The organism is Arthrobacter sp. W4I7, assembly GCF_030816215.1.
Taxonomy (GTDB): domain Bacteria; phylum Actinomycetota; class Actinomycetes; order Actinomycetales; family Micrococcaceae; genus Arthrobacter; species Arthrobacter siccitolerans_A.
Genome location: NZ_JAUSXU010000001.1, coordinates 2,752,232 through 2,867,574, shown reverse-complemented (window position 1 = coordinate 2,867,574; position 115,343 = coordinate 2,752,232). Strand labels below are relative to the sequence as shown.

Annotated in this window: 97 protein-coding genes, 1 tRNA gene and 3 rRNA genes (2 of these 101 running past the window's edge); 76 read left to right on the top strand and 25 right to left on the bottom strand. The window is 65.5% G+C overall.

The genetic code is table 11. The features are described 5' to 3' along the window. Nucleotides 1-1,474, top strand: the 3' portion of a protein-coding gene (pheT, locus tag QF047_RS13070; RefSeq protein WP_307277678.1) for a phenylalanine--tRNA ligase subunit beta. 1,070 nt of this gene lie to the left of the window's left edge; only the last 1,474 of its 2,544 coding nucleotides appear in the window; its start codon lies off the left edge, out of view; its stop codon occupies nt 1,472-1,474. A gap of 96 nt (nt 1,475-1,570) precedes the next feature. Here pheT and QF047_RS13065 read toward each other — a convergent pair whose 3' ends face one another. Further along, nucleotides 1,571-2,536 (bottom strand): quinone oxidoreductase, encoded by a 966-nt coding sequence (locus QF047_RS13065; protein ID WP_307277675.1) that lies wholly within the window; start codon nt 2,534-2,536, stop codon nt 1,571-1,573. A gap of 139 nt (nt 2,537-2,675) precedes the next feature. Here QF047_RS13065 and argC point away from each other — a divergent pair, with 139 nt between their 5' ends. The 10 genes from argC to QF047_RS13015 all read left to right on the top strand — a co-directional run bounded on the left by argC (nt 2,676) and on the right by QF047_RS13015 (nt 12,886). Next, nucleotides 2,676-3,707 carry an N-acetyl-gamma-glutamyl-phosphate reductase gene (gene argC, locus QF047_RS13060; protein ID WP_307277673.1) on the top strand — a complete coding sequence of 344 codons (1,032 nt, stop codon included), beginning with the start codon at nt 2,676-2,678 and terminating at the stop codon, nt 3,705-3,707. Beyond that, the gene (gene argJ, locus QF047_RS13055) at nt 3,704-4,870 is read left to right on the top strand and encodes a bifunctional glutamate N-acetyltransferase/amino-acid acetyltransferase ArgJ (protein WP_306639010.1); all 1,167 of its coding nucleotides are present in this window, start codon (nt 3,704-3,706) and stop codon (nt 4,868-4,870) included. The genes argC and argJ overlap by 4 nt, the downstream gene beginning before the upstream one ends. Nucleotides 4,871-4,914: 44 nt before the next feature. Further along, complete coding sequence (gene argB, locus QF047_RS13050; protein WP_307277669.1) at nt 4,915-5,874, top strand: acetylglutamate kinase; 960 nt, start codon at nt 4,915-4,917, stop codon at nt 5,872-5,874. Further along, on the top strand, nt 5,871-7,148 hold the full coding sequence (locus tag QF047_RS13045) for an acetylornithine transaminase (RefSeq protein WP_307277666.1): 1,278 nt from the start codon (nt 5,871-5,873) through the stop codon (nt 7,146-7,148). Before argB ends, QF047_RS13045 begins: the two co-directional genes overlap by 4 nt. Next, on the top strand, nt 7,145-8,155 hold the full coding sequence (gene argF, locus QF047_RS13040) for an ornithine carbamoyltransferase (protein ID WP_307277663.1): 1,011 nt from the start codon (nt 7,145-7,147) through the stop codon (nt 8,153-8,155). The genes QF047_RS13045 and argF overlap by 4 nt, the downstream gene beginning before the upstream one ends. Continuing rightward, complete coding sequence (locus QF047_RS13035; protein ID WP_306639016.1) at nt 8,155-8,685, top strand: arginine repressor; 531 nt, start codon at nt 8,155-8,157, stop codon at nt 8,683-8,685. The genes argF and QF047_RS13035 overlap by 1 nt, the downstream gene beginning before the upstream one ends. Nucleotides 8,686-8,731: 46 nt before the next feature. Further along, the gene (locus QF047_RS13030; protein WP_306639017.1) at nt 8,732-9,937 is read left to right on the top strand and encodes an argininosuccinate synthase; all 1,206 of its coding nucleotides are present in this window, start codon (nt 8,732-8,734) and stop codon (nt 9,935-9,937) included. Nucleotides 9,938-9,964: 27 nt separating this feature from the next. Beyond that, entirely contained in the window at nt 9,965-11,428 is a 1,464-nt protein-coding gene (gene argH / locus QF047_RS13025; protein ID WP_306639295.1) for an argininosuccinate lyase, read from the top strand. Nucleotides 11,429-11,577: 149 nt separating this feature from the next. Continuing rightward, nucleotides 11,578-12,114, top strand: a complete 537-nt coding sequence (locus tag QF047_RS13020; protein ID WP_307277657.1) for a pyridoxal 5'-phosphate synthase — start codon at nt 11,578-11,580, stop codon at nt 12,112-12,114. Nucleotides 12,115-12,124: 10 nt separating this feature from the next. Further along, entirely contained in the window at nt 12,125-12,886 is a 762-nt protein-coding gene (locus QF047_RS13015) for a maleylpyruvate isomerase family mycothiol-dependent enzyme (RefSeq protein ID WP_307277655.1), read from the top strand. Between the two features lie 42 nt (nt 12,887-12,928). Here QF047_RS13015 and QF047_RS13010 read toward each other — a convergent pair whose 3' ends face one another. Continuing rightward, nucleotides 12,929-13,423, bottom strand: coding sequence for a methylated-DNA--[protein]-cysteine S-methyltransferase (locus QF047_RS13010; RefSeq protein ID WP_307277652.1), 495 nt, complete (start codon nt 13,421-13,423; stop codon nt 12,929-12,931). Then, entirely contained in the window at nt 13,420-14,967 is a 1,548-nt protein-coding gene (locus QF047_RS13005) for a DNA-3-methyladenine glycosylase 2 family protein (RefSeq protein ID WP_307277649.1), read from the bottom strand. Before QF047_RS13005 ends, QF047_RS13010 begins: the two co-directional genes overlap by 4 nt. A 115-nt stretch (nt 14,968-15,082) precedes the next feature. On the opposite strand from QF047_RS13005, the gene QF047_RS13000 reads away from it, so the two are divergent. The 6 genes from QF047_RS13000 to rrf all read left to right on the top strand — a co-directional run bounded on the left by QF047_RS13000 (nt 15,083) and on the right by rrf (nt 25,461). Next, complete coding sequence (locus tag QF047_RS13000) at nt 15,083-15,745, top strand: DNA-3-methyladenine glycosylase (protein WP_307277646.1); 663 nt, start codon at nt 15,083-15,085, stop codon at nt 15,743-15,745. 51 nt (nt 15,746-15,796) lie between these two features. Further along, nucleotides 15,797-18,025: an AAA family ATPase gene (locus QF047_RS12995; protein WP_306639027.1), complete on the top strand. Its 2,229-nt coding sequence runs from the start codon at nt 15,797-15,799 to the stop codon at nt 18,023-18,025. 89 nt (nt 18,026-18,114) lie between these two features. Continuing rightward, nucleotides 18,115-19,428, top strand: a complete 1,314-nt coding sequence (gene tyrS / locus QF047_RS12990) for a tyrosine--tRNA ligase (RefSeq protein ID WP_307277642.1) — start codon at nt 18,115-18,117, stop codon at nt 19,426-19,428. Nucleotides 19,429-19,921: 493 nt separating this feature from the next. Beyond that, nucleotides 19,922-21,447: ribosomal RNA gene (locus QF047_RS12985) — 16S ribosomal RNA — on the top strand. Nucleotides 21,448-21,985: 538 nt separating this feature from the next. Continuing rightward, nucleotides 21,986-25,110, top strand: a 23S ribosomal RNA gene (locus QF047_RS12980). Nucleotides 25,111-25,344: 234 nt separating this feature from the next. Next, a 5S ribosomal RNA gene (gene rrf / locus QF047_RS12975) occupies nt 25,345-25,461 on the top strand. Together the 16S, 23S and 5S rRNA genes form the textbook arrangement of a ribosomal RNA operon. 799 nt (nt 25,462-26,260) lie before the next feature. Here the strand turns inward: rrf and QF047_RS12970 are convergent. After that, nucleotides 26,261-27,247 carry a hypothetical protein gene (locus tag QF047_RS12970; protein ID WP_307277639.1) on the bottom strand — a complete coding sequence of 329 codons (987 nt, stop codon included), beginning with the start codon at nt 27,245-27,247 and terminating at the stop codon, nt 26,261-26,263. Between the two features lie 6 nt (nt 27,248-27,253). On the opposite strand from QF047_RS12970, the gene QF047_RS12965 reads away from it, so the two are divergent. The 9 genes from QF047_RS12965 to xerD all read left to right on the top strand — a co-directional run bounded on the left by QF047_RS12965 (nt 27,254) and on the right by xerD (nt 36,610). Continuing rightward, complete coding sequence (locus QF047_RS12965; protein ID WP_307277637.1) at nt 27,254-28,186, top strand: hypothetical protein; 933 nt, start codon at nt 27,254-27,256, stop codon at nt 28,184-28,186. Nucleotides 28,187-28,190: 4 nt separating this feature from the next. Then, complete coding sequence (locus tag QF047_RS12960) at nt 28,191-29,180, top strand: HAD-IIA family hydrolase (RefSeq protein WP_307277634.1); 990 nt, start codon at nt 28,191-28,193, stop codon at nt 29,178-29,180. A gap of 9 nt (nt 29,181-29,189) precedes the next feature. Next, on the top strand, nt 29,190-29,414 hold the full coding sequence (locus QF047_RS12955) for a hypothetical protein (RefSeq protein ID WP_306632875.1): 225 nt from the start codon (nt 29,190-29,192) through the stop codon (nt 29,412-29,414). Further along, entirely contained in the window at nt 29,414-30,229 is an 816-nt protein-coding gene (locus QF047_RS12950) for a TlyA family RNA methyltransferase (RefSeq protein ID WP_306632876.1), read from the top strand. Before QF047_RS12955 ends, QF047_RS12950 begins: the two co-directional genes overlap by 1 nt. A 13-nt stretch (nt 30,230-30,242) precedes the next feature. Beyond that, nucleotides 30,243-31,268 (top strand): NAD kinase, encoded by a 1,026-nt coding sequence (locus tag QF047_RS12945; protein ID WP_306632878.1) that lies wholly within the window; start codon nt 30,243-30,245, stop codon nt 31,266-31,268. Between the two features lie 3 nt (nt 31,269-31,271). Further along, nucleotides 31,272-33,011, top strand: a complete 1,740-nt coding sequence (gene recN, locus QF047_RS12940) for a DNA repair protein RecN (protein ID WP_307277626.1) — start codon at nt 31,272-31,274, stop codon at nt 33,009-33,011. Nucleotides 33,012-33,124: 113 nt separating this feature from the next. Continuing rightward, nucleotides 33,125-34,894, top strand: a complete 1,770-nt coding sequence (locus tag QF047_RS12935; protein ID WP_307277623.1) for a CTP synthase — start codon at nt 33,125-33,127, stop codon at nt 34,892-34,894. Nucleotides 34,895-34,919: 25 nt separating this feature from the next. Further along, nucleotides 34,920-35,579: an NUDIX hydrolase gene (locus tag QF047_RS12930; RefSeq protein WP_307277621.1), complete on the top strand. Its 660-nt coding sequence runs from the start codon at nt 34,920-34,922 to the stop codon at nt 35,577-35,579. After that, nucleotides 35,579-36,610, top strand: a complete 1,032-nt coding sequence (xerD, locus tag QF047_RS12925) for a site-specific tyrosine recombinase XerD (RefSeq protein WP_307277618.1) — start codon at nt 35,579-35,581, stop codon at nt 36,608-36,610. The genes QF047_RS12930 and xerD overlap by 1 nt, the downstream gene beginning before the upstream one ends. A 48-nt stretch (nt 36,611-36,658) precedes the next feature. Here the strand turns inward: xerD and QF047_RS12920 are convergent, their stop codons facing one another. Next, nucleotides 36,659-37,348 carry a hypothetical protein gene (locus tag QF047_RS12920; RefSeq protein ID WP_307277615.1) on the bottom strand — a complete coding sequence of 230 codons (690 nt, stop codon included), beginning with the start codon at nt 37,346-37,348 and terminating at the stop codon, nt 36,659-36,661. 76 nt (nt 37,349-37,424) lie between these two features. On the opposite strand from QF047_RS12920, the gene QF047_RS12915 reads away from it, so the two are divergent. After that, the gene (locus QF047_RS12915; RefSeq protein ID WP_307277612.1) at nt 37,425-37,907 is read left to right on the top strand and encodes an 8-oxo-dGTP diphosphatase; all 483 of its coding nucleotides are present in this window, start codon (nt 37,425-37,427) and stop codon (nt 37,905-37,907) included. A gap of 76 nt (nt 37,908-37,983) precedes the next feature. On the opposite strand, the gene QF047_RS12910 is transcribed toward QF047_RS12915, so the two are convergent. From QF047_RS12910 to QF047_RS12885, 6 genes are all read right to left on the bottom strand, one after another. Then, nucleotides 37,984-39,123, bottom strand: coding sequence for a bifunctional 2-methylcitrate synthase/citrate synthase (locus QF047_RS12910; RefSeq protein WP_307277610.1), 1,140 nt, complete (start codon nt 39,121-39,123; stop codon nt 37,984-37,986). A 57-nt stretch (nt 39,124-39,180) separates the two neighbouring features. After that, nucleotides 39,181-40,083, bottom strand: a complete 903-nt coding sequence (gene prpB, locus QF047_RS12905; protein ID WP_307277606.1) for a methylisocitrate lyase — start codon at nt 40,081-40,083, stop codon at nt 39,181-39,183. Continuing rightward, nucleotides 40,083-41,603, bottom strand: a complete 1,521-nt coding sequence (locus QF047_RS12900; protein WP_307277604.1) for an MmgE/PrpD family protein — start codon at nt 41,601-41,603, stop codon at nt 40,083-40,085. Before QF047_RS12900 ends, prpB begins: the two co-directional genes overlap by 1 nt. Nucleotides 41,604-41,613: 10 nt before the next feature. Next, nucleotides 41,614-42,255 (bottom strand): GntR family transcriptional regulator, encoded by a 642-nt coding sequence (locus QF047_RS12895; protein WP_306632898.1) that lies wholly within the window; start codon nt 42,253-42,255, stop codon nt 41,614-41,616. Between the two features lie 184 nt (nt 42,256-42,439). Next, a complete protein-coding gene (locus QF047_RS12890; RefSeq protein ID WP_307277600.1) occupies nt 42,440-43,153 on the bottom strand; it encodes a response regulator in 714 nt (237 codons plus the stop codon). After that, nucleotides 43,150-44,784, bottom strand: a complete 1,635-nt coding sequence (locus QF047_RS12885; RefSeq protein WP_306632901.1) for a sensor histidine kinase — start codon at nt 44,782-44,784, stop codon at nt 43,150-43,152. Before QF047_RS12885 ends, QF047_RS12890 begins: the two co-directional genes overlap by 4 nt. 174 nt (nt 44,785-44,958) lie before the next feature. On the opposite strand from QF047_RS12885, the gene QF047_RS12880 reads away from it, so the two are divergent. The 10 genes from QF047_RS12880 to QF047_RS12835 all read left to right on the top strand — a co-directional run bounded on the left by QF047_RS12880 (nt 44,959) and on the right by QF047_RS12835 (nt 54,620). Further along, nucleotides 44,959-46,305 (top strand): cation:dicarboxylate symporter family transporter, encoded by a 1,347-nt coding sequence (locus tag QF047_RS12880; RefSeq protein WP_306632903.1) that lies wholly within the window; start codon nt 44,959-44,961, stop codon nt 46,303-46,305. A 233-nt stretch (nt 46,306-46,538) separates the two neighbouring features. Continuing rightward, nucleotides 46,539-47,438, top strand: a complete 900-nt coding sequence (locus QF047_RS12875; RefSeq protein WP_306632904.1) for a ParA family protein — start codon at nt 46,539-46,541, stop codon at nt 47,436-47,438. A 7-nt stretch (nt 47,439-47,445) separates the two neighbouring features. Further along, nucleotides 47,446-48,258, top strand: coding sequence for a ScpA family protein (locus QF047_RS12870; RefSeq protein WP_306632906.1), 813 nt, complete (start codon nt 47,446-47,448; stop codon nt 48,256-48,258). After that, the gene (locus QF047_RS12865) at nt 48,255-48,917 is read left to right on the top strand and encodes an SMC-Scp complex subunit ScpB (protein ID WP_307277593.1); all 663 of its coding nucleotides are present in this window, start codon (nt 48,255-48,257) and stop codon (nt 48,915-48,917) included. Before QF047_RS12870 ends, QF047_RS12865 begins: the two co-directional genes overlap by 4 nt. A gap of 115 nt (nt 48,918-49,032) precedes the next feature. Beyond that, nucleotides 49,033-50,271 (top strand): pseudouridine synthase, encoded by a 1,239-nt coding sequence (locus tag QF047_RS12860; protein ID WP_307277591.1) that lies wholly within the window; start codon nt 49,033-49,035, stop codon nt 50,269-50,271. A 2-nt stretch (nt 50,272-50,273) separates the two neighbouring features. Continuing rightward, a complete protein-coding gene (locus QF047_RS12855; RefSeq protein ID WP_306632911.1) occupies nt 50,274-51,383 on the top strand; it encodes a prephenate dehydrogenase in 1,110 nt (369 codons plus the stop codon). Next, on the top strand, nt 51,383-52,096 hold the full coding sequence (cmk, locus tag QF047_RS12850; RefSeq protein ID WP_307277588.1) for a (d)CMP kinase: 714 nt from the start codon (nt 51,383-51,385) through the stop codon (nt 52,094-52,096). The genes QF047_RS12855 and cmk overlap by 1 nt, the downstream gene beginning before the upstream one ends. Before the next feature lie 46 nt (nt 52,097-52,142). Further along, a complete protein-coding gene (locus tag QF047_RS12845) occupies nt 52,143-52,823 on the top strand; it encodes a 1-acyl-sn-glycerol-3-phosphate acyltransferase (RefSeq protein ID WP_307281931.1) in 681 nt (226 codons plus the stop codon). 10 nt (nt 52,824-52,833) lie between these two features. Then, a complete protein-coding gene (gene der / locus QF047_RS12840; protein ID WP_307277585.1) occupies nt 52,834-54,384 on the top strand; it encodes a ribosome biogenesis GTPase Der in 1,551 nt (516 codons plus the stop codon). 159 nt (nt 54,385-54,543) lie between these two features. Next, nucleotides 54,544-54,620, top strand: a tRNA-Pro gene (locus tag QF047_RS12835). Between the two features lie 105 nt (nt 54,621-54,725). On the opposite strand, the gene QF047_RS12830 is transcribed toward QF047_RS12835, so the two are convergent. Next, nucleotides 54,726-55,595: an Fpg/Nei family DNA glycosylase gene (locus QF047_RS12830; RefSeq protein WP_307277583.1), complete on the bottom strand. Its 870-nt coding sequence runs from the start codon at nt 55,593-55,595 to the stop codon at nt 54,726-54,728. A 163-nt stretch (nt 55,596-55,758) separates the two neighbouring features. On the opposite strand from QF047_RS12830, the gene gcvH reads away from it, so the two are divergent. From gcvH to QF047_RS12805, 5 genes are all read left to right on the top strand, one after another. Further along, complete coding sequence (gene gcvH / locus QF047_RS12825; protein ID WP_306632919.1) at nt 55,759-56,145, top strand: glycine cleavage system protein GcvH; 387 nt, start codon at nt 55,759-55,761, stop codon at nt 56,143-56,145. A 156-nt stretch (nt 56,146-56,301) separates the two neighbouring features. Beyond that, nucleotides 56,302-56,778, top strand: coding sequence for an FHA domain-containing protein (locus tag QF047_RS12820; RefSeq protein WP_306632921.1), 477 nt, complete (start codon nt 56,302-56,304; stop codon nt 56,776-56,778). Between the two features lie 23 nt (nt 56,779-56,801). Then, a complete protein-coding gene (locus QF047_RS12815) occupies nt 56,802-57,518 on the top strand; it encodes a MerR family transcriptional regulator (RefSeq protein ID WP_306632923.1) in 717 nt (238 codons plus the stop codon). Continuing rightward, nucleotides 57,518-58,021 (top strand): bifunctional nuclease family protein, encoded by a 504-nt coding sequence (locus tag QF047_RS12810; RefSeq protein ID WP_190988956.1) that lies wholly within the window; start codon nt 57,518-57,520, stop codon nt 58,019-58,021. The genes QF047_RS12815 and QF047_RS12810 overlap by 1 nt, the downstream gene beginning before the upstream one ends. Nucleotides 58,022-58,257: 236 nt before the next feature. Beyond that, on the top strand, nt 58,258-58,851 hold the full coding sequence (locus tag QF047_RS12805; RefSeq protein ID WP_306632926.1) for a MerR family transcriptional regulator: 594 nt from the start codon (nt 58,258-58,260) through the stop codon (nt 58,849-58,851). Between the two features lie 63 nt (nt 58,852-58,914). Here QF047_RS12805 and QF047_RS12800 read toward each other — a convergent pair whose 3' ends face one another. Next, complete coding sequence (locus QF047_RS12800; protein WP_306632927.1) at nt 58,915-59,733, bottom strand: ParA family protein; 819 nt, start codon at nt 59,731-59,733, stop codon at nt 58,915-58,917. 302 nt (nt 59,734-60,035) lie between these two features. On the opposite strand from QF047_RS12800, the gene QF047_RS12795 reads away from it, so the two are divergent. Next, entirely contained in the window at nt 60,036-63,434 is a 3,399-nt protein-coding gene (locus QF047_RS12795) for a pyruvate carboxylase (RefSeq protein ID WP_307277571.1), read from the top strand. A 274-nt stretch (nt 63,435-63,708) separates the two neighbouring features. Here the strand turns inward: QF047_RS12795 and QF047_RS12790 are convergent, their stop codons facing one another. Next, entirely contained in the window at nt 63,709-65,517 is a 1,809-nt protein-coding gene (locus QF047_RS12790) for a long-chain fatty acid--CoA ligase (protein ID WP_307277569.1), read from the bottom strand. 177 nt (nt 65,518-65,694) lie between these two features. Between QF047_RS12790 and QF047_RS12785 the strand changes: the two genes are divergently transcribed. Continuing rightward, nucleotides 65,695-66,786 (top strand): ROK family glucokinase, encoded by a 1,092-nt coding sequence (locus QF047_RS12785; RefSeq protein WP_373427004.1) that lies wholly within the window; start codon nt 65,695-65,697, stop codon nt 66,784-66,786. Nucleotides 66,787-66,806: 20 nt separating this feature from the next. Here QF047_RS12785 and QF047_RS12780 read toward each other — a convergent pair whose 3' ends face one another. Genes QF047_RS12780 through QF047_RS12770 form a run of 3 tightly spaced genes read right to left on the bottom strand, consistent with a single transcriptional unit; the run spans nt 66,807 to nt 68,963 of the window. Continuing rightward, complete coding sequence (locus QF047_RS12780; RefSeq protein ID WP_306632934.1) at nt 66,807-67,376, bottom strand: hypothetical protein; 570 nt, start codon at nt 67,374-67,376, stop codon at nt 66,807-66,809. Next, nucleotides 67,363-68,178: a carboxylesterase gene (locus QF047_RS12775; protein ID WP_307277565.1), complete on the bottom strand. Its 816-nt coding sequence runs from the start codon at nt 68,176-68,178 to the stop codon at nt 67,363-67,365. Before QF047_RS12775 ends, QF047_RS12780 begins: the two co-directional genes overlap by 14 nt. After that, complete coding sequence (locus QF047_RS12770) at nt 68,175-68,963, bottom strand: carboxylesterase (protein ID WP_307277562.1); 789 nt, start codon at nt 68,961-68,963, stop codon at nt 68,175-68,177. The genes QF047_RS12775 and QF047_RS12770 overlap by 4 nt, the downstream gene beginning before the upstream one ends. 111 nt (nt 68,964-69,074) lie before the next feature. Here QF047_RS12770 and QF047_RS12765 point away from each other — a divergent pair, with 111 nt between their 5' ends. Continuing rightward, nucleotides 69,075-69,956: a 1-acyl-sn-glycerol-3-phosphate acyltransferase gene (locus QF047_RS12765; RefSeq protein ID WP_307277559.1), complete on the top strand. Its 882-nt coding sequence runs from the start codon at nt 69,075-69,077 to the stop codon at nt 69,954-69,956. A gap of 140 nt (nt 69,957-70,096) precedes the next feature. Further along, on the top strand, nt 70,097-71,488 hold the full coding sequence (locus QF047_RS12760) for a class II 3-deoxy-7-phosphoheptulonate synthase (RefSeq protein WP_306632941.1): 1,392 nt from the start codon (nt 70,097-70,099) through the stop codon (nt 71,486-71,488). A 34-nt stretch (nt 71,489-71,522) separates the two neighbouring features. Here QF047_RS12760 and pknB read toward each other — a convergent pair whose 3' ends face one another. Together pknB and QF047_RS12750 are read right to left on the bottom strand one after the other, a co-directional pair. Next, nucleotides 71,523-73,592 (bottom strand): Stk1 family PASTA domain-containing Ser/Thr kinase, encoded by a 2,070-nt coding sequence (gene pknB / locus QF047_RS12755; protein WP_307277555.1) that lies wholly within the window; start codon nt 73,590-73,592, stop codon nt 71,523-71,525. A gap of 103 nt (nt 73,593-73,695) precedes the next feature. Further along, entirely contained in the window at nt 73,696-75,078 is a 1,383-nt protein-coding gene (locus QF047_RS12750; RefSeq protein WP_307277552.1) for a lytic transglycosylase domain-containing protein, read from the bottom strand. A 241-nt stretch (nt 75,079-75,319) separates the two neighbouring features. On the opposite strand from QF047_RS12750, the gene QF047_RS12745 reads away from it, so the two are divergent. Continuing rightward, on the top strand, nt 75,320-75,673 hold the full coding sequence (locus tag QF047_RS12745) for an Rv2175c family DNA-binding protein (protein WP_306632947.1): 354 nt from the start codon (nt 75,320-75,322) through the stop codon (nt 75,671-75,673). Between the two features lie 23 nt (nt 75,674-75,696). On the opposite strand, the gene QF047_RS12740 is transcribed toward QF047_RS12745, so the two are convergent. Both QF047_RS12740 and QF047_RS12735 read right to left on the bottom strand, forming a co-directional pair. Next, nucleotides 75,697-76,788 (bottom strand): polyprenyl synthetase family protein, encoded by a 1,092-nt coding sequence (locus tag QF047_RS12740; RefSeq protein ID WP_306632948.1) that lies wholly within the window; start codon nt 76,786-76,788, stop codon nt 75,697-75,699. Beyond that, the gene (locus QF047_RS12735; RefSeq protein ID WP_307277549.1) at nt 76,785-77,312 is read right to left on the bottom strand and encodes a hypothetical protein; all 528 of its coding nucleotides are present in this window, start codon (nt 77,310-77,312) and stop codon (nt 76,785-76,787) included. The genes QF047_RS12740 and QF047_RS12735 overlap by 4 nt, the downstream gene beginning before the upstream one ends. Before the next feature lie 74 nt (nt 77,313-77,386). Here QF047_RS12735 and dinB point away from each other — a divergent pair, with 74 nt between their 5' ends. The 23 genes from dinB to dnaE all read left to right on the top strand — a co-directional run bounded on the left by dinB (nt 77,387) and on the right by dnaE (nt 104,382). After that, nucleotides 77,387-78,622, top strand: a complete 1,236-nt coding sequence (gene dinB / locus QF047_RS12730; protein ID WP_306632951.1) for a DNA polymerase IV — start codon at nt 77,387-77,389, stop codon at nt 78,620-78,622. 272 nt (nt 78,623-78,894) lie between these two features. Next, complete coding sequence (locus QF047_RS12725) at nt 78,895-79,266, top strand: DUF3040 domain-containing protein (protein WP_306632953.1); 372 nt, start codon at nt 78,895-78,897, stop codon at nt 79,264-79,266. 381 nt (nt 79,267-79,647) lie between these two features. Beyond that, entirely contained in the window at nt 79,648-80,076 is a 429-nt protein-coding gene (mraZ, locus tag QF047_RS12720) for a division/cell wall cluster transcriptional repressor MraZ (RefSeq protein WP_018763545.1), read from the top strand. A gap of 166 nt (nt 80,077-80,242) precedes the next feature. Next, complete coding sequence (gene rsmH / locus QF047_RS12715; RefSeq protein ID WP_307277543.1) at nt 80,243-81,235, top strand: 16S rRNA (cytosine(1402)-N(4))-methyltransferase RsmH; 993 nt, start codon at nt 80,243-80,245, stop codon at nt 81,233-81,235. Further along, nucleotides 81,232-81,939 carry a hypothetical protein gene (locus QF047_RS12710; RefSeq protein ID WP_307277540.1) on the top strand — a complete coding sequence of 236 codons (708 nt, stop codon included), beginning with the start codon at nt 81,232-81,234 and terminating at the stop codon, nt 81,937-81,939. The genes rsmH and QF047_RS12710 overlap by 4 nt, the downstream gene beginning before the upstream one ends. A gap of 48 nt (nt 81,940-81,987) precedes the next feature. Further along, nucleotides 81,988-83,790, top strand: a complete 1,803-nt coding sequence (locus QF047_RS12705; protein ID WP_306632961.1) for a penicillin-binding protein 2 — start codon at nt 81,988-81,990, stop codon at nt 83,788-83,790. A 71-nt stretch (nt 83,791-83,861) separates the two neighbouring features. Beyond that, nucleotides 83,862-85,493, top strand: coding sequence for a UDP-N-acetylmuramoyl-L-alanyl-D-glutamate--2,6-diaminopimelate ligase (locus QF047_RS12700; RefSeq protein WP_307277536.1), 1,632 nt, complete (start codon nt 83,862-83,864; stop codon nt 85,491-85,493). Nucleotides 85,494-85,499: 6 nt separating this feature from the next. Further along, nucleotides 85,500-86,966 carry a UDP-N-acetylmuramoyl-tripeptide--D-alanyl-D-alanine ligase gene (murF, locus tag QF047_RS12695; RefSeq protein ID WP_307277533.1) on the top strand — a complete coding sequence of 489 codons (1,467 nt, stop codon included), beginning with the start codon at nt 85,500-85,502 and terminating at the stop codon, nt 86,964-86,966. Beyond that, a complete protein-coding gene (gene mraY / locus QF047_RS12690; RefSeq protein WP_306632966.1) occupies nt 86,963-88,072 on the top strand; it encodes a phospho-N-acetylmuramoyl-pentapeptide-transferase in 1,110 nt (369 codons plus the stop codon). Before murF ends, mraY begins: the two co-directional genes overlap by 4 nt. After that, the gene (gene murD / locus QF047_RS12685; protein WP_307277531.1) at nt 88,054-89,625 is read left to right on the top strand and encodes a UDP-N-acetylmuramoyl-L-alanine--D-glutamate ligase; all 1,572 of its coding nucleotides are present in this window, start codon (nt 88,054-88,056) and stop codon (nt 89,623-89,625) included. Before mraY ends, murD begins: the two co-directional genes overlap by 19 nt. A 2-nt stretch (nt 89,626-89,627) precedes the next feature. Next, the gene (ftsW, locus tag QF047_RS12680; RefSeq protein ID WP_307277527.1) at nt 89,628-90,971 is read left to right on the top strand and encodes a putative lipid II flippase FtsW; all 1,344 of its coding nucleotides are present in this window, start codon (nt 89,628-89,630) and stop codon (nt 90,969-90,971) included. A gap of 6 nt (nt 90,972-90,977) precedes the next feature. Continuing rightward, the gene (gene murG / locus QF047_RS12675; protein WP_307277524.1) at nt 90,978-92,078 is read left to right on the top strand and encodes an undecaprenyldiphospho-muramoylpentapeptide beta-N-acetylglucosaminyltransferase; all 1,101 of its coding nucleotides are present in this window, start codon (nt 90,978-90,980) and stop codon (nt 92,076-92,078) included. Then, nucleotides 92,075-93,451 carry a UDP-N-acetylmuramate--L-alanine ligase gene (murC, locus tag QF047_RS12670; protein ID WP_307277521.1) on the top strand — a complete coding sequence of 459 codons (1,377 nt, stop codon included), beginning with the start codon at nt 92,075-92,077 and terminating at the stop codon, nt 93,449-93,451. The genes murG and murC overlap by 4 nt, the downstream gene beginning before the upstream one ends. Beyond that, nucleotides 93,444-94,457 carry a cell division protein FtsQ/DivIB gene (locus QF047_RS12665; RefSeq protein ID WP_307277518.1) on the top strand — a complete coding sequence of 338 codons (1,014 nt, stop codon included), beginning with the start codon at nt 93,444-93,446 and terminating at the stop codon, nt 94,455-94,457. Before murC ends, QF047_RS12665 begins: the two co-directional genes overlap by 8 nt. A 184-nt stretch (nt 94,458-94,641) precedes the next feature. Beyond that, nucleotides 94,642-95,880 (top strand): cell division protein FtsZ, encoded by a 1,239-nt coding sequence (gene ftsZ / locus QF047_RS12660; protein WP_307277515.1) that lies wholly within the window; start codon nt 94,642-94,644, stop codon nt 95,878-95,880. Nucleotides 95,881-95,888: 8 nt separating this feature from the next. Next, nucleotides 95,889-96,578 (top strand): polyphenol oxidase family protein, encoded by a 690-nt coding sequence (locus QF047_RS12655; RefSeq protein WP_307277513.1) that lies wholly within the window; start codon nt 95,889-95,891, stop codon nt 96,576-96,578. Beyond that, complete coding sequence (locus tag QF047_RS12650) at nt 96,571-97,308, top strand: YggS family pyridoxal phosphate-dependent enzyme (protein ID WP_307277510.1); 738 nt, start codon at nt 96,571-96,573, stop codon at nt 97,306-97,308. Before QF047_RS12655 ends, QF047_RS12650 begins: the two co-directional genes overlap by 8 nt. 89 nt (nt 97,309-97,397) lie before the next feature. Then, nucleotides 97,398-97,928, top strand: coding sequence for a cell division protein SepF (locus QF047_RS12645; protein ID WP_306632983.1), 531 nt, complete (start codon nt 97,398-97,400; stop codon nt 97,926-97,928). A 123-nt stretch (nt 97,929-98,051) separates the two neighbouring features. Continuing rightward, nucleotides 98,052-98,339, top strand: a complete 288-nt coding sequence (locus QF047_RS12640; RefSeq protein WP_306632984.1) for a YggT family protein — start codon at nt 98,052-98,054, stop codon at nt 98,337-98,339. A 177-nt stretch (nt 98,340-98,516) separates the two neighbouring features. Then, nucleotides 98,517-99,206: a DivIVA domain-containing protein gene (locus QF047_RS12635; RefSeq protein WP_306632985.1), complete on the top strand. Its 690-nt coding sequence runs from the start codon at nt 98,517-98,519 to the stop codon at nt 99,204-99,206. A gap of 91 nt (nt 99,207-99,297) precedes the next feature. Continuing rightward, nucleotides 99,298-99,870: a signal peptidase II gene (gene lspA / locus QF047_RS12630; RefSeq protein WP_306632986.1), complete on the top strand. Its 573-nt coding sequence runs from the start codon at nt 99,298-99,300 to the stop codon at nt 99,868-99,870. Further along, nucleotides 99,863-100,789 (top strand): RluA family pseudouridine synthase, encoded by a 927-nt coding sequence (locus QF047_RS12625; protein WP_306632987.1) that lies wholly within the window; start codon nt 99,863-99,865, stop codon nt 100,787-100,789. The genes lspA and QF047_RS12625 overlap by 8 nt, the downstream gene beginning before the upstream one ends. A gap of 35 nt (nt 100,790-100,824) precedes the next feature. Next, entirely contained in the window at nt 100,825-104,382 is a 3,558-nt protein-coding gene (dnaE, locus tag QF047_RS12620; RefSeq protein ID WP_306632988.1) for a DNA polymerase III subunit alpha, read from the top strand. Nucleotides 104,383-104,492: 110 nt separating this feature from the next. Here dnaE and QF047_RS12615 read toward each other — a convergent pair whose 3' ends face one another. Then, complete coding sequence (locus QF047_RS12615) at nt 104,493-104,993, bottom strand: flavin reductase family protein (RefSeq protein ID WP_306632990.1); 501 nt, start codon at nt 104,991-104,993, stop codon at nt 104,493-104,495. A gap of 130 nt (nt 104,994-105,123) precedes the next feature. On the opposite strand from QF047_RS12615, the gene QF047_RS12610 reads away from it, so the two are divergent. The 3 genes from QF047_RS12610 (at nt 105,124) to nrdR (ending at nt 107,726) form a co-directional block, all read left to right on the top strand. Beyond that, a complete protein-coding gene (locus QF047_RS12610; RefSeq protein ID WP_307277500.1) occupies nt 105,124-105,654 on the top strand; it encodes a hypothetical protein in 531 nt (176 codons plus the stop codon). A 9-nt stretch (nt 105,655-105,663) separates the two neighbouring features. Continuing rightward, nucleotides 105,664-107,061: a histidinol dehydrogenase gene (gene hisD / locus QF047_RS12605; protein WP_307277497.1), complete on the top strand. Its 1,398-nt coding sequence runs from the start codon at nt 105,664-105,666 to the stop codon at nt 107,059-107,061. Between the two features lie 158 nt (nt 107,062-107,219). Continuing rightward, nucleotides 107,220-107,726, top strand: coding sequence for a transcriptional regulator NrdR (gene nrdR, locus QF047_RS12600; protein WP_306632995.1), 507 nt, complete (start codon nt 107,220-107,222; stop codon nt 107,724-107,726). Nucleotides 107,727-107,847: 121 nt separating this feature from the next. Here the strand turns inward: nrdR and ppgK are convergent, their stop codons facing one another. Further along, nucleotides 107,848-108,651, bottom strand: a complete 804-nt coding sequence (ppgK, locus tag QF047_RS12595) for a polyphosphate--glucose phosphotransferase (RefSeq protein WP_306632996.1) — start codon at nt 108,649-108,651, stop codon at nt 107,848-107,850. 166 nt (nt 108,652-108,817) lie between these two features. After that, nucleotides 108,818-109,696, bottom strand: coding sequence for a type I methionyl aminopeptidase (gene map, locus QF047_RS12590; protein ID WP_306632998.1), 879 nt, complete (start codon nt 109,694-109,696; stop codon nt 108,818-108,820). Between the two features lie 121 nt (nt 109,697-109,817). Here map and QF047_RS12585 point away from each other — a divergent pair, with 121 nt between their 5' ends. Continuing rightward, a complete protein-coding gene (locus tag QF047_RS12585; protein ID WP_142035603.1) occupies nt 109,818-109,985 on the top strand; it encodes an SPOR domain-containing protein in 168 nt (55 codons plus the stop codon). A 40-nt stretch (nt 109,986-110,025) separates the two neighbouring features. Here the strand turns inward: QF047_RS12585 and panB are convergent, their stop codons facing one another. Further along, a complete protein-coding gene (panB, locus tag QF047_RS12580) occupies nt 110,026-110,922 on the bottom strand; it encodes a 3-methyl-2-oxobutanoate hydroxymethyltransferase (RefSeq protein ID WP_306632999.1) in 897 nt (298 codons plus the stop codon). 266 nt (nt 110,923-111,188) lie between these two features. Here panB and glnA point away from each other — a divergent pair, with 266 nt between their 5' ends. Beyond that, nucleotides 111,189-112,529 (top strand): type I glutamate--ammonia ligase, encoded by a 1,341-nt coding sequence (gene glnA, locus QF047_RS12575; protein WP_091421917.1) that lies wholly within the window; start codon nt 111,189-111,191, stop codon nt 112,527-112,529. A gap of 9 nt (nt 112,530-112,538) precedes the next feature. Then, nucleotides 112,539-115,343 carry the 5' portion of a bifunctional [glutamine synthetase] adenylyltransferase/[glutamine synthetase]-adenylyl-L-tyrosine phosphorylase gene (locus QF047_RS12570; RefSeq protein WP_307277488.1) on the top strand. It continues 207 nt past the right edge of the window, so 2,805 of the gene's 3,012 nt are visible here — the first part of the coding sequence; its start codon is at nt 112,539-112,541; its stop codon lies off the right edge, out of view.

The window sequence follows — 115,343 nt, the reverse complement described above, 5'->3', positions numbered from 1 at the left end:
GTCCAACATCCTGGTGGAATCCGCGCACTTCGACGAGGTGTCCATCGGCCGGTCCCGCCGCCGCCACAAGCTGCCGTCGGAGGCGTCCAAGCGCTTCGAGCGCGGCGTCGACTGGCAGGTGGCCGGCATCGCCGCCCAGCGCGTGGTGGACCTCCTCGTGGAACTCGCCGGCGGCACGGCAGACGAGGCGGGAACCGACGTCGGAACCGCCCCGGACTCCGTGACGATTCACCTTCCGGCAGGCTTCGCCGCTGCCCGGATCGGCATCGATTTCACCGAAGAGCAGATCGTCACGTCCCTCGAGGACCTGGGCGCGGCCGTGGTGAAGAACGACGCCGGCTGGAGCGTCACTGCCCCCAGCTGGCGCCACGACCTGGAGACCAAGGAGGACCTCTCCGAGGAGGTCGCGCGCCTGGTGGGCTACGACAAGATTCCCGCGACGCTGCCTGTGGCCCCTCCAGGCCGCGGCCTCACGCGTGTGCAGCAGCAGCGCCGCCGCCTGATCCAGGCCCTGGCTGATGCGGGCCTCACCGAGGTCCTGGCCTACCCGTTCGTCTCCAAGGCGGCGAATGACACCTTCGGCACTGTTGAAGAAGGCACAGGCCGGAGCGCCGTCAAGCTGGCCAACCCGATCAGCGAGGAGCAGGGATTCCTGCGCACCTCCATCCTGCCGGGGCTCATCGAGGTGGCCAAGCGGAACCATTCCCGCGGCTTCCGCGACCTGGCCCTCTTCGAGTCGGGCCTGGTGTTCCTGCCCGCCGAAAAGATGGGTACCGCGTCCATCCCGCCGCTTGGGGTTAAGCCTGCTGATGAGGTGCTGGATGCACTGTACGACGGCGTCCCCGCCCAGCCTTTCCACCTCGCCGTGGTCCTCACGGGACATGATTCACCGGCCGCCGCCGAGCACGCCCCGCGTGTGTGGGACTGGGCTGACGCTTTGGACATTGCCCGGCTCGCCGGCGACGTCTTGGGCGTGGAGCTGGTGGTCAGCCAGGGCAGCCACCAGGCATTCCACCCCGGCCGTACTGCCCGGTTGTCCCTCCGCACCGGCGAAGTGGTGGGCTACGCCGGTGAGCTGCACCCCAAACTGCTCGCAGCGTCGGACATGCCGGCCCGCTCGGTGGCCCTGGAGCTCAACGCCGACGCACTGTTTGACGCTGCGCCGGACGTCATTGTGGCACGCCACATCTCCACGTTCCCGGTGGCCACCCAGGACGTGGCGCTGGTAGTTCCCGCCGGGGTGCCGGCCGACGACGTACTGGCCGCACTCCGCGAAGGTGCCGGTGAGCTGCTGGAAGATGTTGCGCTCTTCGACGTCTACGCCGGCAAGGGGATCGAGGAGGGCAAAAAATCCCTGGCCTTCGGCCTCCGGTTCCGCGCCGACGACCGAACCCTGACCGCGGACGAAGCATCGGCAGCCCGCGAAAGCGCCGTTGCCCTGGCCGCCGAGCGGTTTGGGGCAGTCCAGCGGTAGCCGGGAAGTAGACACGGTACAAACGGAAGGTCTCCACAGCCAGGATGAATTGATCCTGGCTGTGGGGACCTTTCCCGTTTGTCCAGCTACGGTGCCTTACGGAACCAGGACAACCTTGCCGGTGGTGCGGCGGCCTTCCAGGTCGCGGTGCGCCTGGGCGGCCTGCGACAGGGGGTAGCGGGCGCCGATCCGGACCTTGAGGCTGCCATCTGCAGCGGCGGCGAAAACCTCGTCCGAACGCCAGCGGCGTTCCGCCGCATCCCTCAGGTGGTGCGCAATGGTGGGTCTGGTCAGGAACAAGGATCCGCCGGAGTTCAGGCGTTGGGGATCCACGGGCGGGACCGGTCCTGATGCCGCGCCGAAGAGCACCAGCATTCCACGGACGCGCAGTGCGGCAAGTGAGCCGTCAAAGGTGTCCTTTCCCACGCCGTCGTAGACCACGTCGGCGCCGGTGCCGCCGGTAATGTCCCTGACCCGTTCGGCGAAGCCCTCGTACCGCAGCACGTGGTCTGCGCCGGCGTCCAGCGCCAACTCTTCCTTTTCGTCACTGGAAACGGTGGTGATGACTTCCGCGCCCCTGGCTTTTAGCATCTGGGTCAGGAGCAGTCCTACACCGCCGGCTCCCGCGTGCAGCAGCACGGTATGCCCTGGCTCCACCTTGAAGGTTGAGTTCATCAGGAAGTGCGCCGTGATGCCCTGCAGGGAGAGTGCGGCGGCGGTGAAATCATCGATCCCGGCGGGTACGGGCAGCGCGGCGTCCTCGTCCACCAACGCGTAATCCGCGTAACAGTTGATGCCCTCGGCCGTGGCGATCCTGTCGCCGATGGTGAAACCGGTAACTCCGTCGCCCACCGCCTCCACCGTGCCGGCGGCTTCTGATCCGGGGGTGAAGGGATACGGGACCTTGTAAGTGCCGCTGCGCTTATAGGTGTCAATGAAGTTCACTCCCGCTGCGGCCACCTTGACCAGCAACTGGCCCGGACTCGGAACCGGCTGGTCCACGTCCGCATACTCAAGGACTTCCGGGCCGCCTGCCTGGCGTGCGACGATGGCATGCGTCATGGCTCTCCTTCCCCGGGCCCGGCCTTTCCAGCCCCGGCTGCCGGAACCATCCTAAAGACTCTTCAAGCTAAGCCCGCGCTATCAACCCACGATGCATAAATATCGGTACTAGTGAATAATTTTGCTGTAAGGTGGACCCATGACTATTTCTGTTGCAGTCTCAGGCGCCAGCGGCTATGCCGGCGGAGAGGTGCTCCGCCTCCTGGCGGGCCACCCGGATGTGACCATCGGGGCAATCACAGCGCACAGCAACGCCGGTTCGCGCCTCGGCGAGCTGCAGCCCCACCTGTACGGACTGTCCAGCCGCATCCTGGAGGACACCACGGTGGAGAACCTCTCCGGCCACGACGTCGTCTTCCTCGCACTGCCGCACGGTGCCTCCGCTGAAATTGCGGCCCAGCTTCCGGAAGGGACAGTGGTGATCGACGCCGGCGCCGACCACCGCCTGGAGGACCCGGCCGCCTGGGAAAAGTTCTACGGCTCAGCCCACGCCGGCACCTGGCCGTACGGCCTGCCGGAACTGCCCGGCCAGCGCGAAGCCCTCAAGGGCGCCAGCCGCATCGCCGTGCCCGGCTGCTACCCGACGTCGGCCCTGCTGGCCCTGACGCCCGGATTCGCCGCCCATCTCCTCCAGCCCGACGACGTCGTGATCGTTTCCGCGTCCGGCACCTCGGGCGCAGGCAAGGCCGCGAAGGTGAACCTGATCGGCTCCGAGGTGATGGGTTCCATGAGCCCCTACGGCGTGGGCGGCGGACACCGGCACACCCCAGAGATCGAACAGGGCCTGTCGAATGCGGCAGGGGAGCAGGTGACGGTCTCCTTCACACCCACCCTCGCACCGATGAGCCGCGGGATCCTCACCACCGCCACCGCCAGGGTCAAGCCGGGTACCACTGCTGAGCAGCTGCGCCAGGCGTGGACTGACGCGTACGACGACGAACCCTTTGTGCACGTCCTGCCCGAAGGTCAGTGGCCCGCCACCAAGTCCGTCCAGGGATCGAACCACGCTGCCATGCAGCTTGCCTTCGATGCGCACACCGGCCGGGTGATTGTCACCTGCGTGATCGACAACCTCACCAAAGGGACCGCCGGCGGCGCCGTCCAGTCCATGAATATCGCACTCGGCCTGGCAGAAACCGCCGGCCTTGACCTGCAGGGAGTAGCCCCGTGACAGTAACCGCACCCCGTGGATTCCGGGCCGCCGGCGTCACCGCCGGATTGAAAGCGTCGGGCAACCCGGACCTTGCTTTGGTGGTCAACGACGGCCCCGCGAAGGCCGCCGCCGCGGTGTTCACCAGCAACCGCGTGGCTGCGGCTCCGGTCCACTGGTCCCGACAGGTGGTATCGGACGGCCGCGTGGACGCCGTCATCCTCAACTCCGGCGGTGCCAACGCCTGCACCGGGCCCACCGGCTTCCAGAACACACACAGCACCGCCGAAAAAGTGGCCGAAGTGCTGGGTATTTCGGCCACGGATGTTTTTGTCTGCTCCACCGGGCTGATCGGTGAGCAGTTGCCCATGGACAAGATCCTTCCCGGCGTGGAGGCGGCCGCTGCTGCCCTCAGCACCGACGGCGGACCCGACGCGGCCACCGCCATCATGACCACCGACTCAGTGCCCAAGTCCGCGCTGTTCATCGGCACCGACGCGGACGGCCAGGAATTCAGCATCGGCGGTATCGCCAAGGGTGCCGGCATGCTCGCACCGGGCCTGGCCACCATGCTGGTGGTCCTCACCACGGACGCCCTGGTGGAGGCGGAGATGCTCGACGTCGTCCTCCGCGACGCCACGCGCGTCACCTTCGACCGGGCCGACTCGGACGGCTGCATGTCCACCAACGACACTGTGGTCCTGCTGGCCTCCGGCGCCTCCGGCGCGGTGCCGTCCGCCGAAGCCTTCGGCTCGGGCCTCACCCAGGTATGCGCCGAGCTCGCACGGAAGCTGATCGGCGACGCAGAAGGTGCCAGCCACGACATCGCCATCCGCACCTTCAACGCCGCCAGCGAGGCCGACGCCGTAACCGTCAGCCGCTCCGTGGCCCGCTCCAACCTCTTCAAGGCCGCCATCTTCGGCAAAGACCCGAATTGGGGACGTGTGCTCTCCGCCGTCGGCACCACGGACGCCGTTTTCGAACCGGACCAGCTCAACGTCTCCATGAACGGTATCCAGATCTGCCGCAACGGCAGCATCGGCGACGACCGGGCCCTCGTGGACCTGGAGCCGCGCGAAGTGCTGGTGGAGATCGACCTGCAGGCGGGCGACGCCGAGGCCACCATCTGGACAAACGACCTCACCCACGACTACGTGCACGAGAACAGCGCCTACTCCAGCTAGGAGCCCCCGCGCACCCGGCAAGAACCGTTGCGGAAAGTGACAGCATGAACACCCAGACGCGTGAAACCACCAGCATGTCCGATGCCCAGGACAAGGCCGGAACCCTGATTGAGGCCCTGCCCTGGATCCAGCGGTTCGCCGGCACCATCATGGTGATCAAGTACGGCGGCAACGCCATGGTCAACGACGATCTCCGCCGCGCCTTCGCCGAGGACATCGTGTTCCTCCATCACGTAGGCATCCATCCGGTGGTAGTCCACGGCGGCGGCCCGCAGATCAACTCCATGCTCGGCCGGCTCGGCATCGAGTCCGAATTCAAGGGCGGCCTCCGCGTCACCACCCCTGAAGCCATGGATGTGGTCCGGATGGTCCTCACCGGCCAGGTGGGACGCGAACTGGTGGGCCTGATCAACTCCCACGGCCCCTATGCTGTGGGCATGTCCGGGGAAGACGGCGGCCTGCTGCGCGCAGTCCGGACGGGAACCGTGGTGGACGGCGAAGAAGTGGACCTCGGGCTGGTCGGCGAGGTGGTGGGAGTCGACCCCGCCGGCATCGTGGACATCCTCGAGGCCGGCCGGATCCCGGTAATCTCGACGGTTGCCCCCGAGATTGTGGACGGCGGAGACGGCGTGCCCGGCACGGCGCGCTTCCAGCCCACCGGCCAGGTCCTCAACGTCAATGCGGACACCGCGGCGGCAGCCGTCGCCTCGGCGCTGGGCGCCTCCAAGCTGGTCATCCTGACTGACGTCGAGGGCCTGTATGCCAACTGGCCGGACAAGTCCTCGCTGATCTCCTCGCTGACCGCCTCGGAGCTTCGGGACATGCTGCCGAGGCTCGAATCGGGCATGATCCCCAAGATGGCGGCCTGCCTCAAGGCCATTGATGAGGGTGTGGAACGCGCTCATATTGTGGACGGGCGCCTGCCCCACTCCATGCTTCTTGAAACATTTACGACGGCGGGCATCGGCACCCAGGTAGTCCCGGACGAGGAGATCAACGGATGAACAGCACGGAGAATCTCGACAAGCTCGATCACCGGAGCCCGGTGACAGAACTGGTGGAGACCACGGGCCACGCCGGCTCCGAATGGCTGGCCCGCTACTCCACGTCCTTGATGGGCGTGTTCGGCACTCCGCAGCGCGTCCTGGTCCGCGGTGCCGGCTGCCTTGTCTGGGATGCTGACGGGAAGGAATACCTGGACCTGCTGGGCGGCATCGCCGTCAACGCGCTCGGCCATGCCAACCCGTTCGTCACGTCGGTCATCTCCAGCCAGCTTGCAACACTGGGCCACGTGTCCAACTTCTTCACCAGCCCCACCCAGATTGCGCTGGCCGAAAAGCTCCTGGCCCTCACCCATGCCCCGGCCGGTTCCAAGGTGTTCTTCACCAACTCCGGCACCGAGGCCAATGAGGCTGCCTTCAAGCTCGCCCGGCGCAATGGTGATCCTGCCGGCACAGGGCCACGGACCAAAATCATCGCGCTTGAAGGTGCCTTCCACGGCCGGACCATGGGTGCGCTGGCGCTGACAGCCAAGGAAGCCTACCGCGCCCCGTTCGAGCCCCTGCCCGGCGGCGTGGTGCACATCCCGTTCGGCGACATCGAAGCCCTCGAAGCCGCAGTGGACGAAACCGTGGCAGCAGTCTTCCTCGAGCCCATCCAGGGTGAAGCAGGGGTCCGTCCGCTCCCTGCCGGTTACCTGCGCACAGCACGGGAACTCACCACCAAAGCCGGCGCCCTGCTGATCCTCGACGAGGTGCAGACCGGCATCGGACGGACCGGCAAATGGCTCGCCAGCGAGGATGCGGGCATCGTGCCGGACGCAGTCACCCTGGCAAAGGGCCTAGGCGGCGGCTTCCCGATCGGTGGGCTGATCACCTTTGGTGACGCGACGTCGTCGTTGTTGAGCGCAGGACAGCACGGCACCACGTTCGGCGGAAACCCCGTGGCCACGGCGGCTGCCCTGGCCACCCTGCACGCCATCGAAAGCCAGGATGTCCTGGCCAACGTAGCTGCCGTGGGGGAACACCTGCGCGCCGCGCTCGCAGCCATTCCGGGCGTTACGGAAGTCCGCGGCGAGGGCCTGCTGATCGGCTTCGACCTGGACGCGGACGTGGCGCCGGCAGTAGTGCAGGCAGGTCTTGACGCCGGCTTCATCGTCAACGCCCCCGGACCCCGAACCATCCGCCTGGCTCCACCGCTGGTCCTCACCACAGCACAGGCAGACTCATTCCTCGCAGCCTTCCCGGCCATCCTCCAGACAGCTAAGGACGCCCAGTGACAACAGCCACCGGCACTACCCGGCACTTCCTCAAGGACACGGATCTCAGCCCGGCCGAACAGGCTGAGGTCCTGGAACTCGCCGCCCGCATGAAGGCAGATCCGTACAGCGTCCAGCCCTTCGCCGCAGGGGGCAGCGGCCGCAAGACCGTTGCCGTGATTTTCGACAAGACCTCCACCCGCACCCGGGTCTCGTTCGCCACGGGTATCGCCGACATGGGCGGCAATGCCCTGATCATCAACCCGGGCGAGGCGCAGATCGGCCACAAGGAATCCGTGGAGGACACAGCGAAAGTCCTGGAACGGATGGTCTCCACCATCGTGTGGCGGACCGGCGCGCACGCCGGCCTGGTGGCGATGGCGGACAACTCCAAGGTGCCGGTCATCAACGCCCTGTGCGATGACTACCACCCCTGCCAGCTGCTCGCGGACCTGCTGGCCGTGAAGGAGCACAAGGGCGAGCTCAAGGGCCTCACCATGAGCTACCTGGGGGACGCGGCCAACAACATGGCCAACTCCTACCTGCTGGCCGGCGTCACGGCGGGCATGCACGTCCGCATCGCCGGGCCCGAGGGCTACCTGCCCGCCGCAGATATCGTGGCCGCAGCGGAGGAACGCGCGGCCCAGACCGGCGGTTCTGTGCTGATCACCAGTGATGCCGTGGAGGCGCTGAAGGGTGCCGACGTCGTCGCAACAGATACGTGGGTATCCATGGGCCAGGAAGCCGAAAAGGAAGCCCGGCTGCAGCTGTTCCGGGAGTACTCCGTCGACGAGGCGGCCATGGCACACGCTGCGGAAGACGCCGTCGTGCTGCACTGCCTGCCCGCCTACCGCGGCTACGAAATCTCAGCCGGCGTCATTGACGGCCCGCAGTCCATCGTCTGGGATGAGGCCGAAAACCGGCTCCACGCCCAGAAGGCGCTGATGGCCTGGCTCATGCACCGGTCCGGCCTCGCCTTCGTTGACGGACTTTCGCCCGTAGAAGGCACCGGGGAGAGCACGTTCTAGTGTCCGCCCAACCGGCGTCGCCGGGCTCCAGCCCGGCCACCAAAACCGCCCGCCAGGCCCGCATCACCGCCATCCTGACGGGTGAATCAGTGCGTTCCCAGGCGGAGTTGGCGGCCCTGCTCGCGGACGACGGCGTGCAGGTCACCCAGGCCACCCTGTCCCGGGACCTGGTGGAACTCGGGGCTGTCCGCGTCCGCGGGAAAGAGGGTGTGCTGGTCTATGCAGTCCCAGGCGAGGGCGGCGAGCGGGCGGCGAAAAGCGGCGTGAGCCAGGAAATCCTGGATGCCCGGCTGGCCAGGCTGTGCAGCGAACTCCTGGTCACCGCCGAAGCATCGGCCAACATCGCCGTGCTCCGCACCCCGCCGGGCGCCGCTAATTTCCTGGCCCTGGCCATTGACCATTCGGTGATGCCGTCCATCTTGGGCACCATCGCCGGGGACGACACCGTACTGCTGGTGTCCCGGGACCCGAACGGCGGCCAGGACCTCGCCGCCAGGTTCCTGCAACTGGCCGAAGAAGCCGGGCAATAAGCTTGAAGACAACATCTACGAACCCCAATCACAAGGAGCATTTGAAGTGACTGAACGCATTGTGCTCGCCTACTCGGGCGGCCTGGACACCTCAGTAGCCATCGGCTGGATCGGCGAAGCCACCGGCGCCGAGGTCATCGCCGTAGCGGTCGACGTCGGACAGGGCGGCGAGTCCCTCGAGACCATCCGCCAGCGCGCCCTGGGCTGCGGCGCCGTCGAAGCCTACGTGGCCGACGCCTCCGACGAGTTCGCCAACGAATACGCGATGCCCACCCTGAAGGCCAACGCCCTCTACCAGGGCCACTACCCGCTGGTGTCGGCCATCTCCCGCCCGGTCATCGTCAAGCACCTGGTCAAGGCCGCCCGCGAGTTCGGCGCCACCACCGTTGCCCACGGCTGCACCGGCAAGGGCAACGACCAGGTCCGCTTCGAAGTGGGCATCCAGACCCTCGGCCCGGACCTGAAGTGCATCGCCCCCGTCCGCGACCTCGCCCTCACCCGCGACAAGGCCATCGCCTTCGCCGAGGAAAAGGGCCTGCCTATCGAGACCACCAAGAAGAACCCGTACTCCATCGACCAGAACGTCTGGGGCCGCGCCGTGGAAACCGGCTACCTCGAGGACATCTGGAACGCCCCCACGAAGGACATCTACGACTACACCGCCACCCCGGAGTTCCCGCCGGCACCGGACGAAGTCACGATCTCCTTCCAGGCCGGCATCCCGGTAGCGATCGACGGCGTCAAGGTCACCCCGCTGCAGGCCATCAAGGAACTCAACCGCCGCGCCGGCGCCCAGGGCGTGGGCCGGATCGACGTCGTCGAGGACCGCCTGGTGGGCATCAAGTCCCGCGAAATCTACGAAGCACCCGGTGCCATGGCGCTGATCACTGCCCACAAGCACCTCGAGGACATCACCATCGAGCGCGAGCAGGCCCGCTTCAAGGCCACCGTTGGCCAGCGCTGGGCCGAGCTGGTGTACGACGGCCAGTGGTTCTCCCCCCTCAAGCGCTCCCTGGACGCCTTCATCGAGGACACCCAGAAGTACGTCTCCGGTGACATCCGCATGGTGCTCCACGGCGGCCAGGCCATCGTCAACGGCCGCCGCTCGGACACCTCGCTCTACGACTTCGACCTCGCCACCTACGACACCGGCGACACCTTCGACCAGTCCATGGCCCGCGGCTTCATCGAGCTGTGGGGCATGTCCGCCAAGGTTGCCTCCGGCCGCGACATCCGCGTCGAAGGAAAGTAAAAACCGGTGGTTGAGCAAAAAGCTGAGATGGGCCCACGGGCGCAGGGGTCCCCGGCCGAGCGCAGCGAGGTTGGGGTGCGCTCGGGGACGAACACCGGCGCTCTGTGGGGCGGCCGGTTCGCCGGCGGCCCCGCCGATGCCCTGGCGGCGCTGAGCAAGTCCACACACTTCGACTGGCGGCTGGCGCGCTACGACATCGCCGGTTCCAAGGCGCACGCCCGTGTGCTGCACAAGGCCGGCCTGCTGGACGCCGCCGAGCTGGAGGGTATGCTTACGGCCCTCACCCGGCTGGATGAGGACGTAGCCTCGGGCGCGTATGTGCCGGCGGAGTCCGATGAGGACGTGCACGGTTCGCTGGAGCGCGGCCTGATCGAGCGTGCCGGAACGCAGCTGGGCGGCAAGCTCCGCGCCGGCCGGTCGCGCAACGACCAGGTGGCCACGTTGGGCCGGATGTTCCTGCGCGACCATGCCCGGATCATCGCCCGAGGCGTGCTGGCCACGGTGGATGCGCTGGTGGAGCAGGCCAAGGTGCACCACGGCGTGGCCATGCCGGGCCGGACCCACCTGCAGCACGCCCAGCCGGTATTGCTCAGCCACCATCTCCTGGCCCATGCCTGGGCGTTGCTGCGCGATGTGCAGCGCCTTCAGGACTGGGACAAGCGCGCCGGCATCTCGCCCTACGGTTCGGGTGCCCTGGCAGGCTCCTCCCTGGGCCTGGATCCGGAGGCAGTAGCAGCGGACCTCGGTTTCTTCTCCGCGGCCCACAACTCGATTGACGGCACCGCTTCCCGGGACGTCTTCGCAGAGTTTGCCTGGGTGTGCTCGATGATCGGCGTGGACCTTTCACGGATCTCCGAGGAAGTCATCCTCTGGGCCACCAAGGAGTTCTCCTTCGTGACGCTGCACGATTCCTACTCCACGGGATCGTCCATCATGCCGCAGAAGAAGAATCCGGATGTGGCGGAGCTGGCGCGCGGCAAGGCCGGTCGCCTGATCGGCAACCTGACCGGGCTGCTGGCCACGCTCAAAGGCCTGCCGCTGGCGTACAACCGCGACCTGCAGGAGGACAAGGAGCCGGTGTTCGATGCTGCCGACACCCTCGAGCTCCTGCTTCCGGCCGTCTCCGGCATGATCGCCACCCTGACGTTCAACACCGAACGGATGGAGTCGCTGGCACCCCAGGGCTTTGCGCTGGCTACGGACATCGCCGAGTGGCTGGTCCGCCAGGGGGTTCCGTTCCGCGAGGCGCATGAACTGTCCGGCGCGGCCGTCAAACAGGCGGAATCCCGCGGCGTGGAGCTGTGGGACCTGACGGATGAGGAGTATGCCGCCATCTCGGAGCACCTCACGCCGGAGGTCCGCACAGTCCTGTCCACGGAGGGCTCGCTCAACAGCCGCAACTCCCAGGGCGGAACGGCACCGGCCGCCGTCGAACGCCAGCTGGTCGCGCTGGAAGCCGAGCTAGCCGGCGTGCGGGAGTACGCAAAGTAACAGCCCAACGCTCTCTCAGTTGATGCCCCTTTTTGGCCAACGCTCTCTCGCTTTCCTTAGGAAAGTGAGAGAGCGATTCCGAAATTCGCGCGTTATCTGAGAGAGCGTTGCGGGTTAGTGGGGCGCGGACCCGCCGCTAGGGTGGAGCCATGAGCGACTCCTTCCGCAGGCAACTCCGGGCCCTTCCCGACTTCCCGGACTCCCTGCCAGGCTTTGACCCGGATACCGCCCCGGCAGATCCCGCGGAACTGTTCAGGCAATGGCTGGACGAGGCACAGGCCGCGGGGGAGCGCCAGCCGCACGCCTGCAGCCTCGCCACCGTGGACGGCCAGGGCCAGCCGTCCTCGCGGATGCTGATCCTGAAGAACATCGACGACGACGGCTGGCACTTCGCCACGTCCCGCACCTCACGCAAGGGCAGGGAACTCGGCGGCAACCCTCGTGCGGCCCTGAACTTCTACTGGCCGTCGCTGGGGCGGCAGGTCAGGGTAGCGGGGCCCGTGGTGGAGCTTTCCGCCGACGCTTCAGCCCGCGACTGGGACGAGCGCCCGCGCTCCGACGGCAGCGATAACCCCAACTGGCAGCTCTACGCCGTCCAACCCGCCGAAATCGAGTTTTGGCAGGCAAGCCACGACGGCCCCCACATCCGCCACCGCTTCGGCCCCGATGGCGTTATTACCGGCTAGTATGAGCGCCATGACAGCTCCCGCACCTGACGTCCTGCTTGCCGGAATCCATAAAGCCGCCGGCGACGTTGCCTCCGATGTTGCCAAGCTCGGCGATGAGGACGTGACGGCTCCCTCCGCGCTGCCCGGCTGGACGCGGGGCCACGTGCTGGCCCACCTGACCGGAATCTCCAACGCCATGGCCAGGCAGCTCGAGTACGCGGCCCGCGGCGAGACCATTGAGCTGTACGAAGGAGGCATGCAAGGCCGGAACAGGGCCATCGACATGACTGCCGGGCACGACGCCGCCACCCACCTCACAGACCTGAAGGCAGCCCTGGACCGGGTGCTGCGGGCTTTCGATGTACTGCCCGGCGTCAAGGATTCTTCGGCCAACGGCACCGGCTGGTGGGCACCCATCAGTTATCGAGGGGGAGTGGTCCTGGATGGTGGGCTCGCCCTGTGGCGGGAACTCGTCATCCATGCCGCGGACCTGCTGACGGGCAGGGGACCGGAAACCTGGAGCCGGCCGTTCTGCGAGCACCTGTTCGATTTCCTCGCAGCCCGCGTACCGGCGGAGGACAAACTCGTGCTGCAGCCCCTCGGCCTTCCGCCAGTGAGCATCGGCGGCGGGAACCGGTCCACAGTGGTCAGCGGAATGATCACGGATATCGCGGCCTGGCTCGCCGGCCGCGAACCTACCCTTGGCAGCCTGCGCGCCTCCGCCGCGGCGGACGGTGTTGACCTGCCGGCCCTCCTGCCCTGGCCGGCCGGAACGCCTGCCCCCAAGTAACGGTCCGCCCCCGGCACCTTGCGAGAGATGGCAGCAGCGTGCTCAGGCGGCCTCGCGTGCCAGCAGCCTCTCCTTGATGGGCAGTCCCCAGCGGAAGCCGCCCAGCGAGCCGTCCGTCCGGATAACGCGGTGGCAGGGCACGAACAGGGCTGCAGCATTGAAGGCGCAGGCGCTGGCGGCGGCCCGCACAGCTTTGGGATTGCCCGCCAGCCCGGCGTACTCGCTATACGTGACAGGGGATCCCGGCCGGACCAGCCGCAGCACGTCCCAGGCGTGCGTACGGAAGGGCCCCGACATCTGGAGCACGGGCACACGCATCGCCGGTCCCGGATCCCCCGCATAGAACGCCTCCACGGCTGCAGAGACGCTGCCAAGGTCAGTGACCAGCTCAACGGCGGCCGGCCGCAGCGACGGATGGATTTGCCCGGTCAAGTCGCCGGGCTTGTCGGTCCACCCGCTCGAAAGGACCTGCCCGTCCCGGGCGAGGATGGTGAACGGGCCGTCCGGAGTGGACATCTGAAGCAACTGGGCCTTCATCGTTTCGCTTTCTCTGCTGTTCCGGTGCCTGCACCGGCAAGCTTCGTTGTGCCGCCCGGACGGGAGGCGGCTGCGGCCTGGGCTGCTGCCCGCCACAAATGCATGGTGGCGTACGAGCGCCAGGGGCTGACCTCGCGGAAGTCCGGGCTGGCGGTGCCGGCACCAATTCCGCCACCAGGCTCCGCATGCCCTGGCCGGTCGAGCGCCCTCATCCCGTTCCGCACCGCCGCGTCGTTGGCCAGGAAGACATCCGGGGCGCCGAGGACCCGCATGGCGAGGTAGCCCACCGTCCATGGTCCCACCCCCGCCAGCGGCAGCAGCTTCGCGCCGAGGCTGGCCAGGTCATCACCGTAGCCGAAATCCAGCCTGCCCTCAGCGAGTGCGGAGGCTGCCGCACGCAGGGCCTCCGCACGTTTCCTGGGTCCGCGAAGGAGGGCGTAGCCGTCAGCGGCAATGTCGGCCGCCGTGGGAAACATCCGCCCCAGGCCTTCGCCGGGGCTTTGGCTGGAACGCCCGACGGCGGCCAGTTGCGTGAGTGCCGTCCGCGCCGCAGCCACGGTGATCTGCTGTCCGACCATCGCCCGGACCAGCATCTCGCCGGGGTCCAGGGCCCCGGGCATCCTGACGCCGGGAGCGGCAGCCACCGAGGCTGAGAGTCGACTGTCCGCTGCCAGCGCGCCGTCGATGGCCACCGGATCGGCATCCAGGTCGAACAGCCTGCGGACGCGGCTGAGCAATGCCGGCAGGTCGCGAAGGTCCACTGCGCCGACGGTGAGGGTAAGCGGCCGTCCTTGGGCGCCGCCGTCGTACTCAATCCGAAAACGTGCGTCGCCCTGCGGCAGCCGCAGGGTACGCGCGTAGGACGTTGCTGATCCTGCTTCGATTCCGGGGATGGCGCGCACGGCCAGGAACGTGAAGATGCCGGAATCGAAGGGCTCGCGGTAGGGGAGGCTGAGGGTCAGGGCGGTGGATCCCGCGGCAACTTTTGGGTGCCGTGCGGCGCGGAGGGCGGTGGGCGTCATGTCGAAGACCTCCACCATGGTCTCGTTGAACTGCCGGACACTGCTGAAGCCGGCCGCGAAGGCGACGTCAGCCAGCTTCATGGACGTGGACACCAGCAGGGTCCGGGCCGTCTGGGCACGTCCGGCCCGGGCCAGCGACAGTGGACCGGCGCCAAGTTCCTGGCTGAGGATGCGGTTCAGCTGCCGGGAGGAATAGCCAAGGCGGGCGGCCAGGCCGTCCACGCCGTCCTTGTTGACCACTCCGTCGTTGATCAGGCGCATGGCCCGCCCGGCAATGTCCTGCCGGACGTTCCAGGCCGGGGTGCCGGGAACCGCCTCGGGGAGGCAGCGCTTGCAGGCCCGGTAGCCGGCGTCGTGCGCTGCGGCGGACGTTTCGTAAAAGGTGACGTTCGCGGCCTTGGGCGTCCTGGCCGGGCATGACGGGCGGCAATAGATGCCCGTGGTCCGGACGGCAGTGAAGAACTGCCCGTCGAACCGGGTGTCCCGGGCGTCTATTGCCCGGTAGCGCTGCCAGAAATCCATTCCTCCATCCTGCCAGGCGCGCACGGTAGGGGCTAGCGGAAATCGGACATGGCCGTGGTGGCGTTTTTTCTGCTTTGTGCAGGGTATTGCTGCTGGTTTTGGATAGAGTCTGGCCATGAGCAGAAGCCCCTCGCCGGACCGGGAACCGTTGCGGGAATTCCTGTCCGGAGATGCCCGCGAGCTGGCCCCGCTGCTGCTTGGGGCTGTCCTGACCCACGATTCGCGGGAGGGGCGGGTGTCCGTCCGCCTCACCGAGGTGGAGGCCTACCTGGGTCCGGAGGATTCCCTGCATCCTGATCCGGGTTCACACACCTACCGTGGTCCCACTCCGCGCAATGCCCCCATGTTTGGTCCGGCCGGGCACTTGTATGTCTACTTCACTTACGGAATGCATCACTGCACGAATATCGTGTGTGGTCCGGAGGGGGTGGCCTCCGCCCTGCTGCTGCGTGCCGGGGAGATCGTGGAGGGTGCCGAGCTGGCCCGGCACCGCCGTCCCACCTCGAAAACTCCTGCCGACCTGGCCAGCGGCCCGGCCCGCCTCGCCAAAGCCCTGGGCCTCACCACCGCCTACAGCGGACGTGACGCGCTGGTGCCGCCGTTCGGGCTCACGCTTCCGGACCGCCCGGCCACGCAGGTCAGCTCGGGGCCCCGGGTTGGGGTCTCCGGCGCCGGTGGATCAGAGGATTACGCCTGGCGGTTCTGGCTCAGCGCCGATCCTACGGTTTCCAGGTACAAGGCAGCAAAGCCCAGGCCGGCCAGGCAACACCTGCGTTAGCGGAAAAGGTTGTAGAATGGACGGTCTGTCTTTTGCGATAGGGGAACGTTAATGCTCGACGCCGATTTGGCCCACGAACGGGACTATGTTGCCGGGCTGTATGCCCGGCTGGAGGAGCTCCGCGAGGAAAAGCGCAAGCAGCTTGCGCAGGTCCGGCGGGCAGGGGCCGTGGGCACCATGCAGAACGTTTCCGAGCGTGATGCTTTCGCGGCTTTGTATGAGGACCGCCTGGCGCAGCTGGATGCGGTGGATGACCGGCTGGTGTTCGGCCGCCTGGACCTGGACTCCGGGGAAGCCCAGTACATCGGCCGTATCGGCCTCACCACCGAGGACCTGCAGCGGCTCATGGTGGACTGGCGCGCGCCCGAAGCCGGGCATTTCTACCAGGCCACAGCCTTCGACCGGCAGGGCGTCCGCCGCCGCCGCCACCTGATCCTGCAGGGCCGCGAAGTCAAAGCCATCGAGGATGATGTCCTCGACGCCGACATGCTGACGGACGACGAGTCCCTGCAGGGCGAAGGCGCCCTGCTCGCGGCCTTGAACTCCAAGCGCACCGGCCGGATGTCTGACATCGTCAGCACCATCCAGTCCGAACAGGACCGCATCATCCGGTCCTCCATCTCCGGTGCCGTGGTGGTCCAGGGCGGACCCGGCACGGGCAAGACCGCTGTGGCGCTGCACCGCGCCGCCTACCTGCTGTATACCCACCGGGACCGACTGAAGTCTGCCGGCGTGCTGCTGGTGGGCCCGTCGTCGTCGTTTATGAAGTACATCGAAAGGGTGCTGCCTTCGCTGGGCGAGACCGGCGTCGTAATGGCCAGCGTGGGCCGCCTGATGCCCGGCATCAACGCCGTTCCGGAACCTGATGCCGACGTCGCGGCCATCAAGGGACGCCTCGATATGGCTGCCATCGTGGCCAACGCCGTGGCCAACCGCCAGCGCATTCCCGCGGAGAACCGGATCCTGGAGGTGGACGGCCGCAGGCTGGTGCTGACCCCGCGCCAGGTCCGCCGTGCCCGTGAACGTGCCCGTTCCACCGGTAAGCCACACAACGAGGCCCGCGTGACGTTCGTCAAGATCCTGCTGCGCGAACTGACGGAGCAGATGACCGAGCTGGTGGAAGCCGGGAACATCGGCAACAACGCGGACCGCTCCTACCTGGCCGAGGACGTCCGCACCGCCCGTGATGTGCGGATTGCCCTCAACCTGTGCTGGATGCCGATGACGCCCGAGAAGCTGATCTCGGAGCTGTTCAGCAAGCCGGCTGTGCTGGAGTTCTGCACTCCGCACCTGGCTCCGGCCGAGCGAGCCCTGCTGCTGCGGCCCGCTGACGCGCCCTGGACCGAGTCCGATGTCCCGCTGCTGGACGAAGCCGCCGAGCTCCTGGGCGAGTTGGACCCCGCAGCCGGCCGGGGCCTGGCGCAGCAGGAGCATGACCGCGCCCGGGATCTGGCCAACGCCAAGCAGACGCTGGTCAACATGGAGGCAGCCGGGGTTGATCCGCTGATGTCCGCCGAGGAACTGGCAGAGCAGAACCAGGAACAGGAAGCGCGGCTGACCGCAGCGGAGCGTGCCACGAGCGACCGCACGTGGGCCTTCGGGCACATTGTGGTGGATGAGGCGCAGGAACTTTCGCCCATGCAGTGGCGCCTGCTGGTCCGCCGCTGCCCGCTGAAGTCCTTCACCATAGTGGGGGACATCGCGCAGACGAGTTCCGTGGCCGGGGCGAATTCCTGGCAGGGTGCGCTCGCCCCGATGTTCGGGGACCGCTGGCAGCTGGAAGAACTGACCGTCAACTACCGCACCCCGTCCCAGATTGCCGAGGCGGCGGTCCGGATGGCCAACGCGGCGGGGCTTGTGGTTTCCGCGCCGAAGGCCGTGCGGGAAGGGCGCTGGTCGCCCGTCATTGATGAGGTGGAGCCGGGCCAGGTGGTCAGCCGCCTGCTGGAGGTCCTGCCGGAAGAACTGGGAGCGCTCGACGGCGGCCTGCTGGCAGTCATCGCCGACGGTCACCTTTTGCCGGAGGCCACCGCCGCCCTGCGCGCCGAGTATGGCCGCCGGATCGGCACCGGTGCCGGCAGCTACGAGCAGGACATCGTGGTGATCAGCCCCCGTGAAGCCAAAGGCCTGGAGTTCGACGGCGTAGTGGTGCTGGAGCCCGCCACGATGCTGAACCACGAGCATGGCAAGGTGGGGGACCTGTACGTTGCCATGACCCGCGCCACCCAGCGGCTCCGGCTGATTGCTGCCGAGCCCGTACCGGCCGGCATCAAGCGCTGACCCTTTCTGGCTGGTGTCCCGTTTCGGGGCGCGGGTGCCCGGGCCTTCGTCCGGCGCCCGCGCCCGGTAATACTGCTAACTTAGAAGGCGTGCCGGAAATCAACAGCCTCGAATCGCAACAGAACGACCCCACTTTTGCCAACGTCTGGCAGGAACTGAAGTGGCGTGGCCTGGTCCACGTCTCCACCGACGAAGCAGAGCTGGAAAAGCTCCTCGCCGGTGCACCGGTCACGTACTATTGCGGCTTCGATCCCACCGCACCGAGCCTCCACCTGGGCAACCTGGTCCAGCTGCTCGTGATGCGCCGGCTGCAGCTGGCCGGCCACATGCCCCTCGGGCTCGTGGGCGGTTCCACCGGCCTGATCGGCGACCCCCGCCCCACCGCCGAGCGCACCTTGAACACCAAGGACACCGTGGCCGAATGGGTGGGCTACCTGCAGGCGCAGGTGAGCCGGTTCCTCAGCGTCGAGGGCGGCAACGCTGCACGGATGGTCAACAACCTGGACTGGACAGCGCCGCTGAGCGCCATCGACTTCCTGCGTGAAGTAGGCAAGCACTTCCGCGTGGGGACCATGCTGCGCAAGGACGCCGTGGCTTCGCGGCTGAACTCCGACGAGGGCATCAGCTACACCGAGTTCAGCTACCAGATCCTTCAGGGCATGGATTACCTCCAGCTGTACCGGGACTACGGCTGCATGCTGCAGACCGGCGGGTCGGACCAGTGGGGCAACCTCACCAGTGGTACCGAGCTGATCCGCAAGGTGGAGGGCAAGAGCGTCCACGCCCTGGGAACCCCGTTGATCACCAACTCGGACGGTACTAAGTTCGGCAAGAGCGAAGGCAACGCCATCTGGCTCGACGCCGGCATGTGCAGCCCGTACGCCTTCTACCAGTTCTGGCTCAACACCGCAGACGCTGACGTTGTGGACCGGTTGAAGGTGTTCACCTTCCTGACCCGGTCGGAGATTGAAGAAGTTGCCCAGGCAGTCGCCGAACGTCCGTTTGCCCGTGAAGGCCAGCGGAAGCTTGCCTTCGAAGTCACTTCGCTGGTGCACGGAGTGGAGGCCACCGAAAAGGTCATCGCCGCTTCGGCTGCGCTGTTCGGCAACGGTGACCTGTCAGCGCTGGACAAGTCGACGCTGCAGGCGGCTACCTCAGAGCTTCCCTCCACCACTGTTCAGGTGGACGCGCTTGGGATCGTTGATCTGCTGGTTGCCTCCGGTCTTTCGGACAGCAAGTCTGCTGCCCGGCGCACGGTTGGTGAGGGCGGAGCCTATGTGAACAACGAGAAGGTGCTGGACCCTGAAGCTGTGATCCCGGAGTCCGAACTCCTGCATGGGCAGTACCTCCTCCTGCGCAGGGGCAAGAAGAACCTGGCCACAGTCGAAGTACTGGTTCCCTAGCCCAAAGAAACACACTTTGCACGCTCCTCCGCAGGCGATTTGCACGCCCGCGGAGGGGCGTGTATTGTTTTCTGAGTCGCCACCGCCGAGTGGTGACAAACCCCCAACAAATAAGAAGCAATTCTTGGCCGCGCAAAGCGTGGATTGAAGAAAATGCTTCGCTTTTTTGCTGGGCGGATTCATTCCACCGAGTGAATTCCGGAAAAATAACCGGATTTGCAAAGTGAAATTGAATGAAATAAGATTGAAACATCGCAGCGAAGAAATACGGAATAGAAATTCATTGAATGGATTGTTTCGGGAATATTCGAATGTGTCTGTTGTTTGAGAACTCAATAGTGTGCCAAGTTTGTTGATACCGATTTTTTATTAAATTGGTTGGATTTGCCGGGCTGCCCGCCCCTGTGGGTGGTCTGGTTTTTACAGCTGGTTTCAAATTTTGTGCAGCTTTTGGTCCCGTTTTCCCGGGGCTGGGGGTTGTGTCTGTTTTTCTTCAACGGAGAGTTTGATCCTGGCTCAGGATGAACGCTGGCGGCGTGCTTAACACATGCAAGTCGAACGATGATCTCCAGCTTGCTGGGGGGATTAGTGGCGAACGGGTGAGTAACACGTGAGTAACCTGCCCTTAACTCTGGGATAAGCCTGGGAAACTGGGTCTAATACCGGATATGACTGATCATCGCATGGTGGTTGGTGGAAAGCTTTTTTGTGGTTTTGGATGGACTCGCGGCCTATCAGCTTGTTGGTGAGGTAATGGCTCACCAAGGCGACGACGGGTAGCCGGCCTGAGAGGGTGACCGGCCACACTGGGACTGAGACACGGCCCAGACTCCTACGGGAGGCAGCAGTGGGGAATATTGCACAATGGGCGCAAGCCTGATGCAGCGACGCCGCGTGAGGGATGACGGCCTTCGGGTTGTAAACCTCTTTCAGTAGGGAAGAAGCGAAAGTGACGGTACCTGCAGAAGAAGCGCCGGCTAACTACGTGCCAGCAGCCGCGGTAATACGTAGGGCGCAAGCGTTATCCGGAATTATTGGGCGTAAAGAGCTCGTAGGCGGTTTGTCGCGTCTGCCGTGAAAGTCCGGGGCTCAACTCCGGATCTGCGGTGGGTACGGGCAGACTAGAGTGATGTAGGGGAGACTGGAATTCCTGGTGTAGCGGTGAAATGCGCAGATATCAGGAGGAACACCGATGGCGAAGGCAGGTCTCTGGGCATTAACTGACGCTGAGGAGCGAAAGCATGGGGAGCGAACAGGATTAGATACCCTGGTAGTCCATGCCGTAAACGTTGGGCACTAGGTGTGGGGGACATTCCACGTTTTCCGCGCCGTAGCTAACGCATTAAGTGCCCCGCCTGGGGAGTACGGCCGCAAGGCTAAAACTCAAAGGAATTGACGGGGGCCCGCACAAGCGGCGGAGCATGCGGATTAATTCGATGCAACGCGAAGAACCTTACCAAGGCTTGACATGAACCGGAAACGCCTGGAAACAGGTGCCCCGCTTGCGGTCGGTTTACAGGTGGTGCATGGTTGTCGTCAGCTCGTGTCGTGAGATGTTGGGTTAAGTCCCGCAACGAGCGCAACCCTCGTTCTATGTTGCCAGCACGTGATGGTGGGGACTCATAGGAGACTGCCGGGGTCAACTCGGAGGAAGGTGGGGACGACGTCAAATCATCATGCCCCTTATGTCTTGGGCTTCACGCATGCTACAATGGCCGGTACAAAGGGTTGCGATACTGTGAGGTGGAGCTAATCCCAAAAAGCCGGTCTCAGTTCGGATTGGGGTCTGCAACTCGACCCCATGAAGTCGGAGTCGCTAGTAATCGCAGATCAGCAACGCTGCGGTGAATACGTTCCCGGGCCTTGTACACACCGCCCGTCAAGTCACGAAAGTTGGTAACACCCGAAGCCGGTGGCCTAACCCCTTGTGGGAGGGAGCTGTCGAAGGTGGGACTGGCGATTGGGACTAAGTCGTAACAAGGTAGCCGTACCGGAAGGTGCGGCTGGATCACCTCCTTTCTAAGGAGCACCTACGGATTGTTCATGCCATGTATGTGGTGTGGGGGTTTGTCAGGAGTAAAAGCCCGTTGCGCAGACGCAAGTTCTGCGGCGGGTGCTCATGGGTGGAATATCAACAAATAGCGGCTGCTTGTGTTTCTTTCTTGTCTAGTACGGATGCTTTGGTGTCCTGGAACGGCGGGGTTGGGGTGCGGGTGGTTTAGTGTTTGGCACACTGTTGGGTCCTGAGGCAACAGGGCCGGGGGTTGTTCGTGGCTTTGGCTGTGGTTCCCCTGGGTTTGTTTGTTTCTGGTTTCCTGGCTGCACCGATCATGCGCGGAGGCCCTTTCGGGGGTTGTTGTGTGGGGTGTGTGGTTTGGGGTTGTTGTTTGAGAACTACATAGTGGACGCGAGCATCTTTTATAAGAAGCAATTTCCAAGAATATGAACCTGGATCTGGCTGCGCTTGGTGATGACTGGCCCCTTTTTGGGGGTTGGTGGTTGTTGGGTGTGGTTGGTTTTCGTGGTTCTCTCGTGAATTAGTTTTTTGATCTTTTGTGGTCAAGTTTTTAAGAGCACACGGTGGATGCCTTGGCATTAGGAGCCGAAGAAGGACGTAGGAATCTGCGATAAGCCTGGGGGAGTCGATAACCGGACTGTGATCCCAGGGTGTCCGAATGGGGAAACCCCGCCAGACGCGCGAGTGATCTGGTGACCCGCATCTGAACACATAGGGTGCGTGGAGGGAACGCGGGGAAGTGAAACATCTCAGTACCCGCAGGAAGAGAAAACAATAGTGATTCCGTTAGTAGTGGCGAGCGAACGCGGATCAGGCTAAACCGTTCCATGTGTGATAGCCGGCGGGCGTTGCATGGTCGGGGTTGTGGGACTTTCCGTTCTGTCTCTGCCGGGACAGTGGGGTGTGATGTGCAGGCATAGGTGAACGGTCTTGAAAGGCCGGCCAGAGAGGGTGCGAGCCCCGTAACCGTAATGTTGTGTACCGCCTGGAGAGTATCCCAAGTAGCACGGGGCCCGAGAAATCCCGTGTGAATCTGTCAGGACCACCTGATAAGCCTAAATACTCCCTAATGACCGATAGCGGACCAGTACCGTGAGGGAAAGGTGAAAAGTACCCCGGGAGGGGAGTGAAACAGTACCTGAAACCGTGTGCTTACAATCCGTCGGAGCAGCCTTGTAGTTGTGACGGCGTGCCTTTTGAAGAATGAGCCTGCGAGTTAGTGTTACGTCGCGAGGTTAACCCGTGTGGGGAAGCCGTAGCGAAAGCGAGTCTGAATAGGGCGTTGCAGTGGCGTGATCTAGACCCGAAGCGAAGTGATCTACCCATGGCCAGGTTGAAGCGACGGTAAGACGTCGTGGAGGACCGAACCCACTTCAGTTGAAAATGGAGGGGATGAGCTGTGGGTAGGGGTGAAAGGCCAATCAAACTTCGTGATAGCTGGTTCTCCCCGAAATGCATTTAGGTGCAGCGTTGCGTGTTTCTTGCTGGAGGTAGAGCTACTGGATGGCTAATGGGCCCTACAAGGTTACTGACGTCAGCCAAACTCCGAATGCCGGTAAGTGAGAGCGCAGCAGTGAGACTGTGGGGGATAAGCTTCATAGTCGAGAGGGAAACAGCCCAGACCACCAACTAAGGCCCCTAAGTGTGTGCTAAGTGGGAAAGGATGTGGAGTTGCCCAGACAACCAGGAGGTTGGCTTAGAAGCAGCCATCCTTAAAAGAGTGCGTAATAGCTCACTGGTCAAGTGATTCCGCGCCGACAATGTAGCGGGGCTCAAGTACACCGCCGAAGTTGTGGCATTCAGATTTTTGCTAAGCCCTTGTGGTTCAGGCGTCTGGATGGGTAGGGGAGCGTCGTGTGGGCGGTGAAGTCGCGGTGTAAACCAGCGGTGGAGCCTACACGAGTGAGAATGCAGGCATGAGTAGCGAAAGACGGGTGAGAAACCCGTCCGCCGAATGATCAAGGGTTCCAGGGTCAAGCTAATCTGCCCTGGGTAAGTCGGGACCTAAGGCGAGGCCGACAGGCGTAGTCGATGGACAACGGGTTGATATTCCCGTACCGGCGAAAAACCGCCCATGCTGAACAGGGGATACTAACTGCCCGAGACCTGCCCGATCACCCTTGTGGTGTGAGGGTTTTGGTGGAGCGCAGGACCTGATCCTGGGAGGCAAGCGTATTAACAGGTGTGACGCAGGAAGGTAGCCGAGCCGGGCGATGGTTGTCCCGGTCTAAGGATGTAGGGCGAACGGTAGGCAAATCCGCTGTTCATGATGCCTGAGATCTGATGGGACCCCCGTTTGGGGGGATTTGGTGATCCTATGCTGCCGAGAAAAGCATCGACGCGAGGTTTTAGCCGCCCGTACCCCAAACCGACACAGGTGATCAGGTAGAGAATACTAAGGCGATCGAGAGAATTATGGTTAAGGAACTCGGCAAAATGCCCCCGTAACTTCGGGAGAAGGGGGGCCCCAACCTTGATGGACACAAGCTGTCCGGAGGGGATCGGGGCCGCAGAGACCAGGGGGAAGCGACTGTTTACTAAAAACACAGGTCCGTGCGAAGTCGCAAGACGATGTATACGGACTGACTCCTGCCCGGTGCTGGAAGGTTAAGAGGACCGGTTAGCCTCACGGCGAAGCTGAGAATTTAAGCCCCAGTAAACGGCGGTGGTAACTATAACCATCCTAAGGTAGCGAAATTCCTTGTCGGGTAAGTTCCGACCTGCACGAATGGAGTAACGACTTCCCCGCTGTCTCAACCATAAACTCGGCGAAATTGCAGTACGAGTAAAGATGCTCGTTACGCGCAGCAGGACGGAAAGACCCCGAGACCTTTACTATAGTTTGGTATTGGTGTTCGGAGTGGCTTGTGTAGGATAGGTGGGAGACGTTGAAGCCCGGACGCCAGTTCGGGTGGAGTCATCGTTGAAATACCACTCTGGTCACTTTGGACATCTAACTTCGGCCCGTAATCCGGGTCAGGGACAGTGCCTGATGGGTAGTTTAACTGGGGCGGTTGCCTCCTAAAAAGTAACGGAGGCGCCCAAAGGTTCCCTCAGCCTGGTTGGCAATCAGGTGTCGAGTGTAAGTGCACAAGGGAGCTTGACTGTGAGAGAGACATCTCGAGCAGGGACGAAAGTCGGGACTAGTGATCCGGCGGTACATTGTGGAATGGCCGTCGCTCAACGGATAAAAGGTACCTCGGGGATAACAGGCTGATCTTGCCCAAGAGTCCATATCGACGGCATGGTTTGGCACCTCGATGTCGGCTCGTCGCATCCTGGGGCTGGAGTAGGTCCCAAGGGTTGGGCTGTTCGCCCATTAAAGCGGTACGCGAGCTGGGTTTAGAACGTCGTGAGACAGTTCGGTCCCTATCCGCTGCGCGCGCAGGAAATTTGAGAAGGGCTGTCCTTAGTACGAGAGGACCGGGACGGACGAACCTCTGGTGTGTCAGTTGTACTGCCAAGTGCACCGCTGATTAGCTACGTTCGGATGGGATAACCGCTGAAAGCATCTAAGCGGGAAGCTCGCTTCAAGATGAGATTTCCATACACCTTGTGTGTGAGAGGCCCCCAGCCAGACCACTGGGTTGATAGGCCGGATGTGGAAGCGAGGACTAACGACTCGTGAAGCTGACCGGTACTAATAGGCCGATAACTTACACCACACACCATTCACCGTGAACGGACTCTTCAAAGACGTTCACACCAGGTGATGGTAAAAAGAAACAAGACTGCTTGCGTCCACTATGTGGTTCCCAAACAACAAACCAAACCAATGGTTTCGTTGCCACAGGAACACACAATTGAATAACAACACCACTGCTGCATCACTGCAGAACATGTTGTAACCACAGATTTCCCACACCACCCCGCAAAGGGTGTGTGACGGGTAGAAGGGTTACGGCGGTCATAGCGTGGGGGAAACGCCCGGTCCCATTCCGAACCCGGAAGCTAAGACCCACAGCGCCGATGGTACTGCACCCGGGAGGGTGTGGGAGAGTAGGTCACCGCCGGACATAAATTAAAGAGTAGGGCCCTGACAAACGACGTCAGGGCCCTACTCTGCTTTAACCCCCAAAACCGCCAACACGCCCCATCACCTCCCGCACCGGTCCGGGGAACGCCCCATCACCTCCCGCACCGGTCCGGGGAACGCCCCATCACCTCCCGCACCGGTCCGGGGAACGCCCCATCACCTCCCGCACCGGTCCGGGGAACGCCCCATCACCTCCCGCACCGGTCCGGGGAACGCCCCATCACCTCCCGCACCGGTCCGGGGAACGCCCCATCACCTCCCGCACCGGTCCGGGGAACGCCCCATCACCTCCCGCACCGGTCCGGGGAACGCCCCATCACCTCCCGCACCGATCCAGGGGACGCTCCATCACGTCCCGTCCCACATCCCGGAACGCCCCATCAGCTTCCGAGCCCACCGGGCGAACGCACTATCACCAGGGGAGCAGCGCCGCCGTCGAACTCCTGGAAGTGATGGGGCGTTGGGTCGAAGCCTGCAGGACGTGATGGCGCGTCGCTCCAAAACCTGCAGGAGGTGATGGGGCGTCGGTGTGAAGATTGCCACGATGCAGTTCTTTGGCCTTGGGCCGGTCCTGCCCGGGGAGGCAACTCCACTAGAATTGATGAAGATGTACGGACTTCGAAGCGCTTGATTTCGGGTTGCGTAGGAAACGAAACACGGATACGAGCGGCTGCGATTGCGCCAGTGGTCGGCTCACAACAGGAGGAATCCACATGGCTGAGCACAACGGCGGCAACCGCGGCGGGAATGACCGCGGCGGGTTCCGCGGACACAACAACTCAGGCGGCGAGCCCCGCGGTTTCCGGTCCCGCACCAACCGGGACAACTCCGATCCCTCCAGGGGTGCAGCCGGTGGCGGAGAGCGGAAGCCTTTCGGTGACCGCGACAAGAAGCCTTTTGGTGACCGTCCGCGCCGCGAGGGCGAGGGCGATCGTCGTGGTTTTGGTGGAGGAGAGCGTAAGCCGTTCGGTGACCGCGACAGGAAGCCTTTTGGTGACCGGGACAACCGGTCCGCTGGTGACCGTCCGCGCCGGGACGGTGAAGGTGACCGCAGGGGCTTTGGTGGTGGAGAGCGTAAGCCCTACGGTGATCGCGACAATAACCGGTCCTTTGGCGATCGTCCGCGCCGCGAGGGTGAAGGTGACCGTCGGGGCATTGGTGGTGGAGAGCGGAAGCCGTTCGGTGACCGTGACCGTAAGCCTTTTGGTGACCGTCCGCGCCGTGACGGCGAGGGTGACCGCCGTGGTTTTGGTGGTGGAGAGCGGAAGCCGTTCGGGGACCGCGACAGGAAGCCTTATGGTGATCGCGATAACCGGTCCTTTGGTGACCGTCCGCGCCGCGATGGCGAGGGTGACCGTCGTGGTTTTGGTGGTGGAGAGCGGAAGCCGTTCGGGGACCGCGACAGGAAGCCTTATGGTGACCGCGATAACCGGTCCTTTGGTGACCGTCCGCGCCGTGACGGTGAAGGTGACCGCCGGGGCTTTGGTGGCGGAGAAAACCGCAAGCCGTTTGGCGACCGCAGCGAACGTCCAAGCAGCGACCGTCCCAGCCGCGGCGATGCTGGTCCCCGCACCTTCGGTCGCGACCGCCAGGAAGAACGCCCGGCCCGTGTACCCAACATGCGCGACCTCCGCAGTGCCAACCGTCCGGACCGGGAACGGTCTCCGGACATCGACGAGGATGTCACGGGCAAGGAGCTTGACCGTGCCACACAACACCAGATCAAAACCCTTGAGGCAAACAACGCGGAATGGGTCGCCCGCCACCTGGTGATGGCCGGCCGCCTCATTGACGACGAGCCCGAACTCGCCTTCCAGCACGCGCTGGCCGCCAGCCGGCGCGGCGGCAGGCTTGCTGCCGTCCGCGAAGCCGTAGGCCTCACCGCCTACGCGGCCGGTCACTACGGCGAGGCACTTCGGGAATTCCGGACGTACCGCCGGATCAGCGGCTCCAACGTGCACCTGCCCGTGATGGCCGACTGTGAACGTGGGCTGGGCCGCCCCGACCGCGCACTCGACGTGGTCCGCTCCGAGGAAGCCCAGGACCTGGACGCCCCCGGCAAGGTTGAACTTGCCATTGTTGCAGCGGGCGCACGCACGGACCTTGGCCAGCTGGACGCCGCTGTTGCAGAACTGGAGATCGCACAGTTGGATATCAACCGCGCGTTCTCCTACAGCCCCCGGCTCTTCCGCGCCTATGCAGACGCACTGGCGGCCGTGGGCCGCACCTTCGAGGCCGAGAAGTGGCAGAAACAGGCCGTTGTAGCCGAAAACGCACTGGGCCTGGGCGTTGACGAAGAACCCGACATCATTGACCTTGGCTGGGACGAGGAAGAAGAAGCCCGCGAGGAGGCCGAGCGGCGCCGGCTCCTGGACCGCGCGTCCAGCGCGTCCGGTGCAGCCGCAACGGCACCTGCTGCCGCTGAAGCTTCCGCTGCACCCACAGAGGCTTCAATCACAGAGGCTTCAACCGCAGATGCTGCAACCACGGACGCTGCCGGCACCGAGGCACTGGAAGCGCCCGCAGCCGAAGAAACGGTGGACGCAAGCATCGATGACCAGGAAGCGGACTACTTCGTTTCAGATGACGCTGAGTCTGACGAGGACTCGGTAGAGCTCGACGATCTGGACCAGAACGGAGAAGACCTGGCGGAAGCCAACGATCCAGAGGACCAGCAGGACCACCAGGATCGCCGGGAAGACTAAGCGGATGACTGAAGCAAGCCTGATCTCCCGTTTCGATGCGTTGCTGGCCGACCTGGACGGGGTGGTGTACGCCGGCCCGCAAGCGATCCCCGGTGCAGTGGAATCACTCCAGCAGCTTGCGGGCCTGGGCATAGGCCTGGGCTACGTGACAAACAACGCGTCCCGGACCCCGGCGCAGGTCGCGGCCCACCTCCGGGAGCTGGGCGCACCGGCCGCCGACGAGCAAGTGGTCAGCTCGTCGCAGGCAGCCGCGGAGCTGCTCGCCTCGGAGCTGCCCCCGGGTTCCCGGGTGCTCATTACCGGAAGCCCTGCCCTGGCCGAGGAAATTGAGCTGGTGGGCCTGGTACCGGTGTACAGCCAGGACGAGAACCCAGTGGCGGTAGTCCAAGGCTTCAACCCCGCCATCGGCTGGAAAGAACTCGCTGAGGCGTCCTACGTTGTGGCGGCCGGAACCCTGTGGGTGGCCACCAACACGGACATGTCCATCCCGCAGGCCCGCGGCATCGCACCCGGCAACGGAACCCTGGTGGCCGCAGTCACTGCTGCCACGGGCCAGACGCCCCGCGTGGCCGGCAAACCGGAGGCTCCGCTCTTCCACTCCGCCGCCAAGCGGCTCGGAGCCGAGCGCCCGCTGGTGGTGGGGGACCGGCTGGACACGGACATCCTGGGCGGCAACAACGCCGGCTTTGCCACCGTGGCCGTACTGACCGGCGTCGACACCCGGCAGACCATCCTGGCTGCCCGCGCCGCCGAACGGCCCGACTACATCATCAGCTCCCTGACGGACCTCTACCGCCCCTATCCCGAGGTGACGCACGACGACGGCACCTACGTGTGCGGTGAAGCAACGGCGCGCGTGGCTAACGGAGCCGTGGGCATCATTGGCAGCCAGGACAACCTCGATTCCTGGCGGGCGGCCTGTGCGGCCTGGTGGGCGGCCACCCCGGACGCCTCCGCGGCGAAGGCACCGCAACTGGCCTGGCTGGATCATTAGACTGTTTGAATGACTGAGCTGAGTCCGCCTGACGAATCCGCAGCAGCCCAGCCCTCTCCGGACTGGCCGCTGGACAGCCAACCCGAGGTGACCGACCATCTCGTCCATCAGGCCCTGGCGCCCTTGACGGCATTGCCTGGGCTGCCTGTGGCGGGGCACGAAGCGGTCTACAACGCACTTCACGACGAACTGCGGGGCGCCCTGGATTCGGACCCCTCGGACGGTGGCGCCTGATGCCGGTGCGGCTCGACCAGGCCCTGGTTGCCCGCGGCCTTGCCAGGTCGCGCACCCACGCCGCGTCGCTGATTGCAGAAGGAAAAGTCAGCTCAGCCGGCCAGGTGCTTGGCAAGGCATCGCTCCAGGTCGCTGAGGACAGGGACCTGGTGGTCCTGCATGACGATCAGGACACCTACGTGAGCCGGGCCGGGCACAAACTGGCCGGCGCACTCGATGCCTTCCCCGAGGTTTCGGCACAAGGCAAAAGGTGCCTCGACGCCGGCGCCTCCACCGGCGGCTTCACCGATGTCCTGCTCCGCCGGGGCGCCGCGCATGTGGTGGCGGTCGACGTCGGGCATGGCCAGCTGGTGCCACAGCTGCGGGAGGATCCGCGCGTGGAAGTCCACGAGGGACTCAACGTGAGGTACATGTCGCCCGAAGACATCGGCGGCCCGGCGGCGCTGACCGTGGCTGACCTGTCCTTCATTTCGCTGACCCTGGTGGTCCAGCCCCTGGCGGAATGCACCGAACCGGGCGGGGACCTGGTGCTCATGGTGAAGCCTCAATTTGAGATCGGCAAGGACCGGCTGGGACGCACCGGGGTGGTGACTTCCGAGCGGGAACGGCGGATGGCGGTGGAAAAAGTGGCCCGGGCCGCCCTCGACGCCGGCCTGGACCTGCGCGGCCTCGCACAGAGCCCGCTGCCCGGCCAGGACGGAAACGTCGAATACTTCCTGTGGATAAACCGCCGGAACAGCCAAGAGTTGCCTAAGATCGAAGAGCGAGACGCAGCCACCGCTGCCTTGCTCGGACGAATCTGGCACAACCACTAGAGAGCGGAACCTGATGAGCAGGCGTGTACTGGTCCTCGCCCACACCGGCCGCGAGGAATCACTGAAGGCCGCCTGGGAGGCCTGCGGCCAGCTGCACGCCTCCGGCATCGTCCCGGTGATGCAGGACTCAGAACTGGCCGACATGGAACGCTTCTTCGGTCACCTTGCCCAGCCTGTGGAAGTGCTTCACGACCACGTCCAGCTGCCGGACGTTGAACTGGTGATGGTCCTGGGCGGCGACGGCACCATCCTCCGCGCGGCCGAGCTGGTCCGGGAAGTTGATGTACCCCTGCTGGGCGTGAACCTCGGCCATGTTGGCTTCCTCGCCGAGAGCGAGCGGGCGGACCTCGCCCAGACCGTTGAATGGATCGCCAGGCGGGACTACACGGTGGAAGAGCGCATGACCATCGACGTCCAGGTCTGGGTCCGGGGGCAGAAGATCTGGCACACGTGGGCGCTGAACGAAGCAGCGATCGAAAAAGCCAACCGGGAACGCATGCTGGAATTGGTGACCGAAGTGGATGAGCGTCCCCTGACTTCCTTCGGCAGCGACGGCATCGTGCTCGCGACCCCCACCGGGTCAACTGCCTACGCATTCTCCGCGGGCGGCCCTGTAGTCTGGCCGGAAGTGGAGGCGCTGGTCATCGTGCCCATCAGCGCCCACGCGCTCTTCGCCAAGCCCCTGGTGGTCTCGCCCCGCTCACGCCTCGCCGTCGAAGTCCTGGGCCGTACCGACGCCCAGGGCGTCCTCTGGTGTGACGGCCGGCGCTCGGTGGACCTGCCGCCGGGCGCCCGCGTTGAGGTCACCAAATCAGCCACCCCGGTGCGGCTGGCCCGCACCCACCAGACTCCGTTCTCGGCCCGGCTGGTACGCAAGTTTGAGCTGCCCATCCACGGCTGGCGCGGCCCTGTCCCCAAGGCTGACGCCATCCACACCGGCCCCATTCCAATCGTCCGGACGCCCCGCCCCATGCCGCCGCTCCAGGTGCCTGGCAGCGGGCAGCCGGACAGCGATCCCGATCCCTCAACCGCAAAGTGAACCATGCTTGAAGAACTGAGAATCCGCGATCTGGGCGTCATCACTGACGCAACACTGCCGCTGGGCCCCGGGCTGAGCGTGGTGACCGGCGAGACCGGCGCCGGCAAGACCATGGTGGTCACCGCCGTCGGCCTCCTCCTCGGCGCCCGCTCTGACGCCGGTGCCGTCCGGAGCGGCGCCAAAAGCGCAACTGCCGAGGCAGTGCTGAAGCTCGACGCCGGCCATCCCGCCATCGAGCGTGCCCTGGAGGCGGGGGCGGAGGCGGAAGAGTTCGACGGCGGCGCGGAACTGATCCTGGCCCGCCGGCTGGGTGCGGACGGCCGCAGCCGCGCTTTCCTGGGCGGCAGGGCCGCCCCGGTGGGCGTCCTCGCCGAGATCGGCGAGACCCTGGTGGTGGTGCACGGCCAATCGGACCAGATCAGGCTCAAGGGCGCCACCGCCCAACGCGGGGCGCTGGACAAATTCGCCGGCGAAGCCCTCGCCGGCCAGCTAGCCGGCTACCAGGAGCTGTACAACCACTGGAAATCCAGCCAGGCCGAGCTGGACACCCTGCGCAGCGCTGCCCGGGACCGGCTGCGGGAAGCAGAATCCCTGGAGGCCGCCCTCGCCGAAATCGACGACGTGGATCCCCAGCCCGGGGAGGACGAACTCCTCAAGGCAGAGGCAGTGAAGCTGGCCAATGTGGAGGAGCTGCGGATCGCCGCGAGCACGGCACATCAGGCACTCATCGCGGAGGATTTCGGTGAGGCGGGCGACGCCACCACGCTGGTCGACGCCGCCAAACGCACGCTGGAACACGTGGCCGAGCACGACGCCGAACTCGGCTCCGCGGCAACCCGCCTCGCCGAGGTGGGCTTCCTGCTGAACGATATCGCCACTGATCTCGCCAGCTACCAGGCCAGCCTGGACACGGAGGGGCCGGAACGGCTCGCGGAGATCGAGGACCGGCGGGCCGTCCTGGCCAAGCTCATCCGCAAGTACGCCCCGTCCATTGACGAAGTCCTTGAGTGGGCCGAAAAAGCCCGCGTGCGGTTCGATGAACTGCAGGACGATTCAACCCGCATCGAAGCCCTGGACGCGGAAGTGGTCAAGGCGGAGGCGGACCTGCAGAAGCAGGGCGCCGCCATCAGCAAGATCAGGGCCAAGGCCGCCAAGAACCTTTCCGCCCGGGTCAGTGCCGAGCTGAAGGCCCTGGCCATGGCCGACGCCACCTTGGTGATCAACCTCGAGGCCACAGGCCAACTGGGACCGCACGGCGCGGACGAGATCAGCTTCCTGCTCCAGCCGCACTCCGGCGCCCCGGCCCGGCCGCTGGGCAAGGGGGCGTCCGGCGGTGAGCTCTCGCGGGTCATGCTGGCCATCGAAGTGGTGCTCGCCGCCGTCGACCCCGTCCCCACGTTCGTCTTCGACGAGGTGGATGCAGGAGTGGGCGGACGTGCCGCCGTCGAGATCGGACGCCGGCTGGCCATGCTGGCCCGGCACGTGCAGGTGCTGGTGGTCACGCACCTGCCGCAGGTGGCCGCCTTCGCGGACCAGCACATCACCGTCACTAAAACTTCCGTCAGGGGAGCCGACGGCAAGACCGCCACGGGATTCACCTCGAGTGATGTCCGCCTCCTCAATGGCCCCGAGCGGGTCCGGGAACTGGCGCGCATGCTGGCCGGCCAGGAGGACTCGGAATCGGCCCGGGCGCACGCCCAGGAGCTGCTGGACGACGCGAAACTGCTGCCACAGCGGGCCTGACCGGGTACGGCAAGGCATTGGCAAACAGGGGCCGGCCCTTGCTTCCCGGACGGCCGGACCCGCAGACTGGATCATTTGGGGAACAGTTTCCGGACCCGTGGAAGGCTCATTTGATGATAGGCTCGAATTCCGTGGTGCAGCGATCAAATTCCCGTATAAATTCCCGGTTCCCGGGCTCGTCCAAGACGACCAAACACATCTTCGTAACCGGTGGTGTGGCGTCCTCGCTCGGTAAGGGACTGACGGCATCAAGCCTCGGTCATCTGCTGCGGGCACGCGGCCTGTCTGTAACTATGCAGAAGCTCGATCCCTACCTGAATGTGGATCCGGGCACGATGAACCCCTTCCAGCACGGCGAAGTCTTCGTCACGGATGACGGCGCCGAGACTGACCTGGACATCGGACACTACGAACGCTTCCTCGATGAAAACCTTGAGGGTTCGGCCAACGTGACCACCGGCCAGGTGTACTCCACCGTCATCGCCAAGGAACGCCGCGGCGAATACCTGGGTGACACCGTGCAGGTCATCCCGCACATCACCGATGAGATCAAGCGCCGCATGCGCCTGCCCGCCGAAGGCAAGAACGCCCCCGATGTCATCATCACCGAAATCGGCGGCACTGTTGGCGATATCGAGTCCCAGCCGTTCCTCGAATCGGCCCGCCAGGTCCGCCAGGACATCGGCCGGACCAACGTCTTCTTCCTGCACGTCTCCCTGGTTCCCTACATCGGGCCGTCCCAGGAACTGAAGACCAAGCCCACCCAGCACTCCGTCGCCGCGCTGCGCTCCATCGGCATCCAGCCCGAAGCGATCGTTATCCGCTCGGATCGTGAAGTGCCGGACGCCATGCGCGAAAAGATCGGCCGCATGTGCGACGTGGACATCGACGCCGTGGTGAACGCCGCTGATGCACCCAGCATCTACGACATCCCCAAGACGCTGCACAGCCAGGGGCTGGATTCCTACATCGTGCGTGCCCTGGACCTTCCCTTCAAGGACGTGGACTGGACCAGCTGGGACAAGCTCCTGGAGGCTGTCCACAACCCCAAGCACCACGTGGAAATCGCGCTGGTGGGCAAGTACATCGATCTGCCGGACGCCTACCTGTCCGTGACCGAGGCCCTGCGCGCCGGCGGTTTCGCCAACGACACCAAGGTCAAGATCCGCTGGGTCCCCTCGGACGAATGCGAAACCCGCGAAGGAGCCATCCAGGCACTGGACGGTGTCGATGCCATCTGCGTCCCCGGCGGCTTCGGCATCCGCGGGCTGGAGGGCAAGCTCGGCGCGCTGAAGTTCGCCCGCGAAAGCAAGCTTCCGGTCCTGGGACTTTGCCTGGGCCTGCAGTGCATGGTCATCGAATACGCCCGCAACGTGGTGGGGCTGGAAGGCGCGTCCTCCAGCGAATTCGAGCCGGATTCCAAGTACCCCGTCATCGCCACGATGGAAGAGCAGCTGGAGTTCGTTGAGGGCCGCGGCGACCTGGGCGGCACCATGCGCCTGGGCCTGTACGAAGCAAAGCTCGACCCCGGTTCGGTCATCGCCGAAACCTACGGCAAGACCACCGTCAGCGAACGCCACCGCCACCGCTACGAGGTCAACAACAAGTACCGCGACCAGATCGCGGCCGAAGGGCTGGTCTTCTCCGGCACGTCCCCGGACGGCAAGCTCGTGGAGTTCGTTGAGCTGCCCGCGGAGGTCCACCCGTACTACGTTGCCACCCAGGCGCACCCCGAGCTGAGCTCCCGCCCCACCCGGCCGCACCCGCTGTTTGCCGGCCTGGTGAAGGCGGCGCTGGACCACCAGTCGGGCGCCGACACGGCCGCCACCCAGGGTGCCGGTGCTGCCGAGGCCGCGCCGTCCGGTACGGTAGCCGCTAAGTAGTTCGTACGATACAAAGGACGGCGCGATGCCCGGTACACACGAAGCCACCCACGTAGTAAAGGTTTCGGATGCACCGAGCCCGCGCCGTCTTTTGTCCACGGAGAAGGTCTACGAGGGCCGCATCTGGGACGTGGTCAGTGATACCTTCCAGCTGCAGGACAGCGGCGAAGCCCTCACCAGGGATTACATTGACCACCCCGGCGCCGTTGCCATCCTGCCGATGAACAACGACGGCGAGATCCTCCTCCTCAAGCAGTACCGGCACCCCGTGGGTATGGACCTGTGGGAGATCCCGGCAGGCTTGCTGGACGTGGAGGGCGAGGAGTTCCAGGCAGGCGCGGCGCGCGAACTCGCCGAAGAGGCGGACCTCGCCGCCGGCACGTGGAACGTCCTGGCCGACGTCTTCAATTCACCGGGTTCCTCGAGCGAGGCCATCAGGATCTACCTGGCCCGAGACCTCACCGAGGTTCCGCACCACGAACGCCACGAGCGGACGGACGAAGAAGCCGAGATCGAGTTCCACTGGATCAACCTGGATGACGCCGTGGAGTCCGTGCTGGCCGGCCGCCTCCACAACCCGTCCGCCGTCGTCGGGATCCTTGCGGCGGCAGCTGCCCGTGCTGATGGATTTGCCGGGCTCCGGCCAGCGGATGCGCCCTGGCCCGAGCACCACAGCCAGCGCTGATGGCCCCTGGTCCTTCGGCACTGCCAGCTGAGGCGGTGTTCCCGGCTGAAGCGGCATTGCCTGCTGGGGAGGCGGTGACCGTCCCGGCGGCGGCTCCAACGCCCGTCGAGCGGGGCATCACCGACTACCTCCAGCACATGGGGGTGGAACGGGGACTGGCTGCCAATACCCTGGCCGCGTACCGCAGGGACCTGGCCCGGTATTCCCGTTACCTTGCGGCCGCGGGCTGCGGCCGGCCCGAAGACATCACCCGGCATCACGTCACGGGGTACGTGCGTGCCTTGGCGGACGGGTCCGACGGCGGTACAGCCTTGGGCGTGCGGTCTGCGGCGAGGACAGTGGTCGCCGTGCGCGGCCTGCACAAGTTCTGGGCATTGGAAGGGTTCACGCCCACCGACCCTGCCAGCGACGTCCATCCGCCGATGCCCGGGAAGCGGCTGCCGAAGGCCATCAGCGTGGACGAGGTCACCAGAATCCTGGAGGCGGCCGGCACGGATACCGCCACCGGCCTGCGGGACCGTGCCCTGCTCGAGTTCCTTTACTCCACCGGTGCCCGCATCAGCGAGGCCGTCGGCCTGGATGTGGACGACATTTCCCTCCAGGAAGCGGACACCGGGCCGGCGATCGTGCGCCTTTTCGGAAAGGGCTCCAAGGAACGGCTCGTGCCGCTCGGGTCCTACGGAGCCCGGGCCCTGGACGCCTACCTGGTCCGCGGCCGTCCGCTGCTGGCGGCCAAGGGTAAAGGCACGCCAGCCTTGTTCCTGAATGCGCGCGGCGGCCGGATCAGCCGCCAGAGTGCGTGGACCATCCTGAAGGCTGCGGCAGAAAAGGCCAACATCACCAAAGACGTTTCACCGCATACCCTCCGGCACTCCTTCGCCACGCACCTGCTCGAAGGCGGCGCGGACGTTCGAGTAGTCCAGGAACTGCTGGGTCACGCCTCGGTGACGACCACCCAGGTGTACACACTGGTCACCGCGGACACCTTGCGCGAAATCTACGCTGCGGCCCATCCGCGCGCGCTCGGCTGAGGCTGCCAGGAGCAGCCCTGGGCTGCCTGCATTTTCTCCGGGGGACAGCTAGGGCAGCGCCTCGAGGGTCAGTTCCACCGGGCCCAGCAGGAAAGCCAGCACGGACGTGCCCATCCCCGCGAGCAACATCAGCCCCGGATGGGCCAGGCCAACCACCACCCGGCGCAGCCGCGGACGGCCGCGGAGGAACGATTTCGGCACCCGCGAGAGCGCAGGGGTCTGCCGCCAGCCGCGAAGCCTCCGCAGGAACCAGGCACAACGGGCAACAAACGCCAGCCACAGGACGGCCACCACCAGCGGAAACAAGGCTGCCATCAGGTTGAACCCCAGGGCAGTCACTTCACGCTCGGAATCACCCGCCAGGGCTTGGATGGTAGTGGAAATGGACGCACTCAGGACTACCGATATGGCCCACACCATAAATGCCGCAACGAGCGCCAGGAAACGCACGAAGAACAGGCCCAATACTGATTCCCGCGCGGCCTTCACCTGCTGCCGTGGAGTCACATGCAGCACGGCCAGGGTGCTGAGCAGCGTGGGCAGGGCAGCCGCGGCCACCAGCAAATACCAGGTCCAGCCCGCCAGGTCCACGAATTCATCCGTCACAATGAGCACCGTCCAGAAACCGGCCCAGGCCCAGCCCCAGTACAAAGGGTTATGCACCAGCCACTCCGGCAGCCGGGCGTCAAGGTTCGAGATGCGGGCCGGCCGTATCCCGGGTGCAGTTTCGGGAGTCACACGTAGAGCTTGGCATATTCAGCGCCCGCTGGCGCTCCTTCATTGAGAACTCCCCAGACGCCATAGGCTTGAGCGCATGACTGCAGCCCGGATTAGTCTCTGCTTCCTGCTCCGTGACGGGGTTTCCGGCCGGCAAGTGCTGCTGGGCCTGAAGAAGACCGGATTCGGGCGCGGAAAGATCGTCGGCATTGGCGGCCACGTCGAAGCGGGGGAGAGCGAGGCCGAAGCCGCGGTCCGCGAGGTGCGGGAGGAAGCCGACATCGGGCTCCGGCACGAAGACCTGAGGGACGCGGGCGTTGTGCGCTTCGTGTTTCCCGCCAAACCGGAGTGGGACATGGACACCCGGCTGTTCACTGCCGTCCGCTGGGACGGTGAGCCCACCGAGAGCGCCGAGATCGCTCCGGCCTGGTTCGACACCGCCAGCCTTCCGGTGGACAGGATGTGGCAGGACGCCGACCACTGGCTGCCGGTAGTCCTGGAAGGCGGCAGGGTCAACATCGTGGTGACCATGGACAACGACAACGAAGCCGTGGCCTCCTCGGAAAGCCTTCTCTTCTAAACAAGTGCCAGGGAACCGTCGCGGCCCGGCCACCGTGAGGTGACCGGGCCGGCGTCGTGCTTCCGGAAAACCCTCCCTAGGGAACGTGCCGCTCCTCCGGGCCCACGTATTCGCTGAGCGGGCGGATCAGCGAGTTGGCGTCCAGCTGCTCCATGATGTGTGCCGTCCACCCGGTGATGCGGCTGGCCACAAACAGGGGGGTGAACGTGGCGGTGTCGAATCCCATGAGGTGGTAGGTGGGGCCGGCAGGATAGTCCAGGTTGGGCTTGATGGCCTTGGCTTCTTCCATGGCCGTCTCCAGGCCGTTGTACAGCCCCAGCAGCTCGGGCCGGCCGTAGTGGGCAATCATCTTGTCCAGGGCGGCCTTCATGGTGGGCACGCGGGAGTCGCCGTGCTTGTAGACGCGGTGGCCGAACCCCATGACCTTCTTTTTCTGCGTCAGCGCGTTTGCCATCCATGTTTTGGCCCGCGCCGCCGCGTCCTCCAGTGACTCCTGCGGCCGGATGCCGATCTCGTCGAAGGTGTGCATGACGGCCTCGTTGGCACCACCGTGCAGTGGGCCCTTCAACGCGCCTATGGCTCCGGTGACCGCCGAATGGAGGTCCGAGAGGGTAGAGGTGATGACCCGGGCGGTGAAGGTGGACGCGTTGAAGGAGTGCTCGGCGTAGAGGATCATCGACACGTTGAAGGCCTCCACCACCTCGGGCACCTGTTCCTCGCCGAAGGCCATCCACAGGAAGTTGGCCGAATAGCCCAGGTCGTCACGGGGTTCAATAACGCCCTGCCCGTGGCGCCGCCGCTGGTCGTACGCCACCACCGCCGGCATGGCAGCAAACAGGTCAATCGCCTTGGCCATGTTGGCCTCTCGCGAGGAATCCTCGGCCAGCGGGTGCCGGGCGCCCAGCACCGAGGCCGCCGTCCGGCACACATCCATCGGATGGGACGTCTCCGGCAGAGCATCGATGACCTGCTTGACCACCGGATCCAGGGCGCGGCCGGCCCGCTCCCGCGCCATGAACTCCGCCAGCTGCTCCTGGCTGGGCAGCTCACCGTTCCACAGCAGGTAGGCCACCTCCTCGAAGCTGCACCTTGCGGCCAGCTCCTGGACGGGGTAGCCCCTGTACAGCAGGGAGTTGGTGTCCGGGTTGACCTTCGAGACGGACGTGTAATCCACTACGACGCCGTCAAGACCCTTTTTGATGTCCACTTCAGCCATGCTGAAACTCCTTCGTTCCTGTCGCCTGTTGTACCGGCGGTACCGGCGCGGTTTTCCCTACTCCCCGGGGACCCGGAAATTGAACACTCCGCTGTCAAAGCGGTTGTAGCCTTCGTAGTCAACGAGATCGTATAGCCGGGCACGGGTCAGCATGCTGCCAACCTGCGCCTCCTGCGTGCCGTCAGCCTTAATCGATTCCAGCGTACGCTCGGCAGCACCCATGGCACTACGGAGAAGGGTCACGGGATAAATGACCAGGTTGACGCCGGCGCCCTGGAGCTGGTCTACCGTGAACAGATCGCTCTTGCCGAACTCGGTCATGTTGGCCAGGATGGGCACGTCTACGGCGTCACGGATCGCCTGGAACTCCTCGAGGGAGGCCATCGCTTCGGGGAAGATCGCGTCGGCCCCGGCATCCACGAGTGCGCGGGCCCGGTCCTGCGCTGCGGCCAGTCCCTCCACCGCCCGGATGTCGGTGCGGGCCATGATGAGGAAGTTGGGGTCGCGGCGGGCGTCGGCGGCGGCGCGGATGCGTTTGGTGGCGGTCTCCAGGTCCACCACGTTCTTTCCGTCGAGGTGCCCGCAGCGTTTGGGGTTGAACTGGTCCTCGATGTGCAGCCCGGCCAGGCCGGCGTTTTCGATCTCCTGCACGGTGCGGGCCACATTCATCGGTTCCCCAAAACCGGTGTCGGCGTCCACGATGGCGGGCAGGTCGGTCATGCGGGCGATCTGCCCGGCCCTGGTGGCGACTTCGGTGAGGGTGGTCAGGCCGATGTCCGGCAGTCCCAGGTCGTTGGCCAGGACTGCCCCGGAGATGTAGACGCCTTCGAAGCCTTTTTCTTCGATGAGCCGGGCGGAGAGGGGGTTGAACGCCCCGGGGAATTGGGCGATGGTGCCGGCGGCCAGCAGTTCGCGGAACCGGATGCGCTTCTGTTCGGGGGTGATTTTGGAGTACAGCATCAGAAGAGTCCCTTGGGTGCGGCGCCGAGGTCGATGACCCCGGGGGCGGCGGTGATGTTCAGCTGGTCCAGTTCCCTTGCGGCGAGTTCGGGGAGGCGTTCGACGGCGGTGAGGAACCTTTCGATTTCGGCTTCCTCCACCAGTCCGGCGGCGAGGGTGCGGAACTTGTTGATGTACTGTTCCCGGCCGAAGGGGCGGGCGCCGAGCGGGTGGGCGTCGGCGACGGCAATCTCATCGGTAATCACGGTGCCGTCGGTGAGCGTGATTTCCACCGAACCGCCGAAAGCCTTCTCTGCAATGTCCAGGGAGTGGTAGCGGCGGGTCCATTCCGGGTCTTCCTCCGTGCTGACCTTCTGCCACAGTTCCACGGTGTCCGGCCGGCCGGCTCGTTTGGGGGAGTAGGAGTCCACGTGGTGCCAGGCGCCGTCCTGCAGAGCGACGGTGAAGATGTACGGGATGGAGTGGTCCAGCGTCTCCCTCGAGGCGCTGGGGGAGTACTTCTGCGGATCGTTGGCGCCGGAACCGATGACGTAGTGCGTGTGGTGGCTGGTCCTGATCAGCACCGACTTCACGTTAGCGGGGTCGGTTGCCTCGGGGTGCTCGCGGTTGAGCTTGCGGGCGAGATCGATCCAGGCCTGGGCCTGGTACTCGGCTGAGTGTTCCTTGGTGTAGGTGTCCAGGATGGCGCGCTTGGCCTCCCCTGGAGTTGGCAGCGGAACCATGTAGGAGGCGTCCGGTCCGTCGAGCAGCCAGGCGATCACGCCGTCTTCGCCTTCGTAGATCGGCACCGGGGAGGTCTGGCCGCGCATGGCACGGTCTGCCGCTTCCACGGCCATCTTGCCGGCGAACGCAGGGGCGTGCGCCTTCCAGGTGGAGATCTCGCCCTTGCGGGATTGCCGGGTCGCGGTGGTGGTGTGCAGTGCCTGCCCGACGGACTGGAAGATCGTTTCGACGTCGAGCCCCAGCAACGTGCCGATCCCGGCCGCGGCTGACGGGCCGAGGTGGGCCACGTGGTCGATCTTGTGCTTGTGCAGGCAGATCGCCTTCACCAGGTTCACCTGGATCTCATACCCGGTAGCGATGGCCCGCACCAGGTCCCGGCCGGTGGAGCCCACGTGCTGTGCCACAGCCAAAATCGGCGGGATGTTGTCACCCGGGTGGGAATAGTCTGCGGCAAGGAAGGTGTCGTGGTAGTCCAGTTCACGGACTGCAACGCCGTTGGCCCAGGCAGCCCATTCGGGCGAGACGCGTTCGCCGATGCCGAACACCTTCGCACCCTTCCCGCCGGTGCTGGGCGCGTGCGCCAAGGCCTGGGCCCGGGCCGCCACGATCGGTGCCCGGTTCAGTGATGCGACCGCCACCGAAGCGTTGTCGATGATCCGGTTGATGACCATCTCTGTGACCTCGGCGGTCACCTCCACGGGGTCGGCGGCAACCGTGGCGATCTTATGGGCAAGCTGGTCCTCGCGGGGAAGGTTCTCTTCGCTCTTGTAGACGCGGACGTGGTGTTCCTTGACCATGGGGCTCCTTCTAGCGGGGTGTGTGGGTTGCTTTGATGTGGGACAGGCTGCGGTGCAGATGCAGGGTGGTGGCTGCCTGCGCCAGGCGGGGGTTGCCAAGGGCGATGGCCTCGGCGATTGCCGCGTGTTCGGCTGCTGCGGCTGTCAGTCGGGTGGCATCGTCGGCTGCCAGGCGGCGTATGCGGACCAGGTGGACCCGCAGGCCGCGCATGGCCTGGGCAAGGTAGGAATTGGAGCTGGCCGCGTCGATGGCGGAGTCCAGCCGTTCCACCAGCAGGTAGTAGTCCTCCAGGGCGGGTGTGCTGCCGTTAAGGAGTGATGGGGCGGCCCGGAAGTCTGCCTCAAGGGTCCGGAAAATGCCGGCGTCGCCATGTTCGGCAGCGAGTGCCGCAGCCTTGCTTTCCAGCGTCTCGCGGAGCTCGAAGAGTTCCTCGATATCCTCCAGCGAGATGCCGGTGACGACGACGCCGCGGCCGCCCGCCGCCGTCGTCAGCCCTTCTGCTGTCAGGCGGCCCAGCGCCTCCCGGAGCGGCGTGCGTGAGACGCCCAGCCGCTCCGCCTGTTCCACCTCCGCCAGTAAGGCGCCCGGCTGGAGCCGCCACTGGACGATGTCATCGCGGAGCGCGGTATAGGCGCGGTCACTGGCTCGCAATGGCTGTCCCTTCGTTGGTAAAGCCAGTGTATACACACCTGGCTGAAAAAGGGAGAATGGGAAGGTGTTCTCTCGATTTAGACGTTCCATGTATACAGAGAGCGATCCGAGGCTTCGACAGGCTCAATCACCGGCGGGCAGCGGTGGTGGGGGATTCCGACAGGTCAACCACCGACAGTGGCAGTCACCGTCCGCCCCAGCGGTATTCGTTCTCCGGCCGGCCTGGCGTGCCGTAGCGGGCAGTCCTGGTCACCGTTCCGGCGTCGGCGAGGTACTCCAGGTAGCGGCGGGCAGTAACGCGGGACATGCCCAGGGCGTCCATGACTTCCGTGGCGGACACCGCACCCTGCTGCTCCTTCATAAACTCCTGGACGGAAGCCAGCGTTGATACCGCGAGGCCTTTTGGCAGGGGCAATTCAGAGGGCGCGCGCAGGCTGGCGAACGCCTGGTCCACGTCTGTCTGCGAAGCTCCAGCCTTTCCCGAACCCCCTGCAGGCCCTGCCAGCTGCTGCCGGAACTGGCGGTAACTTTCCAGTTTGTCGGCGAAGGTTGCATAGGTGAACGGCTTGATCAGGTACTGGACCACGCCGATGGCCACGGCGCTGCGGACAATGGCCAGTTCGCGGACGGCAGTGATGGCGATGATGTCCGCCAGGATCCCGGACGCCCTCATGCGGCGGGCAATGTCGAGGCCGTGCAGATCTGGCAGGTTCATGTCCAGGAGGACAAGTTCCACCGGTTTTCCCGCTGCCGCGAATTCGTTGAGCAGCCGCAGGGCGGACTGGCCGTCCGGGGCCGTTCCGGCGAGCTCGAAGCCTGCCAGCCGTCCTATGTAGGTTGCGTGGGCGGCAGCTGCGATGGCCTCATCCTCGACGACGAGGACCCGGATGTTGCTCACGGTTTGTGCTCCTTCTCTGCTGGCACCGCTGCGGGGAGGAACACTTCGAACTTGGCGCCGCGCCGTCCATTGATGGTCAGGGTACCCCGCAGGCGCTGCACTGCCTGGCGGACCAGCGCGAGTCCGATGCCCCGCCCGCCCGGACCTGCCGGTTTGGTGCTGAACCCATGCCGGAAAATGTTCTCAGCGGCAGCAGAATCAATGGCGGGACCGGAATCGTGGACCGTGATATCCAGTCCTTCCTCATCCGATTCCACGGTGAGCTCCACCCGCCGGGGCGGCGGACCTTCCGCGGCAGCATCCATGGCGTTGTCGAGCAGGTTACCAAGGATGGTGACCAGATCCTGGACGGCAATCCCCGCCACGCTCGCCGAACCGAGTGCGGCAACGTCCAGCTGCACTCCGCGTTCGTGGGCCTCGGCCACCTTGCCCATCACCAGGGCTCCCAAGATGGGCTCGTCGACGGAACTGACCATGTCATCCGTCAGCTGCTGGCTAAGTTCCAGGTCCTTGGTGGCAAAGTTGAGTGCTTCCTGGGTGCGGCCCAGCTCCAGGAGCGAAACCATGGTGTGCAGCCGGTTGGCATGCTCGTGTGTCTGTGCACGCAGCGCGTCGGAGAGGGTGCGCATGGTTTCCAGCTGATTGCCCAGGGCCTCAATTTCTGTCCGGTCCCGCAGGGTCGCCACGGTTCCGTAGACGGGGGTCTTGCCGCGGCTGCCGGGGGATTCGGGCCCCTTGGCGGGTCCTTGATTGACCACCAGGATGCGGGACCCGGTGAGGATGATCTCGTCGTTGGCGCTGCGGCCGGACTCGAACAGGGTCCGGAGCCCCTCATCAAGGGGCAGTTCGGCCAGCGACGGAGGCCGGGTGGGATCTTTGCTGCCGGGGCCCTCCAGTCCCAGCAGCTCGGCGGCCTGGTCGTTGTACATCACCACACGGCCCCTGGTGTCGATCAGGATCAATCCTTCCCGCACGGAATGCAGCACCGATTCGTAGTACGCGAACAGCTGGGCCAGCTGCTCCGGCCCCCAGCCCCGGGTGACGCCGCGCAGGTACCGGCCCAGCAGCCACGAAGCCAGCGAACCGCCCACCAGCAGGGTAAGGCCGATGGCAAGGAGAGCGGGCAGCCGGCCGGACAAGGCAACGTCCACGCTCCGGACGGTGACGCCCGCGGCCACCAGCGCCCTCACGTTTCCGGCCGCATCCTTCACCGGCGCGATGGTGCGGACCGAGGGTCCCAGCGTTCCCGCCGTGACCTCGGTAAAGGTCTCGCCGCGCAGCGCGGCCTCGATGGAGCCGATGTAGGGCCTGCCCAGTTCCTCGCTTCGCGGATGCGTCCAGCGGGTCCGGTCCGGCGCCATGATGGTCACAAAATCGGCTCCCGAGCCGGCCATGACGTCAAGGGCATAGGGCTGCAGCAGAGCAGATGGATTGGTGGTGTCCGCAGCCTGGAGAACCAGGGGATTGGCGGCGATCGCGGCGGCTACGCCGGTCATCCGGCGGCCCGCTTCGTCGTAAGTGCGGTCCCGTGCGTCGATGAACGTGGCGGTACCAACGATCGCGATAAACGACACCACAATCAGCAGGTTCGCCACAAACAGCCGGCGGGCGATACTCCAGCGGTGGATCATCTGTACCTTCCCGGACCATTGCCTGCGGCCTGACTGTTTACTGTGTCACGACCAATATGAACGCAACGGTGAGCTGGGTCACCACCTGCCCAATGATGGATATCACACCGGAGGACGTGTTGAGCCCAGAGACTGTGCCGCAGCGTCTACCAGATTATCCAAAGGAGACACATCATGGCTTCTCAACGAGGAGAGTCGCTTGACAGCGTGAAGACGCCGCGCAAGGGCCTGGACAAATCGCATTACCTCTACATCGCCGTCATCGTCGCCGTGATCCTGGGCGCCGTTGTCGGCCTGCTTTTCCCCGAGGTGGGCAAATCCCTCAAGCCGCTCGGCGACGGGTTCATCAAGCTCATCAAGATGATGATCGCACCGATCATTTTCTGCACCATCGTCCTGGGCATCGGTTCCATCGCGAAAGCCGCAACGGTCGGCAAGGTCGGAGGCCTGGCGCTGGGCTATTTCGTGGTCATGTCCACCTTCGCCCTGGCCATCGGCCTGGTGGTCGGCAACATCATCCACCCGGGCGAGGGCCTGAAGCTGGCTCCCTACGATCCCAACAAGAAGGCCGCGACGGACAGCACTGTGGACTTCCTGCTGGGAATCATCCCCAGTGACGTCCCCGTCCTGCCCACGCTGCTGGCAGCCATCCTCGTCGGCTTCGCACTGCAGAAGATGGGCCCCCAGGGCGCTCCCATCCTTAAAGCCGTCAGCCACGGCCAGGCGCTCGTATTCCGCATCCTCATCATGATCATGTGGCTGGCCCCGGTAGGCGCCTTCGGTGCCATCGCCGCCGTCGTCGGGGCCACCGGCTTCCAGGCAATCGTCAGCATGTTCACCCTGATGATCGCCTTCTACATCACGTGCGCACTGTTCATCGTGGTCATCCTCGGCGGACTGCTCCAGGTGGTGTCGGGAGTCAACATCTTCAAGCTGATGAGGTACCTGGCCCGCGAATACCTGCTCATCTTCTCCACCTCCTCCTCCGAAGCCGCGCTGCCCCGCCTGATCGCGAAGATGGAACACCTCGGCGTCTCCAAGCCCGTCGTCGGCGTCACGGTTCCCACCGGCTACTCCTTCAACCTTGACGGCACGGCCATCTACCTGACCATGGCATCCCTTTTCGTGGCCAACGCCATGGGCACCCCGCTGGACCTCGGCGCCCAGATCTCGCTGCTGATCTTCATGATTATCGCCTCCAAGGGTGCTGCCGGCGTCACCGGCGCCGGACTTGCCACCCTTGCCGCCGGCCTGCAGGCGCACAAGCCCGAACTGCTGGGCGGCGTGGGCATGATCGTCGGCATCGACCGGTTCATGTCCGAGGCCCGCGCCCTGACCAACTTCACCGGCAACGCCGTCGCCACCATCCTGATCGGCACGTGGGTCAAGGAGATCGACGGCGGCCAGGTAGGCAGGGTCCTCTCCGGCGAACTGCCCTTCGACGAACAGACCATGATCGCCGGCCACGGCGAGATGGCGCCGAAGGAAGAGGGCGCACGGACGGTCGCAACCACGGCCTAGCCTCCGGCATCGGCCACCCGCCAAACTGCCCCCGCAGCCTCTGCTGCGGGGGCAGTTTCGTGCCGGAAGGGAGGGGAACCTTCGACCTCAGCTAGAGGGTCAAGGCTCAACATCCGCGGAAAGTCAAGTTGCCTCGAATACCGTGTCGGGCGCTGTAACCTTGGGAAGAAGCAGGAGCGTTGCTGGCCATCCAGCGGCAGGAAATCACCGTCATCGAAAGTGTGGATAGATACGTGAGCAGCGAACAGGGTTCAGCAACTCTGGAGGGCACGGAATTCGACCTGGAAGACGCGGTGATGGGGCCCACCGGGCGCCCATACCGCGAGTTCCCGGAACCCGCGCCGCTGTCCTCCCACGGTCCGGCCCGCGTCATCGCCATGGTCAACCAAAAGGGCGGCGTCGGAAAGACCACCTCCACCATCAACCTCGCGGCAGCGCTGGCCGAATACGGCCGCCGCGTCCTCCTGGTGGACTTCGATCCCCAGGGCGCCCTGTCAGCAGGCCTGGGCGTCAACCCCCACGAGCTGGACCTCACTGTCTACAACGTGCTGATGGACCGGAAAGTGGACATCCGTGACGCCATCCACCAGACCGGCGTGGAAAACGTTGATTTGCTGCCGGCCAACATCGACCTCTCGGCAGCCGAAGTGCAGCTGGTTAATGAGGTGGCACGCGAGCAGGTGCTGGACCGTGCACTCAAGAAAGTCGAAGACGACTACGACGTCGTCCTCATCGACTGCCAGCCGTCCCTCGGCCTCCTCACCGTCAACGCCCTGACCGCCGCGCACGGCGTTATCATCCCGCTGATCTGCGAGTTCTTTGCCCTGCGTGCCGTGGCGCTGCTGGTGGAAACCATCGACAAAGTCCAGGACCGGCTCAACCCCCGCCTGCAGGTGGACGGCGTGCTGGCCACCATGTACGACGCCCGCACGCTGCACAGCCGCGAAGTGATCGCCCGCCTGGTGGAGGCCTTCGGGGACAAAGTCTTCGAAACCGTGATCAAGCGCTCCATCAAGTTCGCCGACGCCACCGTAGCTGCTGAACCCATCACCAGCTACGCCGCCACCCACGTGGGGGCCGACGCCTACCGGAGGCTGGCCAAGGAACTGATTTCGCGCGGCGGCGCACCCTAGCCACGCCGTGGCCGAAACCAGGCCCGGCTTCGAAGTGCGGCTGGCCAACTTCACGGGTCCGTTCGACCTCCTCCTGGGGCTGATCGCCAAACACCAGCTGGACATCACCGAGGTGGCCATCGCCACCGTCACCGATGAGTTCATCAAGTACATCCGGAAGCTGCAGAAGCTGGGCGAAGAGTGGGCCCTCGATGAAGCCAGCGAGTTCCTGGTGATCGCCGCAACGCTCCTGGACCTCAAAGCTGCGCGGCTGCTGCCCGCCGGAGAAGTCGAAGACGGCGAAGACATCGCGCTGCTGGAAGCCAGGGACCTGCTCTTCGCCCGGCTGCTCCAGTACAAGGCCTTCAAGCAGGTGGCCGGCATCCTCGGCGAAACGCTGCATCAGGAGGCCCTCCGCTTTCCCCGCCAGGTGGCACTGGAGGAACACTTCGCCGCGATGCTTCCCGAGCTCGTCTGGAGACACACCCCGGAACAGTTTGCCCGCCTGGCGGAAGCGGCCATGCAGCCCAAGGCTCCGCAGCCAACAGAAGTGGGCCTGGCCCACCTGCACGGCGGCAACGTCAGCGTCAAGGAGCAGGCTGAAATCATGGGCCTGCGGCTTCAGCTCGAATCGCCGCTGGCGTTCCGGACCCTGATCGCCGATGCTGACTCCACCCTGGTGGTGGTTGCCAGGTTCCTTGCCCTCCTGGAGCTCTTCCGTGACAAGGCAGTTTCCTTCGACCAGCTCTCGCCGCTGGGGGACCTGGCGGTGCACTGGACGGCGGGGAGCGGGGACTGGTCCGCACAGAACCTAAGCGAGGAATTTGAGGAGCAGCTGTGACTGAACGTCCGACAGAGGACACAAGCCAGGAAGAGTCAGACGCCGGAAGTCTTCCCGGCGGCGCCAAAGCCGCCCTCGAGGCCGTGCTGATGGTCATCGACCAGCCCGCCACAGAAGAGGAACTGGCTGCGGGCCTGGAGCTGACCGTAGATGCGGTCATCGGCCTGCTGGCAGAACTTCAGCAGGAGTATAACGGCTATACTGTTAAAGCCCCGGATATGGATTCAGCCAGCGCAGCTGGTTTCGGCTCCAGCCCCCGGGGTTTTGAATTGCGGAAAGTCGCCGGTGGCTGGCGGATCTACTCCCGTGCCGAATTCGCCCATATCGTGGGCAAATATGTGCTGGAGGGGCAGACGGCCAGGCTCACCCAGGCCGCCCTGGAAACGCTCGCGGTGATCGCTTACCGCCAGCCGGTCTCCAGGGCCAGGGTGTCCGCAATCAGGGGAGTCAATGTTGACTCCGTCGTACGGACACTCGCGCAGCGCGGGCTGATCGAGGACTCGGGAACAGATCCGGAGTCCGGCGCCATCCTCTACCGGACCACCTCTTACTTCCTGGAGCGGATGGGAATCGGTTCAGTGGCCGAGCTGCCGCAGCTGTCCCCGCACCTCCCGGGGCTGGACGGGATCGCGGAGTTCTACGACGCCGAAAGAACGTAGGCAGGGGACCAGCCCTGGCTGCGGCACGGAGTACTTACAAGGGCAGATTATTTCTGCGCGGCTGGTTAGGGTTGTCCTTGGACACCTTGCCGGTCAATATATCGAAGGACGGGTCATGACACAGGCGGGACGCCAGGGTTCACCACGTAACGGTTCGGGACGTAACAGCTCCGGACACAACAGCACGCCGGGACGCAACACGTCCCAGGGCGGCAATTCCGGCGGCGGCAATTCCGGCGGCGGCAATTCCGGCGGCGGCTTCCGCGGCGGTTCCGCCAAGCGCGCCGCCGGGTTCGGCAGCGACCGGCCGCACCGCGCCCCGAAGCCGCGCGAGGAGCGCTTTATCGATCCGGACCAGGCGCCCGAAGCCCGGACCGGACGCGGAGCGGCGGAACAAAAGTCCGCCAAGCCCTCATCCCGGAAGCCTGCGGCGCGCAAGCCCGGAGCCAAGAAAGCGCCCGGAACGCCCGGCGCGCCCAAGCAGAAGCCACGTACCGGCGCACCGGGAGCAGCCGCTTCGCGTGCGTTCGGCAGCGAACGCTTCGGCCAGAACCTGGGGCCCGTCCGCAGGCCAACACGGAAGAAGGGCCCGCGCGGCGAGGTTGCCCAGTCTGAACTCCACGATGCCGATGGCGTGCGGCTGCAAAAGGTGATGGCCTCGGCCGGAGTGGCATCACGCCGCGTCTGCGAAGAGATGATCGCTGAAGGCCGGGTGGAAGTGGACGGCCAGGTAGTCACCGAGCTCGGCGTCCGCATCGATCCCAAGACTGCCGTTATCCACGTGGACGGACTGCGCATCCAGCTGGACGAAAACCTGGTGTACATGGTGTTCAACAAGCCCAAGGGTGTTGTGTCCACCATGGAGGATCCCGAAGGCCGCCCCTGCATCAGCGACTTCCTCCGCAACCAGCACGGCGAACGGCTCTTCCACGTGGGCCGGCTTGACGTCGCCACCGAGGGGCTGCTCCTGCTGACGAACGACGGCGAGCTGGCCAACCGCCTGACCCACCCGTCCTACGAGGTTCCCAAGACGTACCTGGTGCAGGTCCGTGGGCCGTTCCCCCAGGGTATCGGTGCCCAGCTCAAGCAGGGTGTGGAACTCGAGGACGGCTTCGCCTCCGTCGACTCCTTCCGGCTGGTGGATTCCACCCCCGGCCATGTGCTGATCGAAGTTGTGCTGCACTCGGGCAAGAACCGCATCGTCCGCCGCCTGTTCGACGCCGTCGGATTCCCGGTCCTGCGGCTGGTCCGCGTCAAGGTGGGACCCATCGGCCTGGGTGACCAGCGCCAGGGAAGCATCCGCAACCTGGGTAAGCAGGAAGTCGGCCACCTGCTGGCATCCGTAGGGCTCTGACCATGTCCGCTTTCCAGAGCCAGGGCCGCGGGCACCTGGACGGGCCGGTGGTGGTCATCGGTACGGGGCTGCTGGGGACCAGCATTGGCCTGGGACTGCGCGGGCGCGGGGTACCTGTCTACCTGTCCGATCCATCGCCCACCAACCAGGCTGTTGCGGTGGACATCGGGGCAGGGCAACCACTGGATGCGCTTGCCGGTGAGGTGCCGCAACTGGTGGTTGTTGCCGCGCCGCCGGATGTCACGGCCGATGTGGTGGCGAAGGCGCTGGCTGACTACCCGGAATCCGTGGTGGTGGACATTGCCAGCGTCAAGGCCGGAATCCTCTCGGCCCTGCGCAGCCGTGGCGTGGACCTGTCACGCTACGTGGGCACCCATCCCATGGCAGGACGGGAAAAGTCGGGGCCGGTTGCTGCCCGCGGCGAGCTGTTCACGTCAATGCCCTGGGTGGTATGCCCATCCGATGAGACTTCCGGTGCCGCCCTCCAGGTGGCCCGCTCGCTGGCCACCGACCTGGGGGCTGTGGTTTCCAGGTTCACGGCCGACGAGCACGACGAAGCAGTGGCCCTGGTCTCGCACCTGCCCCAGGTGATGTCATCGCTTTTGGCCAGCCGCCTGCAGGGCACGCCCCTGCATGCGCTGTCCCTGGCGGGCAACGGGCTGCGGGACGTTACCCGGATCGCTGCCAGCGATCCCACCCTGTGGGTGCAGATCCTGAACGGCAACGCGGCGAAAGTGGTGGAGATCCTCTACGGCGTACGCGAGGACCTCAACCGGCTGATCGGCACCTTGGAACGGCCGGCAGCGCCAGGTGCCCGCCTGGATCTTGCGCAGCTGATCAGCGAAGGCAACGCAGGCCAGGCCCGGATCCCTGGCAAGCACGGCGGTCCTCCGCAGGCGTATTCGTGGCTCACCGTCCTGGTGGACGACAAGCCGGGCCAGATCGCGCAGCTCCTGACCGAGATCGGTGAAATCGGCGTAAACGTTGAGGACTTGCGGCTGGATCATTCGTCGGGCCAGAACGTGGGCATGGTGGAATTGTCAGTGTTGCCCAATAAGCATGACCACCTGATCGAAGCATTAAACGACCGCGGATGGCGGGTACTTCAGTAATGACACAGGAACTTCTTGACACCCTGCCGGCGCTCCGCCTCGGCAGGCCGCTGGTGGTTGCCATTGACGGGCCGTCAGGCTCAGGCAAGTCCAGCGTCAGTAAGGAAGTGGCCCGCCGGCTCCGCCTGGCCTACCTCGATACCGGTGCGATGTACCGCGCCCTCACCTGGTACTGCGTTTCCAGCGGGATCGACCTGGAGGACGCCGCCTCCGTTGAGCAGGCCTCCCGCGACCTTGTCCTGGACCTGAGCACCAGCCCCAACGAGGAGTATGTCCGGGTGGACGGGGCGGACGTTACAGACGCCATCCGCGAACCGGCCATCTCCTCGGCAGTCAGCGCCGTGGCCACTACCCTCGGCGCCAGGACGGAACTCATCCGACGGCAGCGGGCACTGATCGAAAAGCACCACCGCCGCATGGTGGTGGAAGGCAGGGACATCACCACAGTCGTCGCACCCGGAGCAGAGGTGCGGATGCTGCTGACCGCCAGCGAGGAAGCCCGGCTTCGCCGCCGCGGCATCCAGCTTGGCGGTACGCAGAACGCCGAACAGCTGGCCGCACAGGTCACCCATCGCGACGCCAAGGATTCCACGGTGGTCAACTTCACGCAGGCCGCCTCCGGCGTGGTCACCCTGGACTCCTCGGACCTCGACTTCGACCAGACAGTTGCCGCAGCCCTGGTGATTGTGACCAAGGTCCTGAACCGTGACTGAGCCGGTAATCCCTCATGGCACGCCGGGGATTCCCGCCGGCTGGACCATGGCCTGGAGCAGGCCCGTGGGCTGGATCCTGGACCACCTGGTCTACCGGACATCCGTCACAGGGCGGCACAACGTCCCCACCGGCGGTCCGGTGATTTTCGCCGGGAACCACATCAGCTTCCTGGACGGGCCGGTCATGTTCGGTGCCTCGCCGCGGCCCATGCACATCCTGGTGAAACAGGAGATGTTCACCGGGTTCCTGGGCCGGGTCCTCACCGCCTCCGGGCAACTGCCGGTGGACCGCTCCGGAGACCGCGCTGCGCTGCAGCTCTGCAGGAAAGTGCTCGACGCCGGCCGTTGCGTAGGGATCCTCCCGGAAGGAACGCGGGGGAGCGGGGCAGCGGAAGACATCAACGGCGGCGTTGCCTGGCTGGCCCTGAACTCCGGCGCGCCGGTAGTGCCGGTTTCGATTTTGGGTACCCGCAAGGGCGACGAGCACCTTGATTCCGTACCGCGGCCGGGCAGGCGCTTCCACGTCAGCTTCGGCAATGCGCTGACCCTGAGCCGCAGGGCCGGGGAAAGCGGCCGTGCTTCAATGGACAGGGCGGCGCTGGAGATCCGGGCCGCACTGTCAGGGCACGTGCAGGATTCCATTCAGCTGACCGGGCAGCCACTGCCGGCGGCCAGCAATTCACAAAGACTTCAAGCAGTAGCCGGGACGCCGGCAGATGACCACTAAGGACAGTGCAATGAGCGACACCACCCAGACCTCCGGCCACCCAGGCGCCGGCGACGATGAATACACTCCCACAGGCACCGACCAGGTGGCCGAGCGGCTGGCGGCCATTGACGACGACGAAGCGGAGCTCCGCGCGGCGTCCCTCCGGGCGGGCCTTGAGGATTACGACCTTGACGAGGATGACGCCGCGCTCCTCAGCGGCGAGTACGACGACGAGGAATATGACGGCCCCGTCAAACTTGACCCCGTCCTGGCCATCATCGGCCGGCCCAATGTAGGCAAGTCCACGCTGGTGAACCGCATCCTCGGCCGGCGCGAAGCCGTGGTCGAAGACACCCCCGGCGTCACCCGCGACCGTGTGATGTACTCCGCGCACTGGAACGGGCGCAACTTCACCCTGGTGGACACCGGCGGCTGGGAACACGACGCCCGCGGCATCCACGCCCGGGTGGCCGAGCAGGCCGAAATGGCCGTGGAGCTCGCGGACGCAGTGCTCTTCGTCGTCGATTCCGCCGTGGGCGCCACCGCCACCGACGAAGGCGTAATGAAGATGCTGCGCCGCAGCAAGAAGCCCGTCATCATGGTGGCCAACAAAGTGGACGACTTTGCGCAGGAAGCGGACTCCGCTGCACTGTGGGGCCTCGGCTTCGGCGAGCCCTACCCGGTATCCGCCCTGCACGGCCGGGGTGTGGCTGACCTGCTGGACCACGTGATGGACGTCCTTCCCGAGTTCTCCACCATTGAGGGACTGGAACGCTCCGGCGGCCCCCGCCGCATTGCCCTGATCGGCCGCCCCAACGTGGGCAAGTCCTCGCTCTTGAACAAGCTCGCCGGCACCGAACGGGTGGTGGTGGACAACACCGCCGGCACCACCCGCGACCCCGTGGACGAATTCATCGAACTCGGCGGCCGGACCTGGCGGTTCGTGGACACCGCAGGCATCCGCCGCCGCCAGCACATGGCCCAGGGCGCGGACTTCTATGCCTCCCTGCGGACGCAGTCCGCGCTCGAAAAGGCGGAGGTCGCCGTCGTGCTCCTCGCCGTGGACGAGGTCCTCAGCGAGCAGGACGTCAGGATCCTGCAGCTCGCCATTGAATCGGGCCGCGCCCTGGTGCTCGCGTTCAACAAGTGGGACCTGCTCGACGACGAACGCCGGCGCTACCTCGAGCGTGAGATCGAGCAGGACCTGGCCCACGTGAGCTGGGCTCCCCGGGTCAATATCTCGGCCAAGACCGGATGGCACAAGGACCGCCTGGTTCCTGCCCTGGATGTGGCGCTGGAAAGCTGGGACAAGCGCATTGCCACGGGCCGCCTGAACGCCTTCCTGGGCGAACTCGTCGCTGCCCACCCGCACCCCGTGCGGGGCGGCAAGCAGCCGCGCATCCTTTTCGGCACCCAGGCCTCAAGCCGGCCGCCGAAGTTCGTGCTGTTCACCACAGGCTTCCTGGACCCCGGATACCGGCGCTTCATCACCCGCCGGCTGCGCGAAACCTTTGGCTTCGAGGGCTCGCCCATCGAGGTCAACATGCGGGTGCGGGAAAAGCGCGGCAAGAAGCGTTAATTGCGGTGATGTGCGCAACACGCATTGGCCCAATGCCCGGAAAGTGTCACTGGCACCCTCCGGGATCGTGTAAGCTCTTCTAGGTGGTTCGGCCGGACTGCTGGTGGAAATCCCCGGGTTAGCCCGCGGATGAAGCGCAGCGGAGAACGGCGGAACTGACGGGCTGTAGCGCAGCTTGGTAGCGCACTTGACTGGGGGTCAAGGGGTCGCAGGTTCAAATCCTGTCAGCCCGACCAAAAAGTGGAAGCACCGGAGAAATCCGGTGCTTCCACTTTTTTGTTGCCTCTTTGCTCCTCGAAAAACGCGCCATCACTTTCGGCATCAATTTGGGGAACGCGCCATCACTTCAAGAACTTTGACGTCCTGCGGTCGGCCAGGATCTTGCCTTTCGTCTGGCAGGTGGCGCAGTACTGCAGGGCGGTATCGGCGAAGGAAACCTCGCGGACCGTGTCCCCGCACACGGGACACGGCAGGCCGGTCCGCGCGTGGACCCGCATGTGGCTCCGTTTGACGTCCTTGAGGTCCTTCGGCGGCTTGCCGCGTGCCTCCGCCAGTGCCGTGCCCAGGACGCTGTGGATGGAGTCGTAGAGGACCTGGACCGTTCCGCGGTCCAGCGACTTGGCCGTGGCGAAGGGCGAGATCCGGGCTGCATGCAGGATCTCGTCGCTATAGGCGTTCCCGATGCCGGCGATCACGCTCTGGCTCCTCAGGAGCCCCTTGATCTGCTGCGAACTGCCGGCGAGGATCTCCGCCAGCATGTCGGCGTCGAACGCCTCGGTGAACGGGTCCGGGCCCAAGGTGGCGATCCCGGGAACGTCCTGCGGGTCCCGCACCACGTACACGGCCAGGCTCTTTTTGGTTCCGGCCTCGGTAAGGTCGAAGCCGCGCGGCCCATCAGAGCCTTCGAAAGTGAAGCGCGCCGCGATGTGGCCCTTGCCCATCCTCAACTGCGCATCAGTGGGGGAATCCGTGAAGCGCACCCAGCCGGCCCGCGCCAGATGGAACACCAGGGAAATTCCATCGGTGTCGATGCTGAGAAACTTGCCGAAGCGGCGCACACCCGTCACGGTCCTGCCCTCGAGGGCGTTGAAGGGTGGATCAGCCGTCTTGAGCACGGCGAAGGACACGATCTGCACCTTGGTCACCGACGTTCCCTGCAGATGCTTGTCAAGAAATTCAGCCAGGCCGGCCACCTCGGGAAGTTCGGGCATGGTTACCCTGCTGCTTCCCGGGGCAGGGGGACAGTGCGCGCGGTCATGCGTCCCATCTTGTCAGAATCCCCCGCGAACGCCCCGGCAGTTGTGCCTATACTTTCAGCGGCGGCCTGTTTGGGCCCCCGTTGACATTGGTGTTCGACCCGATGAAAGGCCCCTGATGAGCAACATTCCCGAAGACCTGTCCTACACCGCCGAGCACGAGTGGATTTCTGCCCCCAATGCCGACGGCGTGGTGCGCGTGGGCATTACTGACTTCGCCCAGGACGCGCTAGGGGATGTTGTCTACGCCCAGATGCCCGAAGTCGGCACGAAGATTACGGCGAACGAAGTAGTGGGCGAGGTTGAGTCCACCAAGAGCGTCAGCGACATCTACGCCCCGGTCAGTGGCGAAGTAGTGGCCCGCAACGACTCCCTGGACACTGATTCGGCCCTAATCAACACCGATCCCTACGGCGACGGCTGGCTCATCGAAGTCAAACTGGCCGAACCGGACGCCGTCGAGTCATTGCTCAGTGCATCCGAGTACGAACAACAGGTAGGCTAAAAGCTAACCGGTACATCCGGTTCGGCCGGTCGTGCAGACGGAACGTCTTCGCACGTCAGCGGCCGGATCGGGAGCCGGTGCCGGACCTGCCGGACAGGCCGGAGGGTAAAAGTTGAATGTCGGCCTGAGAGCCGCATCGTCGAAGAGGAGGAGTCCATGGCTGGCCACACACACAACCCTGCCGATGGGGAATACGGCACTGGTGCGGCCAGGGCATCGGAGACCACCTCGATCCATCTCACCCCGGTGACCGATGAACCCACCATCGCGCCCAAGCTGTCATCGGACGAGCGCAGCTCGGTGGAGGCACTGCCGGCCGGCTCCGCGCTCCTCGTTGCGCACAGCGGCCCGAACGCCGGTGCGCGTTTCCTGCTGGACTCGGACGTCACCACCGCCGGCCGCCACCCCGACGCCGACATCTTCCTTGATGACGTCACCGTCTCCCGCCGGCACGTGGAATTCCGCCGCACTGCCCGGAGCTTCGAAGTGGTGGACAAAAACAGCCTCAACGGTACCTACGTCAACCACGACCGCGTGGACAGCGTGGAGCTCAGGTCCGGCAGCGAAGTCCAGATCGGCAAGTTCCGCCTCACCTTCTACCTCAGCCCTGCCAGCGCTGCAGGCCGCGGCTGATCCGGGGACCGCTGCCTGTGGCAATGGCACAACCGGAACGCCGGGGACCGCAGGTCCTGAACATCGGCGAAGTCCTCGCCCAGCTCAGCGGTGACTTCCCAGGCATGACAGCGTCAAAAATCCGGTTCCTTGAGGAAAAGGGGCTGATTAATCCCCGGCGTACCCCTGCAGGCTACCGCCAGTATTCCGACGGCGACGTGGAACGGCTGCGCTTTGTCCTGGCTTTGCAGCGGGACCAGTACCTGCCCCTGAAGGTCATCAAGGACTACCTCGACGCCATCGACAGGGGAGAACGCCCGGAAAACCTGCCGCCCGGCGTCGTGGTTTCCCCTCGGATCGTGTCCGATGAGCTGGCGGCAGAACTCCAAAGCCGGGGGCGCAAGCTCACTGAGGAACAGTTGCGGACGGAGTCCGGCGCCAGCGTGCCGCTGCTCCAGGCCCTGCTGAGCTTCGGGCTCATCAGCCATTCCAACGGACAGTTTGACGAGCACGCCCTCCAGGTGGCCCGGGCCTGCGTGCAGCTGGAAAGCCATGGGCTTGAGCCGCGGCACCTCCGTCCGTTCCAGGCAGCTGCCGAGCGGGAGTTCGGGCTGGTGGAACGCGCCGTGGCGCCGCTTGCCTCGCGCAGGGACGCCGCGTCCCAGGCTCGCGCGGCGGAGGCTGCCCGCGAAATCAGCGACCTCTGCCTTACCCTGCACCGGGCTCTGGTGCAGGACCACATCTCACGCATGGACATCTGATGATTGAAGTTGAGATCGTAGGCGTTCGGATCGAACTGCCCTCCAACCAGCCGCTGGTCCTCCTGCGGGAGATGCACGGTGAACGGCACGTGCCCATCTGGATCGGCACCCCGGAAGCAAGCGCCATCGCCCTCGCCCAGCAGGGTGTTGTTCCGCCCAGGCCCATGACCCACGACCTCCTGGTGGACGTCGTTGAATCGCTGGGCCACTCCGTGGTCAGTGTGAACATCGTGGCGGTGGAGGACAACATCTTCTACGGCCAGCTCCAGTTTGAGAACGGCACCACCGTGAGCTCGCGTGCCTCCGATGCACTCGCCATCGCCCTGCGTGCCAAGTGCCGCATCTGGTGTGCCGATTCGGTGATGGACGAAGCAGGCGTCCGGATCACCGAGCACGATGAGGGGGAGGACGCCGAGCCCGGCCCCACCGTGGACGAAGAGCGCGAACTGCGCCGCTTCCGGGAGTTCCTGGACGACGTGGAGCCCGAGGATTTCGACGGCTAAGGTCACGTTAAGGTTAAAGTTGAGGATGAAAGTTCCGACACGCCTCGTTGAACCGGCCAACGTCTTTGACCTTGCGTCCCCGCAGGCCTAACGTCGAAGTATCAAGTTCCCATTGCTTACGGCAGCCGCGCAAGTCACACTGGAAGGTGCGCCCCGCGGAAATTACAGGCATGGTCTTCGTACCTGTTCCTGCCGCTGCAGTAGTTCACGGGGGGCTTATGACAAGGAGGATCCAGGTGAGTCCCAAAGGCGAAGCAGGCGGGCTGAAGCAGCCCACGGCTGGTGTTGCGATGCCCGCGAGCGGTGCCCAGGGCCTCCTGTTCACCGAAGACCTTCCCGTCCTGGACGAGGACGCAGGCTACCGGGGTCCCACCGCCTGCAAGGCCGCAGGCATCACCTACCGCCAGTTGGACTACTGGGCACGCACCGGACTGGTTGAACCCGCCGTCCGCGGCGCCGCCGGCTCAGGGTCCCAGCGGCTTTACGGCTTCCGCGACATCCTGGTGCTGAAGGTGGTAAAGCGACTGCTGGACACCGGCGTCTCGCTGCAGCAGATCCGCACCGCCGTTGAGCACCTGCGGGAGCGCGGCGTGGAAGACCTCGCCCAAATCACCCTGATGAGCGACGGCGCCAGCGTGTACGAGTGCACCTCGGCTGACGAAGTGATTGATTTGGTGCAGGGCGGCCAGGGTGTGTTCGGCATCGCCGTAGGCCGGGTCTGGCGCGAGGTGGAAGGCAGCCTGGCATCACTGCCGAGTGAGCATGCCGCAGAGCAGTCCTTTCCCGACGACGAACTAAGCAAGCGGCGCGCTGCCCGCAAGATCAGCTGAGTGTTTATATGGCAGAAGCCGCTCTCCCCACGGAGAGCGGCTTCTGTCGTTGAGCCTGATTTTCTACCGGGTGCGGCTGCGCAGGCCGCTGCCCACTGACATGAGGTTTGCCAGCAGGTCATCAAACAAAGCTGCAGCGGACTTCGCCGAGTCGCCGGGCCAGTGGTGCACGGGGTGGGCGGCGCCCTGGATCTGCTGCCAGTTCGCCTGCTCCGGGATCCTCGGGCTCAGCAGGAGCTCACCAAACATGGATTCCATTTCGGCCAGCCGGTAGCTGTGCTCGGAGGAACCGGACCGCACGCGGTTGGCGATGATGCCTGCGGGTGAAAGGTTGGGCGCAAACTCCTGCCGGAAAAGCTGGATGGCCCGCATGGTCCGCTCGGTACCGGCCACGGAGAACAAGCCCGGCTCGGCGACCAGGGCCACTTTGTCGCTGGCTGACCAGGCCATGCGGGTCAGGCCGTTGAGGGACGGCGGGCAGTCGATCAGGACCAGTTGGTAGTCATCCGCGCCGGCCAGCACAGTGGACAGCCGGCGGAGGTCACGGCGGCTGAGGTCCGGGCGGTCATAGATTCCCGTGTAGGCAGAGCCGACGGCGACATCCAGGACCGCCGGGCCGGAACCGTTGGACTGGGCGAGCGCCGTCCAGCTGCTGCCCACAACATTCTCTGCCAGCTTGGCGCGGCGGGCGTTCTTGAGCATCCTGCCAATGTCCAGCTGGTCGCCCGGCTGAACGCCCAGGGCGGTGGTCGCATCGGCGTGCGGATCCAGGTCCACCACCAGCGTGCGGACGCCTGCGGCAAGCGCGGCAGATGCCAATCCTGTGGTGACGGAAGTCTTGCCGACTCCACCCTTGAGGCTGCTGATGCTGACTACTTGCACTTGAGAGACCAAAACCTAACGCCGGGTGCCGTGTTGAGGGTAATGTTTGCTCCGGCAGCGCCGAAGCCAGACGGTCCTGCCGCCCTACTCATCATATGTGGATGCGTCGGCGAATCCTGCTTTATCGGGCGTCGGCATGGCACCTGCTGTGCTGCAGGGGGCGGTTTCCGCCCGGCCCGGCGAAAGGGCGCGGGACATGACGGGGAATTCTGTGATGGTGGCCACAAAGATTTGTGTTTGTCCTTGTAGGTCCTAGACACTGTGACCACTCACCGATCCACCCGCAATGATGCAGGAGAAGTATGTTTTCCAAAGTTCTGGTGGCCAACCGCGGCGAAATCGCGATCAGGGCCTTCCGCGCCGGCTACGAGCTGGGCGCAAAGACCGTTGCCGTTTTCCCCCAAGAGGACAGGAACTCGATCCACCGCCAAAAAGCGGACGAGGCCTACCTGATTGGCGAAGAGGGCCATCCCGTCCGTGCTTACCTGGACGTTGCTGAAGTAGTGCGGGTGGCCAAGGAGTCCGGCGCCGATGCCATCTACCCCGGCTACGGGTTCCTCTCCGAGAACCCGGACCTGGCCCGGGCGGCCAAGGACGCGGGTATTACCTTTGTAGGTCCACCGGCCGAGGTGCTGGAACTCGCGGGCAACAAGGTGGCGGCGCTGAAGGCTGCCCGTGACGCGGGTGTTCCGGTCCTGAAGTCCAGCGAGCCCTCCAAGGACCTGGACGAGCTTATTGCGGCGGCCGATGAAATTGGCTTCCCCATCTTCGCCAAGGCCGTGGCGGGCGGTGGCGGGCGCGGCATGCGGCGGGTGGACACCCGCGAAGCCCTGCCCGAGGCACTGCAGTCCGCCATGCGCGAGGCAGATGCGGCGTTCGGCGATCCCACCATGTTCCTCGAGCAGGCAGTACTGCGCCCGCGGCACATCGAAGTGCAGATCCTGGCCGATGCAGAGGGCAACGTCATGCACCTCTTCGAACGCGACTGCTCCATCCAGCGGCGCCACCAGAAAGTGATCGAGATTGCCCCGGCTCCCAACCTGGACGAGGGCATCAGGCAGGCCCTCTACCGGGACGCCGTCAAGTTCGCCAAGGCCCTGAACTACGTCAACGCCGGCACCGTGGAGTTCCTTGTGGACACCGTGGGTGAGCGCGCGGGCCAGCACGTCTTCATCGAAATGAACCCCCGCATCCAGGTGGAGCACACCGTGACGGAGGAGGTCACCGACGTCGACCTCGTGCAGGCGCAGATGCGTATCGCAGCCGGCGAGACGCTGGCTGACCTTGGCCTGTCCCAGGACACCGTCAGGCTGCGCGGCGCCGCCCTGCAGAGCCGCATCACCACCGAGGACCCGGCCAACGGCTTCCGCCCCGACGTCGGAAAAATCACCGGCTACCGCTCCGCCGGCGGCGCGGGTGTAAGGCTCGACGGCGGCACTGTTTACTCAGGTGCCGAAATCAGCCCGCACTTCGACTCCATGCTGGTGAAGCTCACCTGCCGCGGCAGGGACTACCCGGCCGCCGTCGCCCGCGCCCGCCGTGCCCTCGCGGAGTTCCGTATCCGCGGCGTCTCCACCAACATCTCCTTCCTGCAAGCAGTACTGGACGATCCCGATTTCATCGCCGGCGATGTGGCTACGTCCTTCATCGACGAGCGCCCGGAGCTGCTCAAGGCCCGCGTCTCTGCCGACCGCGGCACCAAGCTCCTCACCTGGCTGGCGGATGTCACCGTCAACAAGCCCAACGGCGAGCTGACCGTCCACTCGAACCCGGCCAGCAAACTCCCTTCCGTCAAGGACAAGCAGGCGGCACCGGGCTCACGGCAGAAGCTCCGGGAGCTCGGCCCGGAAGGCTTCGCCAAAGCGCTTCGTGAGCAGAATGCGGTGGCCGTCACGGACACCACCTTCCGTGACGCACACCAGTCGCTGCTTGCCACCCGGGTCCGGACCCGGGACCTCGTCGCGGCCGGCCCTGCCGTCACGGCGCTAATGCCGGAGCTGCTGTCCGTTGAAGCCTGGGGCGGTGCCACCTACGACGTTGCCCTGCGGTTCCTGGGCGAAGATCCGTGGGACCGGCTCGCTGCCCTGCGCCAGGCGCTGCCCAACGTCTGCATCCAGATGCTGCTCCGCGGACGCAACACCGTGGGCTACACGCCGTACCCCGAAGAGGTCACCGAGGCGTTCGTCAACGAGGCTGCGGCCACAGGCATCGACATCTTCCGGATCTTCGACGCCTTGAACGATGTCAGCCAGATGGCACCCGCCATCCGCGCCGTACGGGCCACCGGCACCGCCGTCGCGGAAGTGGCGCTCTGCTACACCGGCGACATGCTGGACCCCAACGAGAAGCTCTACACCCTGGACTACTACCTGGAGCTCGCCGGGAAGATCGTTGACGCCGGAGCCCACATCCTGGCGATCAAGGACATGGCCGGCCTGCTTCGTCCGGCGGCAGCCGCGAAACTGGTGGCAGCCCTCCGGGAACGCTTCGACCTTCCGGTGCACCTGCACACCCACGATACCGCCGGAGGCCAGCTGGCCACCCTGCTGTCTGCTGTGGATGCCGGTGTGGATGCTGTGGACGTCGCCTCGGCGTCGCTGGCCGGAACCACCAGCCAGCCGTCAGCCTCGGCCCTGGTGGCAGCCCTGGCGCACACCCCGCGGGACACCGGCCTCAGCCTGGAGGCCGTCAGTTCCCTGGAGCCGTACTGGGAAGCTGTCCGCCGCGTCTACGCCCCGTTCGAATCGGGCCTTCCGGGCCCCACCGGCCGCGTGTACCAGCACGAGATCCCGGGCGGGCAGCTCTCGAACCTGCGCCAGCAGGCCATGGCCCTGGGCCTGGGGGAGCGCTTTGAAGCGATCGAGGACATGTACACCGCCGCGGACCGTATCCTGGGCCACCTGGTCAAGGTCACGCCGTCGTCGAAGGTTGTGGGCGACCTCGCCCTGCACCTGGTGGGCCTGAACGCGGACCCGGCGGACTTCAACGAGAACCCGCAGAACTACGACATCCCTGATTCGGTTATCGGGTTCCTGTCCGGCGAACTCGGCGATCCTCCGGGCGGCTGGCCTGAGCCTTTCCGCACCAAAGCCCTCCAGGGCCGGAGTGTGAAGGTCCGGGACGCTGAGCTCAGCGCCGAGGACAGCGCTGCCCTGAAGTCAGATTCGAAGACCCGCCAGCACACCCTGAACAGGCTGCTCTTCGATGGCCCCACCAAGGATTACCTGAAGAGCGTGGAGACGTACGGCAACATCTCGGTGCTGGATACCCGCGACTACCTGTACGGCCTCCAGCGCGGCAAGGAGCACGAGATCCAGCTCGAGAAGGGCGTGCGGCTGATCGCGTCCCTCGAAGCCGTGTCCGAGCCCGACGAAAAGGGCATGCGCACGGTCATGTGCACCCTGAACGGCCAGTCCCGTCCAGTGGTGGTCCGCGACCGTTCCGTGGTCAGCAACGTCAAGGCGGCCGAGCGGGCAGACCCCGCCCAGCCCGGCCACGTCGCAGCCCCGTTCGCCGGTGCCGTCACCGTCACGGTCAAGCCCGGCGACGAGGTCAAGGCAGGCGACACCGTGGCAACCATCGAGGCAATGAAGATGGAAGCATCCATCACGACGCCGGTAGCCGGCAAGGTCTCCCGGCTCGCCATCTCCGCTGTGGAGCAGGTACAAGGTGGAGACCTGCTGCTGGTGGTTGAGCAGTAGAGCCACTTACTGAGTAACGCAACGAGAGGGCCCTCCCCGGCGGGAGGACCCTCTCTTTGCGTTGGGGCAGTGGTCGAGGCAGGCCTCATCCTCTGCGTGCTATTCCCCTCGCCCCGCTTGGGCCGCTTCGCGGCGAGCGGGGGCGCGGGGCCCCTTTTACGCACGCTGCCGGACCAGGGCATGCCTCTTACTTGGGCAGTTGCAACGAACGTGGTGCCGCGGGGCCCCTTTTACGCACGCTGCCGGACCAGGCCTGCCTCTTAGTGGTGCCTTGCTACGAGCGGGGCGCCGCGTACATCTCTTCGATGACAGTTTCGAAGTCCTTCATGACCTGGGCGCGCTTGACCTTCATCGAGGGGGTCAGATGACCTGATGCCTCGGTGAAGTCGGCCGGGACGATGCGGAAGGACTTGATGGCCTCGGCCTGGGAAACCGATGTATTGGCTGCGATAACCAGGTCCTGGACGGCCGCCTTGACCACAGGGTTGTTGGCCGCCTCCTCCAGCGTGGTGTCCGCCGGTAGGCCGTGGCGCTGCAGCCAGCCGGGCAGGGCCTCCTGGTCGAGGGTGACGAGGGCTCCGATGAAGGGCCTGTTGTCACCCACCACCAGCACCTGGGAGACCAGGGCGTCGGCCCGGATCTGGTCCTCCAGCAGTGCGGGGATCACGTTCTTGCCGCCGGCGGTGACAATGATTTCCTTCTTCCGGCCGGTGATCCAGACGAAGCCGTCCTCGTCGAGGCGGCCCACGTCGCCGGTACGGAACCAGCCGTCGTCGAACGTCTCGCCGGTGAGGTCCTCGCGCTTGTAGTAGCCGTGCATCACGCAAACGCCCTTAGCCAGTATCTCGCCGTCAGCGGCGATCCTGACCGCGTTCCCCGGCAGGGGTTTTCCCACGGATCCAATTTTGATCAGCGATGGTGTGTTGACCGAGATCGGGGCTGTGGTTTCCGTGAGGCCGTAGCCTTCAAGCACCTGCAGGCCGATGCCCTGGAAGAAATGTCCCAGGCGTTCGCCCAGCGGCCCGCCCCCGGATACCGCGTGGGCGACGTGGCCGCCCATCGCAGCCCGCAGTTTGCCGTACACCAGTTTGTCGAAGAGGGCGTGGCGAAGCTTCAATCCCAGCCCCACCCGTCCATTCTGGCGTGCCTTGGAGAAGGCGATGGCAGTATCGGCAGCCCGGTGGAAGATGGCTCCCTTGCCGCCGTCCTCGGCCTTGGTCAATGCCGAGTTGTACACCTTTTCGAACACCCGGGGCACGGCGAGGATGAAGGTGGGCTCGTAGCTCTGCAGGTCGGAGAGGAGGTTCTTGATGTCCGGCGTATGGGCCACGGTGGTCCCGGCGGCCATGGCGAGGACGGAGATGAAACGGGCGAAAACGTGCGCCAAGGGCAGGAACATGATGGTTTTGGCGTTCTCGTGGACGATCTCGCCGATGATGCCGAGGGCGTTCTCCGAAAGTTCCACGAAGTTTCCGTGGGTGAGTTCGCAGCCCTTCGGGCGACCCGTGGTGCCGGATGTGTAAATGATGGTGGCCACGTCCGCCAGGCTGGCTGAAGCGCGGCGCGTTTCCAGGTCCGCATCACTGATATTCCGTCCGGCTTCGCGCAGCGAATCCAACCCGCGGCCTTCCAGTTGCCATACATGCTGGAGCGCCGTGAGGCCCTCGGCGTTCACGGCCTGGCGGATCACGTCTTCGTGGTGGGCGGTTTCGCCGAACGCCGCGACGGCACCGGAATCCCCGAGGTTCCAGGCCACCTGCGACGGGGAGGAAGTTTCATAAATCGGTACCGAAACGGCTCCCGCGAACCAGATGGCGAAGTCAACCAGGGCCCACTCGTAACGGGTCCGGGACATAATTCCCACGCGGTCGCCGACGGACACGCCGCTGGCCATCAGGCCCTTGGCGAGGGCGGTGACATCGGCAAGGAAGTCCGTGGCGGAAATGTCCTGCCAGGATCCGGCGGAGTCCAGCCGGGAAAACAGTGAAGGGTTGCTGGGCTTGGCGGCCTGCCGCAGTACCAGGTCCGTGATGTTGGTTTCCGGTGGGACAACAACAAGAGGCGGAACACTGAATTCGCGCACTATAGCTCCTTTGATATCCGAAGACCCGGGCAGGGTATGCCTAAAGACTAGTACGCCAGTAACGGGCCATGGTGTATCTAAAGTTACTTGCCAGTAACTTAGCCGTCAATGCAACAGAGCGGACATCCCTGGCCGGGAGCCGCCCGCCCGGGAGTCGCCCGCCTAGAATGGGTGACTATGTATGCACCGCCTCCCGGCGAACAGGCCGGCCCCTTGCGACGTCCGGTTCCATGGCGGCGGCGGCCAACCCCTGGCCGCGCAGGGATGCGGCACGGGGAAAGTTTCCGCGAGCACCTGCGCCTCGGACGGCGGGGCCTCGCCATCGGTATCGACATCGGTGGAACCAAGGTTGCTGCGGGCGTGGTGGACGCCGAGGGCAGGATCCTCAGCGAGGCCCGCCGTTCAACGCCCGGGACGGATCCGCGGGCAGTGGAGCAGGTCATCGTCGAGCTCGTTGAAGAGCTGGGCCGCGGGCACCGGATCTGGTCCGTAGGGATCGGCGCTGCCGGGTGGATGGACCTCGACGGCGGCACCGTGCTTTTCAGCCCGCACCTGGCCTGGCGGAACGAGCCGCTGCGGGACAACCTGCAAAAACTGCTGCGCCGTCCCGTCCTGCTGGCCAACGATGCCGACGCCGCGGCCTGGGCGGAATGGCGCTTTGGTGCCGGGCAGGGTGAGGACCGGCTGGTATGCATCACGCTGGGCACGGGAATCGGCGGCGCCATGGTGATGGACGGCCGGGTGGAGCGCGGCAGGTTTGGCGTGGCCGGCGAGTTCGGGCACCAGATCATCATGCCCGGCGGGCACCGGTGCGAGTGCGGCAACCGGGGCTGCTGGGAGCAGTACGCCTCCGGCAATGCGCTCGGACGGGAAGCGCGGATCCTGGCGCGGGCAAATTCTCCGGTGGCGCAGGAACTCCTGGCAGCCGTGGGCGGACACCCCGAGACCATCACTGGCGCAATCGTCACCGAACTTGCGCTCTCAGGCGACGCAGCCTCGCGTGAACTTCTTGATGAGGTGGGCGAGTGGCTTGGGCTGGGGCTCGCCAACCTGGCGGCGGCGCTGGATCCCGGCCTGTTCGTCATCGGCGGCGGGCTGTGTTCCGCCGGAGACCTCCTGGTGGAGCCTGCCCGGAAGGCATTTGCGCGGAACCTTACCGGCCGGGGCTTCCGGCCCGCAGCCGGCATTGAGTTGGCAGCGCTGGGACCTAACGCTGGCCTGATCGGCGCGGCGGACCTCTCCCGGGTCAGCAGCCGGTTGCGGGGCTGAAGCAAGGGCCGCCGGCGGTGCTAAACCCGCGCGCCGTCGTCGTTGTCGTCTTTTTCCTGCGGAAGCTTCATGATCAGGTAGACCGCGCCGAGGACAAACACGGCGACGATTCCCACGATGGCCAGCAGCGGCGCCGAGCGCCAGAACATGGCCGACAACAGCAGTGCTATGGGCCCGCCCACCGCGGCGAGCCAGGCCAGCATGGTCAACGGGTCCGTGCCGGCAAGGCTGGGCGGTTCCTCGGGGATGAACTCGCCCCCGTCCTCCGCCGCATCGTAGTCGCGCGGCCCTGATGCGTTGCCGTCCGTGGCGGATTCGTTGGCGTTCCGGCCGTCCGCGGAGGCTTCCTGCCGTTCGGCTGCAGACAGTTCGGCGGGCGCGGCTCCCGCAAGGCCCAGGGGGTCGAAGTCCCGGAAGGTCGCTGCCCGTCCCGGCGGGGCAAGTGGGCCGCCTGCCGCGGGGTTCTGCTCCGTTGCCGCTTCATCAGGTTGGTTGGGGGAGTTCCCTTCGAGCCGGGCTACCAGGTCAAGCCAGACGGCGTCGTCCTGGTTGGCGCCCTGGTCCGGCGAGCCGGGGTCAGGCCTGTTCATGGGTAGCCTCCTGGCCCGACGCTGCGGGAAAAGCGGATGCAGGACCGGCAGCAGAGACTACGCTGCGGACAAAGTCCACCGAACCCTGGAAGATCTGTTCCGCGTCGTTGTCCATGGTGGCCACGTGGTAGCTGTTGTGCAGCCGGACAAGCTCCAGGGGCGCGTTGGTAAGGCCGCGGCGAAGGGCCGTAATGCTGGCGTCGGAGACCACGTGGTCAATGGTGGACCGGTAGACGCGGACGGGTGCGGTGACCCTGGGCAGGAGCCGGACGGTGTCCTTGAACATTTTGTTGAGCTCGTGCGCGGCGGCTACGGGGGTGCGCGGGTAGGCTCCCTCGTCCATGCCTTCCTTGAGGATGTCGTTGGCTATGGCCGGGGTGCTTTTCATGACCAGCTTCAGGATCCCGGCGAGCGGCGCGCGCGGATCGTCAATCACGAGCCCCGGATTCACGAGGACCACCCCGGCCACGGGGCGCGTGGCGGCGACCCGCAGGGCGAGTGTTCCACCCATGCTCAGGCCGGCTGAAAAGACGAAGTCGCAGTCCGCGTCGAGCTTCAGGTACGCGTCATCAAGGGCGCCGTGCCACTCCTGCCACCGGGTCCGTGCGAGCTCCTGCCAGCTGGTGCCATGCCCCGGCAGCAGGGGCATGCGGACAGCGAAACCTGCCGCGGCGAAGGCCTCGGCCCAGGAACGCAGGCCATGGGGGCTTCCGGTGAACCCGTGCGAGAGGACCACGCCGATCCGCGGCCCCTCGTTTCCGAACGGACTGCTGAAGGGGCTGTGGTCCGGAGTGGAGGTCATGGCGTCTCCATTGAGGTGGTCTGGCGGGCATGGGCGCGGAAAAAGGCGCTGGATTTTGTAAAGATCTCCGGCGCGTCCACGTCCAGCGTAGCCACATGGCCGCTGCTGGCAAGGCCCACCACCTCAATGAGGCGGGCGCCCAGCCGGTTTCGCAAGACGGCCAGTGAGGTGGGCGGGACCACTGCGTCCGTATCGGACTTGAATACCTGCACCGGGGCTGTGATACGGGTAAGGCCCCGCAGGGCTGCGCCAAACAGTTTCTTCAGTTCATGCACCGCCGACAGGGGAGTGCGCGAATAGTCCCCGTCCTCAGTAACGGTTGCGGTGGTCTGCTCCTCCTGGATGGGCATGGTTGTTCTCTGGAAATACTTGAGCACGCCGATGACCCGGATCCGCCGGTCGTAGAAGCTGAGGCCGGGGTTGACCACCGAGACGCCAGCCACCGGGTGCCGGGAGGCGGTGAGCAGGGCGATGGCTCCGCCCATGGACAAACCGGCAACAAAACATGTCTCGGTGCGCTCCGAAAGGTCGAGGTAGGCGGTTTCGAAACTGCCGTACCAGTCGGTCCACCGGGTCCGGGCCAGCTCGCGCCAGTCAGTGCCGTGGCCGGGCAGCAGGGGAACGGTCACTGCATACCCCTGGGAGGCGAGGTGCTGCGCCCACGGCAACACACTCAGCGGGCTGCCGGTAAAGCCGTGGCAGATGGCCACGCCGATCCGCGCGTTGGCTCCATGGCCGGGATAGCTGAAAGCGGCAGGACGTGACGGCATGCTGCTTTCGCTCATGACTCCATCGTGTCACTGTTCCGGGCAAATCTCACTAGAGTAGGGTTTCATTGAACTGCCGACCAGGCCCGATGCCGGGCGTGAAGGCTGCCTTCCGGAGGGGTTTCGCACGTGTTCTATTGGGTGATGAAAAGGATCTTTCTCGGTCCGGTGCTGAAGCTGCTTTTCCGGCCCTGGGTCAAGGGCCTGGACAACATCCCCGGCGAGGGGGCAGCAATCATCGCCTCGAACCACCTCTCGTTCTCCGACTCGATCTTCATGCCGTTGATGGTCCGCCGTCCCGTGGTGTTCCTGGCCAAATCCGAGTACTTCACCGGCACCGGGATCAAGGGCAGGTTGACCGCACTGTTCTTCCGGCTGACCAACCAGCTGCCCATGGACCGGTCCGGCGGTGCCGCCTCGGAGGCGTCACTGAGCGCTGGCATGGAGGTCCTCTCGCACGGCGGGCTGCTGGGCATCTACCCCGAGGGCACCCGGAGCCCCGATTCGCGCCTCTACCGGGGAAAGGTGGGCGTGGCCAGGCTTGCGCTTAAGGCCGGGGTACCGGTTATTCCGGTGGCCATGATCGGCACGGATAAGGTGCAGCCGATCGGGAAGCGGCTCCCGAACATCCGCAGGATCGGCATGATTTTTGGCGAACCACTCGACTTCGCCCAGTACAGGGACCAGCCCGAGGACCGGGTTGTCCAGAGGCAGGTCACGGACGAAATCATGTTCGAGCTGATGCGGCTCTCCGGGCAGGAGTACGTGGACGAATATGCCGCCGTGGTGAAGCTCCGGCTGTCGGGCAAGCCCGCCGGCGCGGCGGCAGCCGCTGAACCGCCCGCAGCACCGGCGCCCGTGCAAGGCGGCCAGGCCGGGGCTGGGCATGACGGGCCTGGCCATGACGGGGCCGGCGAACAGCAGCAGGATCCCGGAAACCAGCAGGGCGCGGCCGAGCGGGAGGAGGCAGCCACGCAGGAGGACGACGGCGGGGCTGCCGCCGCTGTCTGACCACGGTCACCTGGCTGCCGGACTGGCCGCGCACGTACCTCCGGCGCAGGTACCTCCAGGGGCGGATGTCTGTGACGCCCTGGCCCGGACGCGTGACGCTGCGGTGTCCGGCGGCCCGGCGCTGCCGTTAGTCTTAGAGGGTGACTGAGCTATCTGCAAAACCTGCCTTCTCGCTGTCCAGTACCGCCCAGAGCGGAGCGGCCAACTATCCGGGACTCGATAACTGGCGGGACCTTCCTATTTCCCAGCAGCCCAGCTGGCAGGACCGGGAGGTGTTCGATGCCTCGGTGAAGGAACTCTCCGTCCTTCCCCCGCTGGTGTTTGCCGGCGAGGTCGACGTCCTGCGCGAACGGCTGGCCGCCGCTGCCCAGGGCAAGGCGTTCCTGCTCCAGGGCGGTGACTGCGCCGAGACCTTCGAAGCTGCCACCGCGGACAAGATCAGCGCCCGCGTCAAAACCATTCTCCAGATGGCCGTGGTCCTGACCTATGGCGCTGCGATGCCCGTCATCAAGATGGGCCGGATGGCCGGCCAGTTCGCCAAGCCGCGCTCGTCCAACGATGAAACCCGTGACGGCGTGACGCTTCCCGCCTACCGCGGCGACATCGTCAACGGCTACGATTTCACCCCTGAGTCACGCGGCCACGACGCTGCACGGATGCTCCGGGCTTACCACACCTCAGCTTCCACCCTTAACCTCATCCGGGCCTTCACCCAAGGCGGGTTCGCGGACCTGCGCTCGGTACACCAGTGGAACAAGGGCTTCACTGAGAACCCGGCGCACGCCCGTTACGAGTCCCTGGCGCGGGACATCGACCGGGCCATCAAGTTCATGGCTTCCTGCGGGGCTGACTTCGAGGCGCTGAAGCGTGTTGAATTCTTCGCCAGCCACGAGGCTCTGCTGCTGGACTACGAGCGCGCCCTCACGCGGATCGACTCCCGCACCGGCTTCCCGTACGACACCTCGGCGCACTTCCTCTGGATCGGTGAGCGGACCCGCGAACTGGACCACGCCCACATTGATTTCCTGTCCCGGGTGCGGAACCCCATCGGCGTGAAGCTGGGTCCGTCCACCACCGGCGACGACGCCCTCCGCCTGATCGACAAGCTGGACCCGGACCGCGAGCCCGGCCGGCTGACCTTCATCACCCGTATGGGTGCGGGCAACATCCGGGAGAAGCTGCCCGCCGTCGTCGAGAAGGTCACTGCCTCGGGTGCGCAGGTGCTCTGGGTCACCGACCCCATGCACGGGAACACCGTCACGTCCCCGAACGGCTACAAGACCCGCAACTTCGACGACGTCATTGACGAAGTGCGCGGCTTCTTCGAGGTGCACCACGCCCTGGGCACGGTTCCCGGCGGCCTGCATGTGGAGATGACTGGTGACGACGTTGCCGAATGCCTGGGCGGGGCGGATCCGATCGACCAGGAAGCCTTCCTGGACCGCTACGAGTCAGTCTGCGATCCCCGCCTGAACCACATGCAGTCCCTGGAGATGGCCTTCCTGGTGGCGGGAGCCCTCGCCAAGCGCTGATGTCCTTCAGCGGTGGTGTGGGCGGCGGGGCCGCCTACACCACCGTGAGGGTGATGACTGAGCCTTCAGGTACTTTGGTGCCTACGGGATCCTGGTCCCGTACGGTGCCGAAGAAGCCGCCCAGGATGTTGTTCACCTTCACCTGGAAGCCAAGGCCTTCAAGGGCCTTCCTGGCCTCCGAGGCCTGCTTGCCGATGTAGCTCGGCACCTCCACCATTTTGGGGCCCTTCGAGATGGTCAAGGTCACGGTGCCGCCCCGGGTGAGTGTCCCGTTCGCGGGCGACTGGCTCACCACCGAGCCCTTAGGGATGTTCCTGTCGAACACCTCTTCGCGCGCCTCCTCCGCCTTGAGGCCGGCTGCCTCGATGGCGTCTTTGGCGTCGTTGTCCTCCAGGCCCACGACGTTGGGCACAGGGATGGGCTCAGGTCCTTTGGACACCGCCAGCTTGACAGGCGTCCCATGCCGGGCCGGCGTCCCGGGAGCGGGATCCTGCGAGAGGACGGTTCCTGCCGCTGCCGTTTCGCTGAACTGCTCGGTGACGTTCCCGAGGGCCATCTCCGCTGCGTTCAGGCCGGTCTTGGCTTCCTCCAGGGTGCCGCCGGTAAGCTTCGGCAGCGGGAAAAGTTGCGGTCCTTTGGAGACGAACAGGGAGACCGGCAGGAACTTCCGGATCTCTGAACCGGCTGACGGCTCCGTCCCCACCACCAGGCCACCAGGCACATCGTCGTCGAAGACATCACTGGTGGTGGACCTGAATCCCGCCTTGCTGAGGAGCTCCTGCGCCTCCGCCACCGTCTTGTTGGCCACTGCCGGGATGGCAGCGGCAGACCCGGGGCCCGTGCCGAAGAACCAGCCGGCGCCGGTGGCCAGGAGCGCGGCAATGACCAGGACTACTACCCAGATGACTCCGCGGCGGCGCGCGCTGCCCTCGCGCAGGCTTCGGGCGGGGACAGCGGCAGCCCGTGCACGGGCCTTCAGGTCTTCCTGTTCAGCCCTCCGCTGCGCCCGTTTGCTGAGGGCGGCCGGCGCTGGAGCCCAGGCCGGGTCATCGTCAGAGTCGCGTGGAGTCAGATTGTGCCGCGCCCCGGCGGCCGCAGGGGCCGCGGTCAGGCCGGCATGTGTCTGCACGGGGCGGTGAGGGGGTGCGGAAGGGCGTCCGAAAGGCATAACGCTTGTTGGATTGTTGGTGCGGGCTATGACTTCCGTATGGCTTTGCGATTCCATCCCTTCAGCCGCCGGTGGCTGCAGGTCCAGTTCCCGGTCGCTGAGGTTGGTCCTGATGTGGCGCAGTTCCTGAAGCAGCGCATTCCCGTCGATCGGCCGGTTCTCGGGATCGTTGGCGGTGCACCATTGCACCAGTTCGTCTACTTCGGCCGCGAGGCCGGGCACCATGGCCGAGGGAGGGCCCACCGCCCCGTTGACATGCTGGTACGCCACCTGGATGGGGACCTCGCCTGTGAACGGCTGCTGGCCCGTGAGCATCTCATAAAGCATGATGCCCACGGAGTACACATCGCTGCGTGCATCAGCGGGCTTGCCCAGGACAAGTTCAGGCGAAAGGTAGGCGACAGTTCCCAGCAAAGCTCCCGTGCTGGTGGACGTGGTGACGGCGCGGGCCAGTCCGAAGTCGCCGATCTTGATCCTGCCGTCGTCCGCTATCAGGACGTTTTCCGGTTTGACGTCCCGGTGGATGAACCCGGCGGCGTGGGCGGCCCCAAGCCCCTCCACCACGGGATCGATCAGCGCCAGGGCGAGCCTGGGCGGGAGTGCGCCTTTCGTGTTCAGGACATCCCGCAGCGTGTGGCCCTTGATGTACTCCATCACCAGGTAAGCGGTGTGGTGGTCAGTGCCCTGGTCCAGGACGCCCACAACATGGGGGTGTGACAACCTGGCGGCGGCCTTCGCTTCGCGGCCCAACCTGCCCAGGAAGCTTTCATCCGCGGACAGATGCGGGTGCAGCACTTTCAGGGCCACGTCCCGTTCCAGCCGCTGGTCGGTGGCCACGTAGACAGTGGACATTCCGCCACGCGCCAGTCTGGACCGGACGGCGTACCGGTTGTCCACCAGGGTTCCTACCAGCGGGTCTGACACGTGTTCCTGCACCCTACGATCGTAATCCAGCAATGAAACGGGTCCGAACCGATTCCGGTCCGGACCCGTGCCGATGTTCCTCCGCAGGCCCGGTTTTACTGGGCGGCAGGCTGCCTCAGCCGAAGTTCTTTTGGTGCGCCTTGATGGCTTCGACGTACGCCTTGGTGTCGTCGTACATGCCGTACTTGCTCACCGAGTACTGGCCCTGGTAATAACCGGCGATGGCAGTGTCCCGGTCCTTGCTGGTGGCCAGGAGCTGGCGGATGATCGCCACGCCGGCAGTTGCGTTGTCATAGGGGTCCAGGAGGTTCAGTTTCCGGCCCACCAGGTCAGAGGCCCACTGGCCGGAGCTGGGAATAACCTGCATGGTCCCGATCGCGTTGGCGGGGGAAACCGCGCGCTGGTTGAACCCTGATTCCTGGTAGGCGAAGGCGAGGGCGAGCGAGGGTTCTACCCCCATCGCGCGCGCCGTATCCGCCACAATGCCCTGCATCTGTTCCCGCGAGGGGACCGGGGAAGCATTCAGGAGTGCCTTGTTTTCGTTGGCCGAGCTCACCACGGCTGCGGGATAGCTAAATCCGAGGAAGGATCCGGGAACCAATGGCGTAACGGACGCCGCCGGTTGCGGGGCGGCCTGGCCCGCAGCGCCCGGGATTGCCAGCTTGTTGCCCGGGTAGATCACTGAAGTAAGGCTCAGCTGGTTGGCGGAGAGGAGCTCCGACAACTTGACACCGTGACGGGAAGCGATGGCGGACAGCGTGTCGCCGGCCTTAACAGAGTAGGAGCCGGTTGCCGGCGCGGGGGCGGCGGGGCTGGCCGGGGCAGCTGACGTGACAGCCAGGGCTGGAGCAGGTGCTGCCGGAGCCGGGGCAGCCTCGCCGGCGCCTACTTTGACTTTTTGTCCGGGGTAAATGATGGAACGCATGTTGAGGTTGTTCCAGGCGAAAACGTCCGAAAGGCTCACGTTATGCTTCGCCGCGATGGCCCCCAGCGTGTCGCCTGGCTTCACCGTGTACGAGGCGCCCGCCCCCGCCCCCTGCGGAGCCGCAGGCGCCGGCTGTGCAGCGGGAGCCGCCGGGCCGGTTGGCGAACCCGACAGCTTGATCTTCTGTCCAGGGTAAATGATGGTGTTGGCCTGGAGGTTGTTCAGCCTGAGGACCTCGCCGGTGTTCAGCCCGAACCTGCCTGCGATGCCGCTGATGGTGTCGCCCCTGGCGATGGTGTATTCCGCCGGTGCGGCCGGCTGTGCCGGCTTGAAGGCGGCAGGGATGGTGGTGGAAACAGACGACGCCGGGATCACGGCTGCCGTCGCCTTGGCCGCCTGGGCCTTCATGGCCGCTGCGAGGGTGGCCGGGACGGCGCGTGCAGGCTGCTGGGCAGCGGCGGGCTGGGCGAGGGCTAACGATGACAATACGACCGCTGGCAGCGCCGCCGTTGTGGCAGCAATCATGGGCAGGCTCGGCTTCTGGGGCTGCTTCGGCGAGCGGGACATCGTCATGTGAAGGGATCCTCTTCTCAACTGCGGGCGCGGACGGGGATGCCGCTGTTATTCGATACTACTGTTACTGCTGTTATTTCTGTTACGAAAGTGATCTATGTGAATCTCTCATGGATTCGCGATTAGCACAAGAATTCCCGCATTCCCGGCATAGGTGAATTTCCGGAGTGTCCGCAGGTCAGGGCACCCTGCAATATTCCCCGACTAGGCGCCACGGCGGGCAGCATGGCAACCTTGATCCGTGAGTAATGTAGAAAACCTCGTGGGCGAATGGTTGCCCCTGCCGGACGTCGCCCGTTTATTGGACGTTTCCATCACTAAAGTCCATAGCCTGATTGATGAACGGGCACTGGCCGCTGTGCGGGTGGGGGAGCGGAATATCCGTTCCGTCCCGGCTGAATTCATCCAGGATGGCCAAGTAGTGGACAGCCTCAAAGGCACCATTGTTGTGCTGGCTGACGCGGGCTATTCGGACGAAGACCTCATCATTTGGCTTTTCACGCCCGACGAGTCACTCAGGGGACGCCCCATCGATGCATTGCGGGAAGGCCGCAAGACCGAAATCCGGCGCAGGGCGCAAACCCTGGCCTGGTAATTACCCGCACCGGCACTGCGGAATCAGGAGGCCCGGCTGACGGTTGCTTCGGCCAGCCTCCGCAATGCGGTTTTTGGCAGGTCATCCAGGGGAAGTGTCTCCAGGGCCTCAAAGGCGGCTTCGCCAAATTCGTTAATCAGGACCTCGGTGGCTTGCAGTGCACCCGACGCTTCGATAATCCGCCGGATCTCACGAATGTCCTCATCCGTGAGATCCGGGCTGCCCAGCCGGGCGTCGATAAAAGCGGATTCCGCCGCCGAGGCCTGGTCCAGGGCCAGCGCCACCAGCACCGTGCGCTTGCCCTCCCTCAGGTCGTCCCCGGCAGGTTTGCCGGTAGTGAGCGGATCACCAAAAACGCCCAGGACGTCGTCGCGGAGCTGGAAGGCTTCGCCCAGGGGCAGGGCAAACGCCGAATAGCCGCGGAGCAGTTCGTTTGAGGCTCCCGCCAGGGCACCGCCCAATGCCAGGGGATGCTCGGTGGAGTACTTGGCGGACTTGAACCTGATGATGGACTGGGCCCTGCTGACGGCACCGGCACGGTCGCGGACCGGCCCGGCAACTTCTTCCAGGATGTCCAGGTACTGACCCGCCATGACCTCCGCCCGCATGAGGTTGAAGATCAGCCGCGCCCGGCTCCCTGCTGCAGCACGCTCGCCTATATCCGTGAAGGCCTCTTCGCTGAACGACAGGCAGAGGTCACCGGTGAGAATCGCCGCTGCCTGCCCGAACCGCTCACTGTCCAGGGCCCAGCCGTGGGTACCGTGCAGTTGGCTGAAGCGGCGGTGGACACTGGGGCCGCCCCGACGGGTGTCCGACCGGTCAATGATGTCGTCATGGATCAGCGCGGCGGCCTGGAACAGTTCCAGGGCTGCTCCCGCCGTCACCACCTGCTGCGCGCCGGACCCGCCCCCCGCGCCCCGCCAGCCCCAGTAGCACATCAGCGCCCTGAGGCGCTTGCCGCCAGTGACCAGGTTGGAGATGGAACCCATGAGCGGTTCAATGTCCGGGGAGATCGCGGACATAACGGACTGCCGGGAAGTGAGGAAATCGGTCAGTTCGCCGGCTACCGACGCCACGAAGGCGGCCTGTTCGTTCCTTAGCTGCTCCGCCGTCACTTGGCTGACTCAGCTGCCACGTTGGCGCCGATGGTAAAAGTCACAATGCCCGCCGCTTCCACAGCGGACAGGTTGACCGTCTCGTTGTCCCCCCGGACAAAATCCTTCGAGGCCACAGCCCCCACTGCCTCACCCGGAACAGCTTTGAATCCCCGTGCCTCAAGTTCCTTGGTGTAGAAGTCCAGGACGGCGGCAGTGGGCGCGGTGACGGTGGCAACCAGGGCCGCGGTGGCAGGCGTTGACGCCTTGTCCAAGCTGCTGGACACCACACTTGCGCCCGGCATGAGGGGCAGAAGTTGCTGGGGGAAGCCTTCGACGACGGCGCCTACCGTGGCGGACGTGTTAGGTGAAGCGGAGGGGCTGGCGGAGGCTGTGGTGGCCAACTGGACTGTTCCGGGCGAGGAAGCGGAGGCGGTGGGACCAGGCGTTCCTGACGGTGTTGGGCTGCAGGCAGCGAGGGCCAGTGCTGCCGCAGCAGCAAAAGCGGCCAGGGCTGCTGGCTTGAGGTTTCCAATGACCGTCACAGGGACTTTCCTCCTGGTGTTGATGCCGGATTCAGCCTCCAGTTTAGTCAGTACAAAGCGATAGGATTGCAGCCGTGGGACCTGTTGGGACGAACGAGCCGGCCGGAGCAGGTCTCCGGGCCCGCCGGCGCAAGTGCATCATGCACGTGGACATGGACGCCTTTTTCGTCTCCGTGGAACTGCGCACGAGGCCCGAGCTTCGCGGTAAGCCGGTCATCGTTGGCTTTCCGGCTGAACGTTCAGTGGTCCTCTCGGGCTCCTATGAGGCCAGGGCTTTTGGCGTGAAGTCAGCCATGCCCATGGCTGTGGCAATGCGGATGTGCCCGCAGGCGGTGATCATCGAGCCGCGGCACAACGTGTACTACGAGGTCTCGGCGGAGTTGATGGCAATCTTCGAATCCGTGACCGAACTCGTGGAGCCGCTCAGCGTGGACGAGGCGTTCCTTGATGTGACCGGTGCCATCCGCCGGCTGGGTCCACCCCGGGCCATTGGCGAGCTGATCCGCAGCAGGGTGGCTGCGGAGCTGGGGATTACCGCCTCGGTGGGGATAGCGGAGACAAAGTTCGTAGCCAAAATCGCCTCCACCCGCTGTAAGCCGGACGGACTGCTCCTCATCGGCCCCGATCAAACGGTGCCCTACCTGCACAGCCTGCCGGTAGGCGCACTCTGGGGCATAGGCGCCAAAACCGCAGAGGTCCTTGCACGGATGGGCATCCGGACCGTCGCCGACGTGGCAGCCACGCCGGTCTCGTCGCTTCGGAAGATGCTGGGCGCCACAGGAGTGCATGTCCATCAGCTGGCCTGGGGACAGGACCCGCGTCCCGTAACGCCCGTCCGGCTGGAAAAAAGCATCGGTGCCGAAGAAACGTTTGCCGTGGATACAGCGGACGACGCCCTCCTTCACCGGGAACTGCTCCGCCTCGCGCACCGGACGGCCGGGCGCCTGCGCAGTTCGGGAATGGTGGCCCGGACCATCGCGCTGAAGCTGCGCTTCGCCGATTTTTCCACCATCACCCGCAGCCGCACGGTCCAGACACCCGTGGACAGCGCCCAGCTCATCTATGGAGTCGCGCTGCAGCTCCTGGGCTCGGTGGACCGGCCAATGACGGTGAGGCTGGTGGGCGTGCGGGCCGAACAGCTCGAAGACGCGGCCACCACCTCGCTCCAGCTCAGTATTGACCGGCGGGATGACAACTGGCGGGCGGCCGAGCAGGCCCTTGACCAGGTAGCACGCAAATTCGGCAATAAATCCGTTCTTCCTGCCCGTCTCCTGGACCCGGGGAGCGGACCTGATGAACGGGCTGGATAAGCGCCCGGAATAAGCTCCCTGGAGTGCCGGCGAAAGTCATTGCCGTCTTTCAGAACGGCCCTCAACAAACTATCCTTATAAATACAAAGTTTGTGAGTGACTGGACTTACTGCCAGGCTCTCCTGGACATGCTTCCGCACCGGTCTGCATGCCCGGTTTTCGTTTACCGCCACAGCCGGCGGGTACGGGAACCACCAGGGCATACCAGACGTTATTGGTGCAGAAGAATGGCTGGGACCAGCCCGGACGTTGGCCTACAAAAGGAGGTCGTGATGCCGCTGTCGGAGCACGAGCAGAAGCTGCTGGAGCAGCTGGAGAAGCAGCTTCACGAGGATGATCCAAAGTTCGCGAATTCCATGGGGTCGGACCCCGGGCGTTCGTGGTCGACAAGACACGTCGTGATCGGCGTTCTTGGTGCGCTTGCCGGCGTCTTCCTGTTACTCGTCGGCGTCACCCTCCAAAGCATCTTCGTCGGTGTCCTTGGTTTTGTTGTGATGGGCGGCGGCGTGTATTTCGCCACCATGCGCAGCAGTTCGTCCGGCAAGGGCTCGAAGTCCGGCACGGGCAAGGCCGGTAAGCAGCGCAGTTCGTTTATGAGCAGTCTCGAGGAACGTTGGGACGAGAGGCGCAGGGGAGAATCCTGAGTCGCCCTGCCTGCTGACCCGGGCGCCCCCGATCCACCACTTTGCTCCCCCGAATTGGGAGAGAGCAGCAAAAGTACCCGCTTCGGCGGGTCTTTTGCGTTTAATTCAGGTCCTTTGAGGACCTGGCCGCCTGGCTGCGACAAGATCCGGCGGCTGGACGGCCCGCGCGGCGGGTAATTCCGACCTTGCGCCGGGAAAGTCCTCCACTTCCCACCACCAGTGCAATTCCGCGCGAATTCGCGCCTTCTTTCCCAAAGTTTGACCGCCGCCGGCGCCAATTTGCGTTGACTGTGGGGGAAAGTGGAGTAATGTGGAGGACATAAGAGGGTGGTTGCAACATAGGGGATGTGCAGTTCCTGACATCGGACAGGCGGTGGGCCAGTGTTTCTGGGCACTCACTCGCCGCGTCTGGATGAAAAGGGCCGGATCATTCTCCCCGCGAAGTTCCGGGAGGAACTTGCCAGCGGACTGGTCCTTACCAGGGGCCAGGAACGTTGCATCTACGTCTTCAGCGAGAAGGAATTTGCCCGGGTCCACGAGCAAATGCGGGAGGCGCCAATCTCCTCGAAACAGGCGCGGGACTACATCCGCGTCTTTCTCTCTGGAGCCTCGGACGAGGTACCTGACAAGCAGGGGCGCGTGACGATTCCGCCAGCGCTCCGGGAATACGCAGGACTCGGGAGGGAGCTGGCCGTGATTGGTGCCGGAACCCGCGCCGAGATCTGGGACGCCCAGGCCTGGAATGAATACCTCGCAGAGAAGGAAACGGCCTTCTCTGAAACCGATGACCCCATTCCGGGCATTTTGTGACCGGAGCAGGACAGCGGACAACTTCTTGGTTGGGATCTCCAGCCGGCCCACCGGCCGTCCAACCTGGCTCAACTTCCCCGGAGCCAGGCGGGCAGGACGGTAGGCGCGGATGGGGATCCGGGCCAAGAAGCATCCAGGTGACAGCGACGGCGAGAAAGGACGAGGCATGAACGATCAACCGAAGCCCACGTCCGAACGCCATGTACCGGTCCTTCGGGACCGGTGCATCAATTTGTTGGCGCCCGGATTCGAAGCGGCCAGGGGCCGCGGCGAAACCCCCGTGGCCATCGATGCCACGCTCGGTATGGGTGGCCACTCCGAGGCCATGCTGCAGCGCTTCCCCGACTTGCACCTGATCGGTATCGACCGTGATGAAGAAGCCCTTGCCCTGGCCGGAGAACGGCTGGCGCCCTTCGAAGCGCGCACAGACCTTGTGCACGCCGTCTACGACGAAATCGAAGACGTCCTGGCTGACCTCGGCGTTCCCGAAGTGCACGGAATCCTGATGGACCTCGGCGTTTCCTCCCTCCAGCTCGATGAGCGTGAACGCGGCTTCGCCTACTCCTTTGACGCTCCGCTGGATATGCGGATGGACACCAGCCGCGGGCAGACAGCTGCGGACGTGGTGAACAACTACAGCGAAGAGGAACTGGTCCGGATAATCCGTAAATGGGGCGAGGAAAAGTTCGCCGGCCGGATCGCCAACCGGATCGTGGCTGCCAGGGCCGCCAAGCCATTCACCACCACCGGCGAACTCGTGGAGCAGATCCGCTCCGTCGTTCCGGCCGGCGCTGCCAAGTCCGGCGGACACCCGGCCAAGAGGACGTTCCAGGCTCTGAGGATCGAGGTCAACGAGGAACTCGAGGTGCTGGAACGGGCGGTACCCGCCGCGGTGGACGCCATGGCACTGGGGGGCCGCATCGTGGTCATGTCGTACCACTCCCTCGAGGACAAGATCGTCAAGGGCGTCTTCCAGGCCCGCTCGAAATCCTCGGCTCCTCTGGGCTTCCCGGTGGAGCTGGAAGAACACAAACCCGAACTGAAGACCCTGACCAAAGGCACCGAGGTGCCAACCGCCGTCGAAATCGCAGAAAACCCCCGCGCCGCCTCAGCAAGGCTCCGCGCTGTGGAACGAATCCGAGCCAGGAGAGCTGAATGAGCACCGCTGCCGTGAAGAACTTTCCCGTCGTCTCAGGCGCGGCGGCGAAGCAGCTCCCCGCAGGTTCGCCTGAGGCGCCGCGCAGGAGCCGGACGCCCCTCTCCGTAGTCCGGACGGTTCCCCGCAAGCGGCGGGCGCCTTTTGTTGTGCTGTGCTTCGGCATGCTGGCCCTGGCCCTGATCGCCGTCCTGGTGCTGAACATCTCGGTTTCCACCGCCCAGTACCAGCTGGTGGAATTGCGCGCCACGCAGAGCACGCTGACGAAACAGAACCAGGACCTCACCCAGCAGGTCCAGAACTTCGAAGCACCGCAGAATCTTGCCGCGCAGGCGACGAAACTGGGGATGGTCCCTTCCACCGTGAAGGGCCAGATTGACTTGTCTACCCTCTCGGTGACCGGGAAAGCCACGCCGGCTGTCAAGGATGGTGCCGTCGGAGCCGTGATCCCGGCGCCGGCAGTCGCCGGACAGCTGACTGTGGTTCCGCCGCCAAGCAAGGGCGACCCCCTGGAAGCACAGAAACCTGTAGAACGGGCACCGGCACCGGCTCCGGCCGCTGCAGCCCCCGGTGCCACAACAGGCACCACTGCCGGCGCTGCGCCGGCAGCAACGCCGGCCCAGGCACCCGCAGCCCCGGCGGTGCCCCCCGTTGAACTCCACGGTGGATCGGTTCCCGCTCCGGAGCAGAAGGTTCCCGGGCAGTAACACGGCAGGTCTGACAGGCAACAAGGTCGAGCAGCAAGGAATATCACGGTGGCGCAGAGGACCGGTAAGGCAAGAAGCAGCAAGGTGCCCAACGCCACCAAACGCCTCCGGCTCGGCCTGGGAATCATGCTCACGCTCTTGCTGGTGGTGGGCGGGAAACTCTTCCTGGTCCAGGGGCTCGACGTCGGGGGAATGGCCGAAGCGGCCCTCAACAGCAGGATGAAGCAGACTGTGCTTCCCGCCGAGCGGGGCAGCATCGTGGACTCCACCGGCACGGTCCTGGCCAACAGTGTGATCCGCTACAACGTTGTGGTGGACCAGCGGGTCAACACCAAAACCGAGACGTTCAAGCGCCTGGAGACGGTGGACGGCAAGGAGAAACTGGTGGACGTCAGCCGGGACCAGGGGCTGACAGAGCTCGGCGCGGCGCTCGGCATGCAGAAGGATGCCATCCGCGATGCCGTCACCGGCAAGCAGCCCTATTACATTGTGGCCAAGGATGTGAAGCCCGACGTTGAGGACCGCATCTCCAAGCTCCAGATCCCGGGCATCGTCACCGAAGGTGTCAGCAAGCGGGTCTATCCCAACGGTTCCGTGGCGGGCGGCATCATCGGCTTCCTGCAGGACGGCACCACCGGCCTGGCAGGCATCGAGCAGACCCAGGACGGACAGCTGAAGGGCACGGACGGCAAACGCCTGTTCGAGATCGGTGCCGACGGCCTGCGGATCCCGGTGGGCATGGATGAGCTGACGCCGCCGGCGGACGGCAAGGACGTCAAGCTCACCATCAATTCGGACCTGCAGTATTTCGCCCAACAGGCCATCCAAAGCCAGTCAGACAAGCTGGGTGCGGAATGGGGTGTCATCATCGTGATGGACGTCAAAACCGGGAACCTGGTGGCCATGGCCGATACCAATGCTCCCGATCCCAACGATCCCGGCCGCGTGGCCGCCAAGGACCGCGGCGTCCGCGCCATCACCGCTGCCTATGAACCCGGTTCGGTTGAAAAAATGATCACGGCGGCCGCGCTGATCGATGAGGGGAAGGCCACGCCCCTGGATACCTTTACCCTTCCGCCGTCCTACACAGTGGACGGTCAAACGTTCAGCGATTCATTTGCCCATGGGACCGAGGAGCGCACCTTGGCGGGCATCCTTGGCTACTCCATGAACACCGGTACCGTGATGGCGGGGCAGCGCCTCAGCAAGGAACAACGGTACAACTGGCTCCAGAAGTTTGGTATCGGCGACGCTCCGGACATTGGACTCCCCGCCCCGGCGTCCGGCATCCTCACGCCGTGGGAGCAGTGGGACGGGCGGCAGGAATACACCGTGCTGTTCGGGCAGGGCGTCTCCCAGTCCACCCTCCAGACGGTGCGGGCGTTCCAGTCCATTGCCAACAACGGCGTCATGCTCCAGCCGCGGCTTATCGACTCCTATATTTCCGCCGACGGAACAGAGGAGAAGGTACCCGCCGCCGAGGCACGGCAGATTGTCTCGGAGAACACGGCCCAGCAGGTCCAGGACATCCTGGAAAGCGCCGTAACCGAAGGCCAGATCAAGGACGCCGGAATCGACGGCTACCGGGTCGGGGCAAAGACGGGCACCTCGGAATCGCCCTGCGACGACGGCAAGTCCGGTTTCTGCGGGTACACCGCCTCCATGGTGGGGATGGCACCGATGGATGATCCGCGGTTTATTGTGGAGGTGGTACTCCAGCGGCCCAAAGGCAGCATCTACGGGATTACCAACGGGCCGGTCTTCCGGTCGGTCATGAGCCAGGCGCTGCGGACGTACAACGTCCAGCCGTCCACGGGTGAACCGGCCCGGCTGCCCCAGTTCGCCAAGTAGCAGTCCCGCCCAGAGCATCACCACCGGCCCACCCACGCCGGGCATGATCCACTAGCACCATCGGAGATTCCTTGTCAGAGATCAACTCGCCGGATAACCGCGCCGTCCCGGAGGGACCCGCCGGCCAGGGGCGCTTCCGCCCCTCAAACGTCGAACCGGTGCGGCTGGCAAGCATCGGCGAAGCCATGGACGTTGCGGTGCCCGGCCCCGCAGCTGAAGTGGAAGTCACCGGGATTTCATTGAACTCGCGGACCGTGGAGCCGGGGGACCTGTACGTCGCACTGCCCGGAGCCAGCCGGCACGGGGCCGATTTCGTGCCGCAGGCCATCGAAGCAGGAGCCGTTGCGGTTCTCACCGACGAAGCCGGTGCCAGGCTGCTGGCGTTGTCCGCTGACACGCCCGTACCCGTGGTGATCGTGGAGTCGCCACGGAACGTGGTGGGCCCGCTGTCCGCGGTGATCTATCGCAGCCAGCCGGGTTCCGGCCAGCCGCAGTTATTCGGCGTCACGGGCACCAACGGGAAGACCACCACCACCTACTTCATCAACTCCCTGCTGCGCGCCCTCGGCCGCAGTACCGGCCTGATCGGCACCATCGAGATCCACGCTGGCGGGGACCCGATTCCCAGCCTCCTCACCACCCCGGAATCCACCGATGTGCACGCACTGCTCGCCCTCATGCGCGAAAGGGGGCTGGCGGCCGCTGCGATGGAAGTTTCCTCCCACGCCATCTCCTTCCAGCGGGTGGACGGGGTGCTGTTCGATGTTGCCGGCTTCACCAACCTCACCCAGGACCATCTGGACCTGCACCTCACCATGGAGGACTACTTCGACACCAAAGCTGAGCTTTTTACTCCGCGCCGCGCCCGCGCGGCAGTGGTAACGGTCGACGACGAATGGGGCCGGCGGCTTGCCGGCAGCGCCACAGTGCCGGTCACCAGCCTCAGCACCGCCGGAGCGGCAGCCGACTGGACCGTCACGGGAACGGCTCCCCGCGGGCTCGGGACGGAGTTCACCCTGAGCGGACCGGACGGGACGCAGCTTAACGTGCACACCGGGCTGCCGGGCAGCTTCAACGTGGCCAACGCGGCGCTTGCGGCAGTCATGGTGGCCGCGGCAGGAGTGGACAGCGCGACGCTGCAGGCGGCTCTTGATGAGTCCGATCCCTTCACCGTGGCGGTCCCAGGACGCATGCAGCTGGTGTCCACGGAACCTGCCGCCATCGTTGACTTTGCCCACAACACCGACGCCTTGGCCAGGGCCCTGGAGGCCGTACGGTCCCCGGCGGACGACGCCAACCTTATCGTGGTGTTTGGCGCCACAGGCCAGCGTGACCAGGGGAAACGCCCGGCCATGGGTGCCATCGCCGCCCGCCTCGCCGACACCGTCATCATCACCGATGACGACCCCCACGACGAAGATCCGGCCGCAATTCGTGCCGATGTCCTCGCCGGAGCCCGGGAAGCGCGGGAAAAGGACTCCCTGCCCTGCCAGGTCCTGGAGGTCTTCCCGCGCGCTGACGCCATCCGCCGCGCCGTGGAACTGGCCCGCCCGCAGGACACCATCCTGGTGGCCGGCCGCGGCCATGAGGTGTGGCAGGAAGTGAAAGGCGTCAACCTTGCCCTGGACGACAGGGTGGAGCTGCGCAGCGCCTTGACAGCCAGGGGATTCAACGTTCTCCAAGACGACCGGATAGAGTCCTAGACCGAGATGATTGCTTTTACTGCGGCGGAGATCGCCGAAATCACTAACGGGCGCCTGGACGCCGATCCCGGGATCACGCCTCTGTCGGTGGTGACGGACTCCCGCGACGCCGCGCCCGGTTCCCTTTACGTCGCAAAGCCCGGCGAGTACGCTGACGGCCACGATTTTGTGGCCGCCGCGTTTTCAGCCGGTGCAAGCCTGGCCCTGGTGGAGCGACCTGTCGCCGCCGCGGACGGGACAAGCTACCCCTCCGTCCTGGTTCCGGATGCCGTGCTGGCGATGGGGGCCCTGGCTGCAGAGGCTGTGCGCCGGATCCGTAAGGCCCGCGCCGGGCAGGGCAGCGAACTGACGGTAGTGGGAATCACCGGCTCGGCGGGAAAAACCACCACCAAGGACCTCCTCGCCGGAATCCTGTCCACGCAGGGAAACACCGTGGCGCCGCAGGGTTCCTACAACGGCGAAATCGGAGTTCCGCTCACCGTCTTCCGGGCGGGCACCGATACGCGTTATCTCGTGATTGAGATGGGCGCCACCGGAATCGGGCACATCCGTTACCTGGCAGACATGGTCAAACCGGACATCGGGGTGGTCTTGGCCGTGGGAACCGCGCATGCCGGCGAGTTCGGGGGAGTGGAGAACATCGCCCTGGCAAAGGGTGAGCTGGTCGAAGCGATTGCTCCTGCCGGCACTGCCATCATCAACCTCGACGACGACCGCGTGGCGGCCATGCGCACACGCACCCGGGCCAAGGTACTCGGGTTCTCTGCAGAGGGCCGCGCCGATGCCGCGGTGCAGGCACTAAACGCCGACACCAACGCGGAGGGCAACCCGGAATTCGATCTCCAGCTTCCCGATGGCGAAAGCGGCCTGCACGTGAGCAGCCGCCTCATCGGCGCGCACCATACGGGCAACCTGCTGGCCGCCGCCGCAGCCGCCTGGGCCGCCGGCGTCCCGGGGCAGGACATCGCGTCCTCCCTCAGCAGCCAGACCGCCGCCAGCCGGTGGCGGATGGAGCGGACCGAACGGGCAGACGGCGTCACCATTATCAATGACGCCTACAACGCCAATCCCGAATCCATGCGCGCCGCCCTCCGCACGCTGGCGGACCTGGGACGCGGACGCCGCACCTGGGCGGTGCTGGGCGCCATGCTCGAACTCGGCAGTGACTCCATCCGGGAACACACCACGGTTGGAACCCAGGTGGTCCGGCTCAACATTTCCCGCCTGCTGGTGGTGGGCCGGGAGGCCCGTGCCCTCTATGTCTCCGCCGTCCAGGAAGGCTCCTGGGGCGATGAATGCCTCTTCGCGGAAACCGTGGATGAGGCCTACGACGTACTGAACACCGAACTCGAACCCGGGGACCTGGTCCTGTTCAAGTCCTCCAACAGCGTGGGACTTCGCCATCTGGGCGATCGGATAGCATTACCCCCACAAACCCCTCAACCGGCCGACGAAAGGAGCACTCTGCTGTGATTGCACTTTTGATCGGCGCCGGCCTGGCTCTCTTATTCGCCCTGGTGGGGACTCCGCTCTTCATCCGGCTCCTGGTCCGCCGGGGCTATGGCCAGTTCATCAGGGACGACGGACCCACCTCGCACCACACCAAGCGCGGAACACCCACCATGGGCGGGACTGTAGTGGTGGCAGCCGTACTGCTGAGCTACGGACTCACCCACCTCATCATGCTGATGGTGAATCCTGCTTCTCCGGGCCCCTCCGCCTCCGCCCTGATCCTGCTGTTCCTGATGGTGGGGATGGGGCTGGTGGGCTTCCTTGATGACTTCATCAAGATCTCCAGGCAGCGCAGCCTCGGGCTCAACGCCAAGGCCAAGCTGATCCTGCAGGCCGCAGTTGGCATCATCTTCGCCGTGCTTGCCCTGAACTTTCCCAACGGGGCCGGAGCAACGCCGGCCTCCACCAAGATTTCCCTGGTGCGTGACCTGCCCTGGCTGGACCTTGCCTTCGGCGGGACGGTGCTGGGAACCATTCTTTTTGTGGTGTGGTCCAACCTGATCGTTACGGCGGCCACGAACGGCGTCAACCTGACGGACGGCCTCGATGGCCTGGCTGCGGGCGCCTCGATTATGGTCTTCGGCGCCTATACCCTGATGGGAATCTGGCAAAGCAACCAGGCGTGCGGATCGCCGCGGGAGGCCGGCAGCGGCTGCTACTCCGTCCGTGACCCCCTGGACCTGGCCTTGCTGGCAGCCATTATGAGCGCGGCACTGGTGGGCTTCCTGTGGTGGAACACCTCGCCGGCCAAGCTCTTTATGGGTGACACCGGATCGCTGGCCATTGGCGGCGCCATCGCAGGCTTCGCCATCCTGTCCCGGACCGAACTGCTGCTGGGCATCATCGGCGGACTGTTCGTGCTGATCACCCTGTCCGTGATCATCCAGGTGGGTTACTTCAAGGCCACCGGCGGTAAGCGCGTCTTCAAGATGGCACCGCTGCAGCACCACTTCGAACTGCAGGGGTGGGCCGAAGTAACAGTGGTGGTCCGCTTCTGGATCCTCGGCGGGCTTTTTGTGGCCGTGGGACTGGGAATTTTCTACGCCGAATGGGTGGTGCTGCTGTGACCGTTTCCTCCCGCCTCCAGAACCTTGTCAGCTGGGACTCAGACTGGTCCGGGCTCCGGGTTGTGGTGACCGGCATCGGCGTTTCCGGCTTTGCGGCCGCCGATACCCTCATCGAACTCGGCGCCCGAGTGGTGGTGGTTGATGCCGCCACGAGCGGCACGGCGAAAGCCCATGCTGAAACCTTGAAGATCGTCGGAGCGGCAGATGTCCTGCTGGGGGAGGATGCGGTGGCCCGCATCCCGAAGATCGACGGCGGACTGCCCGAACTGATTGTGACCTCGCCGGGTTGGCGTCCGGACCAGGCGCTCCTCGCCGCCGCCGCACGGGCCCACATCCCGGTATGGGGCGATGTGGAACTCGCCTGGCGGGTGCGGGTCCGCGAGGGCCGCAAGACGGCCGACTGGCTCGCGATCACCGGAACGAACGGCAAGACCACCACCGTTGGGCTCACCGAGTCCATGCTTCGGGCGGCCGGCCTGAAGGCCATTGCAGTGGGTAATGTGGGCACACCCATCCTTGACGCCCTCCGCGACCCTGTGGAGTACGACGTGTTCGCCGTCGAGCTCTCCAGCTTCCAGCTGCACTGGGCGCAATCCCTGTCGCCGGTAGCCAGCGTGTGCCTGAATGTGGCCGAGGACCATGTCGACTGGCACGGCTCGTACGATTCCTACCTTGCGGACAAGGCCAAGGTCTATGAGCAGACGCAGAAGGCCTGCATCTACAACGCCGAACAGATCGAAACCGAGCGGATGGTGGAAAACGCCGACGTCGTGGAAGGCTGCCGCGCCGTCGGTTTCACCACCGTCACTCCTGCCATCAGCATGCTGGGCGTGGTGGAGGGTCTCCTCGTGGACCGGGCGTTCATCACTGAGCGCAAGGACAGCGCCGCGGAACTCGCCTCCATGAGCGACCTCGGCGCCTTCGCACCCCGCCACATGGTGGCCAACGCCCTGGCAGCTGCAGGTCTGGTGCGCGCCTACGGCGTGGACGCAGCAGCGGTTCGCAGGGGAATCCAGGACTACATCCCCGGCGACCACCGGATCCAGCCGGTAGCCCGCCACAACGGCGTGCTGTGGGTCAACGATTCCAAGGCCACCAACCCGCATGCGGCGTCCGCCTCCCTGGCCACCTTCAGCAATGTCGTCTGGATTGCCGGCGGCCTCTCCAAGGGAGTCACCTACGACGAACTGATCCGCGAGCACGTCCGACGCCTCAAAGCCGTGGTGCTCATTGGAAGCGACACTTCTGCCCTCAGCCAGGCCCTCCAGCGACACGCGCCGGATGTCCCGGTGATCATCCCGGGCACGGGCGAAACTGAACAGGTGCAGACTGCCGCAGCGGCTGGTGCCGTCCACGCCGGTTCCTCCGGTGAAACGGTGATGGCCAGTGCCGTTGCGTCAGCAGCACAGCTCGCTGAATCCGGCGATACTGTGCTGATGGCTCCGGCAGCTGCTTCCATGGATCAGTTCTCTTCCTATGCTCACCGTGGCGACACTTTCATCGAAGCTGTCCGCGAGCTGGTGGAAGGGCAGGCCCAGACCGGCGAGGAGTAACAATGGTCAGCACGCCCACCCGGCCCCAGCCAGATAAACAGCAGGCGGGCAAGCCGCGCCCAGGCTCTTCGGCAGCACCGGCGCAGCGTCCGGTTTCCGCCCCCCTCCGGGTAAAAGCCGCCTACCGGAAATTCTGGTCGGCACTGGAAGGAACAGGAACCTCCAAGAACGGCTCCACGTACTACCTCATCCTGGGTTCAACCCTGGCGCTGACCGCGATCGGGATCATGATGGTCCTCTCCGCCTCCAGTGTGGAGTCCATTGCCGCGGGAAAGTCTCCCTACGGAGATGCGCTGAAGCAGGGCGTGTTCGCCGCGATCGGCATCTTCACCATGTTTGTCCTGTCCCGGATCAACGTGGTGTGGCTCAAGCGGCTCGCGTGGCTGGCAATCATCGCCGCAGTGGTCCTCCTGGGCCTGGTGCAGATTGTGGGCGCGGAGGTCAACGGCAACAAAAACTGGATCGACCTCGGCGGCATTACGTTCCAGCCGTCGGAAGCGTCCAAGCTGGCACTTGCGCTCTGGATGGCCACTGTCCTGGCCAGGAAGGGCCGGCTGCTTAGCCGCTGGCAGCACGTGGCCATTCCTGCTGTCCCGATGGCCATCATCATTGTTGGCCTGGTCCTGGTGGGAAACGACCTCGGAACGGCCATGATCATCATGATGATCACGGCAGCCGCACTGTTCTTTGCCGGGGCACCCCTTTATCTGTTCGGCATCGCAGGCCTGGTGGCCGCGGCCGGAACAGCCGTTATGGCTGTGACCAGTTCAAACCGCATGTGCCGCATCACCTCCTGGTGGACGGGGGAGTCCTGCGCCGACGGCATTGACGCCAACTACCAGGCCACCAACGGCCTGTACGGGCTGGCCTCGGGAGGCTGGTTCGGGGTAGGGCTGGGGCAAAGCCGGCAGAAGTACAGCTGGATCCCCGAAGCCCACAACGACTTCATCTTCGCCATCATCGGCGAGGAGCTCGGCCTGGTGGGAACCGTCGTCGTCCTGATCCTTTTCGCCATCCTGGGAGCCGCCATCTACCGTGTGGTGGTGGCCCAGGAGGACATGTTCCACCGCGTGCTGGCCGGCACCATCATGGTGTGGCTCCTGGGCCAGGCAACGGTCAACATGTCCGTGGTGACTGGCCTGATGCCCGTGATCGGCGTGCCCCTGCCGTTCATTTCCTATGGCGGCTCCGCCCTGCTGATGTCGCTCTGCGCCATCGGGGTGGTGCTCTCCCTGGCCCGGGAGCAAATGGCCCCGGCCATCCGCCCCAAACGGATGCTGAAGTTCAAGGCCAGACCGGCGCGGGCCTCCGCCGCCACACAAAAGACTGCAAGAAAGCGTGCCTGACCCGAGATGACCCCGCAAAACCCATCAATCGTCCTGGCGGGCGGCGGAACCGCCGGCCACATCAGCCCGCTCCTGGCCATTGCGGCAGCCATCCGCAATGCCGCCCCCGGCGCCGCCCTCCTCGCCGTCGGTACTCCGTCGGGAATGGAAACCCGGCTGGTTCCCGCTGCCGGCGTTGAACTGGCCACGATCGACCGCGTGCCCTTCCCCCGGAAGCCTTCCGCCGACCTCCTCCGCCTGCCGGGGCGCCTTTCCGGTGCCGTGCGGCAGGCCGGCGCCATCCTGGACAACGCCGCCGCGGATGTCCTGGTGGGCGTGGGCGGCTACGTGTGCACACCCATGTACCTGGCCGCCAGGAAGCGCGGCATTCCGATCGTGATCCATGAGGCCAACGCCCGTCCCGGCCTAGCCAACAGGGTGGGCGCGATGTTCACCCGGCGCGTGGCCGTGGCCTTCGACACCACCCCGCTGCGCGGTGCCGTGCACGTGGGCATGCCCATGCGCACCGAAATTTCGCACCTTGACCGGGGCGCGGCCCGCGCGTCCGCCCGCGAAACCCTGGGATTGGACCCCGCCAAACCCACCCTGATCGTCACCGGCGGGTCATCAGGGGCACAGAGCATCAACCGGACCATCGCCGCCGCCCTCGGGCAGTTGGCCGGCGCCGGGATCCAGACCCTGCACGTCACCGGCCGCGGCAAATCACTCCTGGACGACGGCGGCAGGCCGCTGGTTGCCGATGGTTACCGGCAGGTGGAATACGTCGACGGCATGGAACTCGCGTACGCAGCGGCGGATGTCCTGCTGGCCCGCTCCGGCGCTGCCACCGTCTGCGAGGTTGCCGCCGCCGGCGTGCCCGCCGTCCTGGTGCCCCTGCCCATCGGCAACGGCGAACAGGCGCTGAACGCTGCCGGACTGGTGGCCGCCGGGGGCGCCATGCTGGTGTCTGACCGCGGCTTCACGCCCGAGTGGGTGGGCCGGGAGCTCATCCCGCTTGTCACCGATGAGTCCCGGCTCGCCACCATGGCAGCCAATTCCTACCGGCTCGGAATTCGAAACGCCGACCAGCGCATGGCTGGTCTTGTCCTGGAAGCGGTACCCGCATGAGTCCTGTCAGCACCCCCGCCCTGGCCTCGCTGGGGAAGGTCCACTTTGTTGGGGTCGGCGGCGTGGGCATGTCCGCCGTCGCCAGGATCATGGTGGCGCGTGGCGTTCCCGTCAGCGGCTCTGATGCCAAGGACCTGCCCGTGATGGCGGACCTCGCCGCGGCGGGTGCGCGGATCGCCGTCGGATATGACGCTGCCAACCTGGCAGATGCCCAGACCGTGGTGGCCGGTTCCGCTATCCGCGCCGACAACCCGGAGCTGGCGGCAGCCAGGGAAGCAGGCCTGCCGGTGCTGCACCGCTCCCAGGCCCTCGCGGCCACGATGGGGGAGGACCTGGTGGTCACCGTAGCCGGAACCCACGGCAAGTCCACCACCACCTCCATGGTGGCTGTCCTGCTGCAGGGCGCCGGCCTCGATCCCTCCTTTGCTATCGGCGCCAACGTCCCGGCGCTGGGCGTCAACGCCGCCCACGGCACGTCCGGGATTTTTGTGGCCGAGGCGGACGAATCCGACGGGTCCTTCCTGAACTACCGGCCGAACATCGCGGTAGTCACCAATGTGGAGCCCGACCACCTGGACTACTACGGCACCGCGGAGGCCGTCTACGAATCCTTTGACCGCTTCACCCGCCTGCTGCCTGCCGACGGCGTGCTGATCGCCTGTGCCGACGACCCCGGCGCCCTGGCGTTGGCGCGGCGGACGCAGGAGCGCGGCAATACCCGCGTGGTCCTCTACGGAACGGGCGAAGAGGCCGGGCTGGTGCTGCACGACGGCGGCCCGGGGGACGTGGCGGTGGCTACCCCGGACGGCCGGTTCCCGCTTGAGCTGCAGGTGCCTGGCCGGCATAACGCCCTGAACGCGGCTGCCGCTTTTGCCGTGGCACGTGAGCTGGGTGTGGAGCCGGCCGTCGCGGCCGGGGCCCTGGCGCAGTTCTCCGGGGCCGCGCGGCGCTTCGAACTGAAAGGGCAGGCACGGGGCGTGCGCGTCTTCGACGACTACGCCCACCATCCCACCGAAGTACGGGCGGCCCTTGCCGCGGCCCGGTCGGTGGCCGGAGACAACAAGGTCCATGTGCTCTTCCAGCCGCACCTGTTTTCGCGCACGCGGGAATTCGCCAGGGAGTTCGCCGAGGCGCTCAACCTTGCCGATACTGCCTGGGTGCTGGATATTTATCCCGCGCGCGAGGATCCGATTCCCGGCGTCACCAGCCAGCTCATCGCAGACCACCTGTCCGACGGCGGGCGGCTGGTCCCCGCCTCCGACGCCGTGGCGGCACTCGCCGGCGCCGCTGCCGAGGGTGACATCATCCTCACCGCCGGCGCGGGTGACGTCACCGCCTACGGGCCGCAGATCGTAGAGGCCCTGCGTGGCTAGTTCCCGCCGCCCCACCTACACGTCCACAGGGCGGCGGCCGGGGAACCCCGAGGCCCGGCCCGGACAGGCGGGCCCCGACGCCGGCGGCAGCCAGGACGTGATTTCGGCCTCGCGTTCCGTGCCGGAGCCCGCCCCGCAGCCGGCCCGAAAAGCCCGCAAAGCCACCTTCGCCGGACTGACAAGGGACGGACTGAAGAAGGACGGACTGAAGAAGGACGGGCCAAAGAATGGCGGGCCCGCCAAGGAAAACCCGGGCGGGACCACGCAGGGGTCCGACAGTGCCGGGAAGGTCCTGGCCTTCCCCGAGCCCAAGGGGAAGCGCCGGAAGAGGAACATCCTGGCGGTGGCCCTCACGCTGGTTGCCATCGTGGCCGGGCTCCTTGCCGTTGCGGTCTTTTCCCCTGCTTTGGCCGTACGAACCATCTCGGTGTCCGGAACGCACCTGCTGACACCTGCCCAGGTGGAGGCCGCGCTGGAACCGCTGCGCAACAGACCTCTGCCGCAGATCACCGACGAGGAGGTAGGGCGCCTCCTCGAGCCGCTGGTCCAGGTGAAGTCCGTGTCCGCAGAGGCACGTCCGCCGTCGGGCCTGGCGGTTGCCGTCCGGGAACGCGTGCCGGTGGCGCTGGTCAAACAGGGGGAGCAGTATCAGCTGGTTGACGTGGACGGCATCCAGCTGGCGTCAACAGCCGATCCGGCATCCGTCTCATTGCCAGTCATCGACGGCGGTGCCGGTACCATCGGTAAGGACCTCTTCCGGGCCACGGCCGAGGTGCTGGGCGCCTTGCCGCCGGATGTGCTGGCCAAGCTTTCGAATGCGTCGGCCCAGTCCGTGGATGCGGTGGAACTCAAGCTGGTTGACGGCCAGACCATCATCTGGGGCAACGCCGGCGAGAAGGAACTCAAGGCCAAAGTGCTGGCCGCCCTGCTCAAGGTTCCGATGGATCCGAAGAACCCGGTTAAGGTGTACGACGTAAGTGTGCCCCGGCATCCGGTGACCCGCTGACATGCTTTCTTTCCGGTATTAATCCGACACGCGGAGCCGGTTATTGAATGTGTGAACCAGAGGAAATACCGTCACAGACATGAGTTACTTGACATAACTATAACCTTCAACTCGAAGGTTAAGGTTCCAGGCATTAAGCTCTTCATCAGATTTAGCAATAAGACACGAACAAGGGACACGTAACGTGGCAGCTCCGCAGAATTACTTGGCCGTCATCAAAGTCGTCGGCATCGGCGGCGGTGGCGTGAACGCAGTCAACCGCATGATCGAGGTCGGCCTCCGAGGTGTTGAATTCATCGCCATCAACACCGACGCCCAGGCCCTGCTGATGAGTGACGCCGACGTCAAGCTTGACGTGGGACGCGAACTGACCCGTGGCCTGGGGGCGGGTGCGAATCCCGAGGTGGGCAAGCAGGCTGCCGAAGACCACGCGGACGAGATCGAGGAAGTCCTGCGCGGCGCGGACATGGTGTTCGTCACCGCCGGTGAAGGCGGCGGAACCGGCACCGGCGGCGCTCCCGTGGTCGCCCGCATCGCACGTTCCCTTGGCGCCCTGACAATCGGTGTTGTCACGCGCCCGTTCACCTTTGAAGGCCGCCGCCGTGCCGGTTCCGCCGAAGCCGGCATCGACGCCCTGCGCGACGAGGTGGACACCCTCATCGTGATCCCCAACGACCGCCTCCTGTCCATCAGCGACCGCAACGTCTCGGTACTGGATGCCTTCCGTTCCGCTGATCAGGTGCTGCTCTCCGGCGTCCAGGGCATTACCGACCTCATCACCACCCCCGGCCTGATCAACCTTGACTTCGCGGACGTCAAGTCGGTTATGCAGGGCGCCGGTTCCGCGCTGATGGGTATCGGCTCCGCCCGCGGCGAAGACCGTGCCGTCAAGGCCGCCGAGCTCGCCATCGCCTCGCCGCTGCTGGAAGCCTCCATCGATGGTGCGCACGGCGTGCTGCTGTCCATCCAGGGTGGTTCAGACCTTGGCCTGTTCGAGATCAACGAAGCTGCGCGCCTGGTCCAGGAGGTGGCGCACCCGGAGGCCAACATCATCTTCGGTGCCGTCATCGACGACGCCCTCGGCGACGAAGCCCGGGTGACCGTCATTGCCGCCGGGTTCGACGACGTCAAGGCCACCTCGCCCTCGATGGACCAGTCCCAGCCCGCAGCGGCCCCGCAGCGCCCGGCGGCGCCCGCCACCGCTCCGGCGCCTGCCCAGGCACCGTCCGCCGGCAGCCACCAGGCCAGCGTCCAGCCCATCCACGCCGGCGTTGGCGCCGCAGGGCTCAGCAACTGGGGCCAGCAGCGGCCGTCTGCGGTCCCGGCCGACTCGGGCTTCGACGTCGACCTCCCCTCCGTAGTGGAGCCGGACCTCACCGGCAGCCAGTCGGATGACCTGGATGTCCCCGACTTCCTGAAGTAGGCTCCGGCTTGTTCCACTGGCGCGCCCGCATCCAGCCTGGCATATCTGTCGCCTTCACTGACGTGGAGGCCGGAAACCTGGCCCTGCACGTGGGTGACGATCCCGACGAGGTAGGCCGGCGCCGCGCGGACCTGGAACGGGCCATTGGCGTCGCGCCGCAGGGCCTGCGGTTCATGAACCAGGTGCACGGCAACGCCGTGGCGGTCATGGGCCAGGACAGCCCGGCTCCCGAGGCCGACGCCATGGTCTCCCGCGGCGTCCCGCTTGCCGTGATGGTGGCGGACTGCATCCCCGTGGTGCTCGCCGGCGAGTCGCCGGACGGGCCTGTCCTGGCGGCCGTGCATGCGGGCCGTCCCGGCATTGCCAACGGCGTTATTCCGGCCGCCGTGGACAGCATGAAGGCCCTCGGCGCCGGCGGCATCCGCGCGTGGCTGGGTCCTTCCATCTGCGGCAGCTGTTACGAGGTACCTGCCGGGCTGCAGGCCGAGGTGGCCGCCGCCGTTCCGGCGTCACGAAGCACCACCTCGTGGGGCACCCCCGGGCTGGACCTCCCGGCCGGTGCCCGCAGCCAACTGGCAGAGGCAGGTGTCACCGTGGAATACAGCGGGCCCTGCACCCTGGAAACGCCATCCCTCTTTTCGTACCGGCGCAACAGCGACACCGGGCGCTTCGCCGGCCTGGTGTGGTGCCATGACTGAGGCCGCCCCCGGCGGTGACGCGCGCTCCCTGGAACTGGCACAACGGCTGGCCGCCGTCCGGCGGCGCATCGCCACGGCGGCAGGCGCGGCAGGCCGCGAAGGAAACCTGCCCACCCTGATAGTGGTGACCAAGTTCCACCCCGCAGAGGACATCAAACGGCTCGCAACGCTGGGTGTCACCGATGTCGGGGAGAACCGCGACCAGGAGGCATCAGCGAAGGCACTCGAGCTGGCGGACTGTGGCCTGGCCTGGCACTTTGTGGGCCAGCTGCAAAGCAAAAAGGCCAAATCCGTACTCCGGTACGCCGCCGCCGTGCACTCCGTTGACCGGCCCCAGCTCGTGGACGCGCTGGCCAAAGCCGCGCAGGCCGAGCGAGACAACACTGGGCGGGCGCCGCTGGACTGCTTCATCCAGGTCAGCCTGGAGGACGACGCCGGAGCGCACCGCGGCGGCGTGGTCCCCGAAGAAGTGCTGCCCCTTGCTGAACGGATAGCAACCTCGGCCGGCCTGGAGCTGGCAGGGGTGATGGCAGTGGCCCCACTGGGCGCCCCGCCGGAAGCCGCTTTTGAAAAACTCGCCCGGGTCTCGGCCGGGCTGGTGGCGGAGCATCCTGGCGCCACGGCGATTTCCGCCGGAATGAGCCAGGACCTGGAAGCGGCCATCGCGTTCGGAGCGACACACCTGCGAATCGGCTCCGATATTCTCGGATCGCGTCCCGCCGTGGGGTAGCGTCGGTGCTATTGGAAGTGATGGGCGGGGGACTCCAGTGCTGTCAAGTCATTGGGTGGCCCGCTTACGGACACGATTAGGAGTCGACCATGGCCGGCGCTCTGCGCAAGACAATGATCTATCTTGGGCTCGCCGACGGCGATGAACACTACGAGTCCGAGCAACAGACCGCACGTAAGGATGAGGACGAAACGATGGAAGCCGACCGCGAGGAGCGCCGTGCCCCTGCACCCGTCCGCGAGGTCAGCCGTGAATCGTCCTACACCCCCGAAGAGGAATACCGCGCTCCAGTGACCCCCATCAAGCGCGCGGCCTCGAGCCGCGAGGAGGCCACCGGTCTCCGCCAGATCACCACTATCCACCCGCGTTCGTACAACGATGCCAAACTCATCGGCGAGAGCTTCCGTGACGGCATCCCCGTCATCATGAACGTTACGGACATGGGTGAGGCCGACGCCAAACGCCTGGTTGATTTCTCTGCCGGCCTGGTTTTTGGCCTCCGCGGCAGCATTGAGCGGGTGACCAACAAGGTTTTCCTGCTCTCGCCGTCATACGTGGAGGTCATCGGCGATGACAAAAAGGCCAGTGAAACCCAAGCCAGCTTCTTCAACCAAAGCTGAGCAGCAGGCTGAAGCAGATGCCAGGCAGGGACACACCTGCCTGGCATCTGTGCTGAAATAGACAAGACACATCGCAAGGGACGCCGCGGTATCCACAAGGGACATGGAGATATGAAGTAAGTCATGGGAATTGTTTTCGGGCTTGTCTATCTCGCGCTTTTGTTGTTCTTTGTCGCACTGATAATTCGCCTGGTCTTCGACTGGGTCCAGATGTTTGCCCGGGAATGGCGCCCCCGCGGCGCAGCCCTGGTGGTGGCGCACACCGTGTACTCCATCACGGATCCGCCGCTGAACGGACTGCGGCGGCTGATCCCGCCGCTGCGCCTTGGCGGCATTTCCCTGGATCTGGGCTTCCTGGTCCTGTTCATTGGCGTGAGCATCGCCATGGGGATCACCAGGGGCCTCGCCTGATTTATCCGCTAGACCAGCAGTGCAGGGATGGGACCCGCCGGGAACCACGAATGTCATGCGAAGAAAAACTCGTGTTTGACACCGCAGTGTTGAATTAGAGGAACAAGACCAAATTTAGGTACCGTAGTTTTGACGGCCGGAAGGCCTACTGACTAACCAGACCAGTGAGGTGACCAGATGGCTTTGACGCCAGAAGACGTTGTCAACAAGCGCTTTCAGCCGACCAAGTTCCGCGAAGGCTACGACCAGGACGAGGTTGATGACTTCCTGGACGAGATCGTCGTCGAGCTCCGCCGCCTGAACCAGGAAAACGACGAACTTCGCAAGAAGCTCGCCGAAGCCGGTTCCAGCGTTCCGGCAAGCACCGTTGCCGCGCCCGTAGTTGAAAAGGTCCCCGCGCCCGTCAAGTCCGACAAAGACGAAGCCCGCGAGAAGGCCGAAGCGGAAGCCAAGGCGGCCGAAGAGCGCAAGAAGAAGGACGCCCAGCAGGCTGCCCCGGCAGCTGCCGCTCCGGCTGCTGCCGCGCCTGCCGCCGCTACCGCTTCAGCCGAGTCGGCTGCCGGCCTGCTCGCCATGGCCCAGCAGATGCACGACCGGCACGTCGCTGACGGACAGGCACAGAAGGACAAGATCATCGCCGAGGCGCAGATCGAAGCCAGCAGCCTGGTCAACGACGCTCAGGAGAAGTCCCGCAAGATCCTTGGTGCCCTCGAGCAGCAGCGTTCGGTGCTCGAGCGCAAGGTGGAGCAGCTGCGTGGCTTCGAGCGTGACTACCGTTCACGCCTGAAGGCTTACATCGAAGGCCAGCTGCGCGACCTTGATGCCCGCGGTTCAGTGGCTACGCCGGAAGTCAGCGAAGCCAACTAGCCTGTCAAGCACGTATTCTGAAAGCCGGTGGCTGAGGATTCCTCGGCCACCGGCTTTTGGCATTGACACCGGTTTTACGAATGAAAGCACCATGACTGACGAACTTGCCGCCGACGCCGCACGCCCTGTCCCGCCCTCGCCGCGCCCCCGCCGCGCCGTGCTGCTGTCCCTCTTTGCCGGGTTCGCAGTCTTCGCCTACGTCCTCGACCAGCTGACCAAGGTCTGGGTCACATCCAGCATGGTGGAAGGGGAGCGGATCCCCGTACTGCCGCCTGTACTGCACTGGTACTTCATCCGGAACTCGGGAGCGGCGTTCTCCATCGGGGAAAACGTCACGTGGGTGTTCTCCATCATCATGGCCGCCGTGGCCGTCGCCATCCTGTTCCAGGTCCGGAAACTCGGCTCGCTCTGGTGGGCCCTGGCCCTGGGCCTGCTGCTGGGCGGTGCGCTGGGCAACCTGACGGACCGGCTCTTTAGGGAACCGTCCTTTGGCATGGGCCACGTGGTGGACTTCATCCAACTGCCCAACTTCGCGATCTTCAACATCGCCGACTCCGCCGTAGTGTCCGCCGTCGCGATCATCTGCATCCTGACGCTGCGGGGCATTTCCATGGACGGAACCCGGCTGACGGCGGCGCGCAAGGAAAAGCCCGGCGATGCTTGAGCGCCTCGTCGTCGCCGAACAGTTTGCCGGGTCCCGTGCCGATGCGGGCATCGCCGGGCTCCTGGGGATATCGCGTTCCCTGGCGGCAACCCTGATTGCCGAGGGCCATGTCCTCAGCAAAGGAAAAGCATTGGGCAAGTCGGCCAGGCTGGTGGCCGGAGATGTCCTCCAGGTGAGCCTGCCGGAACGGCGTGACCCCCTGGAAGTGGTGGAGGAAGTTGTGGAAGGCCTGAAGATCCTGTTGGACGATGACGATTTCGTCGTCGTCGATAAACCCGTGGGTGTGGCCGCGCACCCCTCCCCGGGATGGGTGGGGCCCACTGTTGTGGGCGGCCTCGCCGGGGCCGGCTACCGCATTTCCACCTCAGGTTCCCCCGAGCGCGCCGGCATTGTCCACCGGCTCGACGTCGGCACCTCAGGGGCGATGGTCGTGGCCAAGTCCGAACGCGCTTACACCGCCCTCAAACGCGCTTTCAAGGAGCGCACCGTGGACAAGGTCTACCACGCAGTGGTGCAGGGCCTGCCCGACCCCCTGGTGGGCACCATCGACGCACCCATCGGCCGGCACCCCGGCCATGACTGGCGGTTCGCCGTCATCGAGGACGGCCGGCCGTCCGTCACGCACTATGAAGTGGTGGAAGCCTTCGGCAAGGCAAGCCTGGTGGAAGTACACCTGGAGACTGGACGCACCCATCAGATCAGGGTGCATTTCTCCGCGCTGCGCCACCCCTGCGCCGGCGACCTCACCTATGGGGCCGATCCCCGGCTCGCCGCCACCCTGGGCCTGACCCGCCAGTGGCTGCACGCCCGTGAACTCGGCTTTGAGCACCCGGTCACGGGGGAGCCCGTGCGTGTTGTCAGCGACTACCCGCAGGACCTCGCGTTTGCCCTGGAAGTGCTGGAGTCAGGGCGGGCCTGACCGGCCCCCGCCGGGCCAGCGATTAGAATAGTCCGGTGACTTCCAGCAACGACTCGTTTGTCCATCTCCACAACCACACCGAGTATTCGATGCTGGACGGTGCTGCCAGGCTTGGCGAACTGTTCGACGAAACCGAGCGGCTGGGGATGCCCGCCCTGGCCACCACCGACCACGGCTATCTCTTCGGTGCCTTCGACTTCTGGAAGAAGGCCACCGACAAGGGAATCAAGCCGATCATCGGCGTCGAAGCCTATGTGACTCCCGGAACGGCCCGCGGCGATAAAAGCAGGGTCCGCTGGGGTGAGGAGCACCAGCGCAAGGACGACATCTCCGGTGGTGGTTCCTATACCCACATGACGCTGCTCAGCTACAACAACGCGGGCATGCGGAACCTTTTCCGGGCGTCCTCCATCGCATCATTGGACGCGGTGTTCGGCAAATGGCCGCGGCTGGACCGGGAGCTTCTGAACACCTACTCCGAGGGGCTCATCGCCACCACAGGCTGCCCGTCCGGGGAGATCCAGACCCGTCTGCGGCTGGGCCAGTACCGCGAGGCGCTGGAGGCCGCCTCCGAGTTCCGGGACATTTTCGGTGCCGAGAACTACTTCTGCGAACTGATGGACCACGGGCTGGACATCGAACGCCGCGTCACCGGAGACCTGATCCGGCTCGCCAAGGAGCTGAACCTTCCCCTCGTTGCCACCAACGACCTCCACTACACGCACGAGCACGACGCCAAGGCCCACGAAGCACTGCTCGCCATCCAGTCCGGCTCAACCCTCCTGGAGCCGACGTACGACAACGGCGGCTCCCGCTTCGCCTTCTCCGGCAGCGGCTACTACCTGAAGTCGCCCCAGGAGATGCGGGAGCTGTTCCGGGACCACCCCGACGCCTGCGACAACACGCTGCTGATCGCGGAGCGCTGCGAGGTCTCCTTCAACACCGGCGCCAACTACATGCCCCGGTTCCCCTGCCCTCCCGGGGAGGACGAGACGTCCTGGCTGGTCAAGGAAGTGGCCACGGGACTCGACTACCGCTACCCCGGCGGCGTCCCGGACGAGGTCCGGGCGCAGGCGGACTACGAGCTCGGTGTCATCACCTCCATGGGTTTCCCCGGCTACTTCCTGGTGGTGGCGGACTTCATCAACTGGGCCAAGAACAACGGCATCCGGGTCGGTCCCGGCCGTGGTTCGGGTGCCGGCTCCATGGTGGCCTACGCGATGCGCATCACCGACCTGGACCCGCTGCGGCACGGACTCATCTTCGAACGGTTCCTGAACCCGGACCGTGTTTCCATGCCCGACTTCGACGTGGACTTCGATGACCGGCGCCGCTCCGAAGTGATCGACTACGTGACCCGCAAGTACGGTGACGAGCGCGTAGCCATGATCGTCACCTATGGCACCATTAAGACCAAGCAGGCGCTGAAGGATTCTTCGCGTGTGCTTGGCTACCCGTTCAGCATGGGTGAAACGCTCACCAAGGCACTTCCCCCGGCCGTGATGGCCAAGGACATCCCGCTGGCGGACATCCAGAACCCGGAGGCCAAGCGTTACGGCGAGGCCGGCGACTTCCGCCAACTGATCAGTACCGATCCGGAAGCTGCCAAGGTCTTCGAAACCGCGCTGGGCATCGAGGGGCTGAAGCGCCAGTGGGGCGTGCACGCGGCCGGCGTGATTATGTCCTCGGATCCCATCATCGACGTCATCCCCATCATGCGCCGGATCCAGGACGGCCAGGTGATCACGCAATTCGATTACCCCACGTGTGAAGGCCTTGGCCTGATCAAGATGGACTTCCTGGGCCTGCGGAACCTGACGATCATTTCCGACGCCCTGGAAAACATTAAGATGAACCGCGGCGTGGACCTGGACCTTGAGGCCCTGGAACTCGACGACGCGCCGTCCTACGAACTGCTGGCCCGCGGCGACACCCTGGGCGTCTTCCAGCTCGACGGCGGCCCCATGCGGTCCCTGCTCAAACTGATGAAGCCGGACAACTTCGAAGACATCTCGGCTGTCCTGGCGCTGTACCGGCCAGGCCCCATGGGCGCCAACGCGCACACCGACTACGCGCTGCGGAAAAACGGGATCCAGGAAGTCATCCCCATCCACCCCGAACTCAAGGAACCGCTGGCGGAAATCCTCGGCGGAACCTACGGCCTGATTGTGTACCAGGAACAGGTTATGGCCGTGGCGCAGAAGCTGGCCGGCTACTCGCTGGGCCAGGCAGACATCCTCCGCCGCGCCATGGGCAAAAAGAAGAAATCCGAACTGGACAAGCAGTTCGCCGGCTTCTCCCAGGGCATGCAGGACAACGGCTACTCCATGGAGGCCGTAAAAACCCTGTGGGACATCCTGCTGCCCTTCTCCGACTACGCCTTCAACAAAGCCCACTCGGCTGCCTACGGCGTGATCTCCTACTGGACCGCCTATCTCAAGGCGCACTATGCCCCCGAGTACATGGCCGCGCTGCTCACCTCCGTGGGTGACGACAAGGACAAGTCCGCCATCTACCTGAACGAATGCCGGCGCATGGGCATCACCGTGCTCCCGCCGGACGTCAATGAGTCCGCCCTGAACTTCACTCCGGTGGGCAACGACATCCGCTTCGGCATGGGCGCGATCCGCAACGTCGGCGTCAACGTGGTGGAGGCCATGGTGGCCGCGCGCGAGAGCGAGGGCGCGTTTACGTCCTTCAAGGACTACCTGATGAAGGTCCCGGCCGTGGTCTGCAACAAGCGGACCATCGAGTCACTGATCAAGTCGGGCGCCTTCGACTCGCTGGGCCACCACCGCCGCGCCCTGGCGATGATCCACGAAGAAGCCATCGACTCGGTCATCACGCTCAAGCGGAACGAAGCGATCGGGCAGTTCGACCTCTTTGCCGGCTTCGAGGAAGCCGAATCGGAGTCGTCGCTGAGCATCGACATCCCCGACCTGCCGGAATGGGAGAAGAAGGACAAACTCTCCTTCGAGCGGGACATGCTGGGCCTGTACGTCTCGGACCACCCCCTGCAGGGCCTCGAAGGGGTGTTGAGCCAGCACGCGGAAATGAGCATCACATCCGTCCTCGGTGAAGACGGGCCGCAGGACGGTGCGATTATCACCATCGCCGGCATGATCACCTCGCTGAGCCGGCGCATTGCGAAGGCCAGCGGAAACGCCTACGCCCGGGCGGAGGTGGAGGATCTCGGCGGTTCGATGGAAGTCATGTTCTTCGGCCAGGTTTACGGACCTATCGCCTCGGTACTGGCCGAGGACCTGATCGTGGTGGTCAAGGGGCGCCTGCAGAAGCGCGACGACGGTGCGATCACCCTCAACTGCATGGAGCTTTCCGTTCCGGACCTGAGCGAAGGCCTGGGCGGCCCGCTGGTAATCACCATGCCCACGCACAAGGCCACCGAAGCCGTGGTCACGGAGCTTGGCGATGTGCTCCGCACGCACCGGGGCAACTCCGAGGTGCGCCTGCACCTGCAGGGTGACACCCGCACGGAAATCATGGGCCTGCCGGTCCACCTCCGCGTGAACCCGAGCCCCTCACTGTTTGGCGACCTGAAGGTCCTGCTGGGCCCGGCCTGCCTGGACGCCTGACAGGGGCTGGACGCCTGAAAAGGCTGGACGCCTGACGAGAGGTTGGACGCCTGAAAAGGCTGGACGACGGCGGGCGCCACGTGCCGCCGTCGTCCGGCGCTTGGGTGAAGCTAGATTTCGTAGTCCAGCGGCACAGGCTGGCCGTACGCGCCGCCGTGGTACAGGAGCGGCGAGCCTTCCCCGCCCACCTGGCCGTCAACCACCTGGACCACCACCACTGCGTTGTTCTCGAACGAGAGGCGCATCTGCACCTCGCCGATCAGCCAGCCGGCCACGTCCTTCAGCACCGGTACGCCGTGCGGCCCCACCTCCCAGTGGTCGCCCTCGAAGCGGTTGGTGCCGCGGGCAAAACGGTCGGCCAGCGCCTGGTTCTCGAGGCCGAGCATGTGGACCCCGATGTAGGTGGTGTTGGCCACGGCCGGCCAGGACCCGGAGCTGCGTGCCATGTTGAAAGTGAAGCGCGGCGGCTGCGCGGACAGGGATGCCACGGACGTGGCGGTAAACCCGAACGGGCGGTCCTGGTAGTTGACCGTGATGATGGCGACGCCGGCCGCATGGCGCCGGAACATTTCCTTGAACGTCCGTTCGAAGGGCGCCTCGTTTTCGGTCACGTCAAACTCCTGATAGTGGATGGCTGTGTGCTCTCCTTCAACTGTATGGGTCCTGCCGGGCCGGCGGGGAATCTCTTGAAGCCCCACGTCAGGGAGTTAAGCTGCCGGAACAACTGTTAAGGTTTGTTGCATGACAGATCCGACCGCACGCGCACGCCCGCGCCTGCCCTGGGCCATGTTCGTGCTGCCGGCGGCGGCCGGCGTGCCGGCAGGGATTCTCTGGTGGCTGCTGGCACCGGGAGGCCTCAACCTCATCACCCGGGACCCCGCACTCGGCGATGGCGCCCACCCGCAGGTCTGGCTGCCCAGGGACTTGACGCTGGCCGGGCTCCTGGTCTTCGCAGGGTGCCTGCTGGCGGTGTTCCTGACGGACAAAAAGCGCCAGGATCCGCAGTTAAGCCTCCTGATGGGCCTCGCCGGCGGGCTGTGCGGCGCACTCCTGGCGTGGCAGGCGGGCGTGTTGACCGCCCGGCTGTTTGGGCCGGCCGTCGATGCCACCGCCAATGCGAGTATCGCTTTTTCGTTGCGGGCTTTGCCGGTGCTGCTGCTGTGGCCAGCCGCCACCGCGGTGTCCGTTTTTGTGCTGGAGCTGATGCACCTCCTGGGCAAGAAGGACGACGGCGGCCCGGAGGGGCGCGGCACGCTGCGGCTGGGCCCGTAAAATAGTGCGGTGACCATTTCTTCGGAGTTTCCCGCCACCCCTGCCGCTGCCGCCGTGAGCTTCCGCACCGTTGACCTCCGGGGCCGGAACCTGACCCTCGCGGGGCTCCGGGCCGCCGTGCCCCGCGCCCAGGGACAGACTGTGGCCGACGCTGAAGAAAAGGTCCTCGACATCATTTCGGCTGTCCGGCAGCGGGGCTTCGATGCCCTGGCCGAGCTGGCCCTGCGCTTTGACGGCGCCGAACAGGACCACCCGCTGGTCCCGCAGGAGGCCCTCGCGGATGCCCTGGGGCAGCTGGACCCGGCCGTTCGGCGGGCGCTGGAAGAATCCATCAGCCGGGCACGCCGTTTTGCGGACGGCCAGCGTCCCCGCAACATTGACGTACAACTCGGCGACGGAGCCCTGGTCAGCCAGAAGTGGGTGCCGGTGGCCAGGGTGGGTCTCTACGTTCCCGGCGGCCTGGCCGTCTACCCCTCGTCCGTGATCATGAACGTGGTGCCGGCCCTGGCCGCCGGGGTGCAGTCCATCGCCCTGGCCTCACCTCCGCAGAAGGAGTTCGGCGGGCTTCCGCACCCCACCATCCTTGCCGCCGCAGCTCTGCTCGGCATTACCGAGGTGTACGCCATTGGCGGAGCGCAGGCGATAGCCGCGTTCGCCTACGGGGTGTCCGCAACGGAAGCCGGTCCTGCGCTGGAGCCCGTGGACGTGGTCACCGGACCGGGCAACATCTTCGTGGCCACCGCCAAACGCCTGGTGAAGGGCGTGGTGGGAATCGACTCCGAGGCAGGGACCACGGAGATCGCCATCCTAGCCGACTCCTCCGCCCAGCCTGCGCTGGTGGCGGCCGACCTCATCAGCCAGGCCGAGCATGATCCCAAGGCAGCATCGGTGCTGATTACCGACTCGGAGGCCCTTGCCGGAGCCGTACGCGCTGAGCTGGAGCTTCAAGCGGCGGCCACCAAGCACTCGGCCCGGGTCCGCGAAGCCCTCTCCGGCCCCCAGTCAGGGGTTGTCCTTGTGGAGGATTTGGACCAGGGCATCGCAGCCTGCGACGCGTACGCTGCTGAGCACCTGGAGATCATGACCCGGGATGCAGCCGCCGTGGCCGCGAGGATCCGAAACGCCGGGGCCATTTTTGTTGGCGACTACAGTCCGGTGAGCTTGGGGGACTACTGCGCGGGGTCCAACCACGTGCTGCCCACCAGCGGTACAGCAGCCTTTTCTTCCGGACTGAACGTCACCACCTTCCTGCGCGCAATCCAGGTGGTGAACTACAGCCGTGAGGCGCTGGCGGAGGTCAGCCGGCACATCGTGAGCCTGTCCGGCGCGGAAGACCTGCCCGCGCACGGGGAAGCTGTCACGGCCCGCTTCGCCGGCCAGCCTGTCGGCGGGCCTGACGATATCTAGTACTGCCCACCACAAGATGTAGTAGTTACACGCTTGTTATTAGCGTATGCCGGGACATAGAATTGAAGGCGCAGCAGGGCCTCTGTGGGCCCCGGGACCTGCCACTTCATACTGCACGCTGCAACCTGACACTGTCACGGAGCCAAAGAAGGGACGCCATGTACTGTCCGTTCTGCCGCAACCCCGATTCCCGGGTCGTGGACAGCCGCATGGCGGACGATGGCTCGGCCATTCGCCGCCGCCGCCAGTGCCCTGAGTGCGGGCGCAGGTTCACCACTGTGGAAACCACCAGCCTGTCGGTGATCAAGCGGTCCGGCGTGGGGGAACCCTTCAGCCGCAGCAAGGTGATCAACGGCGTCCGCAAGGCCTGCCAGGGGCGGCCGGTCAGCGAAGACGATCTCGCCCTGCTGGCCCAGGAAGTCGAAGAGCAGATCCGCTCCTCCGGTGCGGCCGAAATCGACGCTCACGAGGTGGGCCTGGTGATCCTCGGGCCGCTGCAGAAGCTGGACAAAGTGGCCTATCTCCGGTTCGCCAGCGTGTACCAGGCCTTTGAATCCCTTGAAGACTTTGAAACGGCCATTGCCCTGCTCCGCCAGGAAGCCGAAGACGACGCCAAGGGCATCACCGCCAAGGGCACCAAAACCTCGGAAAAAAGCCCTCTGTAGGGCGCACCCTGATCTCCGGTGGTGGCAGCGGAGGGGAAGCCGCAGCCACCACCGGCACACACTGCATGCAAAGAATGCCCCTTCCGAACGGAAGGGGCATTCTGCTTCTACTGGACGTCCTCTATTTGGCGAGCTTGTGCTTCAGGGCGATCTCGATGGCGGCGCCCACGATGCCGGCCTCGTTGCGAAGAACCGCCGGGACGATTGGCGTGCGGAGCTTGAGGTTGGGCAGATATTCGTCGGCCCGCTTGGAGATGCCGCCGCCCACGATGAACAGTTCGGGGGAGAACAGGAACTCGACGTGGGAGAAGTAGCGCTGCAGCAGGACGCTGTATTCGTCCCAGGACAGGCCGTCGCGTTCTCGGGCCACAGCGGAGGCCTTGGTCTCGGCGTCGTGGCCGTCGATCTCCAGGTGGCCCAGTTCGGCGTTCGGCACCAGCTTGCCGTCGAAGATGAAGGCCGAGCCGATGCCGGTGCCCAGCGTGATCACCAGGACCGTGCCCGCCACCCCTGCGCCCGCGCCGTACCGTGCTTCGGCGAGCCCGGCGGCGTCGGCGTCGTTGATGACCTCTACCGGCCGGCCCAGGCGCGCGGTCAGGAGGGCATCGATGTCCGTGTTAAGCCAGCTTTTGTCAACGTTGGCGGCGGAGTGCACCACGCCGTGCTGGATGATGCCCGGGAAGGTCACACCCACGGGGGAGCCCGCGGCGGGTGCTTCCGGACGGGCGGAGAGCTCGGAAACCACCAGCGCCACGGCCTCGGCCACTGCCTCGGGGGTGGCGGGCTGCGGCGTGGGTACGCGGAACCGGTCGCCGAGGAGCTTGCCCTTCTTCAGGTCGACAATGCCGCCCTTGATTCCCGTGCCTCCGATATCGATGCCGATCAGCGGGGCTTTTTTGTGCGACTTCTCGTCCTTGTTGGCCAATGGGTTTCCGTTCGTGGCAGGGGCGGGCAGGGAAGGGGCGGCGGGCAGCCGGCCCGGTTGTTGCTAAGTCAGCGGTGGCTGCTGATCCAGCAGCGGGTGGTTGGGTCTGTCAGCGGCAGACGCAGCGGCAGCAAAGCAAGGGCCGGCCGCCGGGTGGTGCAGCCGGTCAGGGCAGGGTGAGGATTTCTGCGCCTGTATCCGTGACCAGCAGGGTGTGCTCAAACTGCGCGGTGCGCTTGCGGTCCCGGGTCACAACGGTCCAGTCATCGGCCCACATCTCCCACTCCACTGTTCCCAGGGTGAGCATCGGTTCAATGGTGAACACCATGCCGGCCTCAATCACGGTGTTGTAGGCGGGGGCGGCATCGTAGTGCGGGATGATTAGCCCGGTGTGGAACGCTTCGCCAACGCCGTGCCCGGTGAAGTCCCGGACCACGCCGTAGCCGAACCGCTTGGCGTAGGACTGGATGGCGCGGCCGATCACGTTGATTTCGCGGCCGGGCGCAACGGCCTTGATGGCCCGGTTCAGGGATTCCTGCGTCCGTTCCACCAGGAGTCGTGATTCCTCGTCAACATCGCCCACGGTGAAGGTGTAGTTGGTGTCGCCGTGGACGCCACCGATGTAGGCCGTGATGTCGATATTGATGATGTCGCCGTCCTGGACCACCGTTGTATCCGGGATCCCGTGGCAAATGACCTCGTTCAACGACGAGCACAAGGACTTGGGGAACCCCCGGTACCCCAGCGTGGAGGGGTAGGCGTGGTGGTCAAGGAGGAATTCGTGGCCCACCTTGTCCAGCTGGTCCGTGGTGACGCCGGGCTCGATGTGTTTGCCCACCTCGACGATGGCCTGCGCGGCGATCCTGGCGGCAACGCGGATCTTCTCGATCGTTTCGGCGGATTTGACCTCCGAGCCGGTGAACTTGGCAGGTGCCGGCTTGCCGACATACTCCGGACGGGGGATGGACGCCGGTACTGGACGCTGCGGACCAACGGTTCCCTGGGTGAGGGTGCCGATGGGTGCAGTGGAGGCAAGGGAAGGCATAGATTGATCATATAAGGCACCACAGAAGGCCTAACAACCGGGAGCCGCGTCTGTGCCGCGTAAGAGTTTAAGTTACGCGCGTCACGCCGCAGCTTCCCGGCCGGCGGAACGGGGAACAGCGATGACTGAGTACTGGTACAACATCAAGACCCACGAGGTTGAGGAGGACCGGCTGTCGGACTGGAGCCAGCTGATCGGCCCGTACAAGACCAGGAAAGAGGCTGAGCACGCCCTGGAAAAGGTCCGCGCGCGCAATGAGGCGTGGGAAAAGCAGGACGACGACGACTGACGGCCGGGTGCCGGCCGGCTTCTCTCGGCCGGCTGGTTGTTCAGAAAGTGTGCTCCGGGCCCGGGAACTGGCCTGACCGGACATCCTCACCGTAGGCTGCGGCGGCGTCAAGAAGCGTGGTGCGAAGGTCCGCGTACTGTTTGACGAACTTGGCCATCCTGCCGCCGCGCAGGCCCGCCATGTCCTGCCACACGAGGACCTGGCCGGTGGTTTCCTTGCCGGCGCCGATGCCGACGGTGGGAACGCTGACGGCCGCGTCCACCGCGGCCGCTGTCTCCGCGGGGACCATTTCCATCAGCACGCTGAAGGCGCCCGCCTCAGCCAGTGCGACGGCGTCGTCAATCAACCTTTGGGCATCGTCGCCGCGGCCCTGGACGCGGTACCCGCCCAGCGCGTGCTCGCTCTGCGGGGTGAAACCGATGTGGGCCATCACGGGGATTCCGGCCTGAACCATTGCCCGGACAGTGGGAGCGTAGTACTTCCCGCCCTCGATCTTGACCGCGTGTGCCAGGCCCTCCTTCAGGAACCTCACACCGGCGGCCACCGCCTGCTCAGGCGAGACCTCGTAGCTGCCGAACGGCAGGTCGGCCACCACAAGTGCGCGCTTGGCGGAACGTGCCACAGCCCGGCACAGCGGAAGCAGTTCGTCCACGGTGACCGGAAGGCTGGTTTCGTTGCCGTAGACATTGTTGGAGGCCGAGTCTCCCACCAGGAGCACCTCGATGCCGGCGGCGTCGAAGATTTCTGCGGTGTACTGCTCGTAGGCAGTCAGCATCGCGAACTTGGTGCCGTCATCCTTGGCCTGCTGGAGGTGGTGGACGCGGACCTTTGCGGGCTTTCGGCCGGAGCCGGCCGGGGCGCCCTGCCCGGGCCCGTTGCCGTACGGGGCGGGAACGTCGGCGGGCACGCTTGAGTCGGAGCTGTTGCTTGTGGCCATGGCATGAGCGTAGTGCCGTATCCACAGTCCTAGCCAGCGGCGGCGACTTCCTTCCGGGTGATTCGCGTCATATGAACGGGGGCGGGGCGGCACGGACCCGGCGCTGCGGCTGGTGCCCTTCACCGCCCCGGAGTGTTAATGCTGTGTTACACGGCCTGCGGGCTCCAACATCGCCGCCAATTGCTTAGTACAGTGTTGGTGAACTGCTTTCCGGCTTCCTCCTCTACGGACCGGGGCATGGACGTTGACCGACAGAAGAGGCCATCATGGACCGCCAGCAAGAGTTTGTCCTGCGCACAATCGAAGAGCGCGACGTACGTTTCGTGCGCCTGTGGTTCACCGACGTCGTGGGTTCACTCAAGTCCGTGGCCCTGGCGCCCGCCGAAGTTGAGGGCGCCTTCGAGGAAGGCCTGGGCTTCGATGGTTCAGCCATTGAGGGCCTCGCCCGCGTCTTTGAATCCGACATGCTGGCGCAGCCGGACCCGTCCACCTTCCAGATCCTGCCGTGGCGCGGCGAAACCGAGCAGACCTCCCGCATGTTCTGCGACATTCTCACGCCGGACGGGGAGCCCTCGGCCGCAGATCCGCGCAACGTCCTCAAGCGCACCCTCGCCAAAGCCGCGGATATGGGCTTCACCTGCTACACCCACCCGGAGATCGAGTTTTACCTCCTCAAGTCCCAGGAACCGGGCCCGGACGGCGCTCCGGTCCCCGTGGACGAGGGCGGCTATTTTGACCACGTGCCCGGCGGCGTAGCGCAGGATTTCCGCCGGACCGCTGTGACCATGCTGGAATCGGTGGGAATCTCGGTGGAGTTCAGCCACCACGAGGCCGGGCCCGGCCAGAACGAGATTGACCTCCGGTACGCCGATGCGCTGCAGACAGCGGACAACATCATGACGTTCCGTACTGTCATCAAGGAAGTGGCGCTCCAGCAGGGGACTTACGCCACGTTCATGCCCAAGCCGTTCACCGCACACCCCGGCTCCGGCATGCACACCCACTTCTCCCTCTTTGAAGGGGACACCAACGCCTTCTACGAAGCCGGCGCCGAGTTCCAGCTGTCCAAGACTGCCCGCCAGTTCATTGCCGGCATCCTCAAGCACGCGCCCGAGTTCACGGCCGTCACCAACCAGTTCGTGAACTCCTACAAGCGACTCTGGGGCGGCGGCGAGGCTCCGAGCTACCTGAGCTGGGGGCACAACAACCGCTCCGCGCTGGTCCGCGTCCCGCTGTACAAGCCGGGCAAGGGCCAGTCCGCCCGGATTGAGTACCGCGGCATCGATTCGGCCGCCAACCCGTACCTCGCCTACGCTGTCCTGCTGGGCGCCGGGCTCAAGGGCATCGAAGAGGGCTACGACCTGCCTGCGGCGGCCGAGGACGACGTCTGGTCGCTGAGTTCGGCCGAGCGCCGTGCCATGGGCCACGATCCCCTCCCCGCGAGCCTGCATGACGCCATCCGCTCCATGGAGGATTCCGAACTGATGCCGCAGATCCTGGGCGAGCAGGTCTTCGAACACTTCCTGCGCAACAAGCGCGCCGAGTGGCAGGACTACCGCCTTCAGGTAACGCCCTACGAGCTGCAGCGCAACCTGGGCATTCTCTAGGGAGTGGTGGTGAGCCTCGCACGGCGCCTGATTTCCGCCGGTTTCAGCGATCTCGAAAAGGGCGCGCGGTTCCTCGCTGCCCGCGAGCTCGAGGGACTGGACGAAGACAGGCTCTTTGCGGGGCTCCAAATGGCGGCCAGCCCGGACACTGCCCTGCAGTCCCTGGTCCGCCTGATCGAAAAGCATCCGGCCCTGCGGGAGCTGGCGGAAGCCGACCCCGAGACCAGCGAACCGCTCTACCGTGTCCTGGGAGCATCGGAGGCGCTGGGGGAGTTCCTTATCCGCCACCCCGAACACCTGTCCGCCTTTGAGGTGCGGCCCAGCCCGGAGCCAATGCCGGCAGATCCGCGGGAGCTGCGCGCTTCACTGCTGCAGTCTGTCGGCGCCGATCCGCGCGCCGCCCGGCCCGTCGCCGCAGCCACCGGGACGGACGCCTACGCAGCCCTGCGGACGGCTTACCGCAGGGGAATCGTGGACCTGGCGGTCAAGGACCTGTGCGCTGCCGACCCCCTGGACTTTATGCCGGCCGTGGGCGGAGAGCTCGCCGACCTGGCGGGCGCCGCCATCGAGGCTGCCCTCGCCGTCTCGCGTGCCGAGGCAGCCAGCCAGTTCGGCGCCGGGGACGTCGCCGACGTCGGCCTGGCCGTTATTGGCATGGGCAAATGCGGAGCCCGCGAGCTGAACTACATTTCCGACGTCGATGTCATCTATGTGGTGGACCCTGGCGGCCTGGACGACGCGCGGGCCGCCACCATCGGCACCGCGCTGGCCAGCGGAATCTCCCGGGCCATCTCATCGGTAGCCCGGGAACCCGGGCTCTGGGAGGTGGACGCGAACCTCCGGCCTGAGGGCAAGTCCGGGCCGCTGGTCCGCACCCTCGCCTCCCACCAGACGTACTACGCGCGCTGGGCGCAGAGCTGGGAGTTCCAGGCGCTGCTGAAGGCCCGTACCATCGCCGGTGACGCAGCCCTCGGCAGGCTGTACGAGGAAGCCATCACTCCGCTGATCTGGAGCTCGGCCAGCCGTGACGGGTTTGTTGAATCCGTCCAGGCCATGCGCCGGCGCGTCACCGAACACATTCCGCCCGCGGAGGAGCAGCGGCAGATCAAGCTGGGCCGCGGGGGACTGCGCGACGTCGAATTCACCGTCCAGCTGCTGCAGCTGGTGCACGGAAAATCCGACGAATCGCTCCGCCGGCGCGACACCACGTCGGCGATAGCCGCCTTGTCCGCCGGCGGCTACATCGGGCGGGCCGATGCGGCGGCTTTCGACAACGCCTACCGGTACCTGCGGCTCCTGGAGCACCGCATCCAGCTCTTCCAGCTGCGCAGGACCCACCTCATGCCCGTGGGTGAACCAGCGCTGCGGGCGCTGGCCAAGGGAGTGCTGGGCCCGTTTTCGAATGAACGCCCGCACGCGGACGCCCTGCTGGCCGCATGGCAGAAGACCAAGCGCGCAGTGCGTGAGCTGCATGAACGGATCTTTTACCGGCCCCTGCTCAACACGGCAGCCAAGCTCAGCACCGAGGACGCCAAGCTGACGCCCGAAGCCGCCCAGGGCCGGCTCGCCGCCCTCGGCTACCGGGATCCGCAAGGGGCCATGCGCCACATCGAGGCCCTCACCGCCGGTGTCAGCCGCAGGGCCGCGCTGCAGCGTCAGCTGCTGCCCATCCTGCTGGACTGGCTGGCCGAAGGGGTGGATCCCGACGCCGGACTCCTTGCCTTCCGCCGCGTCAGCGAAGCCCTGGGTACCACGCACTGGTACTTGGGCATGCTCCGGGACTCCAAAGCGGCGGCCGAACGCTTATGCCACGTGCTCTCCAACTCGCGGCTGATCGCGGACCTGCTGGAAGTCTCCCCGGAATCCGTAGCGTGGCTCGGCCATGACAAGGACCTGGTGCCGGCCAGCTTCGAGGGTCAGTGGCAGGAGATCACCTCCAAGATGTCCCGCCACGCGGATCCCGAAAGCGCCATGCGGCTGATCCGGCTGATCCGGCGGCGCGAGACGCTGCGGATCGCCATCGCCGACTCCGCGGGACTGCTGGACCAGGACAAGGTGGGGGCGGCATTGGCGGACACCGACCGGGCAGCCGTCCTGGGTGCGCTGCGCGTGGCCGAAGGAATCGTGTCGGCCAACGGCCCGTTGAAGACCGCTGTCCTGGTAGTTGCCATGGGCCGGCAGGGCGGCCGCGAGATCGGCTACGGATCCGACGCCGATGTGATCTACGTCCACCGCTCGCTCCCGGGATTCTCCGAGGGTGAAGCGCAGGAGCAGGCGTCGCGCATTGTTGCCAAGGTCTCCAGCCTCCTCACCCAGCCGCTGAAGCCGGCCATCATGGCCGAACGGGTCCTGCAGGTGGATGCGGACCTGCGGCCCGAGGGTAAAAACGGGGCGATGGTGCGCTCCCTGGATTCCTACGCTGAGTACTACCGGCGCTGGTCACTCGTCTGGGAGGCGCAGGCACTGCTGCGGGCCCGGCCCGTCGCCGGGGACGACACGCTGGCTGCGGACTTCGTGGAACTCATCGACCCCATCCGCTACCCGGAATCTGTGTCCGAGCAGGATGTGCGTGAAATCAGGCGGATCAAAGCCCGGGTGGAGTCCGAACGCCTGCCCCGTGGCGCGGATCCTGCCCGGCACCTCAAGCTGGGCCGCGGCGGCCTCAGCGATGTCGAGTGGCTGGTCCAGCTGCTGCAGCTCCAGCACGCGGGCAAACACCCGGAGCTGCGGACCACCTCCACAATCGGGGCGCTCGAGGCCGCGACCCAACTGGGCCTGCTCGTGCGGGACGACGCGGACCTCCTTGCTGCGGCC

Excerpts from the sequence above, each read along its gene's own strand:
- QF047_RS13065 (WP_307277675.1), bottom strand. The coding sequence starts at position 2,536 with ATGACGCATGCCATCGTCGCACGCCAGGCAGGCGGCCCGGAAGTCCTT.
- argC (WP_307277673.1), top strand. The coding sequence starts at position 2,676 with ATGACTATTTCTGTTGCAGTCTCAGGCGCCAGCGGCTATGCCGGCGGA.
- argB (WP_307277669.1), top strand. The coding sequence starts at position 4,915 with ATGAACACCCAGACGCGTGAAACCACCAGCATGTCCGATGCCCAGGAC.
- QF047_RS13045 (WP_307277666.1), top strand. The coding sequence starts at position 5,871 with ATGAACAGCACGGAGAATCTCGACAAGCTCGATCACCGGAGCCCGGTG.
- argH (WP_306639295.1), top strand. The coding sequence starts at position 9,965 with ATGGGCCCACGGGCGCAGGGGTCCCCGGCCGAGCGCAGCGAGGTTGGG.
- QF047_RS13020 (WP_307277657.1), top strand. The coding sequence starts at position 11,578 with ATGAGCGACTCCTTCCGCAGGCAACTCCGGGCCCTTCCCGACTTCCCG.
- QF047_RS13015 (WP_307277655.1), top strand. The coding sequence starts at position 12,125 with ATGACAGCTCCCGCACCTGACGTCCTGCTTGCCGGAATCCATAAAGCC.
- QF047_RS13010 (WP_307277652.1), bottom strand. The coding sequence starts at position 13,423 with ATGAAGGCCCAGTTGCTTCAGATGTCCACTCCGGACGGCCCGTTCACC.
- QF047_RS13005 (WP_307277649.1), bottom strand. The coding sequence starts at position 14,967 with ATGGATTTCTGGCAGCGCTACCGGGCAATAGACGCCCGGGACACCCGG.
- QF047_RS13000 (WP_307277646.1), top strand. The coding sequence starts at position 15,083 with ATGAGCAGAAGCCCCTCGCCGGACCGGGAACCGTTGCGGGAATTCCTG.
- QF047_RS12995 (WP_306639027.1), top strand. The coding sequence starts at position 15,797 with ATGCTCGACGCCGATTTGGCCCACGAACGGGACTATGTTGCCGGGCTG.
- QF047_RS12965 (WP_307277637.1), top strand. The coding sequence starts at position 27,254 with ATGGCCGGCCGCCTCATTGACGACGAGCCCGAACTCGCCTTCCAGCAC.
- QF047_RS12960 (WP_307277634.1), top strand. The coding sequence starts at position 28,191 with ATGACTGAAGCAAGCCTGATCTCCCGTTTCGATGCGTTGCTGGCCGAC.
- QF047_RS12955 (WP_306632875.1), top strand. The coding sequence starts at position 29,190 with ATGACTGAGCTGAGTCCGCCTGACGAATCCGCAGCAGCCCAGCCCTCT.
- QF047_RS12950 (WP_306632876.1), top strand. The coding sequence starts at position 29,414 with ATGCCGGTGCGGCTCGACCAGGCCCTGGTTGCCCGCGGCCTTGCCAGG.
- QF047_RS12945 (WP_306632878.1), top strand. The coding sequence starts at position 30,243 with ATGAGCAGGCGTGTACTGGTCCTCGCCCACACCGGCCGCGAGGAATCA.
- recN (WP_307277626.1), top strand. The coding sequence starts at position 31,272 with ATGCTTGAAGAACTGAGAATCCGCGATCTGGGCGTCATCACTGACGCA.
- QF047_RS12935 (WP_307277623.1), top strand. The coding sequence starts at position 33,125 with ATGATAGGCTCGAATTCCGTGGTGCAGCGATCAAATTCCCGTATAAAT.
- QF047_RS12930 (WP_307277621.1), top strand. The coding sequence starts at position 34,920 with ATGCCCGGTACACACGAAGCCACCCACGTAGTAAAGGTTTCGGATGCA.
- xerD (WP_307277618.1), top strand. The coding sequence starts at position 35,579 with ATGGCCCCTGGTCCTTCGGCACTGCCAGCTGAGGCGGTGTTCCCGGCT.
- QF047_RS12915 (WP_307277612.1), top strand. The coding sequence starts at position 37,425 with ATGACTGCAGCCCGGATTAGTCTCTGCTTCCTGCTCCGTGACGGGGTT.
- QF047_RS12910 (WP_307277610.1), bottom strand. The coding sequence starts at position 39,123 with ATGGCTGAAGTGGACATCAAAAAGGGTCTTGACGGCGTCGTAGTGGAT.
- prpB (WP_307277606.1), bottom strand. The coding sequence starts at position 40,083 with ATGCTGTACTCCAAAATCACCCCCGAACAGAAGCGCATCCGGTTCCGC.
- QF047_RS12900 (WP_307277604.1), bottom strand. The coding sequence starts at position 41,603 with ATGGTCAAGGAACACCACGTCCGCGTCTACAAGAGCGAAGAGAACCTT.
- QF047_RS12885 (WP_306632901.1), bottom strand. The coding sequence starts at position 44,784 with ATGATCCACCGCTGGAGTATCGCCCGCCGGCTGTTTGTGGCGAACCTG.
- QF047_RS12880 (WP_306632903.1), top strand. The coding sequence starts at position 44,959 with ATGGCTTCTCAACGAGGAGAGTCGCTTGACAGCGTGAAGACGCCGCGC.
- QF047_RS12860 (WP_307277591.1), top strand. The coding sequence starts at position 49,033 with ATGACACAGGCGGGACGCCAGGGTTCACCACGTAACGGTTCGGGACGT.
- QF047_RS12855 (WP_306632911.1), top strand. The coding sequence starts at position 50,274 with ATGTCCGCTTTCCAGAGCCAGGGCCGCGGGCACCTGGACGGGCCGGTG.
- cmk (WP_307277588.1), top strand. The coding sequence starts at position 51,383 with ATGACACAGGAACTTCTTGACACCCTGCCGGCGCTCCGCCTCGGCAGG.
- QF047_RS12845 (WP_307281931.1), top strand. The coding sequence starts at position 52,143 with ATGGCCTGGAGCAGGCCCGTGGGCTGGATCCTGGACCACCTGGTCTAC.
- der (WP_307277585.1), top strand. The coding sequence starts at position 52,834 with ATGAGCGACACCACCCAGACCTCCGGCCACCCAGGCGCCGGCGACGAT.
- QF047_RS12830 (WP_307277583.1), bottom strand. The coding sequence starts at position 55,595 with ATGCCCGAACTTCCCGAGGTGGCCGGCCTGGCTGAATTTCTTGACAAG.
- gcvH (WP_306632919.1), top strand. The coding sequence starts at position 55,759 with ATGAGCAACATTCCCGAAGACCTGTCCTACACCGCCGAGCACGAGTGG.
- QF047_RS12820 (WP_306632921.1), top strand. The coding sequence starts at position 56,302 with ATGGCTGGCCACACACACAACCCTGCCGATGGGGAATACGGCACTGGT.
- QF047_RS12815 (WP_306632923.1), top strand. The coding sequence starts at position 56,802 with ATGGCACAACCGGAACGCCGGGGACCGCAGGTCCTGAACATCGGCGAA.
- QF047_RS12810 (WP_190988956.1), top strand. The coding sequence starts at position 57,518 with ATGATTGAAGTTGAGATCGTAGGCGTTCGGATCGAACTGCCCTCCAAC.
- QF047_RS12795 (WP_307277571.1), top strand. The coding sequence starts at position 60,036 with ATGTTTTCCAAAGTTCTGGTGGCCAACCGCGGCGAAATCGCGATCAGG.
- QF047_RS12785 (WP_373427004.1), top strand. The coding sequence starts at position 65,695 with ATGTATGCACCGCCTCCCGGCGAACAGGCCGGCCCCTTGCGACGTCCG.
- QF047_RS12780 (WP_306632934.1), bottom strand. The coding sequence starts at position 67,376 with ATGAACAGGCCTGACCCCGGCTCGCCGGACCAGGGCGCCAACCAGGAC.
- QF047_RS12775 (WP_307277565.1), bottom strand. The coding sequence starts at position 68,178 with ATGACCTCCACTCCGGACCACAGCCCCTTCAGCAGTCCGTTCGGAAAC.
- QF047_RS12770 (WP_307277562.1), bottom strand. The coding sequence starts at position 68,963 with ATGAGCGAAAGCAGCATGCCGTCACGTCCTGCCGCTTTCAGCTATCCC.
- QF047_RS12750 (WP_307277552.1), bottom strand. The coding sequence starts at position 75,078 with ATGACGATGTCCCGCTCGCCGAAGCAGCCCCAGAAGCCGAGCCTGCCC.
- QF047_RS12725 (WP_306632953.1), top strand. The coding sequence starts at position 78,895 with ATGCCGCTGTCGGAGCACGAGCAGAAGCTGCTGGAGCAGCTGGAGAAG.
- rsmH (WP_307277543.1), top strand. The coding sequence starts at position 80,243 with ATGAACGATCAACCGAAGCCCACGTCCGAACGCCATGTACCGGTCCTT.
- QF047_RS12710 (WP_307277540.1), top strand. The coding sequence starts at position 81,232 with ATGAGCACCGCTGCCGTGAAGAACTTTCCCGTCGTCTCAGGCGCGGCG.
- murF (WP_307277533.1), top strand. The coding sequence starts at position 85,500 with ATGATTGCTTTTACTGCGGCGGAGATCGCCGAAATCACTAACGGGCGC.
- murD (WP_307277531.1), top strand. The coding sequence starts at position 88,054 with ATGGGTGGTGCTGCTGTGACCGTTTCCTCCCGCCTCCAGAACCTTGTC.
- ftsW (WP_307277527.1), top strand. The coding sequence starts at position 89,628 with ATGGTCAGCACGCCCACCCGGCCCCAGCCAGATAAACAGCAGGCGGGC.
- murG (WP_307277524.1), top strand. The coding sequence starts at position 90,978 with ATGACCCCGCAAAACCCATCAATCGTCCTGGCGGGCGGCGGAACCGCC.
- murC (WP_307277521.1), top strand. The coding sequence starts at position 92,075 with ATGAGTCCTGTCAGCACCCCCGCCCTGGCCTCGCTGGGGAAGGTCCAC.
- QF047_RS12650 (WP_307277510.1), top strand. The coding sequence starts at position 96,571 with ATGACTGAGGCCGCCCCCGGCGGTGACGCGCGCTCCCTGGAACTGGCA.
- QF047_RS12645 (WP_306632983.1), top strand. The coding sequence starts at position 97,398 with ATGGCCGGCGCTCTGCGCAAGACAATGATCTATCTTGGGCTCGCCGAC.
- QF047_RS12640 (WP_306632984.1), top strand. The coding sequence starts at position 98,052 with ATGGGAATTGTTTTCGGGCTTGTCTATCTCGCGCTTTTGTTGTTCTTT.
- QF047_RS12635 (WP_306632985.1), top strand. The coding sequence starts at position 98,517 with ATGGCTTTGACGCCAGAAGACGTTGTCAACAAGCGCTTTCAGCCGACC.
- lspA (WP_306632986.1), top strand. The coding sequence starts at position 99,298 with ATGACTGACGAACTTGCCGCCGACGCCGCACGCCCTGTCCCGCCCTCG.
- QF047_RS12625 (WP_306632987.1), top strand. The coding sequence starts at position 99,863 with ATGCTTGAGCGCCTCGTCGTCGCCGAACAGTTTGCCGGGTCCCGTGCC.
- QF047_RS12610 (WP_307277500.1), top strand. The coding sequence starts at position 105,124 with ATGACAGATCCGACCGCACGCGCACGCCCGCGCCTGCCCTGGGCCATG.
- nrdR (WP_306632995.1), top strand. The coding sequence starts at position 107,220 with ATGTACTGTCCGTTCTGCCGCAACCCCGATTCCCGGGTCGTGGACAGC.
- map (WP_306632998.1), bottom strand. The coding sequence starts at position 109,696 with ATGCCTTCCCTTGCCTCCACTGCACCCATCGGCACCCTCACCCAGGGA.
- QF047_RS12585 (WP_142035603.1), top strand. The coding sequence starts at position 109,818 with ATGACTGAGTACTGGTACAACATCAAGACCCACGAGGTTGAGGAGGAC.
- panB (WP_306632999.1), bottom strand. The coding sequence starts at position 110,922 with ATGGCCACAAGCAACAGCTCCGACTCAAGCGTGCCCGCCGACGTTCCC.
- glnA (WP_091421917.1), top strand. The coding sequence starts at position 111,189 with ATGGACCGCCAGCAAGAGTTTGTCCTGCGCACAATCGAAGAGCGCGAC.